Here is a 115,343-nt window from a genome sequence, read left to right on the forward strand (position 1 = left end):
CCTTACCAGGCGGAACATGATGAACTGTTTGCCGCTATCGCAAAAGGAGAATATAAGTTCTGGGATGCAGAGAGGGCAGCTAAAACAACGCTGACCGCTATTATCGGCAGACTGGCTACTTATTCCGGACAGACGATTGCCTTTGACAAGGCGCTCAATTCAGGTCTGAACCTGCAGCCCGCCAAGTATGCCTTTGATGCAGCTCCTCCAATCGTGCCGGATGCATCAGGCAACTACGCCTACGCAAAACCTGGCATTACTAGATATTTTAGCTAATGCGTAGTATATTTATAAAAAGGATATTGGAGGCCCCGTTAAGGGGCCTTCGCTTTACAGGATGTATATGAGACTAATCAGGATTGTTTTATCAGGCTGCCTGCTGCTCCTGGTGAAGCAGATAACTTTCGCACAAAATAGCCAGATCAGAAAATGGGCAGAAGAGGAATTGCTGAGCAGCCCGGCCCTGCGACAGGCACATACCGGTATCTGTATCTATGAACCAGCCACGGGGAAATACTGGTATAGCTACCAGGATGATCATTATTTCACACCCGCCTCCAATACCAAGATATTCACACTATATACCGGCCTGCGTTTGCTGGGCGACTCTCTGCCGGCAATGCGTTACCTGGAAACAGATTCTGTATTGTATGTGAAGGGCACTGCAGATCCTGCCTTCCTGCATCCGGACTATACCCTGCAACCTGCCTGGCAGTTGTTACAGCAGACTAATAAACGCATCACGATAGTACCCACTGTAACGGAGAATAAACGTTTCGGTCCGGGATGGGCATGGAGTGATTACCAGGACTATTACCAGTCAGAACTAAATGACTGGCCTATGTACGGCAACGTGGCGCACATCCGTCATCATGGAGATACGACAACGATCTATCCACGCATGTTCAGCGATACAGCGCATTTCTCTTTCCAAAGAGATGATAGCCTGGAAGAGCTTCTGGCAGAAAGAGATGAACGGAGTAACCGCTTCTCGCTGACCTTTAATGGAAATGACAGGAGTGTCCAGGAAGCAGAAGTGCCCTTCATAACAGGCAATGCCGGCGACCTTGCTTACAGGCTGCAGGATACCTTGCACAAGCCGGTTACTGTGCTGACAGATGGAACAGTATTGCCGTCGACTGCTTTTACATTGCTGAAAGGTATTCCGGCAGATTCCCTGTTCCTGCCGATGATGCACAGAAGTGATAACTTCTTTGCCGAGCAGACGCTGATGATGTGTGCTGCGCGCCTCTGGGATACGATCAGTACTGATCGCATTATTGAGTTGATGGGAAAGAGCTTCCTGGCTAATTTACCGGATACGCCTAAATGGGTGGATGGTTCTGGCTTGTCCAGATACAATCTGTTCTCGCCGAGAGACTTTGTAAGCGTATTATCAGATATGTATAAAACCTATCCTGCAGAAAGACTGTATGCGCTGTTCCCGACAGGCGGTAAAGGCACACTGAGAAACTACTACAAACAACAGTTTGTCCACGCCAAAACAGGCACCTTATCCGGTTGTGTGGCACTAAGCGGATACCTTGTTACTAAAAAGAACAAGACGCTGGTATTCAGCGTACTGGTCAACAACCATAACAATAGCGCCACAAACGTCAGAAGAACGGTAGAACATTTCCTGACACAGGTTTGGGAGAAGTACTAGTTGATGGAATAGTTCATCAGCCGGACGGTATCGGTAGGGGAGATGGTTTCAATGTAGCCTATCCCCAGCGCGTAATAATAAGTGGCAATGGTGCCAGCCGGATACGCCGTTTCTCCAACCAATACAGCAGCATCCTGCCGTACAACGATGACATTTTTATATTCCTTGCCCAATACGGTATGCGTTATCTGTTGACCCAGAATATGATACTGTAGTAAACCTTTCTGCTCTAAACCGGATACGGCTACAGATACAGTGTCGTTCCAGGTGGCCCCTTCACTGTAATCATCGTGCAGAAATAATCTGTCTCCGCCCTCCAGTTGATAGTCCTGCAGCGATACTCCCGGTTCATACAGGAAATAACTGCCGTTGTTGCAGCGGATAAACTGATCGATATAACCGTCGTTAAGAATGGAATACTGATGCCCACTGATTGTAGTGTCACCTCTTACCTCAAGCGTATATTGTGAGGTATCCCCGCTACTATTCGTATACTGATAGGTAAAGGAAGACCCGGTAGAGTAAGGTGCGTAGCCGCAATGGAAATCAGTTTTGAGACCCTCAAGACTTTTTTCTTTACGACAGGCAGACATAGAGAATATGGATAATGCTCCGACAAAAAACATTGACCTATACAACATATATAGACGCAAAAGTTAATAGAATGTACAGGGAACATAGGAATCGTAAGCGGCGTAAATGTAGTAAAAAACTGATGGCAGCGAAATGAATAAATTATTGTGTTTCAAAAATAAAAAGATTTAGTTACACACTTTTAACGAAGGAGCAATCGTTCCGCTATTCGCCTGCAGGGTGGTGGTGGACGTGTTGTTGTTACGGTTGTCTGTAGCGGTGAGCGTAACGGTGGTTGGCTGATTATTACAGCGCACAACAGTGAGGTTGAATCTACCATTATAAATATGGGCGGCATAGTTCCGGTAATCCACATTGACGATCACCGTGCCATTTACCACATTGAAGCGATCACAGTCTCTCGCTATTCCATTGATCACCAGGGTTTGGTTTTCAGGAAGAGCAACGCTTATATTGCTGATCTCTGTAGCGGCGTTAAAAGGGCCGATCTCCTGCTGACGGAGCAGATTGAGGCAATTGTCTGTCAGGGTCATAATCAACGGTACATTGGAGGCTGCTTTACCATAGTAGATGCCATCCACATTGGTATATCCAAATGTGGGGATTAAGTCTGTTTTTGTAAGCACGGTAACGCGTGTATTAGATACCGGCGCGTTCAGTTGATCCGTTACTTTGGCCGTAAGTGTGATCTGCGGGAATGTCGTTGCACAAGCCCAGAAGCCAGCCTGATTGGCTGTACCAACATAGTCATTTCCCTGGCGGGTAGCCTGCCCCTCTTCTTTCCAGAAGCCGGTAGCGCTGTCGAAATGCCATAAAGGTATCTGCTGCGGAGCACTGGACGTGAGTTCACTGGGAATCATAATCTGAAAGCTTGCAGGTTTCGCCGGATTAGGTTGGAGCACAGCTCTGGCAATATCTTCCATCGTGAAAACAAGCATGCTGAATACACGCAGGCCCATCTGTCTGTTGTTCTTATCAATCCCCCGTAGGTCTCCCGGCATCTGGTCTGCTATGGTACTGCCTTCGGGGTGTATGTAAAAGGAACGGACAGTCGCTGTACCGTTGTATGGCTGGTTATCGGCCGTGAGAATAGCATTAGGGGGGAATGTAAGAGTGCCTTCGGGGAATGGAATAAGATCGCCGGTAGTGGCATCAATATTATTCTCGTTTTGAAGTATTAACTCTACCTGGATATACTGTTGCTCGCCCTCACGTACCATGAGCGTCCGGTATCCCTTGAAATAGCCAAACTTTTCCACACTTACCACTGCAGCGTCGTCTGGTACCCTGACATCTTCCAGCAGGAAATGTCCGTCTTCATTTGTTGCAGCGGTTTCACCACCGGCACTTACAACTGCATTGTGTACCGGCTGTAATTGTTCATTCAAAATGCGGCCCTCAATGCTGGTCTGTACTATTTGAACGGGAGGAGTGATATCCGGCGGGGTTCCTTCCTCAGAAAGCATTTTTTTACACCCACTCACCAGGAGTAAGAACAATAACGTTGGCAGTATTGGGGACCATCTTGCTAAGTGCATAAAAATCTGGGGATTGGGATTATAATCGTTGCAGTAAATATAGCACTTAAGCGGCTGATATCCAAAGAAAAAGGGGAAAGCTTTGCAGCCTTCCCCTTTGATTATCATTAAGTTGCATAAGCTTATACGCCCAGGCTCCAGCCCTGACGATATGTTCTTTTTACAAACTGGTTGGCATCATCAAAGTTGGTGATCTTCATTTCTTTACTATCCCACAGCAGTTTGATATAACGGCCTGGGAATGTGGTTCTTCCGTCTTTTTCTTTCTTGATGTCGAAGCTTCTGATGGCCAGGTTTGCCATTAACAGCGTTTCTGTAAGCGGACCAGCAATAGAGAACGGAGAGCTGATCGCTTTGTTCTTATCGCTGTTGTAACCTGCGATAGCTGCATTCACCCACTGTACATAGTGCCCTTCCGGTACACGTGCGATAGTCTGTGGTGTGTTGGTCGTTTTAGTCTTGCTGGTAGGCAGCAACTGAGGATCCCTACCGTAAGTGCCACACATCATCTTACCTTTATCGCCGATCAGGATAGCGCCGTTACCACCGTCGCCCATTACTTCATTAGGACCCAGTTCTTCCGGACGTTCCGGCTGGATACCACCATCCATCCAGTGGAGAGTGATCTCTTTACCGTTCTTGCCATCAAATTTCAGGATCACGTGAGAAGACGGAGGACAGCTTTCCGGGAAATAACCACGTTTGAACTCATCTACATATACGCTACCCACGCTGCACTCCACTGATTTAGGATAGCCCAGGCCCAGTATACGGAAAGGAGGTTCTATGATATGACATCCCATGTCGCCTAATGCACCGGTACCATAATCCCACCAGCCACGCCAGTTGAAAGGCACCAGTTTATCAATATAATCTTTGTAAGGAGCAGTACCCAGCCAGAGATCCCAGTCGAGTTCCTTTGGTACTTCAGCTTTCATGCTTGACCATGGAATACCCTGTGGCCATACCGGACGGTCTGTCCAGCAATAAACGGTATGCACGTCGCCTACCAGGCCTGCATTATACCATTCCATCATCTGGCGTACACCGTCGCCGGAAGCTCCCTGGTTACCCATCTGTGTCACCACTTTATGTTTCTTGGCGCCGGCAGTCAATGCGCGTGCTTCGAAGATGTCGTGGGTGAGTGGTTTCTGCACGTACACGTGCTTACCCAGCTGCATGGCTGCCATAGCAGCTACGGCGTGCTGATGGTCTGGGGTAGATACAGTAACAGCATCTATATTTTTATGCTCTTTATCGAGCATTTCCCGGAAGTCCTTATAGAATTTCGCTTTGGGAAAACGGGCAACAGAGTTGGCTGCCCTGCGGGTATCAACGTCGCACAGATATGCAATATCTGCCGGGCCTTTGGCGATCTCAGACAGATCGCTTTCACCTTTACCACCCACACCTATACCGGCTACGCGCAAACGATCACTGGGTGCAATAAAACCTTTACCTCCTAATACGTGACGTGGAACGATCATAAAGCCGGCCGCTGCCAGAGCGCCGTTCTTTAAAAATGATCTGCGGGATTCATGACTTCCCTGATTGTTTTTTTCCTGGACCATAAGTAACAAAATTTACCGATCAATATAATAGAAAATGAGAGAAAGTGCCTGTTAATAGTGATGTATGGAGTATTGGACTACTTATCCCAGGTCATCACCTTACTCCTGTCCTCCATTTTCACATAGAGCGGCAACAGCTTTTCGTCGTATGCCAATCCATAATGCTCCAATACATCAGCCGGAACACCATCCCACTCATTCGGCGTATTGCCCTTGTAACCAATATCTTTGATGCCCATCTGGGTAGTAAAGAAACCATTCGCCGTCAGGTCTCTCATCAGGCTGAAGAAGGCTGCACCCTGTACCATGTCTGGTTTTACCTGTTCAGGATAGGCAATCTGATCTATCAGTTCAATCTGTTGCTGGTGAGTACAATCTGTAAAGGCGTTATTATAACGTTTCGCACATTGTATATCCAGCCAGCGCAGTCCTCCGCGAAGCGGCAGTTTGAACTGTGGCTGGTCTTTTGCCATGAACTCGATAAACTCCGGTACCTTGGCTTCTGAAGCGCTGCCGGAATGTTCATCAGCAGGAATAATGATATCTGCAAGTACGGTGATCGTCTTCATCTCTGCGGCAGTAAAAAACGTTTCTGCCATCAGCGCGGCATCTCTTGCAGCTTCCGGTTCGGTACGGCCATAGGATGGCAACTTTCCTGCTCCGTCTTTATCTTTTGTGGCTGTCTTCTTATCGTCACAGCCGGTCAGAATAGCGCCCACCGAGAGAGAGCCAATGGTCAGCGCTTTGAGTGATTCCCTTCTGTCCATATTTCAAATGAGTTGAGTCGTGTTAAATGTTTTGTTTCTTCAGTTCGCCCATGATGTATTCTGATGCACGCATGGATAAAGCCAGGATTGTCCAGGTAGGGTTCTTGTCTGCCTGTGATACAAACGGACCACCATCTACAACGAACAGGTTCTTCACATCATGTGCCTGATTGTATTTATTCAGTACAGAACGTTTAGGATCATCGCCCATGCGGGTAGTACCTACTTCGTGGATGATCCTGCCGGGAGTTTCCAGTCCGTACATGGTTTCAGCGCCGGGTTTAGTACCAAGCGGAACACCGCCCATTTCATGGATGATCTGTTCAAAAGTATCCTGCATATGTTTGGCCTGTTTGATCTCATGATCGCTCCAGGTGTAATTAAAACGTAACACAGGAATACCCCACTTGTCCACTACTTTCGGATCTATTTCGCAGTAGTTGTCTTCACGCGCAATACATTCTCCTCTACCGGCAAAACCAACGGTAGCACCGTAGAAGCGACGGTAATCATCTTTCAATGATGCACCATAGCCACCTGCTGGTTTGAGTTTACCATCACTGCCGGGGTATTTTCCATTGAAACGTTCAACACCGGAGAAGCCGCCATAGGAAGGCATGCGCATACCGCCACCGAATTCTATATGATAGCCACGGGCGAAGTCCAGTTTCTTATTATCCTCCCACCATGGAATGTACACATGCATACCACCCACACCATCTTCATTATACCGCTTATGGTCCATCAGTTTTGGCATGAAGGCCGCACGGGACGAACCGGTAGAATCATGCAGGTATTTACCAACCACACCACTTGAATTGGCTAATCCATTAGGATGCTGTGCTGATTTTGAATTCAGCAACAGGCGGGCAGATTCACAAGCACTGGCAGCAAGTATTACTACTCTTGCCCTCACTGTATATTCCTGGAGATCAGTTTTATCCACAAAGGAAATGCCGGTAGCCTTACCTTCTTTATCAGTCAATACTTCACGAGCCATGGCGTTATCGTACAGGTCTACGTGTCCGCTTTTCATAGCAGGCTTCACCAGTACGGAAGAAGAGGAGAAGTCAGCATACACCTGGCAGCCGCGGTTACACTGTCCACAGAAGAAACAGGCGCCACGCTCTTTATTTACCGGGCGTGTCAGCATAGACATACGTGCAGTGATAACCGGAATGTTCAGTTTCGCACCCGCCTTTTGCAGCATCAGTTCGTGCAGCCTTGGTTTGGGCGGAGGCAGGAAATAACCATCCGGTTCATTGGGAAGACCTTCTTTGGTGCCGAATACACCGATCATTTTATCGACACGGTCGTAGTAGGGCGCTACATCTTCATAGCTGATCGGCCAGTCGTCGCCATGACCATCGTAACTCTTATGTTTAAAGTCCCGCGGACCAAAACGCAGGGAGATACGTCCCCAGTGATTGGTACGTCCACCCACCATACGGGAACGGAACCAGTCGAATTTGGTGCCACCGCTGGTCGTGTAAGGTTCTCCTTCTATTTCCCAGCCGCCATAGGCAGCATCGAAATCACCGAAGGGACGGGTAGTAGAGGCGCCTCTGCGTGGTGAAGCATCGGGCCATTTTAATTGTGTGATTTGTTGTGGATCTGCCGGATCATATTTGGGCCCCGCTTCCAAAAGGGCTATTTTAAGACCGGCCTCAGAGAGTATTTTAGCAGCCATACCGCCACCTGCGCCTGAGCCAACAATGCAAATGTCATAAACAGGTCCTTTCTGTTTGATCTGAAAAGCCATATCGTGGATAATTTAATTGAGCTAAAGTGATTTTAAATCTATAAATTATTTTCTAAGGTTGCTAGCAAAAAAGTATAAAAGGAAATTTGTAAAAACATAGTAATGGAATATATAATAGGAGTGGATCTTGGAACAAGCAGCGCCAAAGTATTGGCAGTACGGCAGGACGGAAAAGTGATGGCTCACTCGCAGCAGGAATATCCTATCCACAACCCCGTACCCGGGCAAAGTGAACAGGACCCGGATGTGATACTGGAAGCAGTGAGAAACGGTATAAGAAGTGTGGCCACGATCATGAAGGACGCACCTGCGGCAGTGTCTTTCAGCACGGCCATGCATAGCGTGATGGCGGTGGATAAAGAGGGTAAGGCATTGACTCCCTTGATCATATGGGCGGATAACCGGAGTCAGGCTGTGGCGGATCGCTTACGTAAGACGCCTTTATCAGCTACGTTGCATCAGCAGACTGGCACACCCGTGCATGCAATGTCTCCCCTGTGTAAGATCATCTGGTGGAAGGAAGAAGCGCCAGACATCTTCCAGTCTGCCGCCCGTTTCATCGGTATCAAAGAATATATCTTTTATCATTTCTTTGGCCGGTATATTACAGACCATTCCACCGCGTCTGCTACCGGTTTGTTTAATATTCATGACCTGACCTGGAACAAGACCTCCCTGGAAACCGCCGGTATTACAGCAGCACGGCTGCCGGAGGCGATAAGCAGTGACAGCATTATTGAGGGGCTACTGGAAAATGTAGCCCGCGACCTGGGATTGCCTCCCGATACACGTTTCATAGCCGGCGCCAGTGATGGCTGCCTGGCACAGCTGGGTAGTAATGCATTGGACAAAGGGCATGCTACATTGACCATCGGTACCAGCGGGGCAGTGCGTATGACCATTGATCAGCCGGTGACGGATTCAGGGGAGAGGCTATTCACATATGTACTTACGCCAGGACATTTTGTAACCGGGGGCGCGATCAATAACGGGGGAGTGGTGTTGCAGTGGTACCTGGACTCCTTCCTGCAAACAGTTTCCGATAAACCGCTGCAGGTGGATACTGGTTTACAACAGGCGCTGAATACACCTCCGGGAGCAGAAGGACTCCTATGTCTGCCCTATCTCCATGGTGAACGTGCACCTGTATGGGATGGACATGCCAAAGGTGCTTTCATTGGTGTACAACCACAACATACAACCTGGCATTTTTTACGCGCTTTATTGGAGGGAATGGCGTTCGGACTGCTAAGTATTACCGAGGCCCTGGAAGAAACCGCGGGAAAAGTAGAGAAGATCTCTGTCAGTGGAGGATTTACCCACTCGCCGGAATGGGTACAACTCATGGCAGATGTATTCCAGCGCCCGATGTACCTGCGTCATGAAAGCGACGCTTCTGCCATGGGCGCTGTACTCCTGGGATTCCAGACATTAAAGCTCACCACCAGTTTTGCTTCCGTAGAAGAAAAGGTATTCTCTCCGGCAGCGGAGCATGCGGAAGTTTATAAAAACGCCTATGCTGTGCATGGAAAATTATATGCAGCACTGAAAGACATATTCCCGGTTATCCAAACATCTTAGCCAGGTCTGTCAGCTTAAAGGAAATATACGTGTACTTGCCGCCTGGCGCTGCATTTGGCATAGAACAGGCGAACAGTTCATCGATAATATTCTGCATTTCGCGGGTAGACAATGACTTACCGCTTGGAATGGAATTATTACGGGCCATGGAGCGGATCAGCTGTTCCCTGCGGGGAACCTTGAGCTCCATGCTGAAGTTCTTGAATTGCTCCAGCAATCCTTCTATGCTTGCCTGCTCATTACCACTCTGAATGTCTGCCGGCGTACCTCTTACGACAAACGTATTATTGCCGAAAGGCTCCAGGTCATACCCCAATACCTGCAGATCAGGGAGCATTTCCGTGAGTAGGGCAGCATCTGCCGGAGGTAATGGCAATGTTTGCGGGAACAGGCTTTGCTGAGTAGCCATCGGGCTTTCCTGTACGGCACGTTGATAACGTTCATACAGAATGCGCTCATGGGCAGCCTGCTGATCTATCAGGATAAAACCTGACTTGATCTGTGAGAGGATATATTGCTGATGTACCTGTACCGGTACTTTCTGATCAATGGTAGTATCCTGCCAGCGCTCGTCTATCATAGATGCAGCTGAAGGACGGTTCTCCACAGGAGAGGAGGTGGTAAAGCGCGCCTCTTCCTGTATTCTGCCAATCGTGTCATTTGCAGCGATCGCCGCTGGTTTACCGGAACCATACAGGTCTTTCCAGTGTTTCAGGTTACTGCTGCTGGTTGTATCGATGGTGTGCGCCTGGTTAGCCTGTGTAAAGCTCTTGTAGAGAGAAGTATTGACAGACTTGGCCTGCTGTTGTTCTGTGAAAGGTTTGCTCACCGCATCCAGTTGCTGAATACCCGGGTCCAGTTCAAAGTCCAGCGTAGGCGTAATGTTGAACTGTGCCAGCGCATGTTTCACGGCAGATTGTATAAACGCGTACATCACCTTTTCATCGTCGAACTTAATCTCCTGTTTGGTAGGATGTACGTTGATATCCACATGACCCGGATCCAGGTCTATGAACAATACATATAAGGGATAGCTATCCGCCGGTATCATTTCCGCAAAAGCGTTCATGATAGCATGATGCAGATACGGGCTCTTGATAAAGCGGTTATTCACAAAGAAGAACTGGTCTCCACGGGTCTTTTTAGCCGTCTCCGGTTTACCTACAAATCCATACACGTCCATATAGTCTGTCGTTTCCTTGACAGACACCAGCCGGGCATTATAATGCTGGCCGAGGATAGCGATGACACGTTGTTTTAGCGAGCCTTTTTCCAGGTAGAACAGCTGCTGGGTATTGCTGGTAAGGGTAAACTGGATCTGTGGAAAAGCCATGGCCACGCGGATGAATTCATCCACGATGTGCCTCATTTCTGCTGCATTGCTTTTCAGGAAGTTACGGCGGGCAGGTACGTTGAAGAACAGGTTCTTCATAGCAATACTGGTGCCTTCTGCTGTCTGGCAGATCTCTTGTTTTCTTACCGCACTGTTGTCAATTTCTATATAGGTGCCAATGTCTGCACCGCGCAGACGGGTTTTCAGTTCAACCTGTGAAACGGCGGCAATGGATGCCAGTGCTTCACCACGGAAACCCATAGTACGAATGGAGAAAAGATCGTCTATGGTTTGTATTTTGGAAGTGGCATGTCTTTCAAAGCACATGCGCGCATCCGTTTCACTCATTCCCTTTCCGTTATCGATCACCTGTACCAGTTCTTTACCGGCATCCCGGATAATGAGCTGTATTTCTGTTGCACCTGCATCCACAGCATTTTCCAACAGCTCTTTTACTGCTGAAGCAGGCCTTTGTATCACTTCCCCCGCTGCTATCTGATTGGCGATGTTGTCTGGTAATAGATTGATGATATCCGTCACTTATTATGTGCCTTTTGCTGTAAAGTTAGGAAAGTTTAATGTTTGATACCGAAGGTGGGGGTAAAGTGGGGGTAAAGAAGTATGACAGACCAAAAGTATATAAGCAGCAGTTGCTATAGAATTGTTAAATGAATGATAGTACCCGCCTGCATCTGAACCGGAGCAGCCTGCAATTCGTACCTTTATTTATAGCGTAGGAATATAACTTATTCACACGATAGTCTTGTTAATAAGACGTTAATCATAAAATATTTCAGCCATGAACTGGAGGAATCTGATAATTTTGAGCCTTTCCATCTTAGTTAGTAACTGCACCTACTCTCAACAGGAGCCAAAAAATAAGAACATGGAAGACCAGAAAAAGAGTGATGTATACTCAAGAACGGACACCAGCAAAGTGAATCTCACCAACGAAGAATGGAAGGGCCGCTTATCGCCGGAAGTATACAATATCGCGCGTGAAAAAGGTACCGAATACGCGTTTACAGGAAAATATTGGAACAGTAAGGAGGCAGGTACTTATTATTGCGCCGCCTGTGGTAACCCGCTGTTTGTATCAGACGCAAAATTTGAAAGCAGCTGCGGCTGGCCCAGTTTCTTTGAACCGATCACCAAAGGAAGTGTGATCTATGCGCCCGACAATACACACGGAATGCACCGTACCGAAGTAATGTGCGGCCGTTGTAAGGCACACCTCGGACACGTATTCGATGATGGCCCTCCGCCTACCGGTTTACGTTATTGTATCAACTCCGTGATACTTGACTTTGACAAGGCCAAAGAAGCCGATAAAAATTTTAAGGGAAAACATTAACGGTAAATGCCTGATCGCGGATATGCCTGCCAAAGCAGTATAACGTAATCAGGCATTCCAGCTAAGAAAGATAAGACTGTAACTCGTTGACGTAAGATGTTGGCTCGAACTCGATAATCTCATAAAGCGCCAGCTGGTGTTTGTCTAGCGGATCTTCGGCGATGATTGCTTCCACTTCTTTGCGACTCGAAGCTTTACAAATAATCAACCCTCCGGATTTTGGCTTGCGGCGTCCTGCCAGAATAAATTGCCCGCTCTTATAGAACTTCTCCAGAAATGCTCTATGCTGGTCCATATAATGCTCTACGGCAGCTACCGGACGGATGTATTGTAACAGGATTAAGTACATAACAGCGTTTCAATAATAGGATTTATAATCATGTTAGACCTCTTTACACAAAGGTATAAAACTATTGCAGCTTTTATTTTTATAATAATAACGTAGAAATGAATGTTTTATCGCCAATATCCCGTATATGCCCGGCGCAAACGTCCCAAACGCTAATATATAAATAAAATCATTAATTTATAGTAGCCCTCTATAAGGTAGTAAACGAAAAAGAAAGTATTTTAGCGTACTATTCACTCATTATTAATTTTGATCCCCTTATTATGAGAAAAATGTTTTCAAAGGTATTACTCGCTATATCGGCCATAGCTATCCTGCTTACCTCCTGTTCCAAGATGCCGGAGCAAAGCAAATATATTCCCAAAACGGCCAGCCTCGTACTCAGCGTAAACAGCAAACAGATCAGCAAGAAATTGATTACCAACGGTATTACAATGGACAAACTATTTGCTGCAGTACAGGAAAAAGACAGCTCCAGTGAGGCGCAGAAGTTCTGGAAAGATATAGAGAATTCCGGACTGGACCTGCAGGCGAACTCATTCGTGTCTGTAGTATACAGTAAAAATCAGTCTTACGTTACCCTGACCGGTGGCCTGAAAGATGCTGCTAAGTTCGAGGAGTACCTGAAAAAGAACATCAGCAACTTCTCCCTGCAGACGAAGTCTGATTTCAAGTACGTCCTGGAAGACAAACAGGACGCAGTAATTGCCTGGAACAAAAGTACCGTTATCTGCCTGAAAGGTATCGAAGGAGACGCGATGCAGAAAGCAATGCCTCCAACCGGTCTTCCAACACCAGACGGCGATCAGGGCGAAGAATCTTCTGATAGCAATAACGCGCAGCCAGCAAGCCTGGTAACAGCTGCTGACGATATGCAGACCTGGGTGGCTGAAGTAGATCACCTGTTCCACCTGAAAAAAGATGAAACAGCTGGTTCCATAGAAGCGTTCAATGATCTGCTGAAGAACAATGCCGATCTGAGCGTATACATTAATCCTGAGCCAATCTACAGCGCACAGTCAGGTATGATGCCTGCTAACCTGAAAACCTTACTAGCTGGTTGCTACTATACCGGCGCAGTAAACTTTGAGAAGGGTAAAGTTGAAGTAGATGGTGTTTCCTACGTAGGTAAAGACCTCGCTGCTATCTACAAGAAATATGGTAACATGGAAGCCGACCTGGATATGCTGGAGAAATATCCTTCCCAGAACATCACCGGCTTTATTGTATACGGTTTTGATTTCCGTATGATCGGTGATATCGTAAAAAGCACCGGTCTGGATGGTATCGCTAATATGGGACTGCAGAGCTCTGGCCTAACGCTGGACGATATCCTGAACGCCTTCAAAGGACAACTGGTATTCGTTGCTTCTGACTTCCAGGTGAAGAAAAAGCCAAGCCTGTACATAGAGGGCGATTCTACCACCACTCCGGAATCCAAATGGGTGTTTGCTATGAAAGTAGGAGATAAGGCTGCTTTCGATAAAGTAATGTCTTCTCCGATGCTGAAAGGCTTCTTTACTAAACAAGGAGATACTTATGTAATGACACAGAACATGCCTGGTATGCCAGCCATCTCTATCACTGACAAACTGGTAACAAGTGCTTCTGACTCTGCATTACTCCAGGAATACCTGGCTGGTAAAGGCAAAGCAACTGGCCTGGACAACGATTTCGTGAGCAAGATCAAAGGCAAACCAATGGGAGCTTACGTAAACTTCGAAAAGATCGTAAACAACATTCCTGACGAAGAAATCCCTGAAGAAGGCAAGCCCCTGGCAGGAAAGTTCAAGAACCTGTTGAGAGATATGACCGCCGTAAGTAACTCTTTCGATGGTAAAACCCAGCACTCTGAGATCGTACTGAACTTCAAAAACGAGAATGAGAACAGCCTGGTGCAATTGGTAAACCTCGGTACTGAGGCTGCCAAATACATGGAAGAAAAGAAAAAGGCAGATGCTGCCAAAGCCGCTGCTATGGTTGCCGCTGATTCTGCTGCTGCTGTAGCCGCTGATGCAGAAGAAAAAGCAACACACTAATCATAATAACGTATTGAGATAGAATGTCCATGGCGGTTGCAACTGCCATGGACATTTTTCATTTAGAAAAAGCTCTATATTGGGACATCATTAAGAACACCAGTTTCATGCAGATACAGTTAGATAACCTGGTGCCCGTTCCCTTACGTGATAAGATCCTGCAGCGTTCGTCCGATATCTGGAACAGGCCCGTTACATTCACTCCCGGTAGTTTTACTAAAATAAAAGCCCCTTCAGGTACCGGTAAGACAACCCTCGTTCATTACCTGTACCACATCAGAACTGACTATACCGGGCAGGTACTGGTAAATGGTCAGCCCTGGGCATCTTATTCAAAAGGTGCTATTGCCGGTATGCGGCAAGAACAGATCAGCGTAATATTTCAGGACCTGCGCATCTTTGAACAGCTGACCGCCCTGGAAAACATTGAACTGAAAAGAGTGATGAACGCCCAGCCTTATTGTAGCGCAGAGAAGGTGAAAGAAATGGCTGCCCGCCTGAATGTTACCCACGTACTGAACCAGAGCGGGAGAACGCTTTCCTACGGAGAACGCCAGCGTGTGGCTATTATCCGTGCACTGGTACAGCCCTTCCAGTGGCTGATCATGGATGAACCCTTCAGCCATCTGGATGAAGACAATGCGAACCGCGCAGCCCAGCTGATCGCAGAAGAATGTAAAGCCCGTAAGGCTGGATTTATTTTAACAGACCTGGACAACGATACCAGGTTTGCATATGACACATACTACAACTTATGATGCCATCCTTCTACCAGTTACTCAAAAAGATTATACAGACCGGTATCGGTGCGTCCCGCCTGATCATGGCGGCCGGCGGACTGGGTATCGCCATGATACTCCTGCTCATCGCTATCCAGGCACATACCGACTTCGATCAGCTATTGAACAATCAGCAGAATGCCAATGAAAGTGCAGACTTCCTGGTCATCAATAAGAAGATCACCAATGCTATGATGGGACAGAATGCCAAAAGTGAATTCACCCCAGCGGAAATAGCAGATCTCCAGAAACAGCCATTCACAGAAGCATTCGGCTTTATTACTTCCAATCAATACAAAGTAACCGCCGCTGCGCCTGGCGACCTGCATTTCTACACAGATATGTTCTTTGAATCTGTTCCTGACTCATTCATTGATGTGAAGAACGACGAGTGGAAATGGGCGCCGGGTGATAATACCATCCCAATCATCCTGCCCAATGATTTTCTGAACCTCTATAACTTCGGGTTTGCACTCAGCCAGGGGCTGCCGCAGATTTCACAGGAAACAGTAAAGGCATTGCCTATGAAAGTCACCATTTCCCAGGGACTGATGACACAGGAATTCACGGGACGCATTGTCGGCTTTTCTGATCGCATCTCTTCTTTCCTGGTGCCTGTCAGCTTTATGGACTGGGCTAATGGCAAGTTTGGTACCGGGCAGGCGGCATCACCTTCCCGCGTGATCATCAAAACCAAAGATCCATCCAATCCTGTATTGGCAGAATACCTGAAAGACAAAGGCTATACCACCAACCAGGATAAGATCAAGTACAGCAAAACAAAACGCATTGTGCAGATCATTGTATCCGTTATCGGTTTCTTTGGAGTCATCCTGCTGGTGTTTGCGTTGCTGGTATTCAGTATGTTCATCCAGCTGGTAATTGCCAGTTGTAAGAAAGAGATACAGCTGCTGGTGACGCTGGGTACCGCGCCCCGTCAGTTACAACGCTACCTGATGCGCCAGTTTGTACCGCTGTATATTGCAATAGGCATAGTTGCTTTATTGCTGGTGGCAGGACTGCAATGGTGGGCTTCCGTACAACTGGCCGCCCACGAAGTGTTCATTTCAAAATGGATCGCTGTAAGTACCGGCTGTGCCGCTTTGCTGGTAGTTGTGCTAGTGTACATTGTCAACAGGGTCAATGTCAGGAAATACATCAACGCCATCAGCTAACAACATTGTTTTATACACTTAAAATATATTGAGATGTTTGTACACGTCGTAAATTTCTGGCTGAAGCCAGGTCTTTCAGCAGCTGATATCAAAAAGTTTGAAGAAGGAGTACAATCGCTTTCAGCGATCGAATCACTGGTAATGTTCAATGTAGGCAAGCCTGCAGCTACTGACCGTCCTGTGATAGACAAAAGTTACAGCTATTGTGAACTGACTGTGTTTAATGACGAAGCAGGACACGATGTATACCAGCAGCACCCTATACACCTGGCGTTTGTGGAAAACTGCAAGCACCTGTGGGATAAAGTGCTGATCTATGATTCAGAAACGATCTGAATCTGAAAGATCAGGAATCTAATATTATTCAAGGGTGTATCAAGTACGGTACACCCTTTTTCATGCGGATGCCTGATGGAGAGAGGGTATTAAGCGATTCTGAGAACCGTTGTTATACAGTAGGTCTTTCCGGGCAAGGTGAAGTGCCATTAAAGGGAAAAAAGTACCTTTTGCCTCTTTTGTAGCACAGGAGTGCTAAGCCCGGATGTCGGAATCAGGTGTTTCCCAGGTTTAATACCTGTCGCGAATCTCTTTTTCATGTGGCATCACGAATGTTTCCTTCACACGTTCTGACCGTATCAGGTAAGGTATCCAGATCACAGCGGCTACGAATGACTGTACCACTTGTTTTACATTTTCTGTATCCCAGCTCTTCTTTTCGAAGATATAATTGCAAGCCAGATTATCCAGCAGATTAAAGGCCAGGCTGCAGGCCAGGAAGGCGATCATGGCCTTGGGGAAAGTATCCCGTTTATTATAGAAAAGCGATACCAGCATCAGGCTGAAAACCAGCATAGCTATCTGGCTTGCCAGCTCAGTAACCAGCAACAACTGCAAAATGGAAACATTGTGCGTGGCGTTGGTGGCCTTATCCAGTTGTAGCCACATACTGTTGCTGAATATCGATGCACGTATCAGGCCATTGAAGATATTTAAGGGACTAATGAAAACACCAATGGCCATTACTACAAGCCAGCCACCAATCTGTGGCGGATATGAATAAGTGCCTGCCGGCTGTATGGATACCTTGTGAAAGCGTACGGCATAGTGTGCGAATACGGCTGTGAAGAATATCGCCAGGCCGATGACTAACCAGTTTAATCCCTGGGAAGGACCACTACTCTGTGCTCCCTCATCCAGATCCCAATAGAAATTATACGACAGAAATTCATCTATCTGCTTACGCTCTTTGATATAGGTATTCAGAAAACTGGCGGGAATGTGGTCCTGGTAAGTCTCAAAGGTATAATGCATCGTTACCAGGTTGCCATCCACCGAGGGCACAAAGTTTACGGAGTAATAATCATTCTTAATGTGCAGTTCTTCCTCATCTACGGTCCAGGTAGAAGGCATTTCGATTGTGACGGTATAATCCAGTGAGAATGGATAACGCAGGTCCAGCGGCGCCACTTTTCTGTCTTCTTCCGCATAATCCGGTAAGGCATCTCTCAGCAGATTGGCCTTCATGTTGAAGTTGTTGGCGTGTTCCTTTGTACTGTCGCTTTTCCAGGGAGATTGCAGGATATAACGTTCCTTTATCACGATACGGTCACTGTCCGGAATATCTGTTACCTGCAGCGGCGAGTCAATAGTGACGCCACCGTAGGCATTTTTATAATAGTTGAGGAAGGTGCTCTCGTTATCCTTCCGGCTGCTGTTGGCCAGGCCGTCCCGCTGATCATCTGCATTCTGCATCGTGAAGGTGGACGTAACGGTCAGCGAGCCTTTATTCTTTTTATCGGAAGGCAGTTGGAAATGCTCATGGATGATGGTCTTGCCTTTGCCTATGTTCGTAACAGGTGTGAATCCATTCTTTAGCATCGGATCAATGACAAGTCCCTGCTGGTAATCCGGCACAGTCAGCATTGAGAGGTTACCACGCTGGTAGCTGATAGTGGGGTCTATCCAATATTCTTTATCGTCCAGTTTTGCATAAACGATTGCATGGTTGAAGAGATCGGGCGCCGGCAGATAGTTTACCAGATGGCCCCTGGTATAGGTATCCACATAGGCCATATTAGCGTAAATGCCGTTTGCCTTCAGGATGGTGGCCAGCAGCAGTGATTTATCTTTACAGTCGCCAAAGCGCTGTAGTAATATCTTGTCGGGTGTATTGGGACGATGGGAGTATTCGCCCATTTCAATACCCATATAGCGGATATCATCCTGCACGAAGCGGATCGCCTTCAGCATGTATTTCTCCCTGCTATTGCCCGCTTCCCGCTTAAATTCTGCAATCTTGGCTTTCAGGGCTGCGCCGGGAGGAGGCATTTTGTTGACCCGGTCTCCCCATTGGATCACTTCCTGCCAGTCTTTGTATTCCGTAGCCTGCACAGATGGAAAGTTGTCAAACCACTCCGGCGTATCATCTACGATCTCTGCAGAGGGAATATTGGTCATCTCCCATTTGTATACCTGCATGCCGTTTACCATCTGCCTGTCGGGCATAGCGGCATTGTTGAAGGTTTTAAACCGGATCTCCCGGTTAGGGGAAGCAATAATACTTTTATGAAAGTTCACTACGGGATTGCCGAATGCCAGGTAAAACAGGCTGGTGAACTTATGTTCGAAGATGGGATTACTACCTTCTATCGTATAGGCAAACTCTATCTGATCTCCTTTGCGCACATCTTCCAGGATAAAGTAGGCCGTATACACGCCACTGTAAATAAAGCGGGAGAGATCATCTTCCTGTTGCAGGATCTTAAATTTAGATGCCTGTAGCTGGTTGATTACTTTCCCGTTACGACGGATGAGGATCTTATGAAAATGCAGTTTTTCGTATACCGGATCATAGTCTATGGTTATTTCCGCACCGTTCTGGATGCCGGCTTCCGATACGATCTGCCTGATCATATGGTGGTATACAGCAGATTGTTCCACATTTTGCTGTTCTTCAAACAGCAGTATATAGTACCCGTTGCTCACATCGCGTGCATCGGGCACCTGTTTCATGTCAGGTATATAAGGCACCAGCCAGGTGGGCGCTGGTGTAATAGAAAAGTTTTTTTGCTGAGCATTGGCCCCCGCATAGAAACAACAGATCAATAAGGCAATGAGCAGCGATATACGGTGCATAGGAATAAATAGGCAATTAGTTATTTTCTGTAGTCAGCGCATACACCGCAAAGGACGCCAGCCAGTGTTCGCCCGCATAGTCGCCGCTGGCTACATGTGGAATGGCAGATTCCAGGTGCAGGTTAGCTAACTGCAGGATTGCGGCCCGGTTGGCCGTAACATGACGTGCAATGCCATACAGGCACCATGCCCGGCTCAGGTTCAAACCATGCAGGTGCACCAGTTTACCATCTGTTACATCTTTCACCTGCGCTACTTTGAATACCGTCAGTTCTTTAGCGAACAGTTCAGGGAGGAAGGCTTTGATCCATGTTTCATACTCCTTAGCCGGCAGAATGCGCCACATGAGATCTGCTTCTTCCAGGCAGGGAGAGAGGAAGTCATAACCTCCCGGCTCCCACGCGGCAGGGCAGTTGCTGTCTGCTGCATAGAAACGCGTCGCTGCCTGGCGGATAGCCTGTTGCAGGGCAGTATCATTCGCCGTAGCGGCATAATCCCAGGCCAGGGACAAGCCGAATGCCAGGTTAGTATGTTCACCCACACGGATGGGATAAACCAGCTTCCCCAGGAAGTCTATGTAGGCTTTGGAGAACTGGGTGGCCAGTGGCTGTACATTCATGGCCAGCTGTTTTCCCAGTGGATCGTTCCAGGTGAGGAGTTCCCGCTGTAGTTGTAACAGCCAGCTCCATCCGTAGATACGTTCAAAGCCTTTGTTCTCCTTATTCTGAAAGATCCGTTGTTCCTGCGCGATGTTGGCTGCTGTCAGGTTCTGGGACAGTTTAGTAATGATTTCCTGTTTCTTTGAGAGATCAGGGAATGACTTCAGCAGTCGTACCAACATCCAGTGACCATGTACGCTGCTATGCCAGTCAAAACAGCCATAAAAGGCCGGATGATAGACTTTCGGATTGGTAACAAGGGATGTGTCTGAGAAGACAATTCCCGTTTTGTAAGGGAATTCCTGCTGCATACAGCGCAAGGGCAGTTCCGCAAGATGCGCCGCACCTTCCGGCGTGAGATCCAGCAGACCGCTGCTTTTGCGGGTATAAAAAGCCTTTTGTGCAGATGCAGACGACATCAGGATTCCGGTTATCAGGGATATCAGGATAAATGTTTTCTTCACGGTTAGCGGTTGAATAACATTTTTACATAGAATGACGGTTTAGCCAGCTTCTTACGCAGATCTACCTCATAGAACATGCAGGACAACAATTCCTGTAGCTGTTTATTACGGCTGCTCACCTTCATGAGGGTATTGAACAGCCATGGATATCTGATCAGCTTCTGCAGCCGGTGACTCAGTTTCAGCTCAGGCCCCATTACACGGTAAACTTCCGCATCATAGGCCGACAGTTGTGTGGCAGAGAAGTCATTTACTTTGAGCGCATCCGCAGCTTTTAAAGCGGCAATACGGCCTGAATACAGGCCATTGCCGATACCTTCGCCAGTGAATGGATCAATGAGGTAGGCAGCATCGCCCACCAGCATATAACGCTCGCCGGAAATGACCCTAACCTTACTGCCCAGCGGCAGGCCATACCCTTCGATATTGCTTACCAGCTCTGCGTTTTTGAAGCGCTCTTTAAACACAGGATCGTTGGCGATGATATCCAGCATGGACTTCTTCAGGTTCATCTTCTTTTTACGCACGGCTTCGCTGAGTACGCCTACACCTACGTTGGCTTCTCCATTCGGCAGCGGGAAGATCCAGAAATAGCCGGGCAAGAGGCTTTTCAGGAAGTGTAGTTCTATGAAGTTGTCAGCGTTATTGCCGCTAACGTTTTTGTAGTAAGCGCGGATACCGGCCACATAGTGTTCCGGTTCCATGGTGATATTGGCTACCTCTTTTGTGAACGAAGAGTGCGCGCCATTAGCAATGATAAGCAGCTGTGCCTTTACATGGAAGCCGTTGCTACCGGTCACAACATAACCATCTTTCAGCAATTCATACTTATCCACAGTAACGCCTTCCAGCAGTTTGATCTCTGGTCTGCGTTTGATCTCATCCACCAGGAAATTATCAAAGTCCATGCGTTTGCATACATAGCCGATAGGCGTTTCCTTATGGCCCTGGTTATTGCTGTTGTAATCAGGACGGTAGCCAACATCCAGGCTATGTCTGCCGGGAGAAACGAAGGTTACGCCCCAGCTGTTCACTTTAAAATTAGCTTCTTTGAGACGGGTTGCAATAGCAGGATCGATACGGTTCAGTGCAGTGATTACTTTTCCACTCAGGCCATCTCCACAGACTTTATCCCTCGGGAAGACGGCTTTGTCCACTATGATACATTCAATACCAAGTTGCGCCAGCTGGAGGGCCGCAGCAGCCCCGGCAGGACCAGCGCCAACGATACATACTTTAGTTTCCAACATCCTGTACATTTAAGCTGTTAAGATAAAGAAAAGAGGAATATATTCGCGGCCTAAAATCAACTAACCATGTTCGGAGATCTATTTGGAAAACTGCAGGAAGCGCAGTCTAAAATGAAAGAAAGTAAAGAACGCCTGGCCCTGATCACCGTTGATGGCGAGGCCGGAGACGGTGCTGTAAAGGTAGTTGTGACAGGTAACCGTGAGGTAAAAAGTATCGATATCGCAGAACGCCTGCTCGAAAAAGACAACAAGGAAGAGCTGGAAGACCTGATGATCACAGCACTGAACCGGGCGCTGAAGAATGCAGAAAATGCCTGGGAATCTGAAATGAAAGGCATCGCGGGCGGTATGCTGGGACCATTAGGCGGACTGTTTTAACAACAGCGCTGCTGCCTTGCAGCTGAATGGCTTATATTGCGTTGACTGTCTGCCAACCTAGCTCAGCCGGTAGAGCAACAGTTTCGTAAATTGTAGGTCGTGGGTTCGAATCCCATGGTTGGCTCCATAGTAACGTCATTAAACCACCTGGTAATTTTTATTGCCGGTGGTTTTTTTTGCCCGGTCAAATCGGTAAAAACTCGACTTATATGACTTCTGCTTAAGGTAAACTTCATTTATTATCAGTTTATTACAAAACAAGTATTTTATATAATCCTTGTAAGGGCTTTACCATAGCCTATTCGGTGAGATAACCCATATATAACCCATATATAAGCCATATATGACCCATATATAACCCATATCTAAACGGTATGGGTTATATATGGGTTATATATGGCTGAAGGATAGTTTATATGTGAATAACGGTACCGAAAGAAGCCTGTTAAGAACAGTATTTCACCCCGGGCAAATCGAATAATAGCTGGTGCGTTATTTTAATACTTGTTATTATCTTTATATGATTAAAGAAACTTCCTATGCGCTATGTATTAATGCTGGCGGCAGGTATTTCCCTGTTTGCCTGCAATGCCCCAGGCACCCCGGATGCCACAAAGAAAACTGACCCCCAACATCCGGAAAAGGGACAATCCACCGCTGTAATCAGCGAAGACCAGATATTCGACCAACAGTTAGTCCTGCGTGCAGTTTCAGGCACGGAAGGAAAACGCAGGATTTCCGATAAATACTTCCTGAAAGGAGTGGATGTATACAGGAATCAGAAGAACCCGGAAGAAGGGGCGAAGCTGTTTAAGCAGTCCATCATGGCACAGCCACAAGCCAGGGCTTATTTTGAACTGGGTAATGCACTGGCAGAGTTGAATGATCTGGCAGACGCGGCTCACGCCTATCAGATAGCAGAAGCGTTGGACTATAAGCCTACTTCAAAGGTGCTGTTTAACCTGGCCTGCGTATATTCCAGGGCGGAAAATGAGCAGGCTGCACGGTATTATCTTATCTCTGCCATTGAATTTGGATATAGCAACCAAAAGAACATTTTTGAGGATAAAGACCTCGAATTCCTGAGAAACAACATGTACAATTTTAAAAGCGCAGTTACTGCTGCGCTGAGCGGAGCTACCGATCCTGACAAATTGCAATGGAACCTGTTCTGGCATGAGTTTAAACCGGTTGTTTATCCGCTGGTACTGGATGAGAAGTATGGCCAAAAACTGGGAGAGGATTATATCTCGTACGAGTATGAACGTTTCGTTGCTGAAATGCGTGACAATGACCAATTCTCCCGCGAAGTGGGATTTGAGTTCTATCATGTCGGCCTGGCAAAAGCAAGCGACAGTATAAAGACAATCATTTATGCTGTGAGGAATGTTATAATGGGTGGTGATACTCCTCCTGAATACTATATCGTCAGCTTTGACCATGTGGGTAAGCTGATTGATAAACTACAGATAGGCGGCCATAAAAAACTGGCGGAGCCTTTTCGTGTAGCCACATTAACGGAGAATGGCAATATCGAGATAGGCATGTTTAAGCAGGTGTATGAGAAGGATCCGGAGAAGGAAGGCTATGAAGACAATGATCTCGTGGATGTGAAACTACTGGAAAAGCAATTATATAGCATCACAGATGATGGCCATTTTGTAAGGAAGGAGAATCTGCTGGGAATGAATCTTTAAGATAGCCCAGTCCCCGGCGGATAATGGCTTCTGCGATCAACAGGTTCAATGTCCAGCTGAGCCAGGAAATGAGGATATAAGCCTGTACAGGATGTATTGGGATGTTAAATGTGCCGATCAGAAAAGCATATAAGCGTAACGAAATGGCAGATAAGGTGAGTGCATAACTGCGGATCATCATACCGGTATGTAAACGCCACTTGCGCTGCAAGGCATAGCGCCAGCCCAGGAAAGTGGTGAGTAGCCAGAGGGAGGCGAGTATCACAAAGCTGATACGGGCAGGCAATCCGCCATTGGCATAAAAGCCCATGACCAGACCAGCCGGACCGCTGAAGAACAAGATGACAATCGCATATATTTTCCCGGACCTGCGATGCAGGCCGGGAAATTTTTTTAGGAGATAATTGCTGAATTGCAAGAGCCCTGCCAGCAGTACAATGATGCTGGTGAAAACATGCACATAAAAGCTGATCCGCCAGTGCCTGATATGATACACCAGCTGTTTGGTCATTAGGAAGTCTACATACCGGTCAAAGGAGGTATAAGGAAGACTTAGTAACAGCATCAGCCAGGAGGTATACAGGATGGCAGCTGCAAACAGGTAAAAGATAACACGTCTGGTAAGTGTTGGCATAGATCAATATTCGCCAGGAAAAAACTGGAAATCATCCCCTTTGATCCGCTCCAGGTAAGGTTGATTGCCATCACCTTCGGGAGTTTGATAAACCATGGTGAATACCGTAGATCGCTGTGGATATGCCGGGTTGGGCTGCCAGTTCACCAGGATCTCATTGTTGGGTTGTTTTTCCCAGGTACCTCTCAGGGTATTCATCTGTGCGGAGAAAGTAGAATCGCCTGTTTTCTGATAATAGTTCAGTACACAGCTGCCGTCGGTATCGAAGTTAATATCAGCATGATCTCCCGTCATGAATCCCAGGGCGTCATCATCCTGCTTCAGCCGGGTGAGTGCAAGTTGTTTTTCGCTCAGGGATTTATTGTTAGACGGTTTCCAGGAGCCGCTGGCTTTAGTAAGAGAAGTATCCATCACCAGGGAGAATACTCCGTCAAACTCATGATCACCGGGTTCAGCAAGCTGAATATCCAGTTTATCTCCCTTGCTAGTGATACTACCGCTTACATTTCTTCTGAGGCCCTTGTGCGTATTATAACCGGCTATTTTATTGCCGCTGCAGTAGTTGATGGTGATGTAAATAGGGCTACCGCCAAAGTCGCCTTTATAGGTGCCCATTATCCTTGCTTCCAGCGGGGCTCTTTCTTCGGTGGCCGTTGTTGCGGTACTGTCGGTTGTAGTGGTGGTGCTTGGGGCAGATGGCTGGCATGCACTGATAACGCACGCGCTAATGAATGCTGCAATAATATATTTCACAGGGTATTTTTTTGTAAAGTAAGTAATAAATACAGACTTATGCTGCTCCATCGCTAAGAAATTGTTCCGGTCTTTCCCGTGTAATCACGCTGCTCTTCTTTTTCTGCCTCCTTTGCGGCAACTTTTTTAAGTAATCAGGTCTATATCCACTTCCAGAACGGCAGTATCGGGACTACATTTTTCGATATAATCTCTGATGCTTTCTGTAACGGATAATCGAAATCCCACAGTAACATGGATTTATTGTCCCTTGTTCTGATGTAATTTCTATTTACCAGGATATTCAAAACTCCCCGTTTCTTTTGTATATTTAGTGGAGTAATAATTCTGTAAACAGTATACCTTTGCGACCCCTGTATCGCTAGCATTATCTGTTCTTTTTTCGAGCATATTAGAGCATAGTAGCACAGTAATCATTTACCCAAATTTGATAACAACCAAAAATTTACTTCATGAAACGAATGTCCTTCAACATTATTTCCTGCCTTTTGCTGGCCTTTGCATTGTTTGCCGCATCGTGCGGTAAAGATGGAGATACCGGTCCTGCCGGTCCCGCTGGTCCTGCTGGCCCCGCTGGTCCTGGTGGTCCCGCCGGTCCCGCTGGTCCTGAAGGTACTGCCAATGTAATCTATTCTGATTGGCTGGATGTAGCATATAAGCCTGATACTGTCCACACTGCAGGCGGCGCTATTGATACTGTTGGTTACTTTGCGGATATAGATGTGGATGGGCTTACACTTGATATGCTGACCACTGGCGAGATCAAGGTTTACCTGAATGGTTTCAGCGCCGCAGACCCAACCGTTATACCGTTACCGTATTTTAACGCCTATAGCGGTTTGAGTATCAATCCACTCTTCTTCCTTAATACGATTGAACTCTATTCCAATGGAGACATTAGTACTGTAACGCAGAGCGGCGTTAAATACCAGCAATACAGGTATATCCTGATACCAGGAGGTACACCGGCACGTAAAGCGCCGATTGACTGGAATAACTATAAAGCGGTGCAGCAATACCTGGGGTTGAAGAACTAGGGAAACAAACCAGGAATTTAATCCTGCTTAGTCTAACGGAGATGGACTAAACGATATAATCAGGAACCAGGAACAGAACATGGTAATAAGATCCTTCGTTCAATTCCTGGTTCCTTTTTTTATTTATTTCTCTGTATTACTATTCAATGCCTGCCACAACATGTCTTTCAATTCAGACAGGCCCTGCTGGGTAACGGAAGAGATGAATACATGTGGTACATCGTCAGGGAGCTCTTCTGCGATGGCTTCTTTCAGCTCATCATCCAGCATATCGCTTTTACTGATAGCCAGCAGGAACTGTTTATCTAAGAGTTCTGGATTGTATTGTTCCAGCTCATTTACCAGTACCTCAAAATCCTTTCTATGGTCCTGGCTATCTGCCGGGATCAGGAACAGTAGCACGGAGTTTCTTTCGATATGACGCAGGAAGCGGTGTCCCAGGCCCTTTCCTTCGTGAGCGCCTTCAATGATACCTGGAAGGTCTGCTATCGCAAATGAGCGGTCATTACGGTAGGGTACCATGCCCAGGTTGGGGGTTAGCGTAGTAAATGCGTAATCGGCTATTTTAGGCTTTGCAGCGGTGATGGTAGACAGGAGGGTAGACTTCCCGGCATTGGGAAACCCTACAAGCCCCACATCTGCCAGCATTTTCAACTCCAGTACCTTCCAGCCTTCAATACTGGGCATACCCGGCTGTGCATAATCAGGCGCCTGGTTGGTGGGCGATTTGAAAAAGCTGTTTCCTCGTCCGCCTTGTCCGCCGGGAATCCAGATCACTTCTTCTCCATCTTCCAGGATCTCTGCCTCCATATCACCGGTTTCCTCATCAAATGCCTGGGTACCGAGGGGTACTTCAATGATGATGTCCTCGCCGTTTTTACCGGTACTGTTGTTATCACGGCCGTTACCGCCATCTTCTGCCACCACGTTCTTGTACCAGCGGAGGTGCAGCAGGGTCCATAACTGGGAGTTCCCTTTCAGGATAATATGCCCGCCACGGCCACCGTCACCGCCATCAGGACCCGCTTCCGGGTTGTATTTGGTACGCATGAAGTGTGCACTGCCTGCTCCTCCTTTACCTGATTTAGCGTAGATCCTTATGTAATCAACAAAGTTGCCTCTTTCCAAAGTATTTGATTTATGCTTAATGTACGCGCCCCGTTACAGACGGCTAGTGCGTAAATATAAAAACGCAAAGATCGTTAAGTTCAGGCATTTTAACTACGCATAAGGCGCTAAAATGCTTACTTACAATCTTTGCGTTTAAAATATATAGAAGTAGTCTGTTATACTTTTTCTTCTACCAGGCTGTCGATCTCCTTGCTCAGGCGCTCAAAAATTTCATCAACGGAGCCTTCTCCCTTGATCTTCTTGAACTTACCGTATTTCGCATAATGGTCAGCCACAGGAGCCGTCTTATTGTGATATTCCACAATACGGGCCCTGATCACGTCTTCATTTGCATCGTCCGGACGGCCGGAAGTTGCACCTCTGCCAAGCAGGCGGGTGATGAGTTCGTGCTCTGGTACTTCCAGCGCCAGTACAACGGAGATGGAAGTCTTTTTCAGTGCCAGTAATTTATCCAGGGCTTCAGCCTGGGCGGTAGTACGGGGGAAACCGTCGAAAATAAAACCTCTTGCATCCGGGTTGGCATCCAGTTTGGAGCTGATCATGCCGATCACCACCTCATCTGGTACCAGTATACCCTGGTCCATCACTTTTTTGGCTTCCAGGCCAAGTGGTGTTTTGGCTTCAATCTCACTGCGCAGCAAATCGCCGGTGGACAGGTGAATGAGCCCGAATTTATTAATCAGGTTAGCACTCTGAGTGCCCTTTCCGCTACCGGGAGGGCCAAATAAAATGATATTGACCATGTTTTAAAAAAAGCTTTAGCAAGACTGCAAATATAGCAAACAATTGAATGTATTGGTAACTAAAATTGCAATTGCTTGAATAACGTAAAATATTTAAGAAATTTCCTAGATATGTTTTAATGATTTGCTGTAAATAATGGATTATTTTTAAGCAGTTCACTGTTGATGTGTAATGGTTAACGCATCGCTTTTACAGACATTATATAAATAAATCATACCACAGGTTAACGTAAATATAAACAATTCTACTGCCGTATAATATCCGCAGCGCAAATTGTCAAGCAAAAAAAATTAGCTGTTTAAACATAAAAATGTTCGGAACCATGGTCAGGATGTTATGTACTATGGAGTAATAATTTGTAAGTTTAGTCGATGATGATGAAGCAATTAATGATTTTAGGTCTCTCTTCGCTATGCATGATAGGAGGGGGTATGCCCCGGAGAATGCCGGGAAAAGAATCAGGGCCCGGAACGCCAAAACAGGTGCTAAAGGAAGCAAAAAGCATGAAGCCGGTAAAAGTAAAGCAGGATGATGGAGCTGCCCGCTGGGTGGACAGCGTCTTCGAATCCCTGAACGACGACGAGCGTATTGCACAGCTGATTATGATCAGGGCACATTCCAACCTCGGTGAAGACCACGTTAGAAAAGTAACTCAAGACATTCGGGACAACAAAGTCGGCGGCCTTATCTTCTTCCAGGGAGGCCCGGTACGACAAGCCAATCTTACTAATTACTACCAATCCATCTCCAAAACCCCGTTGATGATTGCCATAGATGGGGAATGGGGACTGGGTATGCGCCTGGACAGTGTAACCCCACTGCCACGTCAGCTGATGCTGGGCGCCATGCAGGACAGCTCGCTGGCCTATAGGTATGGAAAGGTACTGGCCATGCAATGCCGGCGCCTGGGTATTCACGTGGACTATGCCCCGGATATGGATGTGAATAACAACCCCAACAATCCTGTGATCAATGACCGTTCCTTTGGTCAGGATAAATTCCAGGTAGCCCGTATGGGTGTACAGGTCATCAAAGGCATACAGGACCAGAACGTGATGGCGGTAGTCAAACACTTTCCCGGTCATGGCGATACCGATGTAGACTCCCATCTCGATATGCCGGTGATCCGTAAAAGCAGGGAACAGCTGGATTCTCTGGAGCTCTATCCTTTCCGCAAGGCGATAGAAGCCGGCGTACAGAGCGTTATGATGGCGCACCTGTATATCCCGGCGCTGGATAGTACGCCCAATACACCTACTTCCATTTCGCATAAAGCCATTACTGATTTCCTGAAGGGAGAGCTGGGGTATAAGGGCATCGTTATCACAGATGCATTGGAGATGAAAGGGATCGCCAAGTTTTATACTGGCGGAGAAGAGGCTGCTCAATCGCTGCTGGCCGGAAATGACATGATGATGCTGCCTTCTACGGCGGCAGGAAGTGTGGATGCCATTAAGCGGGCTATCAGAAGAGGACAGATCTCTAAAGAAGAAGTATACCAGCGCGTAAAAAAAGTGCTGCTGGCCAAATATAAACTGGGACTGAACAAACCGCAGGTTATCGATGTGAATAACCTGACCAGTGATCTGAATGCGGCAACAGATTCTCTTACGAAGAGTATAGGCGAGCACGCTATTACCTTACTGAAGAATGATAATAACCTTATTCCGTTCACCCAGCATACGCCCGGCAAGGTAGCGGTTATTGCAGTGGGTGCGGATGTGAATAATGCGTTCCTGCAAACGGTTAAAGCCATCCGGCCGGATGTGAATTCCTTCATTTTCACTGCCCGCCAGGCGGAAACACAGGTGCCACCAATAGTGGAACGCCTGAAACGGGATTATCAGGCAGTCATCATCAGTCTGCATAACTATGCCCGTCGTCCGGCAAATAATTTCGCTATCAGTTCGGCAGAGCGCCTGCTTATCCAGCAGTTGCAGCAGGAAATGCCTTCAGCCACTGTTGTATTTGGGAATCCTTATGCGATCCAGTATTTCTGTGATGCACCAACCATTATTGCGGCTTATGAGGACGATGAGATCACCCAACGTACAGCAGCAGCTATTTTGTTTGGTCAGCAGGTAGCGAAGGGGAAACTGCCGGTAACGGTATGCCCTGGCTTCCCGTATGGAACAGGTATTATTCAGACACCACCGCCTCCTGCGCCTCCTGTGGTGAAAACAGAATTGCAGCATGTGAAGCCCGAAACGGTAGGCATGAGCAGCCAGATATTACAGCATATAGATGTGCTGGCAAACCAGATGATCGCAAAAGGCGCCGCGCCGGGTTGTCAGATTCTGGCTATGAAAGATGGCAAGATCGTATACGATAAAACCTTCGGATTCTTTGACTACAGCAAGCGCGAACCGGTTACCACCAGTGCGGTATATGACCTGGCATCAGTAACCAAGATATGTGCTACCACTATCTCTGTGATGCGCCTGTACGATGAAGGAAAACTGAGCCTCGACTCCACGCTGGGAGACTATCTGCCATGGGTGAAAGGCACTAACAAAGCGGGGCTGCGCATCCGTGATGTACTGCTGCACCAGGCAGGACTGGTAGCCTTCATTCCTTTCTACAGAGATGTGATGGATGCAAAAGGAGTTCCGGATACGGCCTTATTCCATGCCTATGCAGATTCTACGTTCTCGGTAAGAGTGGCGGAACATATGTATATGAGAGCTGATTATGTGGATACTATGTATCGCCGCATCCTGGAGAGCCCGTTGAAACCGCAGCAGGGATATGTGTACAGCGACAATGACTTCATTTTCCTGGGAGAAATAGTAGAGCAGCTGACCGGCAAGAAGCTGAACCGCTATGTGCGGGAAACGTTCTATGAGCCGCTGGGTATGGCGAATACGGGCTTCCGTCCGCGGGAACGCTTCCAGCTATCACAGCTGGCGCCTACAGAGAATGAACCGGTCTTCCGTCGTCAGTGGATACGCGGTGATGTACATGATCCGGGTGCTGCAATGTTTGGCGGTGTGGCAGGACATGCCGGACTGTTCTCCAATGCAGAGGACCTGGCTATTCTCATGCAGATGTTATTGAATGGTGGTAAATACGATGGGAAAGAATATATCAAATCCGAAACGCTGCAGTTGTTCACCGCATATAACAGCAATATGAGCAGGCGCGGACTGGGCTTTGATAAGCCGGAGAAAGATAATGGCAAACGTGGAGAAGCATATCCATGTAAGAGTGCATCGCCGCTTACGTTTGGGCATACAGGTTTCACCGGTACCTGCATATGGGTGGACCCGCAGTCACAGCTGGTATTTATCTTCCTCAGCAACCGTGTTTGCCCGGCAGGTGGGGATAATAAAAAACTGATGACATTGCACGTGCGGGAGAACATTATGGAAGTGCTGTATGAGGCGATGGAAGGAAAGAAATAGGTATAGGAGAGCGGGATAAATAGGCAATAGTGCCAGATGAAGTATGCCATTACGGCCATTCATCTGGCACTATTTTTTATGGTTATCAATATCTTTTTGTACGGCAGATGCTTATTGTACTGATACTGTTCTATTGATGCTTGTTTCCGTCTTAATATTCACGATCTTTTCTGCGAGTCTGTTCCTGCCTCTTCTGATTTCGAAAGTATAAGCGCCGTCCTGCAGTTCCTGCATGTTGAATTTCGCTACATACAGCATTGTAACAGGCAATGATTCCTGATGCAATACGTAGTTGTTGGCATCTTTGATGCTTAATGTTACTTTTTCTACGCCGGGATTCTCAACAGTGATCTTAAATACAAGTGCTTCAGGATCCAGCTGGGCCACTTTCAGCCTGAAGGCCGTTACAGGAGCTGGGGTTTCATCATTGTTCACTACCATGCTTACCTTGGTGTCGTTGTATGCATAGGTAGCCTCCTGGGCTTTTGAGAAAGATACGTTTACGAGGATAGCGGCTAATAAAAACGATATGCGTTTCATACAAAAATTGTTTGTTTTTGTTTAGATGGTGTTGTCTGTTTGTATTAGCTAATACATGGTTCCTTAAATCGCCGCAAAGATCGATGGGATACATTAACAGAAAGTTACGGGTAGGTTAAGATAGGATTATGAAATGGGAGGGGAGAGATGACGAATGTCATTCTTAATTGTTAATTGATACATACCTTTGCTGGCGTTTATGGAAAAATCGAGATTACAACAGCAGCGGCCGGTGGCAATCTGGCTATATATAGGCGTGGGAATGCTAATCGTTCAGGTTTTGCTGGGGGGTATCACCAGGCTGACCGGTTCGGGACTGTCCATTACAGAGTGGAAACCCATTCTGGGGGCATTGCCTCCTATGACAGAGGCGGCCTGGCAGGAAGCTTTTGATAAATATAAAGAGATCGCCCAGTACCAATATGTTAACCGGCATTTTACCCTGTCCGATTTTAAAGCCATTTATTTCTGGGAGTGGCTGCACCGTGACTGGGCCCGCTTCATTGGAGTGGTGTTCGCCATTCCATTTGTGTATTTTCTTATCAGGAAGAAGCTGGACGCTTCTATGGTAAAACCGATGATTATCCTGTTCGTACTTGGCGGCTTACAGGGCGCTATCGGATGGATCATGGTACAGAGTGGTCTGAATACAGAAGACCTGTATGTCAGCCACATACGTCTGGCGGTTCACTTCATAGCTGCGTTGGTACTACTCTGTTATACCTTCTGGTTTGCGCTGAAATTAAGCATTGACAATAAGGACGTTTTATCCATGCCAGGCTTGCGTAGGCTGAATGGCTGGCTGCTGGGAATACTGACATTACAACTGATCTTTGGCGCGTTCATGGCGGGATTGCATGCTGCACTGGTGGCGAATACCTGGCCTGATATCAACGGCATGTGGTGGCCAATGGGAATGTTTACACAGGGAAGTTTGCTGACAGATATTACGCACAACGCCATTACTATACAGTTCATTCACCGCGGCCTGGCTTACCTTATCACTATCCTGGTGGTAATATGGTGGTGGAAAACTTCGGAAGCTCCGGAGAATAGTCTGCTGCACCGCATTCGCTATGTGCCCTTACTGCTGGTATTACTGCAGGTAATGCTGGGTGTGCTCACCCTGCTTGGCAGCCAGGTAAGAATACCGATACTGCAGGCCATACTTCACCAGGGAGTAGGAATGCTGTTATTGCTCTCTCTCGTATGGACATTCTACCTCAGCAGTAATAAAGCAACTAAAGTATAGAAGATCGAAGATCCGGCTGATAACATGTTAAACTTTTTCGTAAGTTTATTGTAATTAGCGTAACGGATGAAAGTGAAATCTTTGTTGGTCAGGTTCTTTTACTCGTTCCCTATACAACTGTTCTTGCTTCATTTCCGCAAGTACCAGGTGTTACTGGTGTTCTGGGCCATACTTTTCAGCACTATTAATGGGGAATTTGCCAAGGTATTTGGTGGCGACGCGTTGTTTCTTGCCCCCGAGTACCTGGGTAAAGTGAATTTCTACAGCACCTCTATCCTGGGGTTGGCCACCGGCGTGTTTATGATGAGCTGGAACATTACCACTTTCATTTTGCATACCGGCCGTTTTAAATTTCTTGCTACTACTTCCCAACCTTTTTTTAAATACTGTCTGAACAATTCCATATTCCCGCTTGCCTTTATTGTGAACCTGCTTTTCCGTGGCTGGGAATATCAGCGCTATCAGCAGTTGAGTGATGTGCCTGAAATATTATTGCTGACAGAAGGGTTTATCTGTGGGTATCTTTTTGTTGTTTTCTTCTGCTTTTTTTACTTTTTCAACGCAGACAAAAATATTGGTCGCAGGCTCGAAAAGAAGTTTGGTAATCCCCGCAATTTCCTGCGTCTGGTACTGAAGCCCACACAGGAGAAAGACGAAAACGCATTGCCTGTACACAACTATTTTAATTCGCCCTGGAAGATCCGCCGCGCCAGGAATGTGGACCACTACAATAAACATTACCTTGATAGTATACTGAAACAGCATCACTTTGCAGCGATGATCACGGTGGCCTGTGCACTTATCTTCCTGGTGATACTGGCTTTCCTGATGGATATTCCGATGTTCAGGATTCCTGCGGGCGCGAGTGTAATGATCTTTTTCGCTTTCCTGATAGGTGTGGCCGGCGCTTATGCGTACCTTTTACAAAGCTGGGCTATTCCGATGGTGCTGATCATGTTATTTGCATTGAACTGGCTGGTGGAACATGACCTGCTGGACAACCGTAACAAGGCTTACGGGCTTAACTATGGTGAAAGAAAGGCGCGGCCGGAATATAGTGTTATGGCCCTGCAACAATTCTTTACGGCGGAACGGGCGGAGCGGGATAAGCAGCAGACACTGAAGATCCTGGAAAACTGGAAAGCGAAGTACAAAGGCCCCGGAAAGCCGAAAATGATCATCATTAATTTCAGTGGAGGAGGTTTACGGTCTGCCACCTGGAGCATGAATGTTTTACAGCGGCTGGACGCTTTAATGAAAGGACAGTTGATAGATCATACATTCCTGATGACGGGTGCTTCCGGCGGTATGATCGGAGCATCGTACTTCCGGGAACTATACCTGGAAAAGCAACAGGGGAGGCCCGTCAATGTGCTGGACAGTTCCTATACGGAACGTATTTCCCGCGATCTGTTGAATTGTGTGTTCACGTCTATGGCAGTGAACGATTTTATTACGCCATTCCGCTCATTCAAGATAGGAGATAACCGTTACGCAAAGGACAGGGGATTTGCCTTTGAGATGCAGCTGAATACCAATACCGGCAATGTACTGGCCGGCACCATTGGCGATTACCGGGAGCCGGAACAACAGGCGAAGATCCCTATGCTGATCTGGAATGCTACGATCAATGCAGATGGCCGCCGTCTGATCATTTCGCCACAGCCGGTGAGCTACCTGTGTGCACCGGAATATTCGCCACATGTAAGAAGTGTACGGGATGTGGATGGAGTGGACTTCTCCCAGTATTTTGCCAACCAGGGGGCACAGGACCTGCGTATTACCAGCGCCATCAGGATGTGTGCCACCTTCCCCTATGTATTGCCCAATGTATTTCTGCCCAGCAAACCTATTGTGGATGTGATGGATGCAGGCATTAGGGATAATTTCGGACAGGAGGTTGCGATGCGCTTCCTGCATACATTCCGTGACTGGGTGAGGGAAAACACAGATGGTATTGTTTTCATCCAGGTGAGAGATACCCGGAAGAATGATATTAAGTCCATCAAACAGTCCATGAAACTGAACGACATGATGTTTGACCCATTGTTCACGATGCAGGCGCATTGGAGCGCAATGCAGGACTTTGTGCAGGATAATGAACTGGCCTACCTCGAAGGGTTTTTCCCTGGGAAATTTCACCGTGTAATCTTCCAGTACGTACCTCAGAAGGAAGACAAGGCAGCTGCTTTGAGCTGGCACCTGACATCCCGTGAGAAGATCGACATTGCCGGTGCGCTGGATAATCCCACCAACCAGGCATCATTCGATAGTGTGATGAATATGGTAGGCCGTCCATTGTTGACGGAAGGGCAGCATTAATGCCTTTTAAGCAACCAAACAGCATATATATAAAGAATCAAAATATTATCCCCCGAGGTATTTCCAAGCTAATCAGCGGTCGGGAATTTGTCCATTCTGGCGCTGTAAGTTCCTGATAAATAGTTTGTTGCCAATCATGAGCTCGGATTTTTCATGAATCATTTGGAGAAATGATCACAATTATTTAAAAGCCTATCCCCACTTTTTCCACATTTTATTGTAACTTTGCGCCTTCTTTGGCCCGACCTGTGTCAAGCAGCCAGAACAAATTGAACAAGATTTATGAATATCCGTAACATAGCAATCATTGCGCACGTAGACCACGGTAAGACTACCCTGGTTGATAAAATCCTGCATCACACCAATGTTTTCAGGGCAAACCAGGAAACAGGTGAGTTGATCATGGACAATAACGACCTGGAAAAGGAACGTGGTATCACCATCCTGAGTAAAAACGTATCCGTTGAATACAATGGGGTGAAAATCAACGTGATCGATACTCCAGGCCACGCCGACTTCGGAGGAGAAGTGGAAAGGGTGTTGAAAATGGCAGACGGTGTGATCCTGCTGGTAGATGCCTTTGAAGGGCCGATGCCACAGACCCGTTTCGTACTGCAAAAAGCGCTGCAGCTGAACCTGAAGCCTATTGTGGTGATCAACAAAGTTGACAAGGCGAACTGCCGTCCTGACGAAGTGCATGATGCGGTATTCGAACTGTTCTTTAACCTGGACGCTACTGAAGATCAGCTGAACTTCCCAACCTATTATGGTTCCGGTAAGAATGGCTGGTTTAACGATTCATTAACTCAATGTGAAGATATTACTCCGCTGCTGGATGGTATCCTGAAGCATGTACCGGTACCTCAGATCCCTGAAGGTAACCTGCAGCTGCAGATCACCTCCTTGGATTACTCTACCTTCCTTGGCCGTATCGCTATCGGACGTGTAGCACGTGGTAGCATCAAAGAAGGTCAGCCTATCTCTCTGGTACAGACAGATGGCAGTATCAAAAAATCCCGTGTACGTGAACTGTACACCTTTGAAGCATTGGGTAAAAAGAAAGTGACCGAAGTACAGGCAGGTGATATCTGTGCTGTTGTAGGTCTCGAAGATTTCAATATCGGTGACACCATCGCTGACTTCGATGCTCCGGAAGCATTGCCTGTTATCAGCGTGGATGAGCCAACCATGAACATGCTGTTCAGTATCAACAACTCTCCGTTCTTTGGTAAAGACGGTAAGTTCGTTACCTCCCGTCACCTGCGTGACCGTCTGGTAAAAGAAACTGAAAAGAACCTGGCACTGCGCGTAGTTGATACAGACAGCGCTGATAGCTTCCTGGTATATGGCCGTGGTATCCTTCACTTAGGTGTATTGATCGAAACGATGCGTCGTGAAGGATTTGAGTTGACCGTAGGTCAGCCTCAGGTAATTCTGAAAAACGTAGACGGTAAGAAATGTGAACCATACGAAACACTGGTAGTTGACGTTCCACAGGAATATGCAAGTAAAGTGATCGACCTGGTGACCCGTCGTAAGGGCGAAATGCTGATCATGGAAACAAAAGGTGACATGCAGCACCTGGAATTTGAAATTCCTTCCCGTGGTCTGATCGGTCTGCGTACGCAGATGCTGACCAACACCGCAGGTGAAGCTGTAATGGCACACCGTTTCAACGATTATAAAGCATGGAAGGGCGCTATCCCGGGCCGTAACAACGGTGTATTGCTGGCTAAAGAAGCTGGTACTACAACCGCTTACTCCCTGGATAAACTGCAGGACAGAGGTTTCTTCTTCGTAGATCCGGGAGAAGAGGTGTACAAAGGCATGATCATCGGTGAAAACAACAAACCTGGTGACCTGGTAGTGAATCCGAATGAAGGTAAGAAACTGACCAACATGCGTGCGAGTGGTAGTGATGCAGCAACCAGCATTGCTCCTAAGACGCTGATGACACTGGAAGAATGTATGGAATACATCCAGCACGATGAGTGTATCGAGGTAACACCAAACAACATCCGTATGCGTAAAGTGCACCTGGATGAAGAAGAAAGAAAGAGACTTTCTAAGTCAATGAAAGCAGATGCATAAGCGTAACTGTTCTCAAGATATAAGCCGCCTCGTGAATAACGGGGCGGCTTTTTGTTGTACCAACGCGCATGTTAGATGCGCAGCCCCTTTGTATCTTTATATTGATGGCACCGCAAATACCATTATTCAGTGATCCCGCCAGTCAGCATATTACCCTGAAAGATGGTGAGCTGGTTTACTATCCGCAGTTCTTTTCCCTGCAGGAGGCAACGGCCTGCATGCAGGTACTGATGGAAAAGATCGAATGGCAACAGGAGAGTATGAAGATGCATGGTAAGGAAGTGTTGTTTCCCCGCCTGATGGCATGGTATGGAGATACCGGCAGCACCTATGCGTTTTCCGGTACTACCTATACGCCGCAGGCCTGGACAGAAGAGTTGCTACGTATAAAAGAACGGATAGAACCCGAAGCAGGTGTGCGTTTTAACAGTGTGCTGCTGAACCTTTATCGTGATGGAAAAGATTCCATGGGCTGGCATGCAGATGATGAGCCGGAACTGGGCCTGAACCCTGTCATTGCATCTTTTAACCTTGGGGTTACCCGGCGTTTTATGCTGCGCCACCAGCAGGCCGGATTGAAATATGAACTGGAATTGCAGCACGGATCACTGCTGATTATGAAAGGCGCCCTGCAACATCACTGGCAACACCAGGTACCGAAAACAACCAAAGTATCAGGAGAGAGAATTAATCTCACATTCAGGGTGATACACAAAGTGTGATAAATAACCAAAAGACAAGGTCATGAAAAACCCCATCTTACTGATTGGCAATGATATCAATAACATGTCGAAAGGCCAGAGCTGGAAAGACCTTCTCAATGACATCGTTAAATTCTGCCTGCCGGACGGTTGTATTCAACTGGACGATAGAAAGCCATTCCCCTTACTGTATGAAGAGATCTTCCTGACAGCCATCCGCCAGGAGCATATAAGAGAGGTGGAACTGAAATCATTTATTGCAGAAAAAACGCTCAAAATAGAACAGAATGATATTCATGCTGCGATCCGCGATCTCGCGCCCGCACACATTCTGACTACGAATTATGAGTTCACGCTGGAAGGAGAAATTCCTTTGCAGAATGATGGACTGATCCTGGAAAGGATCTTCAGCATTTTCAGAAAATATAAAATCGGGGATACCAATTACTGGCATATTCATGGCGATTGCCTGAATCCGCTTAGTATCAACCTCGGGTTTGAGCATTATGGCGGCCAGCTGCAGCAAATGCGGAACTATGTTGTGTCTGGCACAACGTATACCAGTCCGCAGGCGCCCCGGAAGTCGCTGGTACAGCGTATCAGCCAGCATTCACCCGTGACGGATGATTCCTGGCTGGATCTTTTCTTTACGCAGGATATCCACATATTCGGCCTGTCGCTTGATTTTGTGGAAACAGATCTGTGGTGGTTACTGACTTACAGGGCCAGGCAGAAATTCCAGAAGAATACTATTCCCGTAAAGAATGCCCTGTATTATTATATCCCTGCAGAACTGGCGCCGGGAGCCAAGTTTAAACTGGAAATGCTGGTAGCCAATGATGTAAAAGTGATAGAAATTACAGCCGCAGATAAACGGGCTTACTACGAGGAAGTATTGCGTAAGATCAGGAAATTGTAAACTATATGGAGTGGTTTTTGTTCTTGTGCATGTATCATAACACCAATAAACCACAGAATCATGGTCAGATTAACAGCGATGCTCCTTGTACTGCTTGCCAATACCTGTAACCAGCAAAAGGTGGTCAAACAACAGATTGGCAGTATCCAGGATAAAAGATGGAGCCTTGTCAATATGAACGGAACTGTCCAGGAAAAATCACCGATATGGCTGGAATTTGATACAGCTACACATCGCTTCAGCGGCAACGGTGGCTGTAATAAAGTAGCTGGTGAATATGAACTGGATGGGAACGAAATCTCTTTCGGGAAAGTAATAAGCACCCGTATGGCTTGTATCGACGCACAGGCCAATGAAAGGGAAAGCGCTTTCCTACGCATGCTTAGCGACCGGACTTATACCGTGAAGTTTGAAGAGCGGCAATTACAATTCCGCGATAGCGGAAGAATTGCCATGTTGTTTGATGGATTTAAAAAGACAGCAATAACAAAATAGTAGGGCATAAAATAGATGCGGCGCATACCGGAATACTTTCCGTATATGCGCCGCATTTTCATATTATCTACCAGCCAGCATAACGAGCTGATTGTCCACGAGAACAGTATCAGATACTTCATTACCTACTTTTACGGTAACAGCTATTTTAGCTGATTTCCTTGCAGGAATGCATACTACTAACTGGTTGTCAGATGCACTGATGATAGGCGCTTCGACGCCATCTACTATTACTTTATTGTCAGTTGTTACGTTGCTGAAACCTTTCCCTTTAATGGTCAATACTATATCAGTAGTGCCTGCAGGAAGGGTATCCTGTATACGTAAGGAGGTCTTTTCAGCAGAAGGATTTACATGACAACTGTACAGACAGCACATCACCATGGCTGCAATAGCCAGATTCATTTTCCTGTAAAACATAAAATTATTCTTTTTGGGGTTCAGGGTTTAAAACAGCGCCTGGTAGTGTATGGAGCTAACTGCGACTGTTGGTTTTTTCAATTCAATTAAATCGGACGCAAAGATAAGGAGTACTCATGGATTAACAATGGGTATTAATACCTGAAAATAAAAAATGAGTATTGATACTGTGTAAAAAAAAGGGCTGACCATTATTTCCTGATCAGCCCTTTTTTAATCTACTTAAGTAGTTTATTTAATCAGCTTCAGCTCATTGATAATGTTGCTTGCGCCGCCCAGTTTATCAACGCACCATAGTACGTAACGTATGTCCACACAGATAGTGCGGTTGTATACAGCATCAAACTGGATCTTATGGCTGAGTGCTTCGTAGTTGCCGTCAAAAGCGAGACCAATCAGTTCTCCGTTTGCATTCAGCACAGGAGAGCCGGAGTTACCACCAGTGATGTCGTTGGTGGTGATAAAGCAGGTAACGATATCATTTTTCCGGAGGTCTTTGTACTGACCAAAATCCTTTTTGTTGTACAGGGAAACATAATTTTCAGGCAGATCGAATTCGTAATCGCCTGGTACATATTTTTCCATAACACCTTTCATCGTACACACATAGTCATAAGCTACAGCATCACGTGGAGCATATGGTTTTACCTGGCCATAGGTCACACGCATTGAGAAGTTAGCGTCAGGATACCATTTTTTAGTTGGTTCCATTTCCATTCTTCCTTTCAGGTAAGCGCGGCCCAGGTCATTATTTTTGGTCACGAACTGGTTGTACAGCGGCAGGTATTTGGTCGTGAAGTTCTTAATGAATGCACTAGAGTAAGCAAAGGCTGGATCTGTCTGCAGGGTTACTGCATCCGGATTAGCGATAAATGCTTTCCAGCGGGCATCGTTCAGGATCATAGAGCCTGACATGATTGCAGAAGCCCAGAGGCGGTAGGTGTTATCATCTTCCAGGCTACCGAATTTTGCCTTAATGGCATCATAAAATCCGATTGGATGTTGTGCCAGCGGAATGTCTGTATAGAACAGGTGACAGGTAGCAGCCAGTATTTTCTGGTCGCTGGTTTTGTCTTCTTCCTCGAGGAAAGCAGTACGTGCCTTATCTGCCGCCTGGATGCTCTGTTTGATCATATCGGCGGAACCTCCGGATTGTACCAGTGCTTTTTCCACTGCCATCAGGCTGCCTGCGAAAGCAGCGAGTGGCGAGCCCATAATGCCTTCATTGATATAGATACGGTGTTTGGCGTAAGGAGTCCATGCTTTGTAAGAAGCAGCATAGTCGGGGAAGATATTGGCGTATTCATCTTTGCCCTGTGCCCATTTTTCAAAAGCAGCTTCCTGCTTTTGTTTTTCCTCGGGTACGTTGTACTTCACGAGCTGTTTTGTTTCCCCGTCGAAGAACTTCCAGTAATTAGCGATACCGGCATAAGAAGAGGCCAGTTTCAGCTTGATAGCCGGATCTTTCTTCATCTGCTCAAACATATATTTCAGGCGAACGCTGCGCAGTGCTACAATGGAAGGGTTTTCCACGTTTATTTTCAGCTTCACGCCTTCAGAGCTTTCGTAACGGTTGGTACCGCCGGGATAGCCAAATATCATGGCGTAATCGTTCTCCTTGATGCCTTTGATAGATACCGGCAGGAAGTGTTTGGGTTTCAAAGGCTGGTTATCGGCAGCATATTCAGCCGGTTTACCGTCCTTGTCGGCATATACACGGAAAATGGAGAAGTCGCCGGTATGGCGGGGCCATTCCCAGTTATCGGTGTCGCCGCCGAATTTACCGATGCTTTCCGGCGGAGCGCCTACCAGGCGGATATCTTTATAACGTTCATAGACAAAGAGCAGGTACTGGTTGCCTTTGAACATGGGTAATACTTTTGCTTCGTAGTTGGTGCCGTTGATGGCCTGGCTTACGATGTCGGCAACGGTTTTCTGCTGTTGCTGTTGTCTTTCCTGGCCGCTCATGCCTTTGAGGGCATCCTGGACCTGTTTGGTCACATCGTCGACCCTTACGAGGAACTGCACAGACAATCCTTTGGCAGGGATCTCCTGTTGCTTGTCGAGGGCGTAAAAGCCGTTTTTAAGATAGTTGTGCTCTACTGAGCTGGCAGTAGCAATGGCGTCGTAGCCACAGTGGTGGTTGGTAAAGATCAACCCCTGGTTACTCACTATTTCTCCCGTACAGCCACCGCCGAAAATGATAATGGCGTCTTTGAGAGACGCTTTATTAATGCTGTACAATTGTTCCTTCGTCAGCTTCAGACCTTTCTTCACCATGTCATTGTACACCTGCTGTCCCAATAAATAGGGCAGCCACATTCCTTCATCTGCCCTGGCGAATTGTGCCGCCAGCAGTAACAGAAGGATCAGGAGATTTTTCTTCATAATTGGTATCGTTTTTAAAAAGCAGTCTCAAACCTATGTAATTTTTCAATAAGCGCCATACTGTCTGTGGTAAACGGTGATAGTTACCCACAGGTAAAACTGGAATGGCATTTGTAAAAAGGAGGTGGTTAACGGGTTGCGAACACAGAAAAAATTCACTTTAAAAGCCTACTTATGAAAAGAATACTGCTGCTATTGACAGCAATGGCTTTCCTGGCGTGCCAGGAAAAGACCCGGACGGAGGAGAAGAGGGAGGAACTGAAGGAGGGTGTGGAAAAAATTGGACAGGATGTCAGAGAAACGGCAGAAAAAGCCGGGGAATATATGGAAGCCCAACGGGACAGTTTGCGGCAGGGGCTTGAAGAACGTAAACGTGAAATTGATGTAAAAATGGACGAGCTGAAAAAAGACGGCTCTGAAAAAAGTAAAAAGGCAAGGGCTAAACTGGAAAAACTGAGAGATCAGATCGACGGCAAACTGGCCGAGTTAAAAAACAGTGGCGCCGACGCCTGGGACAGTACCCGGAATGATATTGATACCCTGATGAAAAAAACGGACAAGGAGTGGAAGGAATTTAAAGCGGATTTCAAAGAATTATTCCGGTAGGGATAAGAAATGAAATTCCCTACCTTTACCGCAATAATCATACTAAAAAGCCTTGTTACGTTCTTATCACCAAAAAGATATCGCTTTTGAAGCCGGCTGTGACGAAGCTGGAAGAGGTTGTCTGGCAGGTCCTGTGTTTGCGGCAGCAGTAATACTGCCACCCAGATTCAGGAATAAACTGCTGAATGATTCCAAGCAGCTGAAGGCGGCAGACCGGGAAAAACTCCGTATTGTAGTAGAAAAGGAAGCGATTGCCTATGCGGTGGCCAGTGTGGATAACGTGGAGATTGACAGGATCAACATTCTCCAGGCCTCTTTCAGGGCCATGCACCTGGCACTGGAACAACTTAAGCAGCAACCGGGTTATATATTAGTCGACGGGAATCGTTTTATACCCTATGGAAATATTCCTCATGCCTGTATCATAAAAGGCGATGGCATATATGCCTCCATAGCAGCAGCCTCCATATTGGCAAAAACCTACCGGGATGACTATATGCAGCAACTGCATGAACAATACCCGCATTTTGGATGGCTGGAAAATAAAGGATATCCTACACAACAACACAGAGATGCAATCCGTGAACATGGCGATACGCCATTTCACCGGAAATCATTTAGATTGTTGCCTGATGAACAACTGGAATTGGATTTTGATACTCCTGTAAGTGAATATACAGTGGTGAAGGTGGTTTCTCCGGAAGAAACAGAAGATTAGCGAAAAACTATTGTTTATTAATTTTGCCCTTGGATAGGATTAGACTATGTTAAAGCAGACACAACAGCAGAAGCTATTACAAAAATTGTCGCGTCAGCAGATTCAGTTAATGAAGCTGTTGCAGGTTCCTACGGCTGTTCTTGAAGAACGTATCAAGGAAGAGCTGGAGGAGAACCCTGCCCTGGAATACGGGGAAGAGGCGCATGAAGACGAATTTAAAGATCCCCAGGAGGAATTTAACAATACCGCAGATGCAGAGGAGGGGGATGATGAGTTTGAACCCGATGGTAGCGAGAATGAATACGACAACATTGATATATCTGAGTATGTAAGTGAGGGGGATGATGATATAGCCGATTATAAACTCCGGGATGATAACTATCCTGACCAGGATGAGAACAAAACCATCCCGGTGAGGGTGGAAACATCTTTTCATGAGCACCTTCTCAGCCAGCTGGGAATGCTGGAACTGGATGAAAGGCAGAACAGTATTGCAGAACAGATCATAGGCAGTATTGACGATGACGGTTACCTGCGCCGGGAAGTGAGTGCGATCGTAGATGATCTCTCTTTTTCACAGAACGTTGCAACAGACGAGGATGAGATCAGGGATTTGATCCGTAAGATCCAGGAGTTTGACCCGCCGGGTATTTGTGCCACTGATCTGAAGGAATGTCTGTTGCTGCAGTTGAAACGCAAGCCACAGGATGATCCGGGTGTATTGGGCGCTTACCTGATCCTGGAGAACTATTTCGATGAATTTACCAAGAAGCATTACGAAAAGATCCAGAAGGGCCTCAATATGAATGATGAAGCCCTGAAGGAAGCTATCGGGCAGATTATCAGGCTGACGCCAAAACCAGGGGGAAACTTTGCTACCCTGAATAAGGCGGAAAGTTATGTGGTGCCGGATTTCTTTATCCTGAACAATAACGGTAAGCTGGAACTGACGCTGAATTCCAAAAATGCCCCTGACCTCCGGATTTCGGAAGGGTATCGGGACATGCTGAAGGAATATGACAGAGGAGACAAGAAGGATAAGCGTCAGAAGGAAGCGGTATTGTTCATCAAACAAAAGATTGACGCAGCCAAATGGTTTATTGACGCAATCAAGCAACGTCAACACACCCTGCTGTCAACAATGGAATCCATCATGGGGTATCAGCGGGAGTTCTTCCTGACAGGGGATGAAACAACTATGCGCCCGATGATCCTGAAAGACATTGCCGACATTACCCAACTGGATATTTCTACTGTGAGCCGTGTGGCAAACAGCAAATATGTGCAGACAGAATTTGGAACTTTCAAGCTGAAATTCTTCTTCAGTGAGTCGCTGTCGACCGACAGCGGTGAAGAGGTTTCTACCCGTGAGGTGAAAAAGATCCTGTCTGACCTGATAGAGGGGGAAAATAAACGTAAACCACTCAGCGACGAGAACCTGACCAAGATGCTCCAGGATAAAGGGTACAACATTGCCCGCCGTACGGTAGCCAAATACCGTGAGCAGCTGAATATCCCGGTAGCCAGGCTGAGGAAAGAACTTTAATGAAGTGGCGGCCGTCCTGCCTTAAAAGAGACGGAAATTGTGAATGGAACAAGTAATCATACCCACAACTGATAATTCCCGGGAGGATAAGCCGGTATTTTCATCTGTATTGCGGAAGGTAGCTGAAGTGATCTCTTACCTGACGCATCCCTTATTCCTGCCACTACTGGTAACGGTACTGGTAGTTAATGCGATGCCTGAATATTTTGTCCTGTTCAAACAGGAGGGTATCCGGTATCCTTTTGACCTGTTGTATATCAGGGTGGCGTTCACCACATTGTTCCTGCCACTGTTTGTGGTGGCCTTGTGTAAAGCGCTGGGTTTTGTAACGTCTTTCCAGTTACGGTCACAGAAGGACCGTATCATTCCTTATATAGCCTGCACTACATTTTACTTCTGGACTTATTTCGCCTTTAAGCGTCAGGGCGCCGCGCCTCCTTTTTTCAATGCATTTTTCCTGGGAGTTTTCATTGCCATCGTAATCGGTATGGTGGCTAACACCTATGTGAAGATCAGTATGCATACCATAGGGTGGGGAGGAGTGATCGGTTTCCTGCTGATGCTGATGATGGGGTTAAATATGAATATCAGCTTAGCGCTGATGATCGCGTTCCTGATCGCAGGAATCGTAGGAACTGCCCGTCTTATACTGGGCGCTCACACCCCGGCGGAAATCTATACCGGTTTTATCATCGGTATTCTCTCACAGCTGATAGCATATGGTATAGCAGGATAAAAAAGCGGCCTGAAAAAACTTTTTTTGGCTACGCACATCCAGTGCGTAAAGCCTGCTCATCTTTGTAGTGTTATTTGAACATTGACATATGCTTCTGTTGTGCGTTGACCCTTTAAACTTATTATAACAGCATAACAATAAATGTGAAAAGTTGATTCTGTTTACTACAACATTTAGTATTTATGGCCAAAATGCTAAAAATTTTAGGATAATAGAAAATTAGATCATAACTTAGCACACCATTAAATTTGTAAAAAACACTTACTAATATGTCTACAGCCAATACTGACAAACTCAAGGCGCTGCGCCTTACAATGGACAAGATTGAGAAGGATTTCGGAAAGGGATCTGTGATGATGATGGGGGAGAAAGGCACAGAGCCGATGGAAGTAATATCAACAGGCTCCCTGGGTCTGGATATTGCGCTCGGTATCGGTGGTTTTCCTAAAGGAAGGATCATTGAGATATATGGACCAGAGTCTTCCGGTAAGACAACAGTCGCTATTCATACAATTGCAGAAGCCCAGAAGAAGGGTGGTATTTGCGCTATCATAGATGCGGAGCATGCGTTTGACAGCTCTTATGCCCAGAGACTGGGTGTGGATGTGGACGCACTGCTGATCTCTCAGCCAGACCATGGTGAGCAGGCCCTGGAAATTGCGGATCGTCTGATCCTGTCGGGTGCTGTTGACGTCGTGGTGATTGACTCCGTTGCTGCCCTGGTACCAAAAGGTGAGCTGGAAGGTGAGATGGGAGAAAGCAAAATGGGTTTACAGGCTCGTTTGATGTCTCAGGCGCTGCGTAAACTGACCGCTACAATTTCAAAAACAAATTGCTGCTGCATATTTATTAACCAGCTGCGTGAAAAGATAGGAGTGATGTTTGGTAATCCGGAGACTACTACCGGTGGTAACGCGCTCAAATTCTACGCTTCCGTGCGTTTGGACATTCGTCGTATGACCCAGATCAAGGATGGTGATGAAGCTGTGGGTAACCGCGTAAAAGTAAAAGTAGTTAAGAACAAAGTTGCACCTCCCTTCCGCCAGGCTGAATTCGATATCATCTTTGGACAAGGTATTTCCAAGATGGGTGAAATTATCGATATGGGTGTTGAATACGGCGTCATCCAGAAAAGCGGCAGCTGGTTCAGTTATGATACCAACAAGCTGGGCCAGGGCCGCGATGCCGTGAAACAATTGTTGCTTGATAATCCGGAAGTAGCCGCCGAAATCGAAGGAAAGATCAAGGCGAAACTGGCAGAGCAACAGGCACAGGCTTAATAGAAAGTATTATTTCAGGAGCAGGATTGATGAGTAGTGATGCTGTGAGAGTGAGACTTTCAACAGGCGTTGCTCAGGCATACTGCGGCCTTAAGAGTACAGATTTATGAGTAGTGTTGCTTTCAATGAGCACTAGCTTGAAGAGCATAAACGCTGTGGTGTTAAAAGCACGTGCAGATGTAGTGAAGTATTCCATGTTGCTTTATAAGCGTAGACTCGATAAGCATAGCACTGCTGCCTTAAAAAAGAGTTGTTTTAGTTTTAGATATAAGCATTGGGTTAGTTAGTATTAACGTAAATCCCTGCCTTCTCCTGGGCGGGGATTATTTTTTTGTTCTACCTCACCATCTATTACAACGATAATGGTCGTGTAATCCAGACCATTGTAGAGGCGTGGTGCCGTCTGTCCTGACTGAGGTTTCCACGCTCACATCTTAACATATATCCAGGGCTAATACTATTTCCAGGGGCCTATACTTGCGTTGAGGACAGCCTTGTAATGGGACGCATTGCGTACAGGCGTTATTGAGAGGGCGAAGGATTGTTATTATGCCGTCGGCTTCATATCCTTCCATGCCCATAAATAACGGCAGGCATAAGTTCTGTAAGGCGACCATTTACCGGAGATCTTCAGCAGCTTTTCCCTGAAAGCTTTCTTATCCGTATTATCCAGTTTGTATATTTTAATCATCGCCTGCTGTAAGCCCCAGTCATCAATAGCAAAAACATCTTCCCGGCCCAGGTAGAACATGAGCAGCATCTCAACTGTCCATCTACCCACACCTTTGATCTGTGTGAGATATTTGATGACCTCTTCATCCGTCATTTTCCCCAGCTTTTGATCTGTCAGTCGCTCTTCCACAGCAAACCGCGCCACATTGTGTACATAACTCACCTTGGCATTTGACAAGCCAATAGCCCTTAAGGTAGGCGCCGGCGTATCCAGGATCTGCTGCGGAGAGGGCTCCTTCCCGTTATACAATGCCAGGAACCGTTCATAGATCACATTCGCTACTTTCACGCTTAACTGCTGGCTCATAATAGATCCTATCAGCCTTAGCGCGATATTCTTACGCTTTGTAAGGGCTGGAAGAGGATTCGCCATTATCGCTGCAAGCTTTTTGTCTTTGCCGAGATGTACCAGGTGTTCTTCGGTGGATTGTCTCATAACTTACGAGATTAAAAAGAAATACACGCCTATAAAAAGGGAATGCTCCTGATGAGGCAAGGTATTAAATTTTGCATCACCAGGAGCATTATGGAAAGCCTTACTTTCGGAATATTTAGTACTCGAAAGGTTGCTTATAAATCACTTCAAGAATAGTTTGTCCCACTACCTGTAAAGTACGTTTATCAATTACAGTCATGTTATCGTTGGTGGTATGCCAGTGTGGTACAAAGTTACCGTTCGGCTGCAGCGCAATGATATCAAAAGTAGGGATGTTCGCGATGGTGTTAACATATACGTGATCGTCGGTAATGCCGGCGCCGATATTTTCGTAACGGAAGTAGTCAGAATATCCCAGGCGGTTTGCTACGTCCCAGAACATCTTCATCGGACCATATGCATACTGCTGGGAACCTGCTTCCATATAGAACTGCGAAGCACGTCCGCCGACCATATCGAGCAGGATACCATAGTTCGCCTTATAACCTCTCACGTGTGGATTTCTGGCCCAGTATTGTGTACCTAAGCAGAAACTGTTCTCTTCCTCGCTCACGCCATAATCCTCTACATCCGTCAACAGTATATCAATACCTACCTGCGGCTTCTGAGCATGCAGTTGGCGGGCTGTTTCCAGCAATACGCCTACGCCGCTGGCGCCATCGTCCGCACCATCCAGTTGTTTGGTTTTATCAAACGCATCCTGGTCGGCATGCGGACGGGTATCCCAGTGGGAAAGCAGGAGGATACGCTGTGTAGCAGCAGGATTGAAGCTGGCGATGATATTGATACATGGAAGCGATACTTTCTTTGGACCGATTACGGTGGTACGCTGTACATATACGGTGTCTGCCAGTGGCTTCAGTTGCTCTATCAGCCAGTCTGCACATTTTTTCTGAGCAGGTGTATTCGGAATACGGGGACCGAAGCTCACCTGTTTTTCGGTATACGCATATGCGCTGTCTACCTGAAATACAGGCACGTTTACATTAGATGCAGCCGCCTGTTTCGCGTTATTGGCATCTTCCTGCTGGTTGGTTTTGGCCGGTTGCTTACAGGCAAGCGCGAACAATGCGAGGCCTGCAGCAATGCTGAATATCTTGTACATATTAACTAATGGCTGTTTGATCATAACGGCTTTACTGTATGGAGTAGGTGATACTACCATCTTTTTCGTCTTTCAGTTGTATACCTACAGCTAACAGCTGATTACGGATCTTGTCGGAGGCTGCATAGTCCTTGCGGCTTTTAGCCTCTTTGCGCATCTCAATAAGCAGTTGTATTACACCATCCAGCTTACTGTTGTCAGTGTTAAGCGTTTCTGGTTGCAGGCCGAGTATATCAATGAGGAAAATGCTCCAGGTCTTTTGTAATAACTGGAATGTTTCTTCGCTTAACTCATGCATTTTCACCTGTCCGCCTTTGATCGAATTGATCACAGGTGCCAGTTCAAATAAGTTCGCCAGTACCTTGGCGGTGTTGAAGTCGTCACTGAGGAACTCATGGCATTCATTGCACCAGTCGCGCACCTGTTTATCCAGTTCTTCATTCACCGGCTGACCGTTTGCCGGAGTATAAGTGAGTTTCTGCAATACTTCGTAGGCAGACCATAAACGGTGCAGGCCCTTCTCCGCCGCTTGTAGTGCCTCATTGGAAAAATCAAGCGTACTGCGGTAATGCGTTTGTAATACGAAGAAGCGGATAGTCATCGGGCTGTAGCCTCTTTCCAGCAGATGGTGGTTGCCGGTAAAGAGTTCTGTCAGCTTGATGGTATTGTTATAGGCCTTCCCCATTTTACGGCCGTTAATGGTGATCATGTTATTGTGCATCCAGTAACGGGCCATCAGTTCGCCGTGGGCGATCTCACTTTGTGCTATTTCACACTCATGATGCGGGAATTGCAGGTCCATGCCACCGCCATGAATATCAAACTGTTTACCGAGGTATTTGCTGCTCATGGCAGAACATTCGATATGCCATCCAGGGAAGCCTTCTCCCCAGGGACTTGGCCAGCGCATCAGATGTTCCGGCGGCGCATTTTTCCAGAGGGCAAAGTCTACATTATTTATTTTCTCATCCTGATTCTCCAGCTCACGATTGGAGGTTTCCAGCATATCTTCCAGCACGCGTCCGCTCAGGATGCCATAGTCATGGGTCTCAGCATACTTCTTCACATCAAAGTACACAGAGCCGTTCCTTTCATAGGCATAACCTTTTTCCATGATCGTTTTGATCATTTCGATCTGCTCAATGATATGACCGGTTGCGGTAGGTTCTATACTGGGTTCCAGACAGTTAAAACGATGAAATGCCCAGTGGAACAGATTGGTGTATTTCTGCACCAGTTCCATAGGCTCCAGCTTTTCCAGCTGGGCGCGTTTAGCGATCTTATCTTCAGCTTCGCGGCCTTCTTCTTCAAAGTGACCAGCGTCTGTAATGTTCCTTACATAACGTACTTTATAACCGAGGAACTGAAGGTACCGGTATACAACGTCAAATGTGATATATGGGCGGGCATGACCCAGGTGCGATTCCCCCGATACGGTAGGACCACATACATACATACCGACATGTCCGGGATAGAGAGAGGTGAATACTTCCTTTTGCCGATGTAGCGAATTGTATATTTTAAGCTCAGACATATCAGAAAATTTCAGGAGTGTAAGCTACACTTCCTTTTTGTTTGGATTGCAAAGATAATTATTGTTTCGTGAGTGGCATTACAGCGGAGGACTAAGATTGGCTATCACGGGATAATGATCGGAAAGCCCGGAGGTGATCTTTCTGAATGAATTGACCTTGAATGATTTATCGGCAAAAATATAGTCTATTCTCAAGGTAGGGGCCAGTCCGGCGAAAGTCCGGCCGATACCGCTGCCTTTTCTCAGAAAGGCATCCTGTAGCGGGCCTCTGATGGTGAAATAGGTATAAGATGCCGGCGTATCATTAAAGTCTCCGCATACAATGACACGGTAGGGACTTGTCTTGATAAATGCAGCCACAATATCGGACTGTCTGCTGCGACCCACATAGGCGTCGCGCATTTTCTGCACAATGTTGCGTGTAGCCACCAGCCCGGTATCTTCCTGTTTTTTGATCTTTTCTATGGAACGGTAATCCCTTTCATTGAACCGGTAAGAAGCCAGGTGCATGTTGATAATGCGGAAAGTATCCTCATTACGTACAATGTCAGCATAGATCAGGCTTTCGCTGAGAGGCCCTTTGGACAGTTTCAGCTTATCGGACTTAATGATAGGATAGCGGGAGTAAATGATAGAGCCCCAGTGCTGCATGCCATCCCGGTTAAAGTCGCTGGAAAAGAAACGGTAGGGAAGTTTCATTTCCCGGGATATATCTTCCCGGTTATTGAAGTCATTTTTCTTTTCAGAGGTATAAAAATCCTGTATGCAGAGAATGTCCAGTTCCTGTTTCTTAATGAGGGCAAACATTGCCTCCCTGTTGTATTTGCTGTCTTTTTCACGATATAGTCCGAACTGACCCACATTGTAGCTCATGATGTTTAAACTGCCGGAAGGATTGGCAAACTGCTTATTGGCGGTAGGATAATTAAACGCGATGAAAGCGGAAATGGACTTCCACCCGATCACTATCGGCAACATGGGCAGGAGACAGTATTTAAAATCGAAGAGCAACCAGCAGATGAAGAAGAGCAGCAGGACAAGTAATAACAAAGGGAAAAGAAGCGTGATAAAGCTGATAGGCCACCATTGCTCAGGAGACACATAAGGAGCCAGGCAGGCCACCAGGAAAAGGAGCACTACAATGGTGTTAACCGTTAAGAAGAAACCTTTTGTGAATAACCTCAGAAATCTCAACTCCTATCGCATTTTTGCTTAAAGATAGGAGAAATGATGAATTCGTGCACGATAATGATAAGCCTGCCATAACGATAATATGCTGAAATCCTTTCCCTGCATAGATTCTATAGGTCTGAATCTTTAACAGCCACGGCGCGCGGATGTAACTGGTCCGCAGTGCGGGACGCCAGAAAGGAAAATGTCCTGCCAATGTTATACCGATAAGAACCGGAAAAGAAATGCCCTCCGGATGAACTGCATGGTAGCATACCGGAGGGCTGTTGAATATGAAAATGTCGTTATACTATTTGACGATATGCAGGTGCGTTTTCGGATGGAACAGGTGAGTGATCTTATGTAAGGCCCTGTTAAACCCTGCTCCCAGGTCATTGCCTTTTTTCCACTGCTGCATATAAAGCAAACCGGTCAATCCGCCACCAATCAGGGAAGGAATCATGGTCAGATCATTACTGTTGATGACATGTGTGACGATGTTTGCCAGCAGGAAGATAACGGTAATGATCCAGAAGGGGATAGGCAGATTGGGTAGCAATCTGTACCTGGGAGCTACCACAGTGGCGCCGATGGCCAGACCCATGACAGCGGCAGAAGCGCCGGTGGTAGTGGCAAAAGGTTGCAGTTCCCGGAAAGATGGGATGATTTGCATGCCCAGCAGATAAAATATTGCACCTACAATACCACTCAGGAGATACAGGATACGCTGACGGCCGGCATGATTCTGCAGCATAGTGCCAAAACAGGCCAGCCATATCATGTTGCTGACAATCATCCAGAAACTGTCGTGTGTGAACATAGCGGTGATCAGCGACCAGGGATTGTGCAGCAGTGTTGTAACGTTGGCAGGCAGTACCAGGTGCGACAATACATCGTTATGGTAACGGGCCAGCGGATTACCTTCAAGACGGTAGATGACTTCTGTGAAAAACAGCAGGACGAATACGGTAATATTTATCAGCAGCAGCTGGATCACCATATTCTTTTCTTCTCCAAGGGATAGGGGCGCTTTATCTCTTTCTTCAACGTACATCATGACACAAGATCTTTTATGTTAGTAAAAATGCCTGCGGTTATGCCTGTTCCACATCCTGAGCAGCAGGTAGCTGAAAAGCACACCACCAAGGTGCGCAAAGTGGGCTACATTGTCTCCCGCTGAGTTCTGGATGCCGGAATACAGTTCCAGGAGGATAAGGATACCGACAAAGTATTTTGCCTTTAAAGGGAATAGGAAGTAAAGGTAAATGAGATTATTGGGAAACAGGTAACCAAATGCGAACAGCAGCCCGAATACGGCACCGGAAGCACCAAGGGTGGCACTATTAGGATAGACCTGGGCAAACTGACGAACAAACGCTTTGGTAGTTTCAATAACACTGGGATCGTTCGGGAACTGATAAAATATATTTTTAATGCCTTCAGAACGGAATGAACCTGAATCCAGGTCATACCGGCTGTCCAGCAGTCTGAAATTGCCGAGCGAAGGATCGTTGAGGAAGGCCTTGGCATCATGTGCCAGCCTCACATTTTCATAGGTGAGTACACCCATGTGGCAGAGTGCCGCACCCAGACCACATATCATGTAAAAGATTAGGAAGCGTTTTGGCCCCCAGATGTTTTCCAGCGTGGCGCCAAACATCCAAAGGGTGAACATGTTGGTTAACAAATGCCCCAGGCTGCCGTGCATGAACAGGTGGGTGACAAACTGATGAGGCCTGAACAACTCCGAGCCCCAATAGTGCAACGCGAAAATATCCTCAATCTTATTTTCCCCGATGGCGCTCCCAAGTGTGTTCTGTGCAAGGAACACCAAACCGTTGATGATCAGTAAGTTTTTGATCACCGTAGGGAGTATTTCAAATCTGCCGGGCCTGAACTCGCTCATTTTCTCCTATTCTTTAATGATTAATTCTTTTCTCAAGTAAAACCACGTTCTCAATGTGGTGTGTATGTGGGAACATATCCACCGGTTGTATCCTTTTGACACTGTACATAGCATCCAGCAGCGCCAGGTCCCTGGCCTGTGTAGCAGGGTTACAACTTACATATACTATGCGGGGAGCAGCAATTTCGAGTAGCTTATTAACCAGTTTCTCGTGCATGCCGGCCCTTGGTGGGTCAGTGATCACAACATCCGGCTGCCCGTGCTGGGCAAAGAAAGCGTCGTTACAGATATCCACTACATCTCCGGCAAAGAATTGTGCATTGTTCACGTCATTGCGGGCGGCATTTTCAACAGCGTCGTCGATAGCCTCTTTGATCAGCTCTATACCGATCACTTTGCCTGCCTGCCGGGACACAAAAATACCAATACTGCCTGTACCACAATAGAGATCGTAAACAATTTCTGTTCCTGTTAATCCGGCGAACTCTCTGGTTACCTGGTACAGTGCTTCTCCCTGGTAGGTATTGGTCTGAAAAAAGGATTTAGGTCCTATTTTAAAAGTAAAGTCTTCCAGCTTTTCTTCTACATATCCCTTGCCGAAGTAGACCTTCGGTTCCAGGTCGAAAATGGTGTCGTTCAGCTTGGGATTGATGGTATACAGTACGGAAGTAATACCGGGAACAGTTGCCAGCAGGTGGTCCAGCAGGGCCTCTCTGTCTTTTTTGTTCTCGTGATGGATCACGAGGTTCACCATTACCTCGCCGGTGGTACAGATCCTGATCACCAGGTTGCGGAGCCATCCTTCTTTCGCGCGGATGTCGTAGAAGGAGAGCTTATTGGTCAGTGCATATTCCCGGATGGTGTTCCGGATAGCATTGACCGGTTCTGCCTGCAGGTAGCAGGTATTAATATCCAGCACCTTGTCAAACAGCTTCGGTACGTGGAAGCCCAGGGCATTCCGCTGGGGAATGCTGCCATCTTCATTCAGTTCCTCTGCCGGGAGGTATGCTTTATTGCTGAAGGTAAATTCAAGTTTATTGCGGTAATGGGTGGTATGCCTGGAGCCCATGATAGGCTGCATGGGAGGTAATTCCAGTTTACCAATACGCTGGAGATTGTCGGCCACCTGCTGCTGTTTGTACTCCAGTTGCAGTGAATAAGGCAGCATCTGCCATTTGCAGCCGCCACAGTTACCAAAATGTTCACAGAAAGGGTCAACACGGTTAGACGCCAGGGAATGGAATCGGATAGCCTTACCCTCTGCCCAGTCTTTTTTGTTCTTACCGAGACGTACATCCACCACATCGCCCGGTACCACGCCGCCTTCAATAAATATCACTTTGCCATCTATCCGGGCCAGTGCTTTTCCCTCTGCTGCATAAGCGCTTACAGGGACATTTTCAAGAATAACATTTTTTTTCCTCACGGGTGCAAAGGTAGGATTTTAGCTGATCACTGATTTTGTGAAATTGCCTTTTCCTTGCTACTTTTACAGTAACCGATATCCTATGCGTAAACTTATGATATTACTCGCCTGCATTTTCTGCCACTGGCAGTTACAGGCGCAGGGCTATGAACTTACTTTCCAGCTAAAACAGTATACAGGAGGGCAATTATCTCTGGCGCACTACATGGGCAAAAGCTTCTACCTGGCCGACTCCGCCCAGATCAATGCGCAGGGTGTTGCCGTGATGAAGAACAAGGAAGCCTTACCAGGGGGCATCTACATCGTACTGCTTCCCGGCAGGCAGCGTTATTTTGAGATGCTGCTTGATAACAAGGACCAGCAGTTCTCCATCAGCATTGATACTACTGACCTGATTAATAAGACTGTGTTCAAGACCTCCAAAGAGAACGAGATCTTCCAGTCGTATAATAAATTTCTATCAAAGGAGATAGCGCCACAGGACAGGCGGCTTAACGCGATGCTGGCCAATCACACGGCGGCAGACAGCGCGGCGGCCAAATCTTTACAGCAGGAGCTGGGCAAGAAGCTCCAGGACTTCCGCAACCGCATCGTGACAGAGCATCCAAAAAGCCTGCTCACCAGTATATTCAGGGCGATGAAAGACCCTGAGGTACCACCGACTCCTCCGGGAGAAGATTCTACATTCAGTTACCGCTATTACAAGGCGCATTACTGGGATAGCGTAAACCTGAATGATGGCCGCCTGGTAAGAACAGATATCATCGAGAAAAAACTGAACAGGTATTTTACCCAGCTGGTAGCGATGGATCCGGATTCTATTATCATGGAAGCGGACAATATCGTTGCGAAGACCCGGAAAGACAAAGAGATGTTCAAATTCGTGGTATGGTGGCTTACCTATACCTACGAGACTTCCAAATACATGGGTATGGATGCTGTATTCGTGCACATGGTGGAGAAGTACTACGTATCCGGCGAAGCCTATTGGCTGAAGGATGATCAGCTGAACAAGATCATCTCCCGTGCTTATTCAATGGCGCCTAACCTGATAGGACAACAGGCCCCGCCGCTGGAAGTGAAAGATTCTTCCATGAAGCCCGTTTCCCTTTATACTACAAAAGCAAAATATACCGTTCTCGTCTTCTGGGATCCTACCTGCGGCCACTGTAAGATTGAGGTACCCAGACTTGACTCCGCCTTTAATGCCAGCTGGAAAAACAAAGGAGTAGCCCTGATCGGCTTCAAAACGGAAGGCACCAAAGACGAATGGCAGTCTTTCATCAAAGAGCATAAGCTCAGTGGATGGATCCATGCGTGGGACCCGGACGCTCAGAGCAACTACCGCCGTTTGTATGATGTATACAGCACGCCCGTGGTGTATCTGCTGGACGAAAAAAAGAAGATCCTGGCCAAAAGGCTGGGGGTTGAACAGCTCAGTGATTTCCTTGAAAAAATGGAGACAAAGAACGGAACAGTCCGTAAATAATCCTGATATAATAATTTTTAAGTGTTGTAATTCACTTGTTTGCAATCAGATAAGGTTGCTGCGAATTGCTTTGGCATAGTCTTTGGAATTTCGGTGTTGTAATCAAATTGTTAAGATTATGAAAAAGATTATCCTTTCGTTTGCAGCCCTTGCAATTTCTTTTGCAGCAATGTCTCAGGTGCGGGTAGGTGTGAAAGGTGGATGGAACCTTTCCAACATTTCGGTGAACAATAATGGTTCGGTGGATAATGACCGGTCATTATCAGGTTACCATATCGGTGCTATAGTGGATCTTCCTTTAGTGCCAAAGATCCTCTCCCTCCAGCCAGGTGTATTTTATACTACCAAAGGTGCGAAACTGGAATCAGGAGATAAGGACAACAGTGCTACCATTCCGTACAGGAAGTATACAACCCGGCCCCAGTACATTGAAGTTCCTTTAAACGTTATTGGTAAAATACCCGTTGGTACAAATACCAGGCTGTTTGCCGGTATAGGGCCATACATGGCATTTGGTGTAGCAGGTAAGAATAAAGTGTCTACCACACTTGCCGGTGTAACTACCAGTACAGAATCCAACATCAAATGGGATGACGACACTCCATTCCATGATGGAGATCCTAACCAGGGACTGGACAAATACAAGAGATTTGACTGGGGTGGTAACGTCCAGGTAGGTGCCGAATTCAAGAACTTCCTGGTCTCAGCACAGTATGGACACGGCTTTGGTAAAATTAACTCCGGTGGAGATGACAGCAGGAATGATAAGAACAAGAACAGAGTATTCAGTGTGTCATTAGGTTATCTGTTTTAACTATCGACAGGAATTATTTAGTCACTTTTTTAACCGGACGTAAACAGGCAACGTCTGCCATAACACAAACAATAGCTAAGAAATTGGTATAGCATCCTTTAACGCCTGTAGGATGCTATACCAAAAATTAAAACACCTCTAATGAAAAAGGTATTATTATCCGTTGCCGCACTGATGATTGCAGGCATTACTTTTGGCCAGACAAAATTCGGTATTGTGGCAGGACCTAATTTCTCAAGTGCAACTACTAAAAACGCGGCAGGTAACAAAGAAACCGGAGATCTTAAAGTTGGTTTGAGGGCTGGTGTAACAGCTGATTTGCCGCTGGCGGACGAATTCTACATTGGTACAGGTCTATTGTATGTTGGCAGAGGCAATAAAGCCAGCGACAATTTCAAAACCTCTTTATCTTATCTGCAAATACCTATCAACTTCCTGTTCAAACCAGAAGTAGGAGATGGTTGGCTGAACCTTGGCGCTGGTCCTTATGTGGCTTATGGCCTGGGTGGGAAACACAAGGGAACTGTTGGTAACCTGACTGCTGAATGGAAAGCTTTTGATGATGAATCCAATGCTATCGCTGCTAAGCTGAAACGCTTTGACGCAGGTCTGGGTATCGTAGCCGGTTATGAAATGAAAGCTGGTCTGTATCTCGGTATCAATGCCGACCTGGGACTGGTGAATGTATATGACAATACCGACAATGATCGTAGCTGGAGGAACACATCTTTCGGTGTATCTGTTGGTTACAAATTCTAAGGCAAGCAATATTTAATAAGGAGTCCTCCCAGTCACTGACGGGGGGACTTTTTGTTTTCAGAAAACCCCGACACCCTTCTTATGAGAGTCCCTCCATATTTTTGAGAACGCTTAAAATTAAAACCAAGATTTGAGTATTTACATTATTTTTATGCCCGTATTTGTAGCGGGGTGATCCCGCGTTATGAACCCTAAAGGACCCTATATTAAAGAGGACAATACGCACACTTATTACATCACAACGTAAAACGCATGAGTAAATTTTTTACACTCTTCTTTTTAACGCTGTTAGTATCCCTATTACCCCTTCACGCCCAGGTAAGTCTTGGATTGAGGGGCGGTCTTAGCTTGTCTGCCACGCAGATAAAAAACAGCCAGGGATATAAAAGCAACAGCCTTGGCACCAGCAGTCAGCTGGCAACTCTACACGCTGATCTGATCGTCAACGTACCAGTTTACAGAAGACTCTATTTTCAGCCTTTGGTCAGGTACATTACCAAAGGCGCCTATCTCCGTCCACTGCCATCTAAACAGGGCATATTTGTGGAATCAGCCAACCAGTTGAAAGTACATTACCTGGAAGCGCCATTGAATATGGTACTCAAATTTCCGGTTCCCCTTGGTAAGATCGTATTAGGAGGAGGGCCTTACGTAGCATACGCACTAAATGGTAATTATGACCTGGACCTTATGTACAACGGATCAGTTGTAAGTACAGACTCCCATTCCATCGAATTTAACTACAAAGACAGAGGCATTGCCCCGGGTGCACAGTTACGCAGGTTTGATGCAGGAGCCAACCTGATGCTGGGAATAGAATTTAATAACCTGATGGTAGTCGGCGCTAATCTAAGCCGCGGATTTTTAAACATCGACCGTACAAGTTCTGCAAAGATCACCAACAGTTATTTTTCATTGAGCCTGGGCATCCTGCTGGATAGGGAAGACTACTAAAGGAATAAAAGGTATTTAAAGATATTAAAGGGAGTGCCTGAAAAGGGGGCTCCCTTAATTTTTTGTGTAGTAATAGGGGTAACGTCATGCCTGATCGTCTTAACAATGGATAATTCACCACAATTATCCGCAACAAAAAAGACAAAAAGTGTGACAGTTATTCGGACATGCTGCTACGTTTCCACGTAATGGCATTTTTTACTAAGAAAAACGGTTACCATTCAATATAAAAGCGGTCCGCCTCAGGCGGACCGCTTTCTTTATAACACTATGGTTAGTTGTTTTATACTACTGCTTCCACTGCCTTGCGGATCACATTTGGTTTGCCCAGGGTATAGTAGTGCAGTACAGGCACGCCAAAAGCCTTCAGTTCTTTAGACTGCTGTATCAGCCATTCAGTACCTACCGCTTCTACTTCCTTATCTGTTTTACATTTCAGGATCTCATTGGCAAGGTCAGCCGGAATGTCTACATGGAAGGTACGTGGCAGTACGTTCAGCTGTTTGCGGGTGGTGATGGGTTTCAATCCCGGGATGATTGGTACGGTAATACCCATCTCTCGGCATTTGTTGACGAAGTCGAAAAACTTCTGGTTATCGAAGAACATCTGGGTCACGATATAATCAGCGCCGTTTTCCACCTTTCTCTTCAGATAGCTCATATCTGTCTGCATATTGGGCGCTTCGAAGTGTTTCTCCGGGTATCCAGCCACACCTATACAGAACTTTGTTTTTACACCGCCCTGCAGGTCTTCTTCCAGGTAGATACCATTATTCATATGCATAACCTGCTGTAGCAGTTCGTCTGCATAACGATGCCCATGTGGTTCAGGTTCAAAGAAGGTCTCATTTTTGGGGGCGTCTCCACGCAATACCAGTACATTGTCTACCCCCAGGAAGTTGAGGTCGATCAGTGCGTTTTCGGTTTCCTCCCTGCTAAAGCCTCCGCAGATCAGGTGTGGAACTGCATCTACATTATAATGGTTCATTAAAGCAGCGCAGATGGCTACTGTGCCTGGTCTTTTACGGATCTCCACTTTTTCGAAGGTGCCGTCGGCCCTTTTCTTAAACATATGCTCACTTCTGTGGTAAGTAACGTTAATAAAGGCCGGCTTGAATTCCATTAGTGGATCAAGGTGTTCATATATAGACTCGATACTCTTACCTTTAAGGGGAGGTAGGATCTCAAAAGAGATCAGCGTATCTTTTGCCTGCGCAATATGTTCTGTTACTTTCATGGTAGAAATAAAAGTGAGCGTAAGTTAATGCCGGGCAAAAGTAATACATCTGTTAGAATTATCATCTGATTTTTCGCGGAAAGGGCGAATATTTTAATACATTGTACACTATTCATAGATAAAAATGTAGTACTCTTACATAAGCTAAGGGACTGACGACAGTTAGATATTGAAAGCTAAATGAAAAGTGTATTTTTGCTAAGTTTGAACATATGGCATTAAAAATACATACAGATCAACTGGTAAAGCGCTATGGTCACAGGACTGTAGCCAACCATGTATCTGTAGAAGTAACACAAGGAGAGATCGTGGGTTTGCTTGGCCCCAACGGAGCAGGTAAAACAACCACATTCTATATGGTAGTGGGGCTGATCAAGCCCGACGAGGGACAGGTGTACCTGAACGATGTGAATATTACAAAGCTGCCAATGTACAAAAGGGCAAAGATGGGAATCGGTTATCTGCCCCAGGAAGCTTCCGTATTCCGTAAGCTGAGCGTGGAGGATAATATTGCCGCTGTACTGGAAATGACGAACCTGAAGAAAGCGGAGCAGAAAGAAAAGCTTGAAAGCCTGCTGGAAGAATTCCGTCTTACCCATGTGCGTAAGAGCCCCGGAGATGTATTGAGTGGAGGCGAACGCCGGCGTACGGAAATAGCGCGCGCACTTGCGGTAGATCCTAAGTTCATTCTGCTGGATGAACCTTTTGCCGGTATCGACCCAATAGCCGTGGAAGACATTCAGTCAATCGTTGCCCGCCTTAAATATAAGAACATAGGGATCCTCATAACAGACCATAACGTGCAGGAAACACTCTCCATCACTGACCGGGCCTACCTGCTTTTCGAGGGAAAGATCCTCAAAGCCGGCACAGCCGAAGAGTTAGCTGAAGACGAACAGGTAAGAAAAGTGTATCTTGGCCAGAATTTTATTTTACGTCGTAAGAATTACCTGGACGAAGCTGCTAAACAACAATAAAACTACAACTACGTTCCTGATCCTATTATGAGAATATTAAGTCCTGCAATATCACAATTGGCGCGTTTGCGTATGGGGCGCATAGAATATTTTATGCAATACCCCCTGCAGGTGCAGCAGCAGGTGTTTCAGAATCTTATCAGTGCCGCTCAGTATACCGAGTTTGGCAAGCAATATGGCTTTTCACAGATATATAAGATAGAAGAGTTCAAGCAGCGGGTGCCTATTCATAATTATGATAGCCTCAAGCCTTACATCCAGCGATTGATGGAAGGGCAGCAGAACATCTTATGGAATACACCGATTAAATGGTTTGCCAAATCGAGCGGTACTACCGCCGATAAGAGCAAATTCATACCAGTTTCCGTAGAGAGCCTGGATGACTGTCACTACCGCGCCGGCCGTGATGTATTATCACTGTACTATAATAATTTTCCTGACTCCCGTCTGCTGACCGGTAAATCGCTGGTAATAGGTGGTAGCCACCAGGTCAATAAACTGGACTCCGAAAGTGATTCTTACTTTGGTGATCTGAGTGCCGTGATGCTGCAGAACATGCCTTTCTATGGCAATATGATCCGTACGCCTGACCTTTCCATTGCCCTGATGGACGAGTGGGAGGAAAAGATAGAGCGCATGGCGAATGCCGTAATACATGAGAATGTCACTTCCATTGCCGGTGTGCCTACCTGGACACTGGTACTGATCAAACGTATATTCGAGATCACCGGGAAAGATAACCTGGCGGATGTCTGGCCTAACCTGGAATTATATATGCACGGCGGCGTAAGTTTTACGCCCTATAGAGAACAGTTTAAAAAGCTGATCCGCAAACCGGATATGTACTACCAGGAGACCTATAACGCTTCTGAGGGCTTCTTCGCTGCGCAGGACGTGATAGGAGAGGAGGGCTTGCTCCTGTTCCTCAACCATGGTATCTTCTATGAATTCATGCCGATGGAGGAATACGGTAAGCCATGCCCGCAAACCCTGCAGCTGCAGGACGTCGAGATGGGTAAAAACTATGCCCTGATCATCAGCACCAACGGGGGATTGTGGCGTTACCTGGTAGGAGACACTGTTCAGTTCACCTCCCTGGCTCCCTACCGTGTAAGGGTAAGCGGACGTACCAAGTCTTTCATCAATGCTTTCGGCGAAGAACTGATCGTGGAGAATTCAGATGTGGCCATTGCCAAAGCTTGTGAGGCAACAGGCGCTGTAATGAACGACTATACCGCAGCTCCTATTTACTTCAGTGAGAATGAAGCCGGCGGGCATGAATGGCTGCTGGACTTTGATGTGATGCCTGGAAACCTTGAACAGTTTATTGATGTATTGGACAATACTCTCAAGTCCATTAACTCGGACTATGAAGCCAAACGTCATAAAGATATGGCGCTGCGCCGCCCCGTAGTACATGTATTGCCCAAGGGAACCTTTACCGACTGGCTGAAGAGTAAAGGTAAACTGGGTGGTCAGCATAAAGTACCCCGCCTCAATAACGAGCGGCAGCATGTGGAAGAAATTCTTAAATTCGCCGGCATCACTGGCAAAATCTAAATTTAATCATCTAACAACTATTAGGTCTATATGAAATTACTGGAGAACAAAGTAGCAATTGTAACAGGTGCCAGCAGAGGTATAGGAGAAGCTATCGCGATCAAATTTGCAGAAGAAGGTGCAAACGTTGCATTCACATATCTTAGTTCTGACGAGAAAGCGAAAGCACTGGAACAAAAGCTACAGGCAATGGGTGTAAAGGCAAAAGCCTATAAATCCAATGCTGGCAGTTTCGAAGAGAGTGAGGCGCTGATAAACGATGTATTGAAAGAATTTGGTGCAATAGATATTTGCGTAAACAATGCCGGTATTTCGAAAGATAACCTGCTGCTGCGTATGAGCCCGGACCAGTGGGATGAGGTAATGGACGTGAACCTGAAGAGTGTTTATAACATGACCAAGCATGTGATCCGCCCGATGATGAAAGCAAAAAGCGGTTCCATTATCAATATGAGCTCAATTATCGGTATGAAGGGTAATGCAGGGCAGAGCAGTTATGCCGCTTCCAAAGCTGGTATCATCGGCTTTACCAAATCTATCGCCGCTGAACTGGGTAGCCGCAACATTCGTTGTAACGCCGTAGCGCCGGGTTTCGTTGAGACGGATATGACCCACTACCTGAAAGATGGAGAAGGCGCTAAGAACTATCTGGCACAAATTCCGCTGGGTCGCTTCGGCAGCACTGAAGATATCGCTAACGTATGTCTGTTCCTGGCTTCCAACATGGGCGCCTATGTAACCGGTCAGGTGATCAGCGCCTGCGGTGGACTGAACATGTAATATCATATTTGATCAGGGATCAGGTCTTGAATGCAGTATTGTATTCAATGCCTGATCCCTGATTATTTTAATAACGTTTTCCCGGAATCGCTACCCTGAAAGACTCCATACACTTCCTGTCCTGCAACGTCACATACACAGTTTTACCGTCTTTGCCTCCAAAAGTGAGATTGCTGCACTGTTTACCTTTCAGCGGAATTTCCCGTACCTGTTTACCATCTGGCGCTAATACCACGATAGCTCCTTTTCCCCAGCGGGCTACATACAGGTTGCCTGCCTTGTCACATTTCATACCGTCAAAGCCATAATCAGGGAATTCGGCGAACAGCTTTTTATTGCTGATATTACCATCCTTATCCACATCGAATTTCCAGATCTTACGCTGTACGCTTTCATTTACGTAGAGGGTCTTTTCATCAGGACTCAGTTCAATGCCATTGGCGGTGCCCATATTGCCGTCCATGAGTACAGCTTTACCACCTTTATCGATACGCCAGATCTGTCCTTTACTGTTTTTCCAGTCAGGGTCTGATGCGAAGAGCACATCCTTCTTGCTGATGCAGAGATCATTTGGCTGGAACATCTTATCAGAATGCACATAGACGCTTACCTTTTTTGTCTTCATGTCCACTTCCAGTACGTTGTGGCCCTTGAAATCGGGCAGGTACATATTCCCTTTGCTGTTGAACTGTATACTGTTTGCAACGCTGCTATCCGGTAAAGTCACAAATACTTCCCCGCTGCCGTCTTTCGTGCTGATCTTGCCAATGGTGCCGTCATGCAGATAGTTCACCACATAGAGATTGCCTGCCTTGTCAAAGTTGGGTCCTTCAATGTTGACGGAGAACATATTTTCCTTTGTGAGATCCTGTGCCTTATATAATGCCGTGGATTTGTCCTGTGCCATGACTGCACAACCGGCTGTTAATGCCAGTAATAAACAGATATGCTGTTTCATGATAAACATTTACGTTGAGTTATCAAGTTATGAAAAGATAAGAGGGAAATCAAACCGTTAATAAGTCAAAATTGACCGTTGCTACGCAATCAGCCCTGAAAATGCGTCAAATAACTACCGTTCAAAAATTTGGTAATCAAACTATTAATATATTAGAGAACTACTTATATATTTGTAAGGTTATTAGTCCTGTGTAAACGTCCTATTATGTTCAGACTTATACCTATTGTTTGCCTGTTGGGGTTGATCCTTCACTCATCATGTAACAACAGCTCCCAACCCGCTGCCGCTAAACAGAGTAAGAGTATCAATATTGCGCCCATCGTGCCGGATAGTGTGATGAAGTACTATGACTTCGTCAACAGTCTGACACAGTTAAAGCTACCCTATCCGAATGCCTATGAGCTCAAGGAGATAAAAGACTATGCCCATTATTTCGGCACAGATACTTTTCAGCGGGTAACGGCCGGCCGTTTTGCTACTGTCAATGGATTTACGCCTGTTATCTATGCGTGCGAGGTAAACGATCATGAGAAAAGGACTTACCTGGTAGTGTATAATGATAACGGAGTACAGAAGTCGCGCCTACAGATAGCAGCTAATGTAAGCAGGGAGCCAGGGGAGGCAGAAGAAGAAATTGTAGCGGTAAAAGATACCACCTCTACGGAGTTTACCAACCAGTGGTTTTATATAGGAATGGACTCTCTTATTGAAGTAAGGGCCCGTCATTCCACTTATGTGCAGGGGAGTCAGAAGGTGAATACCACCCTTCGTTATTACAGGATAGGACGTAAAGGAACGATAAAGGAAGTACCGAAGGAGAAGGAATCTTTTGAGAAATATGCGGCCCGTTTCCCTGAGCATAAATTGCCTGCCACACTGGATACCGTCAGCACAAAAGAGCTGAAAGCGGTTTCCCGGCTCACTCCTTACTACGACTTTAAGGAAGAAAGTCCCGATCCGCTGTATGCATTGGGCCGGCTGGAAATAGCGGGAAGAGCAACGGCGTTGTTATATGCGAGGGATACCATTTACCTGGATGAAGGATTGACTTATCCTGAGGTAAAACTGATCACTTACAAAAAGGGTAAAGAGGTAGATAAGATTGTGGTGTATGGCGGCACTTTAGGGGAACATTCCGAGACTATTTACCGGAAATGTATGGTGGACAAAGACGCCAGCATTAACCTGCAGGAGGAAGATAAAAAGGAACTCGATAGTAGTTTCCATTTCAGAACGGTGTACAATATGCAGTATGAGGTGTTGCCAAGTGGTAAGATCATCGGCCGGCAGGCCACATCTATTGTACATAGTTCAAAGTTGTACAATGAAAAGGCACTTATTAAATATTTCAAGGGCAAGCGGGGGAATCATCACTATGCATCGCTGTTCCAGATCCGGGCCAAAGACAATATTCTTGTAGGATTGCATGCCTTTAACAAGGGTGGGGAAAATTTCCTGGAGTTTTTAACAGTAAATAAGGATAATAAGATTATTGACAGATATACAGTATACAGTAACCTGAAGAAACTGAAGCTGGCAGACGTAAAGGCAAAGCAGATGGAGAAGAGGGAGGATGATTATAATGAAAGGCGCGGAAGACTTACCTGTGATGCGATAATCAAACTGACAGGCAAGGAACTGCACATTACACCGGCGGGGAAATTTGTGAAATAGTTTTCACTATTTTCGCCGGGCCATGATACATGTTTCAGACTTTAATGACCTCGAACACCTTTCTATACATAAGGTGGGAAATGCCTCACAGGAAGAACCGCTGATTTGCTCTCAGAACCCGCTGGAGTTGCAGGACGAAACAATCAGCCAACTATTGCTGACGTACTTTATACAACCGTTTACCAACAGCGCTGAGTACTTCCGTTTTTATCATGAGGCTGATTTACAATTAAATGAAATATTTCAATATTGCCGCCGTATCTTTGAAAACAGGGACAATTTTCACGAGCAATCAATAAATATTGCCAGGCATCTGTACAAGCACTCCACTCATCCAAAGATTAAAGGTGGAGAATTATATATTGCCTACTTTAGTAAATGTCAGGTGGATGGAGAAGATGTCGAAGCAATAGGGATCTTTAAATCAGAGAACAGGGATACTTATCTCAAGGTATTTCTTGCAAATGACAACTATGAGGTGAACTACGAAGATGGGATCAATATCAATAAACTTGATAAAGGTTGCCTGGTCTTTAACACCGAAGAGGAAAATGGGTACAAAGTCAGCATAATAGACAGCATCAGCAAACAGAATGAAGCAGTTTACTGGAAGGATGCTTTCCTGCAGGTACAACGCCGTGAGGATAGCTATCACCAGACAGAACTGGCAGTGAACATGTGTAAGAAGTTTATCCACGATAAACTGCCCGGCGAATACGAGATAAGCCGTGTAGATCAGGTGGATCTTCTTAACAAATCAGCAACCTATTTCAAGGAAAAAGAGCAGTTCCAGCTGGATGATTTTGCACAGGAAGTATTGGGTCATCCCGATGCTATTGCGTCATTCAAGGAATACAAAGAGCAATTTCAGCAGGAGTTTCAGCAAGAGTTCCCCGACGAGTTTGATATATCATCTCCTGCAGTAAAAAAGCAACAAAAGGTTTTTAAGAGCATATTGAAACTGGACAAGAACTTTCACATATATATTCATGGTAACAGGGAAATGATCGAGCGTGGATTTGATGAGGCTACCAATTTGTATTACTATAAACTATTGTTTGAAAACGAAACTTGATCTGTCTTTTTTTCATAAGCAAAAACCAATTGTTAAACAAAGGCTGTTCTTTCGGACGGCCTTTTAGTCTACAAAATTCGGGAACGTTCCCAGCTAAAGACGAAGCAATGAAGATCTTATTGTCAGGTATTATTCCTGCCTGGCTTATTTATCTGTTTGATAGTATTAACCGCGGAAAGCCTCTTTAATAGGGCCTAAAATAGAAAAGCGCATCATGTTACTGATGCGCCTTCTTAGTATTTAACTGAGATTTACTTCTGTTTTTCGCGGGGCTTCGGTGGCCTGTTATGTCCTCCGCCTCCCTGTTGTTTAGGACCGTTAGGATTATTCTTATCCTGCTGCGGCTTAGGCCCATTAGGTTGATTGCCCTGTTGCGGCTTCTGCTGCTGCTTTTGTTGCTGAGGGCGTTGTTCCTGTTTAGGCTTTTGCTGTTGCTGTGGACGGTTATCCTGTTGTTTAGGATGATTCTTGTCCTGTTGCTTAGGTCCGCCAGGCTGGTTCTGCTGCTGCTTTGGTTGCTGTGCAGGACGGTTCTGGTTGTCGCCTTTGCCTTCCTGTTTTTTGTTACCCTGCTGCGGCTGGGGTTGTTCCTGCTTCTGTTTATGTTTCTGTTTTTCCTTGTCTTTGTGTTTACGTTTCTGGGATGCTTTTTCCAGGGTACGTAAGCTGATCTGTCCTACAACGTCAGCGAAGCCAAGGTCTGCTTCTTTCGGTTTAATTGTCACTACTTCCACAGGTTTCAGGTCTTCCGGCCTGATATTCTGTTTATTCAGCTGGCGTATTTCCTTCACGCGGGCAATAGTAAGCGGATATTGCTTATTACTATCGCCGTAGGAGTACCACATCAGGTTTTTGAAGATATCTCTCTTCTGAAGGGTAGCCACGCCATTGACGGTTTCAATGCTGTCTGCATCTTCAGGGAATTCCTTCAGCGCATCCAGGTAGGTGTCCAGTTCATAGTTCAGGCAGCATTTCAGGCGGCCGCACTGACCGGAAAGTTTTGCCTGGTTAATAGACAGGTTTTGATATCGGGCAGCGGTGGTATTAACGCTCTTGAAGTCAGTCAACCAGGTAGCGCAGCACAGTTCTCGTCCGCAAGAGCCGATACCGCCTACTTTTCCGGCTTCCTGGCGGGCGCCTATCTGGCGCATTTCCACCTTTACACGGAATTCACCGGCATAAAGTTTAATCAGTTCACGGAAATCCACCCTGTCGTCTGCTGTATAGAAGAAAGTAGCCTTGCGTCCGTCAGCCTGGATCTCTACTTCCGCGAGTTTCATTTCCAGACCGATACTACGGGCAATGGCCCTGGCTCTGATGAGGGCATCCTTTTCGCGGGCTTTGTTATCGTTCATCCGCGCAAGGTCTTCATTTGTAGCGCGACGAAGTACCTTCTTTACTTCAGGGGTATCTTCGATACGCTTCTTCTTCATCTGTAATTTAACCAGTTCGCCTGTAAGGCTGATCTGGCCGATGTCGAAACCACTGACGCCTTCTACAGTTACCATTTCTCCTTTGTCGAGCAACTGTTTGGTGGTGTTACGGAAAAAATCCTTCCTGCTACCGTTGTTGAAGCTTACTTCTATTATATCAAATGGTGCTAAGCTGTCACTTAAGGGAATATTGGCCAGCCAGTCAAATACATTCAGCCTGTTACAGCCTCCACTACTGCATCCTCCATTGCTTTTGCATCCTGACGGCTTCCCCTCTGCACCTGTACCACATCCGGCACAAGCCATATTAATCGATTTAAATTATTAAATGAATATACATCCGGGCATTGGACCGGATGCTTTATATATATAATTCCTCCTTATTACATAAGGGTCGGAATTAACAAAGATAACGGAAAATGCCCTTAATATGTCATACTGCCGGAATCGGCCTCTTTTTAAAGATATACTGCAATTTCACAGAAAGTGCATGAAACAACAATTTCGCGTTCGCATTGCGCTCTATATAATAGCAGGCATTGTCCAGTTCCTGCATGATTTGCTCCATTTGCTGAAGATCTGCCAGCTTTTGCAGTTTCCCTGCAAAGTCTGTTTCCTCCTCTGAAAAGGCCAGCTGGCTTCTGTCTATATACTTTAAGCGCAGGGTATGTTCCAGGAGGTTGATAAAATAGCGCAGGAACTGTTTCTGGTTCTCACGTCCCATTTTGGTACTGGCGATGTTTTCTATCCAGCCCTGAAGAGCTACCCGGTTGCCTGTGAAAATATAGTTGAGCCAGTTGCGTAGCAGTTCATGATAATCATCGTCTGACTGCTGGAGCAGTTGCATAGCTTCCCGGTAATTGCCGGCAGCGATCGTTGCAGCCTGCCTCGCTTTAGCGGCTGGTATCTGCGCCCGCTTCGTGAGTGCGTCTATCATCACCTCTTTCGGCAGCGGATTAACTTTGATCAGATGTGTGCGGGAGAGGATAGTGGCCAGGATCTGTTCCTGGTTTTCTGCCACCAGCAGGAAAATGGTATTGTCTGGTGGTTCTTCTATCAGCTTCAGCAGCCTGTTCCCTTCATTGCCCAGGTATTCGGGCATCCACATCAACAGTATTTTGTAGGTACTCTCAAAGCTTTTCAGACTCAGCTTGCGGATGATATCCTGACATTCTGTGGCGGTAATATTCCCCTGTTTATTCTCTGCTCCGATAAACTGTAACCAGTCATATGCATTGCCATAAGGCTGGGCATCGATGAATTCCCGCCATTCGGCGGCATAATCGGAACTTACTGGCTTATCGCCCGGTTTACGGGGGATGACCGGATAAGAGAAATGTATATCAGGATGAATGTATTTACCTGCTTTCATGCAGGCGCCACATTTGCCACAGGCGCCATCAGGCTGTTTATCTTCGCAGACCAGGTATTGCGCAAATGCAAGTGCTATTGGAAGTCCGCCGGCTCCTTCAGGCGCCAGTATAATGTTGGCGTGACTGAGACGGTTTTGTTCCGTGGACCTAATTAATTGTTGTCGTATATCTTCCTGACCTATGACATTCGAAAAAAGCATGGACGCAAATTAGTATTTCTTTTCTATCGCGGCCGTTACTTCAGGGGAAAGAGGTTGTGTTTTAGGTGAGAATACTGCTACCAGGTTACCTTTTTCGTCCAGCAGATATTTCTGGAAATTCCACTGTACTTCTGATGGTTCGAGGTGTTTGGCTTTACTTTCAGCCAGCAGCCATTTATAGATCGGGTGGATGTCGTTGCCTTTTACTGAGATCTTGGCAGCCATCGGGAAGGTAACTGCATATTTCTTAGTGCAGAATTCGTGAATCTCAGCATTGCTACCTGGTTCCTGTGAGCCAAAGTTATTGGCAGGGAAACCGATGATCACCAGGTTCTTTTCGTATTTCTTGTATAATTTTTCCAGATCAGCGTACTGAGGGGTGTTTCCACACATGGAGGCGGTATTTACGATCAGGATCTTTTTTCCTTTATAATCCGCAAAATTAATCTTGCCTCCGTCAACGCCATCTACTTTAAAGTCATATATAGCTCCGCTCTTCATGAATAATAGTATTGAAATCAACAGTGTCTTCAGTGTCATATAATTAGAATTGTAGAGTGATTGTGAAAATTGTAAGCAAATAAAATTAAGTAAAATATTGTATATAAGGTGTTAATGATAAGCGGAGGTCTTGCTATTTTAATGGTGAGCAAAGGCCAGTGTACAAATGCTTACTGTGGCTCCGGCATTGATTAACAGGCTGCTGCATGCTTCAAGGGTAGCGCCGGTAGTCAGTACATCATCGACTAGCAGGATATGTTGATCTTTCAACTGGTTTGTGCGCTCGATGGAAAAGACACCGGATACATTCTGCCAGCGAAGCAGGCGGCCTTTATTCGTTTGTGAGGGAGAATAGTTGCTTCTGAAAAGTATTTTTTCAATAACCGGTTTTCCAGTTACTGTGGCAATACCATTTGCAAGGAGCGCAGCCTGGTTATATCCCCGTTGCTGTAATTTAGTGGGATGTATGGGAACCGGAATAATGCAGTTTATTTCGTATAGCCACCTGCTTTGTAACAGGATATTTCCCATCTGCTGGCCTAAATGAGTAGCAATATCTTCCCGTTGTTTGTATTTGAACTGGTAAATGAGTTGTTGCAGTAAAGATGACTTCCGGTAATAGTAGGCCGACATGGCGTGCCGGATATTGACTCTTCCCCAGAATATCTTTTCCACCGGATTATGCTGCTGGTGCTGATAGCCGGTAATTGGCAGCCTGCGCAGACAACGAAGGCAAAGGACTTTTTCTGTACGGGTAAGATCTGTACCACATCCATCACAGGTATGTGGATAGAAGAGATCCAGCAGGGAGGTTAACAGGTTTTTCATTTTCAGATACAGGTAGTTAGTTTACTGAAAATAATGAAAACCTGTTAATGGGAAAATTAAAAGAGGCTTCTGTATACTTCGTCGACGCGGCCTACAGGCACTACTTCAATATTGAACTTGCTGACATCTGTTCCTTTTTTATTGTAGCGGCTGATGAAGATCTTCTCGAATCCAAGTTTTTCTGCTTCAGCGATGCGTTGTTCTATCCTGTTTACAGCACGGATCTCTCCACTGAGACCTACCTCGCCGGCAAAACAGATCTTGCTGCTGATAGCAGCATCCTCATAGGAAGATAGCAGCGCACATAATACTGCCAGATCAATGGAAGGGTCTTCCACACGGATACCTCCGGCAATGTTCAGGAAAACGTCTTTAACACCGAAGTGGAAACCACCCCGTTTTTCCAGCACCGCCAGCAGTAGTTGTAACCTGCGGAGATCAAAGCCGGTAACGGTACGTTGAGGAGTGCCGTATACAGACTGGGTTACCAGCGCCTGCACTTCTACCAGCATAGGACGCATGCCTTCCATCGTAGCAGCAATAGCCACACCGCTCAGCTGATCTTCCCGTTGTGATATCAGGATCTCTGAAGGATTGGTGACCTGTCTTAATCCCGCGCCCGTCATTTCATAAATGCCCAGTTCTGCTGTCGATCCGAAACGGTTTTTGATCGTGCGGAGTATGCGATAAGCATAATGCTGATCTCCTTCAAACTGCAGTACGGTATCCACCATGTGCTCCAATATCTTCGGGCCGGCAATAGAACCGTCTTTGGTGATATGACCTATAAGGAACACAGGCGTATGGCTTTCTTTGGCAAAACGCTGCATTTCAGCCGTTGTTTCCCTGATCTGCGATACGCTGCCGGGAGCGGATTCGATGAAAGGTGATTGTAAGGTCTGAATGGAGTCAACTATAACGAGTTGTGGACGTAGTTTCTTTATTTCCTGGAAGATGGTTTGTGTAGATGTTTCAGTCAGCAGATAGAACAGATCATTTTTTACCTGCAATCTGTCTGCTCTCATTTTTATCTGTTGTGCACTTTCCTCTCCACTGATGTATAATGTAGTGATGTCTTTGAGTTGCAATGCATTCTGCAGGAATAAGGTGCTTTTACCTATACCGGGTTCGCCACCTACAAGTACTAAGGAGCCGGGTACTATACCGCCGCCCAATACACGGTTCAGTTCTGCATCGGGCGTCAGCAGGCGGTCTTCCTCTATTCCGCTCACTTCGGAAAGGTTCACGATGTTATCTGATCTGCCGTTTTCTTTTTCAGGTTGCCAGTTGGTATTACGTAAAGGGATATCTTTTTGTACTTTCTCTTCAACGAATGTATTCCATTGACCACAACTAGGACATTTACCTGTCCATTTAGCTGATTCGTATCCACAATTCTGACAGAAGAATGCAGTTTTAATTTTCATGCAGCAAATTTAAAACGGAAATCATCGGCTCCGTAAAAAAGAAAAAATAAACGATGAGGTGATGATGAAAAAAATGAGAGAAAAGGGTGTAATGAGATTCAAATTTTCATGAAAAAGGGGCAGCAGAAAATCGGGTAAAAAAGAAAAGAGCCAACAGAAATTTCTGCTGACTCTTTCTACTTACTAACCCATTAAATTCACGTCTAAATTACTAAATGGCTACAGAATAAAAAAGTTTATTTAATTGATGTGAATAACTTTTGATGACTTTTCATAATGTGACAGATCTGCCACCATAGCACGTTTCAGCGGTTAGAGGCATTCAATTATACTTTCATTGGAAGAGCGTAAAGGGTTGATAAATAGGAATGATGCCGCCTTAAATTATATATGAAATCGGCGTCATAAAAGCATAAAATATATCTGTCATAACGTCGGGATTGACATTTCAAAATTTTGAAAAACGCCATATTGACAGTGTTAAATTTCATAATTGGCAGTAAAAAACAGGGAAGGCCGGATCAATTCTTAAGGAAATCCTAAATCGCCCGGAGGGGGATGGTTTGGACGGTAATTTGATCATCCTTACCTGTAATTTTGTATTGAATCTTAACTTCATTTGAATTAGTATGACACCTGGCATTATGTTTACGTCGCTGATCTTTATCGGGATCAGCATGTTGGTAAGCTGGAGATTGAAAAGCAAAATGAGGCAGTATGGTGATGTACCTACCTCTTCCGGGCTGACCGGAAAACAGATTGCGGAAAAGATGTTGAAAGACAATGGGATATATGACGTACAGGTAGTTTCCGTAGATGGCTTTTTGTCTGACCATTATGATCCAACCAATAAAACGGTCAATCTTAGCCCTGATGTATATTCGGGGGCCAATGTAATGGCTGCGGCGGTGGCTGCGCACGAGTGCGGGCATGCTGTACAACATCAGCGGGCTTATCCCTGGCTGAATATGCGTTCCAAACTGGTACCGGCGGTACAGTTCAGCTCCAGCCTGGTACAATGGGTATTGCTGGGCGGTATACTGCTGATCAATGTCTTCCCGGCTTTATTACTGGGCGGTATTATCCTGTTTGGTGTGACCACGCTCTTTTCCCTGGTAACGCTGCCGGTAGAGTTTGATGCTTCCAGAAGGGCGCTGGCCTGGCTGGATAATACGACCCTGATGCGGAGGGAAGAGCATGACAAGGCGAAGGATGCCCTGTGGTGGGCGGCTATGACTTACGTCGTGGCGGCGATCGCATCTATAGTAACTCTTGTGCAGTATATATTGATCTATGCTGGCGCATCAAGGAACAGGGATTGATTGTATAACTATTTATTAATCAATATATAATAGGTCGGAAGGGGTTCTTTCCGACCTTTTTATGTCTCGGGTAACAGGTATCCGGCTTCGGTAGAGATTCGATACAGACGGCTTTGAGATGGCCTCATCCTCCCTTAATCCTCCCTTCAGAAGGGAAGATTAAGGGAGGATGAGGCCATCTCAAAGCCGTCTCTACCGAATCTTACACGGTTAAAGTAACCTTGGTTTGTCGCTAGAAAAGGGTGCCGGGCCAGAATGTAGTGCGGAATGGGGAAAAGCTAAAGTATCTGAGTAAAGGAGCTGGTTTTATAAGCGTTACGTCATATGTGTAAACAGAAATATGTGTTAAGTAGTGATATTTAGTCAAGAATTGACATTGCTAAATTATTCACTACCTGTGTTAATAATTCCGCGTCAAAATTATTATTGAAAATCAATTCATTGCAAAGGTGTCTCATAAAAAACTTCCTCAAAAGTATGGTTTTATGAATTTAGAGGATTAGCTTTGCACTCCCGTTTTGTTTGGGATAGTTATATTCAGAACGTAGAAACTTTATTATATACTATAATGAACACTTTAAGCTTCAAGACTAAATCGGCCAATGACGCTACTGTAACGCGTGAATGGCACATTGTAGACGCTACCAACCTGACTTTAGGTAGGATGAGCGCTAAGATTGCGGCAATCTTAAGAGGCAAGAACAAGCCTTACTATACACCTCACACTGACTGTGGTGATTTCATTATTGTTATCAATGCTGAGAAAGTTCAGTTTACCGGTAATAAATGGAATGATAAGGAATATCTGACTTTCTCTGGTTATCCAGGTGGTCAGAAAGCAGAAATCGCTAAGGACCTGGTTCGTCGCAGACCAGAACTGATCATAGAAAGAGCTGTAAAAGGTATGCTGCCTAAGAACCGTCTGGGACGTGCCATGTACAAAAAACTGTTTGTATATGCAGGCGCTGAGCATCCACACGCTGCGCAGAAACCGAAAACATTAACTTTCTAATTTTTCTCTGATACATGGAAAAGCAAAAAAATACTATTGGTCGTCGTAAGGAAGCCGTAGCCCGTGTGTACATCAGCAAGGGTACTGGAAATGTAGTTGTGAACGACAAGGATTATAAAGAATACTTCACGCTGGTATACCTGCAGAACCAGGTAGAACTGCCGCTGAAGACTATCGACGCTACAGATAAATTTGATATAAAGGTAAATGCTGCCGGTGGTGGTATCAAGGGTCAGGCAGAAGCGATTAAGCTGGGTATTGCACGCGCACTTTGCGAGGTGAATCCAGAGTACCGTCCGGCGCTGAAAGCAGCTGGTCTGCTGAAACGTGATCCAAGAAGCGTTGAACGTAAGAAACCAGGTAAAGCTAAAGCTAGAAGAAGCTTCCAGTTCTCTAAACGCTAATCGTGATGAATGCGTGGAGCTATATGTGAAACGCAGATTATTAACATTGACCTTTTATAACAGAGCATAATAACATGGAAAATAATACCTCATTACAGCAGCAGTTACTGGAGGCGGGTGTACACTTCGGTCACCTGAAGAAAAAATGGAACCCGAAGATGCTGCCTTACATCTTCGCAGAAAAGAAAGGTATTCACATCATAGATCTGAATAAAACCGTTGAAGGTTTACAGGATGCAGCTGCAGCCCTGAAATCTATCGCTAAGAGCGGTAAAAAGATCATGTTCGTAGCCACTAAAAAACAGGCTAAAGAAATCGTAGCTGAAGCTGCAAAACGCGTTAACATGCCTTTCTTTACTGAAAGGTGGTTAGGTGGTATGCTGACCAACTTCGCTACTATCCGTAAGAGCGTTAAGAAGATGCAGAGCATCGAAAAGATGCTGGCTGATGGTACCCTGGATAGCATCACCAAGAAAGAGCGTCTGACCTTAACCCGCGATAAGGAAAAAATGGAGAAAGTACTGGGCGGTATCGCTCAGCTGGCCCGTGTTCCTGCCGCGCTGTTCCTGGTTGACATCAGCCACGAACACATTGCACTGGCAGAAGCTCGTCGCCTGGGTATCTCTACCTTCGGTATGGTAGATACCAACTCTGATCCTACTAAAGTAGACTTCGCAGTTCCTGCAAATGATGATGCGACTAAATCTATCGCTATCATCACTAATTATATCGCAGCTGCAATCGCAGAAGGTCTGGCAGAGAGAGCAAATGAGAAAACCGACGATGTAGTTGAAGAAGAAGAAGCAGATACCCAGGCAATGAAATTTGAACTGGAAGGTGGCGATGATCGTGGTGAAAGAGGCCGTAAACCTGGTGGTGGCCGTGGTCCTGGTGGCCCGGGTGCCGGCGGACGTGGTCCTGGTGGTGGTAACCGCGGTGGCGGTGGTGGCAACCGTCCTGGTGGCGGCGGCGGTAACCGTCCTGGCGGCGGTGGCGGCAATCGTCCTGGTGGCGGTGGTGGTAACCGTCCTGGTGGCGGCGGTGGCGGACAGCGCCGTCCTGCAGGTTCCGGTGGTCCAAGGCCAGGCGGTGGCGGAAGATAATCTCCGTATACAGACAATATAACATAAAGCAATTGCGAATCGTGGACTTAGACTCTTTGTTCCATGATTCGCAATTCAGCTAATAGTTGATAAAGAATAAACATTAATCTATATTAAACTCATTATAAGTTATGGCAGCAACAATTACAGCAGCTGATGTTAACAAACTGCGTCAACAAACCGGTGCAGGTATGATGGATTGCAGAAAAGCACTGGTAGAAAGCGACGGCGATTTCGAAAAAGCAGTAGATTACCTGCGTAAAAAAGGACAGAAAGTAGCAGCGCTGCGTTCTGACCGCGAAACCAAAGAAGGCGTTATCATCGCTAAAACTGCTGCAGACGGTAAGTCTGGTGTAGTAGTAGCGCTGGGTTGCGAAACTGACTTCGTTGCTAAAAACGACGATTTCGTAAAATTTGCTCAGTCTATCGTTGACCTGGCCCTGAGCTCAGGCGTTAACAACCTGGAAGAACTGGGTGCAGCTACACTGGATGGTGCTACTGTAAGTGATAAAGTGAACGATCAGGTAGCTAAGATCGGTGAAAAGATCACCCTGGCTAAATTTGAAAAGATCTCTGCAGCTTCTGTAACTGCTTATATCCACGGTAACTACCGTATGGGTGTACTGGTTGGTTTCTCTCACCCTGTTTCTGAAGAAGTAGGTAAAGATATCGCTATGCAGATTGCAGCAATGAACCCAATCGCAGTAGACGCTGATGGCGTATCTCCTGAATTGATTGCCCGTGAAAAAGCTATCGCTATCGAGCAGATCGCTGCTGAAGGCAAAACCGGTGATATGGCTGAAAAGATCGCTGTTGGTAAAGTGAACAAATTCTTCAAAGAAAATACCCTGTTACCTCAGGCATTCGTAAAAGACAACAACAAGTCTGTTGGCGATTACCTGAAATCTGTTAACGCAGATCTGAAAGTAACCGGATTCACAAGAATCGCTTTAGGGTAATTTTGTTACCTGTTTAAAAGGAGAGAATTACCATTCTCTCCTTTTTTTTGTGCTTTATATCGGGAATGCAACGCGGGCCGGACATCATCTATACTTCCCTTTCCCCAACACCGGAAGTACGTGTTCCGCATTTTTTTATATATTCGGGCACTGTAAACCATTTACTAAACACATTTCATATCATTTTTCTATAAGTCATGTTGCCAAAGTATAAGCGTATTTTACTCAAATTGAGCGGTGAATCCCTGATGGGAGAAGGTAATTATGGTATCGATCACAGAGTGATCACGCAGTATGCGTACGATATTAAAGCTGTGACCGACCTTGGTGTTCAGGTAGCCGTGGTAATTGGAGGTGGTAACATTTATCGTGGAATGAATGAGGCCGAAACCGGCATCGAAAGGGCCCAGGGCGATTATATGGGTATGCTGGCAACAGTGATCAACGGTATGGCCATGCAAAGCGGTCTGGAGAAAGTTGGGCTTTATACCCGTCTTCAGTCTGCTATTAAAATGGAACAGATCGCTGAGCCGTACATCCGCCGCCGTGCCATCCGCCACCTTGAAAAAGGCCGTGTGGTAATATTTGGCGCTGGTACCGGTAACCCTTACTTCACCACAGATACCGCCGCTTCCCTGCGTGCTATAGAAATACAGGCAGATGTGATCCTCAAAGGAACCCGTGTAGATGGTATCTATACTGCAGATCCTGAGAAAGATCCAACCGCTACCCGTTTCGAAACCATCACTTTCTCTGAAGTATATCAGAAATCACTTAACGTGATGGATATGACCGCATTTACCCTCTGCCAGGAAAATAAACTGCCTATCATCGTATTTGATATGAATAAAGGTGGTAACCTGCTGCAGGTAATAATGGGTAAGAATGTAGGTACGCTCGTGAAGGGGTAATCTGAACTGATTACTAATACCAGGGATCAGGAATTAAGCATAAGGAATAATGTCGGTGCATTATCCTCATTCTTAATCCCTGATCCCTGTTTTTATTTCAGCAGGGCTTTGATGTTCTTATTGGGCACGAACAGGTTCACCTGGCCTAATGCATAAGGGCCGATTTCGTAGGGTGTATAACTGAATCCGATACCCTTATCTGTAACGAAGAAGTTATCGTTGGGAACGATCTCTTTGGTAAGCAGCATTGTCTCCAGTTTCTCTCCGTCACCCAGTTTATAGATGCTCCTGAAAGATTTCTCCAGTTCAGGTATCAGCTCCGTTTTATAGTCTCCTTTCAGGAAGTCTTCCGGCTTCAGGATCTTCTTCTTCTCCAGGTCCAGTACCTGGTAGTGCGCGGCATAGTTGCCGTGTGCGCCGCCGGTGAATTCATAACTGAAGTATTCCAGTACCAGCAGGGGATATTTGTTCCATACAATTTTTATGTCGGCGTCAGCAGCCCAGTTAGCACTGGCAGGAATACCATTTGTTGTATCCAGGTCCTTTTCATTGACTTTATAAGTCACCAGGAAAGAGTCAATATCCCTGCGTATATATTTGTTTGCGTCGATGCCGGATCTGCCATCTGTAATGCAGTTACGTACAAAAGCGGCAGTAGCTTCGTCGTACCCGGCAGTAGGCCATACAATACTATTAGTTGCCTGGCCGGTTGGTGTATTAGGATTGCCAGGAAAAAGATCTACCGAGTCTGCAGCGTACAGTACATCGAGTGGAATCATGTTCTCAAAGCTTGGGGTAAGCTCAAAAGGATAGGAGGTACCCTTACCCCTCCATTTGCCCGTAAAGTGCCCCAGACTGTCCAGTTTGCCCGAAAACAGCCTTTCTTCATTCCTGTCTGTATTCTCATACAGGATCACTTTATCGCCTTCGGGGCTGCCCCATATCATAATAGGTTCCCCGATCTTGTCATAGGTATAATATCCACGAAAGATCCAGATGCCTGATTTAACAAGATCCATAGTCACAGATTCTGTTCCGATGGTGCCTTTCAGGTGGAGATAATAAAAAGCAGTTTTGGTAGGATCATGGACCTTGAAAGTCTGCGCCTGCTGCTTTGTTTTCCTGCCACAGGAGACGAAAACACAACAGGTGATAGCGAGTAATAATATGGTTCTCATGCGTTAAAATTACTAAATAAACTGACCACTGTCATATATCAATCTGCTGCTGTAACCGGGTATATGCTGGGTTTATAAGTATCTTTGTGGCAGTTAAAATCAGGACCATGTTGAATAAAGAAGTAGCAGATCTGCGCAAAGATTACCGGCTGGCTTCCCTCAATGAGGAAGATGTAGCAGAGGATCCCATAGAACAATTTGGACGTTGGTGGAAGGATGCAACCAGTGGACAACTGAATGAACCGAATGCCATGACACTGGCGACCAGTACGCCTGACGGGTATCCTTCAGCACGTATTGTACTATTGAAAAATTTTGATGCGGATGGTTTTGTATTCTTTACAAACTATGAAAGCCGTAAGGGAATAGAGATGGCAGCTAACCCGAACGTATCATTGTTATTCTTCTGGCAGGAGCTGGAAAGACAGGTGCGTATAGACGGAACTGTTAGCAAAGTAGCCGCTGACGTGAGTGATGAATATTATAACAGCAGGCCTCCTGGCAGCCGTATAGGCGCTATTGCATCTCCACAGAGTCGTGTGATACCGCATCGTAGTTTCCTGGAAGAGCAGGTGAGGGTCGTGGCTGAAAAATATGTGTTGAAAGATCCTGTGCGTCCGGCATATTGGGGTGGGTATGTAGTGAAACCTTTGAAAATGGAGTTCTGGCAGGGACGTAGCAACCGTTTACACGATAGAATATTATACAGGCTGGAAGGTAACGAGTGGAGGATAGAACGCCTGGCGCCTTGATGAGCGCAGATAAGGATAAAGTTAGGAATTAGGAATTATCGTTTCAGGCGAATTCTTAATTCCTAATTCCCAGTTGCCTTAAGCCTTTTTTTCAGCTTTAGCAGCAGCAGCTTTCTTTGGTTTAGCAGGTCTTGACTTGCCGAAAGAACCGTTAGAAATCTTACCTTTTTTGGTTTTGATATCACCTCTACCCATTGTAAACAGTTTGATGTTTATTATTTGTGTTTGTTAATCTGGGGATGTAACTCCCGCTAATTAGGCGCAAATTACGTAATAGCCGCTGTTAAATGCAAAAAAAAAAGCAAGAAACAGTAGTGTTCCTTGCTTGAATAAGTTAAGCTAACAGATTAAAGCTTGTCGGACAGAGCCTTACCAGCTTTGAATTTAGCAACTTTCTTAGCTTTGATCTTGATGATCTGGCCAGTCTGTGGGTTTCTACCGTTACGAGCAGCACGTTTAGAAACAGAGAAAGTACCGAAACCTACTAAGGTTACTTTACCACCTTTTTTCAGGGTATCAGCAACAGCTTTAGTGAAAGAATCCAGCGCTTCGTTAGCTTGGGTTTTTGTGATAGCGGCATCTTTTGCCAGCTTGTCGATTAATTCGGCTTTGTTCATAGCTAGTAAGATTTAACTAGTGAATAAAATGTTTGATGTGAGCAAATATAGCGCGTTTTATCAGATTACCAAATTTTTTGAATCTTTTTTAATCAAAAAATTATCGGCTGAAAACGCCTACAGATAACGGTTACAGCAGATTAACACTTGACATGTCAGCGATAGGGTAGCCCCCTTGCTTTGATGAAAACCGCTGTGACAGGCCATTTGCTGTACTATTTGATATAAACGCGTATGTGTTCCAAGTATTGTACCAAAGTCTAAACCCCGTGTGATCAGTGGATTTCCTGTGGATAAGTTTAACATTTATACAACCTGCATTACTGTGTTAAAAGCTACAAACTGGTTCCCGAACAGGTCGTGGGCGGTCTTCCGGAGGGCCGGCGCATGCTCTTCGAGGTAGGTTTGATAGTTCTCCAGCGTGTCTGTAAAGTACTGAGCTGAGTAGGTAGGACCATCCTGGTCATCCTGCTCAAGCAGCCTGCAGATGCGGTAATCGTGGAAAAGCCCCGTAGCCATAATAGCCGGAATATGCTCTTCTTTCATCCATTGCAGCCATCTGTCATTGATAAAGTGTGACACCTTGGTTGTGACGTTGTAAACAATCATGTGCGGAAATTGGCTTTAGGACCCCAGTTGCAGGTATACAGGACAATGGTCTGAATGCTTTACCTGTTGCCAGATCTGGGCATCCTTCAGTCTCTCCTGCAGGGGTGTTGTAACGTTAATATAATCGATACGCCAGCCTTTGTTATTGGCTCTGGCATTGGATCGTACGCTCCACCAGCTGTATTGATGCGGCTCCGGATGATAATGACGGAAGGTATCCACAAATCCATTGCTGAAGAATTTATCCAGCCATGCCCGTTCTTCCGGCAGAAAGCCTGATGATTTCTTATTACCTACCGGGTCATGAATGTCTATCGGCTGATGACATATATTATAGTCGCCACATACTACCAGGTTCGGCCTGGTATTTTTCAACTGATCCAGGTAACCGTAAAATTCTTCCAGCCATTGGTATTTATAGGTCTGTCTTTCGTCGCCACTGGTGCCGGAAGGGATGTAGGTATTGACAAGGGTAATATCGCCAAAATCGAGCCTTATTACACGTCCTTCTGCATCGCTCTGCATGAACCCGTTACCATATTGTACATGGTTAGGAGTGATTTTTGTCAGCACAGCCACGCCACTATACCCTTTTTTCTCTGCGGGGTACCAGTAGTGTTCGTAACCCAGTTCTTCAAATTGGCGGTAATCCACGTTGTCTTTGTGGGCTTTGATCTCCTGCAGGCATACGATATCAGCGGGATCAGTTTTCAGCCATTCTGTAAAGCCTTTGTTCATGGCGGAACGCAGTCCGTTTACATTATAGGATACAATTCTCATGGTGTGGTAGCTCATTCGTCCAAGGTCTATGGACAGTATTGGTGTTAATGTATAAAAAAACGGTAGTCCAAGGGTGATGGACTACCGCTATATCGACTTATTACATGTCATATTCAAGTACGGGGCGTAGCCATTTTTCGGCTTCCTCTATGGTCCATCCCTTGCGTGCCGCATAGTCTTCCACCTGGTCTTTCTCTATCTTGCCAAGGCCGAAATACTTAGCCTCGGGATGGGCAAAATACCAGCCGCTAACACTGGACGCAGGGTACATTGCGAGGGATTCGGTAAGGATAATACCGGTATTCGCGGTAGCATCCAGCATATCGAACAGTTTATATTTCTCGGTGTGTTCAGGGCATGCAGGATAACCTGGCGCAGGGCGGATGCCGGAGTATTCCTCACGGATCAGCGCATCGTTGTCCAGCTGTTCATCTGTTGCATAACCCCAGAATTCCTGTCTTACACGTTTGTGCATCAACTCTGCGAAGGCTTCCACCAGCCTGTCGGCGAGGGCTTTCAGCATAATGCTGCTGTAATCGTCATGATCTGCCTTGAACTTCTCCAGCCATTTTTCGATATCGCCGCCCGTTGTAACCGCGAAGGCGCCCATATAGTCCTGGATGCCTGCTTCTGCCGGGGCAATGAAATCGGCCAGGGAAAGGTTCGGCTGACCGGGAGCCTTTTTGATCTGCTGGCGGAGGCATTCCAGGTGAACGGTGCCGGCGCCGGGTTTGGGCGATAGTACGGAAATGGTATCGTCCGCACTTCTGTTTGCAGGGAACAGACCTATCACGCCATTGGCAGTAAGCCATTTTTCTTCTACGATACGTTTCAGCATGGCTTTCGCATCTTCGAAGAGACGGGAAGCTTCCTTTCCTACGATTTCATCCGTAAGGATCTGCGGGAATTTACCATGCAGTTCCCAGGAGATAAAGAAGGGCTGCCAGTCAATAAACTCGGCTATTTCAGCCAGGTCATAGTTTTGGAACACCTGTACCCCCAGTTTTTTAGGTACAACCGGTTTGTAGTTGCTCCAGTCTGTGATAGCCTTATGCTGGCGGGCTTCCGCGATAGGTAGATATTGCTTTACCGGTTTCTTGTTCCGGAAGTTCTCGTTCAGTTTCTGGTACTCGATCTTCACATCGTCCAGGAAGGTCTTCTTAAGCGCCTTATTCAGCAGGCTTCCGGTAACTGTTACGCTACGGGAAGCATCCAGTACGTGTATTACCCCATGCTCGTATTCCGGGGCTATTTTAACGGCTGTATGCGTGCGGGAGGTGGTAGCGCCTCCAATGATCAGCGGCACTTCAAAATGCTGCCGTTTCATCTCTCTGGCTACATTTACCATCTCGTCCAGGCTGGGGGTGATCAGACCACTGAGACCAATAATATCCACCTGCTCCTGGCGGGCGGTCTGTAGTATTTTCTCAGCAGGCACCATTACGCCCATATCAATGATGTCATAACCATTACAGCCCAGTACCACGCCTACAATGTTCTTCCCGATATCGTGCACGTCTCCTTTTACTGTGGCAAGCAGGATCTTTCCGGCGGATTTTACCACGCCACCGTTCAGCTCCACCAGCTTTTGCTTTTCTGCCTCTATAAAAGGAGTGAGCACTGCCACGGATTTCTTCATGACACGGGCGCTTTTCACCACCTGGGGAAGGAACATCTTACCACTGCCAAACAGGTCGCCTACTATGTTCATACCGGCCATGAGAGGGCCCTCAATTACATCCAGCGGACGTGGATATTTCTGACGGGCCTCTTCTGTATCAGCCTCAATATAGTCTGTAATACCATTTACCAGGGCATGACTCAGGCGATCTTCCACAGTTCCCTGGCGCCAGGTTTCATCCTTTTCGATCACTTTACCTTTACTCTTCACCGTTTCGGCAAAGGCGATCAGGCGTTCTGTAGCGTCTTCCCGGCGGTTCAGGATAGCGTCGTCGCAGAGTTCACGCAGTTCCGGCTCTATTTCGTCATAGATCTGGAGCATACCGGCATTCACAATACCCATGTTCATACCTGCCTTGATGGCATGGAAGAGGAACGCGGAGTGCATGGCTTCACGCACCACATCGTTACCACGGAAAGAGAAGGAAATATTACTTACCCCACCGCTTACACTGGTGAGGGGCATCAGTTCTTTTATACGGCGGGTAGCGTTGATGAAGTCTACCGCATAGTTATTATGCTCTTCTATACCTGTGGCAATCGCGAAGATGTTAGGGTCGAAGATGATATCCTGCGGGTCAAAGCCAACCTTTTCTGTCAGTATTTTATAAGAGCGGTGGCAGAAGCTGACCTTCTTCTCTTCGGTATCAGCCTGTCCGTGTTCATCGAAAGCCATGACTACCACGGCGGCGCCAAAGGCTTTACAGATCTGGGCCTGTTCAATGAACTTGGCTTCCCCTTCCTTCAGGCTGATGGAGTTTACGATACATTTACCCTGCAGGCATTTGAGGCCGGCCTCTATGATGCTGAATTTACTGGAGTCGATCATCACCGGAATCCTGGAGATGTCTGGTTCTGAGGCCAGAAGGTTCAGGAAGGTCGTCATTGCCTTTTCTCCATCCAGGAGGGCATCATCCATGTTCACATCCAGTACCTGCGCACCATTTTCCACCTGCTGGCGGGCTACAGAGAGGGCTTCTTCATATAATCCTTCCCGGATCAGGCGGGCAAATTTCTTCGAACCGGTTACGTTGGTACGTTCACCGATATTAATGAAATTGGTCTCAGGCCTTACCACCAGCGGTTCCAAACCACTCAGACGGAGGTAAGGTTTTATCACTTTGGTTCCGGGTGTCTGTAAAGTATCTGCTGAAGTGATTGTTTCGCTCATTTGTGTTGCTGTAGTAATTTATCAGTATAGACTTACGCCAATTCTTCCACCTTTACCGGCAGAGGTCTAGGAGGCAGGGTCTTTACATGTTCTGCAATGTGGCGGATATGATCTGGTGTGGTACCACAACAGCCGCCTACGATGTTCACAAAACCTTCCCGGGCAAAATCTTCAATGATGTGTGCCGTATGATCAGGTGTTTCATCATATTCTCCAAAGGCATTCGGCAGACCCGCATTCGGGTAGCAGCTTACATTGCAGGCTGCTATCTGCGACAGCTCAGAGATATAAGGACGCATCTGTTCTCCACCCAGGGCGCAATTGAGCCCTACTGAGAATGGTTTTGCATGCATCACGGAGATATAGAAGGCTTCCAGTGTCTGGCCGCTCAGCGTTCTTCCGGAAGCATCCGTGATAGTACCTGATATCATCACCGGGAGTTCAGGCTGGGCGATATCACGGAAGTATTTCTTTGCAGCGAAGATGGCGGCCTTACTGTTCAGCGTGTCAAAGATGGTCTCAATGAGCAGGATGTCTACGCCTCCTTCATGCAATCCTTTGACCTGTTCGTAGTAAGCATTTACTACTTCGTCAAAAGTAACGGAACGGAAGCCCGGATTGTTTACATCGGGAGAGAGAGACAGCGTTTTGTTCAGCGGACCGATGGCGCCCGCCACAAACCTTGGCTTATCAGGAGTCTTAGCGGTATACTCATCTGCAGCTTTCCTGGCGATACGGGCAGCGGCTACGTTCAGCTCATAGGCAAGCGACTGCATATCGTAGTCTGCCATGGCAATGAAAGTGCTGCTGAAAGTATTGGTCTCGATAATATCGGCGCCGGCTTCCAGGTATTCTTTATGTATTGCTTCGATGATATGGGGTTGTGTAAGACAGAGCAGGTCATTATTACCTTTTACATCCAGATGATAATCTTTAAAGCGTTCACCCCTGTAATCCGCTTCCTCCAGCTTGTACCGCTGGATCATGGTACCCATTGCTCCATCAATGATCAGAATGCGCTCTGCGGCGCATTGGGATAATGATTTCATAATTGTAATACGTTTATTAGTTACGGTTCAATAATACCCGCAGGTCGAACAATAAACAAATCCACCCGCGGAGACTAGTAAACAAAGGTACTTAATAATTACCTTATTATGTCGGTGTACGGCATTGCGAAAGAGCTTACGGCAACATGAAACTCGCAGAATGAAAATGATCTATAGAGAAAAACTAATTCAGGTATAAGGAACAATACGGACACGAAAGTGGACAAAAGTAACTCAGGTTATCGTTTTAATAATCGTATTATGTTAATTATCAGTTAATTGTATTGAATAATTATTGTTTTAGATAACGACTTTATTAATAAATAATACCTACTTTTGTTACATAAAGGCTTAAACAATATTTATGACTAATTCAATAATCACGATAACGCTTGCCGTCGCATTTGCTGTAGCAGTCGTTGTAAAGTTTGGAGGATTTGTTATCAACAATTTTAGAAAAACCCGGAAACTCAGGATCCAGAGCAAAAGCGGGGAAATTGTTGAACTTGATTTAGAGAAGAAAAACGATATAGATACAGTTAACCGGTTTACTGAGATATTCCTGGGACTTAAATAAACACGTTTTTGGCAAAGGTTTCGTCCCCAAAAGATTCCACTACGACCTCCAAAAATGCAAAAAACGATACTGGTGATAATATGGCGGGAGCAGGTGGAGGTATGTTAATCGCAAGTCTCGCAAATAATTTACCAGAAGATAACCCTCTAAAATCCTGGCTTATAATTTTAGCTCCCGCTTTCGCCCTGGGGTATAAAAGTTGTCTGGTCAAAGGTCTCAGCTTATTTTGAACAGAAGGAGATTAATAAAGAACGCGGAGAAGTAATTAAGGAAATTGATGATCTATTAATGGATCCTTCTATAAGTGAGGAGGGGAAAGTCAAGCTCAGAGAGAGAAGAGAGAAAACAAAGTTATCTACTGTGGAGGAACTGCTGAAGCATTTTGAAAAGATAACTTCAGCATAAAATATATGGGAAGAAGTTGTATAGAAAGTAAATACAACCTCGTTTCCTCTGACAAGCTAGCCCCTTACCAAATTAAGAGCGACAGCGGAAGTAGCAGGCGGTTTCAGATGGGAATGGCGGGCCTTCGGCTCTCCGGCGACACGACCGATGCTGTCCAATCCATATTCAGCCCCCTATTCGATTGACAATGCTTAATAGCTTTCCGGAGAGGAGAGGCGCCGACCGCCATCCCATACTGAAACCGAAGCTACTTAGCGTGAATCCAAAGGGGGTATATCAATGATACAACCTCTTTGAATTTATAGTAGTTAATAGAAAAAATTTGTTTTGATTTGTAAAGTCTACTATATTTGTAGGGTAATAGGAGGCAACGCTTCCGCAATGAGAATTACAATGCAAACAGACGCACAACAATCGTTAAGGCATTTCAGCACCCAGAACATGCTTATATACAACTGCCTTTATAACCAGGGCTGTTGTTGCTAAACCGGCGCATTACCACCATTTGACCGTTTAGTTTCGTAACCTGCATAAATCATTATTACAATGAGTATTGCCGAGCATGTAAAAAGCTTGCAGCAGCACCTTGCGCAGTATGGACTGTATCCGGTGCCTGCAGATGCCGATAGAGAGGGATCTGAGATCTTTAAAATTTGTTTTCTGAATAAATACGAGATGCAGCGCTGGCAGGAACTGAGAGAAAAAGAGCGGGAACAGCGCGATGAGCATTCAACATAAAAACATTAACCAGCCATATCGAATTTTCATAACGTGGAATTACAGGTTAAACACACACGGGTGTTATTCAGCACCCGTATCTCTTTAAGCAAAACGCTTAACACGAAATGGGCGACCATTCTGTGTTAAGCGTTTTGCTTAATTTTTTTATAATATCAGCTGTGCCTGCCAGCTGTCTGATCAGTGTCATTATCACTTCTGCACATAACTCTCCAGCGGCAACCTGTTGGAGATCGATCTTGCAAGCGTCATCTCATCCGCATATTCCAGCTCACCGCCAAAGGCAATACCCCTCGCAATTGTTGTGATCTTTACAGGAAATTCCTTGAGCTTTTTGGACAGGTAATAGATCGTTGTATCTCCTTCAATCGTAGGACTGAGCGCCATGATGATCTCTTCAATACCTTGCTGCTGCACTCTATCCACCAGTGAATAAATATTCAGCTGTTCCGGACCCACACCATCAATAGGAGAGATGATACCACCCAGTACATGATAAGTACCATTGAACTGCTGGGTGTTTTCAATCGCCATCACATCGCGGATATTCTCCACCACACATACAAGAGCCTTATTCCTGGAAGGATTAGCGCAGATACTGCAGATCTCCTGGTCGGAAACATTATGGCAGATCTTACAGAATTTGATCTGGTCCCGCATACGGGTCACAACTTCACCAAACAGCTTTACCTGTGCCGGATCCTGCTTTAGCAGGTGCAAAACCAGGCGTAACGCTGTTTTTTTGCCAATGCCCGGCAACCGCGCAAACTCATTAACTGCATTTTCTATCAGGGCGGAGGAAAATATCATGATGTAAAATTAGGAATTATAATGTCAGCGGGATCTTTACCCCCCAGTTGGCTTTAATATTCTCTTTTTTCGGGAAGCTGACTACCCTTTCCGGCTGTTTCTTAGGCGTACCATAATAGACACCGCGGTCCCATTTTCCGTTATTATTCTCGTCCAGGAGTATCCATACCTCGTATTCCCCCGGCGTAATGCGTTTCTGGACCCAGGTCTTCCGTTCTATTCTCCCGGAATATTTTATCTCCTTATCCTTGACCAGCTGAGCTACATAGTGCATGGTATCGCTGACCATGGACTTAGTGCTGTCGCTGAGAGTCAGGGTCAGCATTACCCGGCCATAGTCAGATTCCTTTTTAGCAGCAAAACTGATCGTATCTGCTTTTGCCGGTTGGGCGCCCGTTGTATCAGCCACTGATTCCTTGGGGATGATCAACCTGTAGGGCTTGCCTTCCTTCCAGTCAAAATTCACTGACAGTTTGGTACGGGTGGAATCAAAGGTGGTCGTGAAGGTCACCGGAGTGAATATGGTATCCTGTGTCAAACGCAAAGCCGTGCTGTCAAACGTTTTAACAGGTGCGCTAAAGGTGAGCAGCAAAGGTTTGCCCAGTTCCTGCTTATTGTCTTCCAGGGTAGGGGAAATATTCAGGGTACGCTTCTTCTTCTTTTCCTTTTCCTTCTCCTTTTTTTCCTTTTCAGTTTCTTCCTCTACCGGTTGCTGTTCCTGGGCGACTTCTTCCGGCTTCTTGAGGGTGCTGTCCTGCTCCATGAACATCAGAAGGGTGATGTCTTTCAGGTTCTGGTCTCTCAGGTGAAGCAGGCTGTCGCTAAAGGCGATCAGCTCTTTGGGCTGGTTGTACTGGAGGTCTCTGTCATCCTCTTTCAGTGCAAACAGCTTGTAATCGCCGGGAGCCATATTCCTGAACCAGAAGGCCCCACTGCCCCTGGAACGGGCATAATAAACAGGTTTCTCCTTGGATACTACGGAATCTATGTTATTCCGGTAAATCATCACAGACACATTGCTGTCAGGTTTCCCGGTTTCTGCATCGATGATAAAGCCCCGTACCTGGAGGGAATCCAGGTAATCGCCGGTAGATACAACATACTGGAAATCCTGTATGGGATTGCTTTCGTTGTTGTCGCGGATGGCGTCTGAAAAGTTAAAAGTGTAAGTAGTATTCTCTGCCAGCGTATCCTTGATCACCATGGTAACGGTTTTCAGCTTGGAAGTTACCGTGGGGATACGTTTCAGGGTAGGAGATACGATCAGCTTTTCAAAAACATTGTCCAGCTGTACATATTCGTTAAAAGTAAAAGTTACCTTCTTCGCCTTGAAGTGGAGGGTTGAATCCGGTGGTGAAATGTAAGTCAGCTTAGGAGCAAGCGTATCTTTAGGTCCGCCGCTGGGTGGAACAATGTTGGCGCAGCCCGGGAGCAGGAAGATGGAGGCACTTATCACTATCAGCCAGTAAACCCAGCCACGGAAGTTATGATTCATTATCTATAGTATTATACCAAAAACCGGCTCCAAAGATCAAATTCCAAACAGTAAAATCCAAATCAGTCTGCCGTACCCCCGGATCAGTCTCCCAAACGGGCGGGAAGCTCCATCTCATTCTCTGCTTCCGGCTCATGAAGCGCCACATATAGTTTATTATCCTTCACAAAATTGCACCATACGCAGTCCTTTTTACCACAACCCGTATAGAATTCCCTGTTCTGGATCTTCGTCCAGGTGGAAACGATCTGCTGGGTCACCAGGCTGACATCCTCAGGGGTAATGACCACCTTCTCCTTATGATATACTTTCTGCCTGTTCGGCTCTATAAAGTCAAATTCGGTACTTACTACCTTCCAGTCCTTCTGGTGATAGTTATCCAGCAGGACTTTATAAAATACGGCCTGTCGCCAGTAATCCCCGCCATCCGGGTGCAGCTGATCGGGACGGGCAAATTTCTGATACTCCCTGATGGCCTTTTCATAATCGCCGGTCTTGTAGTCCACCACATTCACCCTGTTACGGTCAAATTCCAGCTTGTCGATCTTGCCTTTGAGAGGCACACCGCTGACCACTACATTCCGGACGTTCCGTTCTACGCTGACCACCTTGTTCCATTGTGACAGATAGGTATCGTAGTAGCTGTCCAGGATGTCTTTTCCGTATTCCAGCCTTCGTTCAAAGGATTCCCGGGTGAAGCTTTCCCGGTTGCGCAGCATGCTCCAGGTAAAGTCACGGATGAATTCTTCTTTGGAAGGGAATTCGTATTGTTTGCTTTCCTGCATTTTCTGGAACAGCTTTTCCAGCGCATAGTGAACGGCGGAGCCAAACTCTGTGTTTTCCGAGCGGCCGGAAGGTACCCGTACCAGGTTTTTATAGTAGAAGCCCAACGGGCAGTCCAGGTAGTTATTAAGTGCTGTCACATTCATCACAAAACTGGCCAGCAGATTGTCAATGAACTGCTGGTCGGTCCGCGCTATTTCCGGCGCTACGCCATGGGTATATTGGAGCGTCTCAAATGTGAACAGAACATCTTCCGGAATGATGACTTTCTCCACAGGTAATGGATGTTGTTCCAGTATTTCTGTGACAAACAGGCTGGGTTCCAGTGGTTTGCCATCTGTTCTGAATTCCGGATAACTGATATACAGGTATTTCTCTGCCCTGGTCAGCGCTACATAAAACAGTCTGCGGAGTTCCTGTTCATCAGTACTCGTCACCGCTGTGGTAAAGAGGGTATCCGGAAAGGCAAACCCCGTATTGCTTCTTACTTTCTTTTCCCACAGGTGAGAATTGGTGCCGGCAATGAACACGTATTCAAATTCCAGTCCTTTGGCGCCATGAGCCGTGAGCAGGTTGATGCCCTTTTCATTCCCTGACACCTGGACGATGGGAATCGTGATATGATTATGCGCCATCAGGTCTGTCATGTCCATGAAGGGTACCAGCGACAGATCAGGATTCCGGTGCGTTTCCGCTTTTATAAAGTCAAAGAGGGACTGCAGCACTTTCATGAGCCAGGGCTTTTCAGGCGACTGCATCACATATGAAAGCACACCGCATTCGTTGATAATGGCAGCAAAAAGCTGTTGGAGGGTGAGATTGTGCGCATCCTTTATCAACCGCTCCATGATACGGGTAAAGTCAATCAGGGCCTGTTCAGGCGCTTCTGTGAAAAGGGTCAGATTACGGGTATGCTGCCATTCCTGGAGGTACTGGCGTATGGAAGATTTCTCCCTGTAACCTTTCTCTGCAGCCCTTATGCTGATCTTAGCCACCTCTATGGCAGGAATGTGATAAAAGTCGTAGTGAAGAATGGAAAACAGCAGATCATCTCCACTGTAAGGGGTATCCATTTCACAGGCAATATAGCGGAGGATCGTCAGCACCTTGCGGGCAAACGGTATTTCAAACAGGTTGATACTCCGTTTTGAATAGAAGGGAATATGCTGGAACCGGCAATAGCGGGCCAGTTCTTCCCCGTATTTATTTTCCCGGTAAATGACAGCGATCCTGCCGGGAGCCACACCATTATCCAGCAATTGAGCAACCTGCCGGGTGATATCGATCATTTCATCCCGGGGCGTATTATAACGCCGGATAACAGGTGGAATATTCAGTGGTATCAGGTGGTTAGCCGCGGCAGTCAGGTGTTTGCTGAGTCCCGGTAACTGTTTCACCAGCCTGGCCGCCCCGTTATTTTCTATCAGGGACATAGATACATCCAGGATAGATTGCACGGAGCGGTAATTGCGTGTAAGCACGATGGTTTGCAGTGTATCCGCAAAGGTGTCTGCGAACTGCGCCATGTTTTCGATACTGGCGCCCTGAAAGCGGTAAATGGACTGATCGTCATCGCCTACCACAAAGATGTTGGGGGCTTCCTGAGCACCTATCAGCAGTTGTACCAGTTTGTTCTGGGTGCCGCTAGTATCCTGGTATTCATCCACCAGGATGTATTGGAACCGTTCCCGGTAGTCGGCCAGCAGGTTAGGATAAGTTTCAAATGCCCCGATCACCCAGTTGATCATATCATCAAAATCATAACGGCCAGCAGCATGCATCAATGCTGTGTATACGGGGAACTGTTCCACCGCTGCCTGGAGGCGCACCATCTTTTCCTTTTCCAGCGCAATCTTATCCGTGCGGATATCTCCTTTGGCAAATTGCCGGGAGGCCTTCTTTGCAATGTAAGCGTCCCTTTCGGGAAGGCTTTCAATATAGGCAGAGATGGCATCTGTGATATATTCCACAGACCAGCCTTCTCTTTTAATGGTAGAGAAAAGGTGGTCCAGGTTTTTCATGTCAAAGTACACGTCTCCCCGGTAGCGTTTCAGGGGATTCTCCTTTGTGAAGCCGTCAATCAGCTTTTTCAGCAGCTGGATCTTTTCCAGTTCTGAAACAGGATCGAGATGATGTTTGTCAAACAGGCCCAGGTTATCCTGGATCACTTCGTTACAGAAGGAGTGGAAGGTATGGATATTAACGCGGTAGGCATCGGGACCGATAAAGTCCGTTAAGCGTTTTCGCATGGCCACAGTTCCGGCATCTGTATAAGTAAGGCAGAGGATATTCTGCGGCAGATAGTCAGTATCCAGGAGTATTTTGCCGATTCGGGCCGCCAGGATCTGTGTTTTACCTGTACCTGGGCCGGCAATGACCATGACCGGGCCTTCCGTCTGGTCGACGGCTTTGCGCTGCTGCCCGTTCAGACGGGCATAGACTTCCCTGAAATGATGCTGGTACTGATCTCTGGACATGACTATATTTGAACATGGCATCGGGCCACACAAAACATACATGAAGTTATGGGAAAAATTTATCGTTTGCAGTATGAGCAGGTATTAAACACCAGTCTGGAGGTTGCCTGGACATTCTTCTCGCATGCCGAAAATCTGGAAAAGATCACGCCGTCGTATATGCGTTATCTGGTCACATCACCGCCGACAGGCAAGCCGGTGTATGCAGGGCAGATCATTACCTATGTGATTCATCCTGTATTGGGTATCCCACTGAGGTGGATGACAGAGATCACGCATGTGGTGGAGGGGAAGTATTTTGTTGATGAACAACGGCAGGGACCGTACGGCCTCTGGCATCATCAGCATCATTTTGAATCAGTGCCGGGTGGGGTTAGAATGACGGACATAGTTCACTACTCCATGCCCTTAGGGATATTAGGTAATATTGCTCATGCACTCTTTGTGCAGCGGCAGCTGCGGGACATCTTTGCCTTCCGCAGAGAGGCCATTGAGCGCTTATTCGGAACGAACTAAGATAAAATAAGATGTTATAACAAGAAATTGATCGTTACTAATTAATAGTTTATCTTAGTTTACTCTTAAACCTATAACATTTGCAGCAAGCAGCTGTACATATCGACGAATATATCATTACCGAACGATTGATAGCAGGAGATCCCGTTGCCCAGGAACTGGTCTATGACTATTATGGCCCCGCACTGTACAGTATCATACTGCAGGTAGTAGGCGATACGGCAACAGCGGAAGAAGTACTCACCCGGACATTTATACATGTATTTAAGAATGTTGCAGTTTATAAAGAGACAGGAAGCGCTACTTTATTCGGGTGGCTGATGAGAATGGCCCGTGAGCATGCGGTAAGGGAAGCTGCAGCAGTGGAGGAAAGCGACAGTAATAGTAATGATATGATGAAACATGACAGCAACCTGTTACAACGTTTTGCAAATAAACTCCCGGAAGAAAGCAGGACAATATTCCACTTATGCTACTATAAAGGACTCCCAAAAGAAGCAGTAGCCCGCATGTTGGGGGCACAGCCCGATGAAGTGATGACAAAATTGAAAGATGTCATGGTTGCATTCAGAAAATTTTTAGGGGAATAGTTGGAACTCAATCACTACATACAAAGCGGGATCATAGAAAGCTACGTGCTGGGGATCGCCACGGCCAGTGAAATGGAGGAATTGCAGCAGATGCGACGACTCTATCCCTCATTGAATGCTGAGATCATAGCCGTGGAACGCAGAATAGAAAAAACCGCCCTCGAAGAGGCGGTGCTGCCGTCTCCTTATCTTAAACAACGTATATTCCAGCACATCAACTGGCGGGAAGAGTTACCACCACCAGACGATAAATCCCGCTATACATTTATCAATATACACTCAAAGGATACACAACATATCACCGTTCACAAGTGGTGGCGCCTGTTTTTTATTATCACTTTTATCCTCTCCAAAATCTGCCTTTTCTTTGCGATCTATTTTTTTCTCAAATATCAACAGTCACGGGAAAAGGAGAAAGAAGCAGAACAGCAGATACATACTGAACAGATAACATCCCCAAAATAAGTCAGATATTTGTGGTAACATAGGTGTATACACTTATGCTGTTCAGATTAAGCATCTCATTATCAATTTGCTGTAAAGGGGACATGGTTATCATGTGATTTTTATTTGGAAATGAATTAGCTTAATTTGACATTTGAAGGTTACGTGCAGAAAAGAACTGCACCCGGAACATTTGCCGTAAATAATATAGATACATTTTCGCCTTGGAGCTTCATGATTATATAGAAAGTGGCATTATTGAGAGTTACCTGCTGGGCTTAGCTTCTGATGCAGAGGCTGAGTTATTCGAGCATATGCGCAGTTTGTATCCGGAGTTAAATACCGAGATCTCTGCAGCAGAATACCGGCTACAGAAGGTAATGGAGGATGGTGGTGTTACGCCACCGGCAATTGTATGGAACAAAATTGCCGGGCGACTGACACCTCATGGGGGGAATGGTTACTATTCAAGAGCCGGCAGGCAGCAAACAGACGGACCTCGGACGTATGTACTACAGCCACGTAATAATACTATTACCGTTAGCATTTGGTGGCGTTGTACCGTTATCGCTATGATGGTGATCATCATGGCGCTTGTGGCCAGTACCATTTATTTTTATCAGCAGTTCCGTAATATGGAGGAACGTTTAATGCGCTTATACCCAACTCATACGGAAATGTCGCCTCCTGATGTACGATGAGCGATTTGGTACGTTTCTTGTTTTTTCCCACCTTGCGTCCGTAATGCATTGCATTTCCGACAATTTAAACATCAAATTATTTGAACATGAAACACCTTACACTTGCAGTATTATGCCTCGTAGCAGCTGTATTTGCCATATCCTGTAAATCTCAAAAAGCGGCCACAGACACAGCGCAAAGCGCCAGCAAAGGTTCTGTTAAAGGAAACTGGGTTATTACAGATATTACTTTTGACGGTATTCCAAGAGGTTCTAAGGTGACTGTTTTTGACGAAGCATCTTACAACTGCTTCAAAGGCAGCCAATGGATCCTGCCATCCAATAACAACGGTTCTTATACTTTATCTTCTACCGAAGATGGTTGTTCTACAGCTACACAAGCCATCGTATGGTCTATATACAAACAGGGTGGTGTGGACATGTTCCAGTTCAAGAAAGTAGGCACCGGTGTAAAGGCTAAGAATGTAACAGAAGGTTACCGTGTAGAGATCAGCTCTCTGAGCGCCACTTCCATGGTATGGAGAGCCGCGGTAGATTTTGAAGGCAAGACAGCTTACATTATATATACCCTGCAACGTAGTTAAACCGTTACAGGGCTATACGTTAATATAGTACAGCGCTTAACATTTACATGGTGAAGGCCGTGTGAAATGTTAAGCGTTTTTGTTTTCAGGAATCTGGGGTTTGAGCACCGGCGTGTTGCCGGGCAAAGCGCATAAACAACTGAGCCAGCTTATCCTGCTGTCCCTGTAAATAGATGAAGTGGAACTTCCTTACCAGTTTGAAGTTCTTAACGGGCAGGATCTTGAATTCGCCTGCTTCCAGTTCCCGCTTCACGGCATGCAGAGAAAGGAACGCTGCACAAGGTGCGTGGTGCAGATATGATTTTATGCTCTCGGTACTGCCCATGTACATGGCTATCTGCAGATCCGTGAGTTTCAGTTTAAGCCGCTTCAGTTCATCTGTGATCACTTCCAGTGTTCCGGAGCCTTGTTCACGCATCAGTAACGGAATGGACTTCAGTTCTGCAGCTGTCAGCGCGGCATCAGGATCGCCTTCACCGTAATTATATTTCACGTTCCCGATGAGGGCTATTTCGTCTTTCGCAAACTCCACATATTTCAGCACCGGATTTTTTGAACGGCCTTCTATCAATCCCAGTTGGATTGTTTTGTCGAAGAGCGCCTGTTCCACCTGTTCTGTATTGCCGGAAATGAGGGAGGCGGTTATCTCGGGATAACGCTGGTTGAACTGTGCCAGCAGGGGCGGAATGAAATACTGTGCAATGGTAGTGCTGGCGCCCAGAGAGAGCAGGCCGCCCTGTTCATGCTTTAGCTGATTGATCTCATACTCAAGATTGCGATAACTGGTAAAGATATCATCTGCATGTTTGAGCATCACCTGGCCGGCACGGGTGATCTTGATCTTATTGCCTATACGTTCAAACAGCGCCATGCCCAGTTGCTGTTCCAGCTCGTGAATATGTTTAGTCACAGCCGGTTGTGATATGAACAACTCCTCAGCAGCTTTTGTGAAGCTGAGGCGCCTGGCTACTGTGTAGAATACTTTTAACCTGAAGTCCAACATTGCTTAAATGTACGAAGAAAAAAAGCGGTTATCCTACCGGGGCAGGATAACCGCTTATGAAAGAGGTGATTGTTATTAAGCTTTTTTCTCTTCAGCTTTCTTTTCTTTATTTTCCTTGAAGCGTTTGTCAGGAGTACCGTCTGCCTTTTTAGGACCTTCTGGTTTTGCATCCTTGTTTTCTTTGAAACGCTTATCAGGGGTACCATCTTTCTTCAACGGACCCTGTGCTTTGCTGTCTTTTGCTTCTTTGTTTTCTTTAAAACGTTTGTCTGGCGTACCATCTTTCTTCACTGGTTTGCCGGAGGCGCTGTCCAGTGCCGGACGGTTAGCTTTCTGACCTGGTTTTTCTGTTCTGTGTTCGGCTTTCACTGGTTTCTGCTGGGCTGCAGGAGTCTGGGCCATAGCAACTGATGCACCCATGAACAGTGCTAACACACCTGTTAAAATCTTTTTCATTTTCATTGTTGGATTAGGCCGAAAAATTAGTCATTTTTTTAATAGATAGGGGCGGTCACCTATAATATTTATTCGGATGTTTTAACGTAGTGATTTGCAATTTCTTGAAACGTAGTTTCCGCAAGAGATTGCGTATTGATACGCTTGACAAAGGGCTTGCTGTGAGCGTACCTTTGTATCACCTGACAAAGTATAACAGTTAACCCCAAAATGTTTGATAACCCCTTAACTTATTGTAAATGGTTAAGGAGTGTGAATGTTGATGAAACGCACAATTCGATTGTCTGACGAACATATAGTGACCCCCTTTATTGATTTATGAATCATCCTGTTAACCTTGATCAAAAAGGTCCCGCAACTGCGGGACCTTTTTCAATTAATATTGCTTTCGGGGACTCCGCCGCCCCGGGGGATTACCGTCATCGGGGGCATCATCGTCTTCCATGGATTCCGTCGTCGGGAATTATCACCCCTCGTCCCGGTGTTATCACCCCTCGTCCCGGGGGTGTCATCCCTCGTCCCGGGGTTATCACCCCTCGTCCCGGGGTTATCACCCCTCGTCCCGGGGTTGTCACCCCGGGCTACAAACACTGAGACTCCTGACGGAGTCTATCGGTGTTTTGTTTCCGGTTTATTGTTGTCCTGAGATAATGAATCCTGCGTTGTCCCGGGGTTGCCGCCCCGGGGCTACAAACAAAAAGACTCCTGACGGAGTCTATCGGTGTTTTGTTTTCTGTTTATTGTTGTTCTGGGATAATGAATCCTGCGTCGTCCCGGGGGGCGCCCCGGGCTACAAACAAAAAGACTCCTGACGGAGTCTATCGGTGTTTTGTTTTCTGTTTATTGTTGTCCTGGGATAATGAATCCTGCGTCGTCCCGGGGGGCGCCCCGGGCTACAAACAAAAAGACTCCCTGACGGAGTCTATCGGTGTTTTGTTTCCCAGTTTATTGCGGTATTGGTAAGTGCTACAAGCTTTAATTCGCTGTGTCAACCCACATGCCGTTTTCCTTGATCAGGGAGATCAGCTCGTCAACTGCCACCTCACTGTTCAACCCGCGCTTCACGACTTCTTTTCCCCTATAGAGGGTGATCTTTCCTACACCGCTGCCTACATATCCAAAGTCGGCATCGGCCATTTCCCCGGGACCATTTACGATGCAACCCATGATAGCGATCTTAACACCCTTCAGGTGGTTGGTCACTGCCCGGATCCTCGCAGTGGTCTCCTGGAGGTCAAATAAGGTACGTCCGCAGGAGGGGCATGAGATATATTCTGTTTTGGAAATACGCGTTCTGGTAGCCTGTAAAATGCCAAAGGCGATGTTATTAAGCAGGGCATGACCGGGAGCGTTTGTACCGGTTGCCTCACTGATCAGCCACATACCGTCTCCAAAACCGTCCAGCAGGAGGGCGCCGGTTTCAGTAGCATAATGTATCAGGTGCTCATCTGCAGTATTGTCTTCCGCGAAGCATTTCAATATCACCGGCTGCTGTATCTGGCGGTCCAGCAGGGTGATCATCGTACGTCTTACCTCTGGCATGGCATGCTCATTGGAAGAATGCAAACAGAGCACAACGGTATGATCCTTAGCCATCTGCAACAGCAGATTTTCCGGAATAGCTACACCGGTATTATGATCGATGAAGTTGATAAAAGCAGAACGTTCTTTGGACTGCAGGTATTCTTCTGCGGTAAAGAGCGGCATATATTTCTCCTTATCTGTAGCCCCGTACCAGATATCATGCGGTACAATCACTTTCAGGGTGCCTGGCAGCGCAAAGGACAGCAGTTCACGAGAGAATACGTAATCGGCTGCAGCGTCAGCAATGTTCCATTTGTCAGTATTGGCATCATACTGATAGCCTGCCGCCTGCAAATGTTCCGGTGTGATACCTCTAGTGGTACTAAAATCAGCCACAACTACGGGCACCTGCTTACCACCTATGTTATTTACCGCAATGCTTTCACGGCGTTTATAGTCAAATGGAGAATAAGGCAGCTGTTCTACCTCGGGAATGGGCGTGTGCTCCTGGCGGGTTGTATAACGTTTCACCAGGTCACGGCATACCGGCAGCTCAAATTCAGGATCTTCAGTCAGAGACACGCGGATGGTATCGCCGATACCATCTTCCAGCAGGGTACCGATACCAACGGCAGATTTAATACGGCCATCTTCTCCATCACCAGCTTCGGTTACTCCCAGGTGCAGCGGATAACAGTGACCCAGCTGGTCCTGCATGGTATGGACAAGGAGGCGGTAAGCCTGCACCATCACCTGCGGATTGCTGGATTTCATACTGAGCACGATGTTCCTGAAGTTCAGGTCTTCCGCAATACGGAGGAACTCCATCGCGCTTTCCACCATTCCCATGGGGGTATCGCCATAGCGACTCATGATACGGTCGCTCAGGGAGCCATGGTTAGTACCGATGCGCATTGCAGTGCCATGTTCCTGGCATATTTTCACCAGGGGGGTGAACTGTTTGCGGATGCGGTCTATTTCTTCCTGGTATTCGCTGTCTGTATAAGTGAGTGTCTCAAACTTCTTTTTATCGACGTAGTTGCCGGGATTGATACGCACTTTTTCCACAATACGTGCCGCTATCTCAGCAGCGTTTGGTGTAAAGTGTATATCTGCCACGAGGGGTGTGGTATATCCTCTTTTGCGCAGTTCATTGCGGATGGGCAACAGATTCTCTGCTTCTTTTTTGCTGGGAGCGGTAATACGCACCAGTTCTGCTCCTGCCTCTATACAACGGATAGCCTGTTCCACAGTGGCTTTGGTATCCATTGTGTCCGTAGTGGTCATGGTCTGGATACGTATAGGATGATTATTACCGATCAGCAGGTCTCCAACCTTTACCTCTAAAGTGGCCAGTCGCTTATATTCCGTCAGTGAATTACAATATAGCTGCATAAAAGAAATCCAAATAAATATGGAGCAAAGGTAATGAATAGAAATCGCGAATAGATCAATTGCGCAGCGGGAATTGCATGGGATAGGAGGGCCGGAATTTGCCTCTGCTCACCTCCTGCAGTTTGTGCCTCAGCAGTGTACGGTTGAGGGATGAAAGCCGGTCCAGGTAGAGTCTGCCCTCCACATGATCGTATTCATGCTGGATAATACGTGCGTTCATGCCCTGAAATGTAGCAGTCTGCGTTTGAAAATCCGCATCCTGGTAACGGATGGTAATGCTATCTGGTCGTGTAACAGGCGCTAAGAGGCCGGGTATGCTCAGACAGCCTTCCTCCTCCGTGGAGAGGGTATTGCTGTATTCCAGTATAGAGGGATTGATGAATGCCTGGCGGATGTGGGCCGTTTCATCGCGGTTATCCACCAGGAAGATGCGTAGCGGCTGACCTATCTGGGGGGCGGCCAGTCCAACACCGGCGGCATTATCCAGGGTCTGCCACATATCAGTGATCAATTGCTGGAGTCCGGGTGTTTCCTTGCTTACTTTCTGGGTCTGTTGTCGTAAGACAGGGGCGCCATAGGCGACAATAGGTCGTATCATGTTTTTTGTTGCGAAGAACGCCCTTCCTATCCTGCCGGGATAGCACATTTTCGACATCCGTAATGGACGGGAATGGCGAGGGGCCTGATTCTATGTATCTTCGTAGAGATATGCCGGTAGATCTGCTCGCACATATTTTCATGGAACGGCTTCCACTAGCCAGACCCACACCAGGGTTGACAGATATAGTGGAGGGCTATTACTATGTAACCTGGGAAGGCCGGGAGGAAGATGTATGGGCAAGCCTGGATGGAGCGCCCGTCCTTGTGTTCTTAATAAATGCGCCGCATCGGCTTACCTTCAGAGGTGCACATAACCGCGTATTCAACGGTGCATTCTTCTGTTGCTTCGGATTGCAGGATACCTATATCACACATCTGCCGAAAGGAATGGAGTTGCTGGTGGTCAGGTTTACCAATTGTGGATTATATCATTTGCTGCAACAGCCGGCAATGGGAATGCAGCATGCATTGTGCGGGATTGGTGAGATATGGGGGAGCTCAGGAGAGGAGCTGGCGGAAATTATCTGCAATACCCGTGGAAAAGAGCAACTGGCATTGCTGGAAGCATTTCTGCTCAGGAAGTTGCCTGCTTATACAACCGTGAACTACATGCTGCAATCAGCAATACAGCTGGTCCGCGATCATCGTGGTCGGATCACTGTAGCTGATATCTGCAGCCAGTTACGACTGAATTATAAATGGCTGGAGCGGAATTTTCGTCAGTATCTGGGCCTTACTCCCAAGGCCTACCTCAGTAGCATTCGCTTTCTACATGCCTATTTCGGCCTGATGCAGCCCGATACAGACCTTATCCGGATAGCGCTGGATAACGGGTACTATGATCAGAACCATTTTATCAGGGATTGCAGGAAATATACCGGGCAGGTACCGTCCCGGATTACCAGTCTTTATCAACAGGTACCGCCTGCCCTTTAGCCTTCTTCATTTTATCCTGCAGTTTGTTTTCTTCCTGGCCTAATGCCTGGAGTAAACGCTCTGCTTCCTGTTTATTCAATTTGCTTGGCTGTGGTTCAGGTTTCTCGTCCTGCTGTTCTTTATTCTTGTTCTTATCCTTATTCTGGTTATCCTTGTTCTCGTCCTGTTTATTCTTATTCTGCTGATCTTTATTCTGTTGGTCCTTATTCTGTTGGTCTTTATTCTGCTGATTTTTATCCTTGTCTTTTTTGTCCTTATTGTCACCTCCGCCGCCTTGCTGTTTTTTCAGCATAGCCTGTGCATAAGCCAGGTTATAGCGGGCTTCTTCGTCTGAAGGATTCTGTTTCAGCGCTTCTTTGTATGCTTTGATACTTTCTTCCCATTTCTTTCCTTCCATGAAGGTGTTGCCGATATTATAGCTGGCATCGGCCTTGCCCTCACGGGTAGGCGCTATCTTAAAGCTATTGGCGTATTGGGTACGGGCATCGTCAAAACGCTTCTGTTCATACAGGGAGTTACCCAGGTTATAGCGGCCTTCCACCGACTGCTTATTTACCTCCAGGGCCTTCTTGTAGTTGGCTTCAGCGTCAGTATACTGCTTATTCTTATACAGCTCATTTCCTTTGCGGATGTATTTATTTCCGGTCTGGGCAAAAGCGCTCTGGCACAGGCAGATCAACACGCCAGCCAATAAAGTCTGATATGTGAATGTTAGTTTCGTCATGGTTTTTCTGTAGCGGTAACAACAACATTTGGGCGTACACGGCGCCTGATTTCAGGAATAAAAAACTCGGCCACGAGCAATAACAGGCTGATAGCCAGGAAATACTGGTAGTAACTGTTATAGTCTGTGAAGATGTTTTCTCCGAATTCTTTCTGTTCCATGCTATCTATCTTCTGTACCAGGGAATTCACCACCTCTTCAGTATTGTTGTCGAGATGTTCATAAATACCTCTTCCGGCAGCGGCGATGGACTTCAGTTCATCTTCGTTCAGTTTGGAAATAACGGTATTGCCTTCCTTGTCTTTTTTGTAGGTACCTGTTTCCGGGTCTGGTAAGGGAGAACCTGTGGGAGAACCTATACCGATGGTATTGATCACAACACCGTTGTCGAAAGCCATATTGGCTTTTGAGATAGCCGCTTCGTCATGGTCTTCCCCATCGGAGATGATAATGAGGGCCTTATGTTTCCTTTCCTTTTTATTAAAAGCATCATTGCTGACCTGGATAGCCTGTCCGATAGCGGTACCCTGTGTAGGGATCATTTCTGGTCCTACGGTAGACAGGTACATCTTTGCGGCAGAGTAATCAATAGTCAGCGGCATCTGGAGATAAGCGTTGCCGGCGAATACCACCAGGCCTACACGGTCATTATCCAGTTTGTCGGCCAGTTTGGAGATGAGCTGCTTGGCCCTGGTCAGACGGTCAGGTTTTACATCACCTGCCAGCATACTCTTGCTGACATCCAGAGCGATCACCACATCTACTCCTTTCCGGGTGATCTTTTCCATCCGGCTACCCTTTTGAATATTGGCAAGGCCAATTACTCCGAAAAGGAAAGCGAGGAAGATCAGCAGGAAACGGAAGGTGAAGCGCCTGCGGGAATAGCCGGTAAATAATTTCTCTACAAGTACAGGGTCACCCAGTCTGCGAACGGAACGTCTTTTCCACCAGGATATGCTGAGGAAAGCCAGTTGCAGTACCAGTAACAGGACCAGTGCCCATAAGTATTCACTATGCTGAAAACGTAACATCATCCAATAAAGATTTCTTCTGCCCGTCATGAGGGAGACCGGACACAGGGATCAAATATAATTTTTTTAGTACGTTTTACCTCATATGTAGGTGGTGATTTAGGAGTTTTTTAACGCTATAGTGAACCGGAGGGATGGTAACGAAGCAGTTACCGGGGTTGTATAGTTGAAAAAAGAAGAAAAGGCGCGGAAGTGGGAGTGATTGTGGGCGGACGGCCTAATGCTAAGCACTTCAGACTGTGAGATTCTTTCTGATAAAGAGTTGAGCCCTAGTTGATTGACACTGGCAAATATGTGAGTAGTATGATTTTTTGTGTCCCCAATCGATAATTGACTATGGCAACTATTTAAAACAGGCATAAAAAAGCCATAGTTCAGCAGGTATTTGACCTGTTCAACTATGGCACTTAATAGTTTATTATTATTTCATTCCTTCCATATAACCGGCATCTTTCAGCAGGTTTTTCAGGAGGTTCATACGAACGTTCCGGATATCCAGGGATTTATTTTCTGTGTCGAAATTCAGGACAAAGAAAGTAGGATGACCATTCTCTTCGATCCAACCAGTTATCCAGGCGATGGTTTTAGGACCCACCGTGGCCATACCGGTTTTGTAGCGCAGCTCATATTTATCTGTTTTCTCCATCAGCATAATGGCGCGTACCCATTGCATGGTCAGCTTATGGAAAGGCAGCTGATCGAAATACAGTTTCTTGACAAAGCCAAGTTCTTCATCCGGAGAGATCTGCAGGCTGTTGTCGAGCCAGAAAGTATCTATGCGGCTGATCTTCATATTGCCATACTTAACAGTGTCCAGCCAGTGCTGCATGACAGGTTTGCCGATGCGACGAGCTACTTCCTGGTAGTAGGGAACAGCTGACAGCTGGAAAGCCTGTTTCATACTAAGGGATTGGTTCCATTCAGGAACAGAACGTACAATGCCATCCCATGGAATAACAGTAGCGGTGTCTTTCAGTACGCCGGTTTCAAGGCCTACAAGAGAGTTGAAGATCTTGAACGTGGAGGCCGGCACGAAACGTTCCTTTGCCCTGTCAATATTATATACCTTGAAGGTGCCCTGGCTGTTGTTGAACAGCATAAAACATCCCTCAACCTTGTATTCAGTAAAATACTTTTCCCAGTCGTTTTCGATTTTAACGTTGTTCGGAGCGCAGGCATTTGCCAGAATGGCTACCAGCAGGAGTATCCAGCCAGTTCGTTTCATATACATCTTTTTAGTGCTGCAAAAGTAGGTATTTAGGGTAAAGATTTGCCTAAAACCGCTTTGAGTTCGTTTTGATTTCTATATCTCCATATCGCTATACCGTCATTTCACCATCACTTTAGGCTCATATATATATCGATTCGATATAGAGATGCCGGTAAAATGATATGGAAATGACGGTATTGTGATATGAAAGTGTAGGGAACAGATGCTACCAGAAAGGAACTAAAGACGATTATCTGCCCATTTTAGTACCTGGGAAGTGGGTTTCTGGAAAAAATAAAAAAGGCTGGTCCGCAGACCAGCCTTTACAGCTCGTTTTTGATTTTTCTGAAGCTATTTTCTAATATAGCATCCTCTACATATATATTATTGTGCAATCTTTTCTTTGAGTACCCCAAGCTCTTTACCCACTTTGGTAAAGGCTGCAATCGCCTTATCCAGGTGCGCCTGTTCATGGGCAGCGCTAAGCTGTACACGGATACGGGCCTGGCCTTTGGGCACTACGGGGAAGAAGAAGCCGATCACATAAATACCTTCTTTCAGCAGTTTATCAGCAAACTGCTGGCTCAGCACTGCATCGTACAGCATTACGGGAACGATAGGGTGGTCGCCAGGTTTGATATCGAAGCCCGCTTCCGTCATTTTGGTACGGAAGTAACGGGTGTTGTATTCCAGTTTGTCTCTGAGCGCCGTGGTAGTGCTTAACATCTTCAGTACGGAGATGGAAGCACCAACAATGCTGGGAGCTACGGAGTTGGAGAAGAGATAAGGACGGCTACGTTGACGCAGCATGTCAATGATCTCTTTCTTACCGCTGGTGAAACCACCGGAGGCACCGCCGAGGGCTTTACCAAGGGTACCGGTAATGATATCTATACGTCCCATTACATTACGGTATTCATGGGTACCGCGACCGGTTTTACCCAGGAAGCCGGAAGAATGGCTTTCATCGATCATTACTATCGCATCGTATTTATCTGCCAGATCGCAGATCTTGTCCAGCTGGGCAATGGTGCCGTCCATGCTGAATGACCCATCTGTTACGATGATACGGCTGCGGAGGGAGGCCGATTCCTGCAGTTTTGCCTCCAGGTCGGCCATATTGTTATGTTCGTAACGGAAACGCTGTGCTTTACAGAGGCGTACCCCGTCAATAATAGAAGCGTGGTTGAGGGCATCAGAGATGATGGCATCCTCTTCATTGAAGAGCGGTTCGAATACGCCGCCGTTGGCGTCGAAGGCTGCTGCGTAAAGGATAGTGTCTTCAGTACCAAGGAATTCTGCCAGTTTCAGTTCCAGCTCACGGTGAATATCCTGGGTACCACAAATGAAACGGACACTGCTCATGCCATATCCATGGGTATCAATGGCATCTTTGGCCGCCCTGATCACATCGGGATGGCTGGAAAGGCCCAGGTAGTTATTAGCACAGAAGTTAATAACGGTGTTTCCACCTACCTGAATCTCAGCACCTTGTTCAGAAGTGATCACTCTCTCGTTCTTAAAGAGTCCGGCGGAGCGTATTTCATCCAGTTCCTGTTGAAGGCGGGCAATGAATTTTTGGTTCATAAATAGCAGATTTTGTAACCTGGTTCAAAGTTATGTCAATAAAAGTATTACGATTCCACCACCCATGCGGGCTTTTGTGGTGGAGCTGGAAAAAGTTTGACGGGGGTGTAACATTTGGGGACTGCTCTGCGTCATAGTAATGTCTGCACGTTGATCCTGTAGTTCGGTCTTTGTGTGGTAACGGGGTCCGGACTGAGTTTAAATTTCCGCGCTATTGAAGGATGGCAACGTGCCATGCGGGAACTTGCCGTCCGGAAGCGATACGTGCAGAGCAACGGCGCACAGGAGATCAGTGTGGTGGAAAAGAAAGAGGAGATGAGTGGATATAAAGTAATTGTCGGACATTAGCACTAAAATCCCGCAACACCCGGATGACGGAAAAGGAGTACAATCAATGCGTGGACCTGTACGCGGACAATCTCTTCCGGTTTATTGTTAAAAATTTAGACCATACCGAGGACGCCAGAGATGTTGTACAGAATGCGTTTGAAATATTGTGGAAGCACTGTAACGATGTGCCTTTTGAAAAAGGCAAGTCATACCTGTTTACTGTTGCCTACCACAATATGATAGATCATGTCCGTAAAGTGAAGCGTATTACGCTGGTGGATGATTTCAAAGAAGAAACGAAGATCTCCGAACAACGGATCCATGACGCAAAAAAAGTATTGGAGAAGGCATTGGACAAACTCACGGATGTTCAGCGTTCGCTTATTCTATTAAAGGATTATGAAGGGTACAGCTATGAGGAAATAGGAGAAATTATGCAGCTAAATCCCTCACAGGTAAAGGTTTATCTGCACAGAGCCCGGTTGCACCTGAAACAGTACCTGGTGAAGATGGAAAATGTGATCTAGTACAGGTAAAGGGAATCAAGTAATATTGCATATTAATTATATGTCTTTGATTTGGCAGTTAATATAAACATATCGAACTACGAGGAATTTCTGCTCAGCGCCGTTGATGGTGAGCTGAACGGGGAAGAAATGGCCGCATTGGAAGCCTTTATGCAGCAGCATCCGGAAGCCCGGAAAGAACTGGCGTTGCTGGAGGCCACAAAGCTGAGTCCTGACGAAGAGGTGATGTTTGATGATAAACAAGCGCTTTATAAAAATGCCGGCGTGCTGTCTGCTACAAATTATGAACGTTTCCTGCTGAATTATGTTGATAATGAACTGAGTGTGTCTGAAAAAAGGGAGCTGGAGGCATTGATCAGCCAGTACCCTCATATACAGCGGGAGCTGTCGCTGCTGCAGGCCGCCAGATTAACGCCCGATCTTTCTGTAACATTTGGGAATAAAGCATCGCTATATAGAAGAAGGGAGCGTTCCAAAGTACGGCCGTTGTGGTGGTGGAGCGCTGCAGCAGCAGTAGTGGTAGGATTGAGTGTCTGGTTGCTTCCCGGCCAGCGTTCAGGAGAAGCTCCGCAAATGGCTGCTAATCAGTCAGCTGCCAAAGGCGATTCTCCGGCAGCAAAACAGTCAGCGGACCAGCCGCAGCAGGCGAACACTTCATCTCTGGCAGATGCAGGTAATACTGCAGGCAAGTCCACCACGGGAGAGGTAGCAAATACCACTGCCGCCAATGAGAAAATCGAGGCAGATGTGACTGCGCAGGCTAACGGCAACACCGTTGGCAAGCCATCCCAGGCGAATGTTATTGCGCAGAAAGGCGCCGATAACAGGATGAACAAGACGGTAGTACCTGAAACAACTGTGAGTGAAAAGCAACCACAGGAAGCCGCTATTGATCGTCTGCCAGACAACCGCCTGCCGGCATTGGCCAAACTACCGCAACCAGCATCTACTTCCGGAGAAGTAGTACAGCGACTGCAGGAAAAGACGGAACAACAGGAAAAAATATTGGCACAAAACGTAACAGCAGTACCGGAGAAAACAGCTGTTATGGCAAATGCTGAAAAGATCAATGACGCGCCTCCTGCTCCCTCAGCGCCGACAAATGGCGAGCTGGTGGTGGCTGTGACAATGAATGGAGACAGTAAACTACTTAATGGAGTAGCGAACGTAGCCAGATTCCTGTCCCGTAAGAAGAAATAATCCGATGAATGAACTTTTTTGATATGAAGTGTAAAGTTTTACGCTATTTATTGTTACTACTTATTGTAAGCGTTGGTGCAAGTGCCCAGACCGCCGACAGCCTGGTGGAGACTATCCAGATCAAAGGGCTGATCATCGTGAAGGGAAAGGACACGAAGGGTAAACGCATCTTTAAGGTTTACAATGATACAGCATACGCCAGGGAGAAGTTGAAAAAGAACCTGCAAACCAGGTGGTTTGTTGTAGACCTGGGATTCAATAATTATATAGATCGCAGTGATTATAGTGGGGCCGTTGCTTTATCTTATTATGCGCCCAATGGAGTATCAGATATCTATAATAAGTCATTTACCTATTCCGCAGCTGGTTTGAATACCCTTGCACCACGTGGAGGAAGTGCGCCGCTTACACCGTCTGAATTTAAACTGATTACCGGGAAGTCCATCAATGTTAACATCTGGCTCTTCCAGCAACGGTTGAATATTTATAAACACAAATTGAACCTGATCTATGCCTTAGGCGTTGAAATGAATAACTACCGCTTTGCGAGAAATATTACCTATGTACCAGGATACCCCACCCAGATTATCCGCGATAATGTGAATTTTTCCAAGAATAAGTTGTTCGCTGAATACCTAAGTGTACCAGTAATGCTGAATTTCAATAGTAATCCGGCCCGCCCCTCAAGAGCGTTCAAAATGGGAATGGGAGTAATGGGGGGATACCTCGTAAAAGCCCGGACGAAACAGATCAGCAGAGAAAGGGGAAAGGAGAAAAAAGTGGATGAATTCAACCTCAACAAGTGGAAATTAAGCCTAACGGGTGATATTGGTTATGGACCTCTCAAACTTTATGGTAATTTTGCGTTAACCCCATTGCACGATTATGGCTTGGAACAGTATCCTTTCTCAATAGGGATACGTTTAAATAGCTTTTAACGTTTTTTCGGGGGATCAAAATCTGTTAGTATGCGTTCTTTTATTGCTTTTCTGGCCTGTACCGGATTTATTGTATGGGCTCATTCATGTGAGAAGAGAATTGTGGGAGTGAAAGTTTATGCCCATCATCCGGGACAAAATGATGGGTTATCATTTAATGGCCTCTCTTATGAGCGCCCCTTGTTTTTAACTCATGCGGAAACCCCTGTTGCCCTTGATGCACTTTTTGTTAATATCGAGTACGGACCCATCGCGGAACACGACTGGAAAAGATAGGCCATTGCTCATCTTTTAGTCCCTTTTAACAAATTCCTGTTGCCTCACATCCAGGCATTACCATTATATTTGGTAAATTTTCAAAAACCAATACATGAACCTCATTAAAAAAGCAATCTCTTCATTGCTGGTAACCTGTGCTATGTCCACTATCGCAGGGGCACAACAAAAGTATGAGTGGAAAGAGAGCACATCCGGGGGATATACTTACAAGTATATTACCAACGATCCGATGAAGGCACGCTTCTACACACTGAAAAACGGGTTGACCGTTATGCTTAGCGTTAACAAGAAGGATCCACGTATTCAGACACTGATTGGTGTGCGCGCGGGTAGTAACAACGATCCGCACGATCATACCGGTCTGGCCCACTACCTGGAACACCTCCTGTTTAAAGGTACCCAGCAGTTCGGCTCCCTGGACTGGTCCAAGGAAAAGCCTTATCTCGATAAGATCGAGGGCCTGTATGATAACTACAATCATACCAGTGATGCTACCGCCCGTAAAGCGGTATACCATCAGATAGACAGCGTATCCGGACTGGCGGCAAAGTATGCCATTGCCAACGAGTATGACAAACTGATGGCAGGCATGGGCTCACAGGGTACCAATGCACATACCTGGGTGGAAGAGACGATCTATGAAGAAGACATTCCTTCTAACGTAGTAGATAAATTCCTGGCCGTACAGGCAGAAAGATTCAAAGACCCGGTGTTCCGCCTGTTCCATACCGAGCTGGAAGCAGTATATGAGGAGAAGAACAGAGGCCTGGATAATGACGCCCGTAAGTCTTATGAACTGATGCTGTCTTCCCTGTTCCCAACGCACAACTATGGTCAGCAGAGCACCATCGGTACAATAGAACATCTGAAGAATCCATCCCTGAAAGCGATCCGCGATTTTTATAACGCCTATTACGTGCCGGATAACATGGCTATTGTAATGGCGGGAGATCTCGATCCTGACCAGGTGATCAGACAGATAGATAAGGCTTTCTCTTACATGCACGCCAAACCGGTTAACGAGTACAAGGCGCCCGTAGAGAAACCAATGACAGCGCCTGTGGTAAAAGAGGTGTTTGGTCCTGACGCAGAAAACGTAATGATTGCCTTCCGTATGCCCGGCGCACTGGATGTGAAGTCTAATGTACTGCTCTCAGTAGTATCCGAGGTGATGAACAACGGTAAGGCCGGTCTGCTTGATCTGAATATCAACAAACAGCAGAAAGTGCTGAAAGCAAGTGCAGGAGTAATGCCATGGAAAGACTACTCTGTGTTCTCTCTGAACGGTACTGCCAAACAGGGACAGACCCTGGAAGAGGTAAAAGACCTGTTACTCGGACAACTGGAAATCCTGAAGAAAGGAGAGTTTGACGAGACAATGGTAAAAGCCATTGTGAACAACGCTAAGCTGTCTGAACTGCAGGGGCTGGAAAGTAACAACACCCGGGCCAGTGCATTGATGGATGGCTTTATCAAACACAGAGGAAAGAACTGGCTGACAGATGTATCCTTTGTAGATGATATGGGTAAAGTAACGAAACAGCAGATCGTTGATTTCGCCAATAAATACTTTGCTAACAACTACGTGTTGATTTATAAACGTAAGGGCGAAGACAAAAATATCCAGAAGGTAGAGAAGCCGGCTATTACACCGGTGGAAGTAAACCGCGAGGCGCAATCTGTCTTCCTGAAAGAGATCAACGCCATGCCTGCATCCAAGATCCAGCCACTGTGGCTGGACTTCAATAAGGATATCCAGAAAGGTAAACTGGGTGCTGCGGATGTATTATATGTTCAGAATAAAGACAACAGTCTGTTCCGCCTGTACTACCGTTTCGAGATGGGAAGCTGGAACAATAAACTGTTACCGCTGGCAGCTCAGTATCTCCAGTTCCTGGGAACCGATAAATATACTACAGAGCAGATCAGTAAGGAATTCTATAACATCGCCTGTAACTTCAATGTATCCGCAGGTACAGATGTTACTACCATCAGCATTAGCGGCTTACAGGAGAATTTTGATAAAGCAGTATCCCTGTTCGAGCATCTGTTGAAGAACTGTCAGCCGAACGAACAGGCCCTGGCAGCCTTCAAAGGGCGCCTCGCAAAAAGCCGTTCAGACAGTAAACTGAATAAAGGCAACATCCTGAAAGGACTGGCGAATTATGCAATGTATGGTTCAAAGAATCCTTTCAATAATCAGCTGAGCCAGGCCGACCTGGATGGTATTACCGCACAGCAACTGGTAGATGTGCTGCATTCTTTGCCGGAATACCAACATTCAGTTATCTATTATGGTCCGCAGACACTGGATGCCACTATAGCAGCTGTACAGAAAGAACATACTATACCAGCGACGCTGAAGCCGGTACCTGCTGCTATCAAGTTTGATAAAATTGATCAGAGCAACAACCAGGTATTGTTTACAGACTATGACATGGTACAGTCTGAAGTGAACTGGGTAAGGAACACAGACACCTATAAAGCTGAGAATACAGCACTGGTAGACATGTTCAACGGTTACTTTGGTGGTAACATGGGGTCCATTGTATTCCAGACTATCCGCGAGTCCAAGGCGTTGGCTTATTCTACCTACGCTTATTACGCTACTCCAGATAAGAAGGATGCACGTTATTCTGTAGTGGCTTACGTAGGTAGTCAGGCAGATAAAATGAATGAAGCAATCAATGGTATGAATGAACTGCTGAATGACATTCCGCGTTCTGACAAACTGTTTGAAACTGCCAGACAGAGCCTGAAACAGGATATAGAAACGGAACGTATCACCCAGGATGGTATCATCTTCAACTACCTGGCAGCAAAGAAACTGGGACTGGATACCGATTACCGTAAAACAGTGTATTCACAGATTGACGGTATCACATTTGAAAATGTGAAAGCGTTCCATGAACAGAATATTGCAAAGAAACCTTACACTTATTGCATCCTGGCTTCAGAAAAGAAGATTAGCCTGGACGATCTGAAGAAGTATGGAGATGCGAAGAAAGTATCTCTGGAGGAAATCTTCGGGTACTAATCAGAACAGCAATAGTATAAAATACATAGCGGCATAGTCGCATATATTCATGAACCATCCGGTTCCGTACAGAGATCATCTGACGGAAATTCCGGATGGTTCTTTATTTTTGCGATCTGAATTTTTAACCATTTGCAATAATGTGTTGACGCTCAACGTTAATACTAGTGCAAAATCCCTGTGAAAATGAATCGCTATTGCTTGTTGATACTCCTGGTGCTGACACTGAGTGTATCAGGATTTACTACTAATAAAGGTGACGAGGATTACCTGTACAACGTGAAGATACATCCGGGCAACATAGATCCCGACAAGGTATTTTTACTGATCGACAAAAGTGACTATCGCATGTATTTGTATGAAGATGTCACCTTACGTAAGATCTACAAGGTAGTTTTCGGAAACAAGGACCAGTCGCCCAAAAGGCAGGAAGGAGACCGCCTGACGCCCGAAGGAACTTTTCATGTATTAAGCAAGAGAGTGGATAAGCTCTGGAATCGTTTTATGCTGTTGGATTACCCGAATGAGGCAGCCTGGAACAGGTTCCACCAGTTGCAGGAAGAAGGGCAGATCGCTGCGGGCGCTACACCTGGTGGTGGTATTGGCATTCATGGTGTGGAATGGAACTCCGGTATAAGGGACAACTATGTGGAGGGCCGTATTAACTGGACCCTGGGTTGTGTAAGCATGAAGAATGGAGACGTGAGTGAACTGTATGATATTATCAAGGTTGGGACACC

103 protein-coding genes and 1 tRNA gene (2 of these 104 only partly in view) are annotated in these 115,343 nt (G+C 46.3%); 55 read left to right on the plus strand and 49 right to left on the minus strand.

What is annotated here, in order from left to right; genetic code table 11:
* Window positions 1-276 carry the end of a Gfo/Idh/MocA family protein gene (locus tag BLR32_RS06330; protein ID WP_089829629.1) on the plus strand. 1,062 nt of this gene lie to the left of the window's left edge, so the window shows 276 of its 1,338 coding nt (coding positions 1,063-1,338); its start codon lies beyond the left edge, outside the window; it ends in the stop codon at window positions 274-276.
* Between the two features lie 67 nt (window positions 277-343).
* A complete protein-coding gene (locus BLR32_RS06335; RefSeq protein ID WP_176842181.1) occupies window positions 344-1,666 on the plus strand; it encodes a D-alanyl-D-alanine carboxypeptidase/D-alanyl-D-alanine-endopeptidase in 1,323 nt (440 codons plus the stop codon).
* Here the strand turns inward: BLR32_RS06335 and BLR32_RS06340 are convergent.
* The 5 genes from BLR32_RS06340 to BLR32_RS06360 form a co-directional block, all read right to left on the minus strand.
* The gene (locus BLR32_RS06340; RefSeq protein WP_089829633.1) at window positions 1,663-2,259 is read right to left on the minus strand and encodes a hypothetical protein; all 597 of its coding nucleotides are present in this window, start codon (window positions 2,257-2,259) and stop codon (window positions 1,663-1,665) included. The genes BLR32_RS06335 and BLR32_RS06340 overlap by 4 nt on opposite strands.
* A 168-nt stretch (window positions 2,260-2,427) precedes the next feature.
* The gene (locus BLR32_RS06345) at window positions 2,428-3,726 is read right to left on the minus strand and encodes a carboxypeptidase-like regulatory domain-containing protein (RefSeq protein WP_089829635.1); all 1,299 of its coding nucleotides are present in this window, start codon (window positions 3,724-3,726) and stop codon (window positions 2,428-2,430) included.
* Window positions 3,727-3,920: 194 nt separating this feature from the next.
* Window positions 3,921-5,369 (minus strand): Gfo/Idh/MocA family protein, encoded by a 1,449-nt coding sequence (locus tag BLR32_RS06350; RefSeq protein WP_089829637.1) that lies wholly within the window; start codon window positions 5,367-5,369, stop codon window positions 3,921-3,923.
* Between the two features lie 77 nt (window positions 5,370-5,446).
* Window positions 5,447-6,136 (minus strand): gluconate 2-dehydrogenase subunit 3 family protein, encoded by a 690-nt coding sequence (locus tag BLR32_RS06355; protein ID WP_089829640.1) that lies wholly within the window; start codon window positions 6,134-6,136, stop codon window positions 5,447-5,449.
* A 22-nt stretch (window positions 6,137-6,158) separates the two neighbouring features.
* Window positions 6,159-7,898, minus strand: coding sequence for a GMC family oxidoreductase (locus BLR32_RS06360; RefSeq protein ID WP_089829642.1), 1,740 nt, complete (start codon window positions 7,896-7,898; stop codon window positions 6,159-6,161).
* Between the two features lie 102 nt (window positions 7,899-8,000).
* On the opposite strand from BLR32_RS06360, the gene BLR32_RS06365 reads away from it, so the two are divergent.
* The gene (locus BLR32_RS06365; protein WP_089829644.1) at window positions 8,001-9,479 is read left to right on the plus strand and encodes a gluconokinase; all 1,479 of its coding nucleotides are present in this window, start codon (window positions 8,001-8,003) and stop codon (window positions 9,477-9,479) included.
* Here the strand turns inward: BLR32_RS06365 and mutL are convergent.
* On the minus strand, window positions 9,463-11,352 hold the full coding sequence (gene mutL, locus BLR32_RS06370) for a DNA mismatch repair endonuclease MutL (protein WP_089829646.1): 1,890 nt from the start codon (window positions 11,350-11,352) through the stop codon (window positions 9,463-9,465). The genes BLR32_RS06365 and mutL overlap by 17 nt on opposite strands.
* Before the next feature lie 346 nt (window positions 11,353-11,698).
* Between mutL and msrB the strand changes: the two genes are divergently transcribed.
* A complete protein-coding gene (msrB, locus tag BLR32_RS06375) occupies window positions 11,699-12,166 on the plus strand; it encodes a peptide-methionine (R)-S-oxide reductase MsrB (protein WP_089829970.1) in 468 nt (155 codons plus the stop codon).
* Window positions 12,167-12,227: 61 nt separating this feature from the next.
* Here the strand turns inward: msrB and BLR32_RS06380 are convergent, their stop codons facing one another.
* Window positions 12,228-12,515, minus strand: a complete 288-nt coding sequence (locus BLR32_RS06380) for a YciI family protein (protein WP_089829648.1) — start codon at window positions 12,513-12,515, stop codon at window positions 12,228-12,230.
* Window positions 12,516-12,778: 263 nt separating this feature from the next.
* On the opposite strand from BLR32_RS06380, the gene BLR32_RS06385 reads away from it, so the two are divergent.
* The 4 genes from BLR32_RS06385 to BLR32_RS06400 all read left to right on the plus strand — a co-directional run bounded on the left by BLR32_RS06385 (window position 12,779) and on the right by BLR32_RS06400 (window position 16,844).
* Window positions 12,779-14,554: a DUF4836 family protein gene (locus tag BLR32_RS06385; RefSeq protein ID WP_089829650.1), complete on the plus strand. Its 1,776-nt coding sequence runs from the start codon at window positions 12,779-12,781 to the stop codon at window positions 14,552-14,554.
* Between the two features lie 107 nt (window positions 14,555-14,661).
* Entirely contained in the window at window positions 14,662-15,312 is a 651-nt protein-coding gene (locus tag BLR32_RS06390; protein ID WP_176842182.1) for an ATP-binding cassette domain-containing protein, read from the plus strand.
* Window positions 15,309-16,508 carry an ABC transporter permease family protein gene (locus tag BLR32_RS06395; RefSeq protein WP_089829654.1) on the plus strand — a complete coding sequence of 400 codons (1,200 nt, stop codon included), beginning with the start codon at window positions 15,309-15,311 and terminating at the stop codon, window positions 16,506-16,508. The genes BLR32_RS06390 and BLR32_RS06395 overlap by 4 nt, the downstream gene beginning before the upstream one ends.
* Window positions 16,509-16,541: 33 nt before the next feature.
* On the plus strand, window positions 16,542-16,844 hold the full coding sequence (locus BLR32_RS06400; RefSeq protein ID WP_089829656.1) for a Dabb family protein: 303 nt from the start codon (window positions 16,542-16,544) through the stop codon (window positions 16,842-16,844).
* Between the two features lie 231 nt (window positions 16,845-17,075).
* On the opposite strand, the gene BLR32_RS06405 is transcribed toward BLR32_RS06400, so the two are convergent.
* Genes BLR32_RS06405 through BLR32_RS06415 form a run of 3 tightly spaced genes read right to left on the minus strand, consistent with a single transcriptional unit; the run spans window position 17,076 to window position 22,016 of the window.
* On the minus strand, window positions 17,076-19,643 hold the full coding sequence (locus BLR32_RS06405) for a DUF3857 domain-containing protein (protein WP_089829658.1): 2,568 nt from the start codon (window positions 19,641-19,643) through the stop codon (window positions 17,076-17,078).
* Between the two features lie 16 nt (window positions 19,644-19,659).
* Entirely contained in the window at window positions 19,660-20,766 is a 1,107-nt protein-coding gene (locus BLR32_RS06410) for a DUF2891 domain-containing protein (protein ID WP_245705368.1), read from the minus strand.
* A gap of 2 nt (window positions 20,767-20,768) precedes the next feature.
* Complete coding sequence (locus BLR32_RS06415; RefSeq protein ID WP_089829660.1) at window positions 20,769-22,016, minus strand: NAD(P)/FAD-dependent oxidoreductase; 1,248 nt, start codon at window positions 22,014-22,016, stop codon at window positions 20,769-20,771.
* 66 nt (window positions 22,017-22,082) lie between these two features.
* Here BLR32_RS06415 and BLR32_RS06420 point away from each other — a divergent pair, with 66 nt between their 5' ends.
* The 3 genes from BLR32_RS06420 to BLR32_RS06430 all read left to right on the plus strand — a co-directional run bounded on the left by BLR32_RS06420 (window position 22,083) and on the right by BLR32_RS06430 (window position 24,091).
* Window positions 22,083-22,394 (plus strand): YbaB/EbfC family nucleoid-associated protein, encoded by a 312-nt coding sequence (locus BLR32_RS06420; protein WP_089829662.1) that lies wholly within the window; start codon window positions 22,083-22,085, stop codon window positions 22,392-22,394.
* Between the two features lie 51 nt (window positions 22,395-22,445).
* A tRNA-Thr gene (locus BLR32_RS06425) sits at window positions 22,446-22,521 on the plus strand.
* A 412-nt stretch (window positions 22,522-22,933) separates the two neighbouring features.
* Window positions 22,934-24,091 (plus strand): tetratricopeptide repeat protein, encoded by a 1,158-nt coding sequence (locus tag BLR32_RS06430; protein ID WP_089829665.1) that lies wholly within the window; start codon window positions 22,934-22,936, stop codon window positions 24,089-24,091.
* Here BLR32_RS06430 and BLR32_RS06435 read toward each other — a convergent pair.
* Window positions 24,036-24,725: a DUF2306 domain-containing protein gene (locus tag BLR32_RS06435; protein WP_089829667.1), complete on the minus strand. Its 690-nt coding sequence runs from the start codon at window positions 24,723-24,725 to the stop codon at window positions 24,036-24,038. The genes BLR32_RS06430 and BLR32_RS06435 overlap by 56 nt on opposite strands.
* Window positions 24,726-24,728: 3 nt before the next feature.
* Window positions 24,729-25,478 (minus strand): hypothetical protein, encoded by a 750-nt coding sequence (locus tag BLR32_RS06440; RefSeq protein ID WP_143011372.1) that lies wholly within the window; start codon window positions 25,476-25,478, stop codon window positions 24,729-24,731.
* A 452-nt stretch (window positions 25,479-25,930) separates the two neighbouring features.
* On the opposite strand from BLR32_RS06440, the gene BLR32_RS33955 reads away from it, so the two are divergent.
* The gene (locus BLR32_RS33955; RefSeq protein WP_176842183.1) at window positions 25,931-26,515 is read left to right on the plus strand and encodes a hypothetical protein; all 585 of its coding nucleotides are present in this window, start codon (window positions 25,931-25,933) and stop codon (window positions 26,513-26,515) included.
* A gap of 123 nt (window positions 26,516-26,638) precedes the next feature.
* Here BLR32_RS33955 and obgE read toward each other — a convergent pair whose 3' ends face one another.
* Both obgE and BLR32_RS06455 read right to left on the minus strand, forming a co-directional pair.
* Complete coding sequence (gene obgE / locus BLR32_RS06450; RefSeq protein ID WP_089829673.1) at window positions 26,639-27,643, minus strand: GTPase ObgE; 1,005 nt, start codon at window positions 27,641-27,643, stop codon at window positions 26,639-26,641.
* Between the two features lie 158 nt (window positions 27,644-27,801).
* Window positions 27,802-28,389 carry an adenylate kinase gene (locus BLR32_RS06455; protein WP_089829676.1) on the minus strand — a complete coding sequence of 196 codons (588 nt, stop codon included), beginning with the start codon at window positions 28,387-28,389 and terminating at the stop codon, window positions 27,802-27,804.
* 432 nt (window positions 28,390-28,821) lie between these two features.
* On the opposite strand from BLR32_RS06455, the gene BLR32_RS06460 reads away from it, so the two are divergent.
* Complete coding sequence (locus BLR32_RS06460; RefSeq protein WP_245705369.1) at window positions 28,822-31,794, plus strand: serine hydrolase domain-containing protein; 2,973 nt, start codon at window positions 28,822-28,824, stop codon at window positions 31,792-31,794.
* Window positions 31,795-31,905: 111 nt separating this feature from the next.
* Here the strand turns inward: BLR32_RS06460 and BLR32_RS06465 are convergent, their stop codons facing one another.
* Window positions 31,906-32,334, minus strand: coding sequence for a hypothetical protein (locus tag BLR32_RS06465; RefSeq protein ID WP_089829678.1), 429 nt, complete (start codon window positions 32,332-32,334; stop codon window positions 31,906-31,908).
* Between the two features lie 199 nt (window positions 32,335-32,533).
* On the opposite strand from BLR32_RS06465, the gene BLR32_RS06470 reads away from it, so the two are divergent.
* The 6 genes from BLR32_RS06470 (at window position 32,534) to BLR32_RS06495 (ending at window position 40,114) form a co-directional block, all read left to right on the plus strand.
* Window positions 32,534-33,586, plus strand: coding sequence for a COX15/CtaA family protein (locus BLR32_RS06470; RefSeq protein WP_089829680.1), 1,053 nt, complete (start codon window positions 32,534-32,536; stop codon window positions 33,584-33,586).
* 66 nt (window positions 33,587-33,652) lie between these two features.
* Entirely contained in the window at window positions 33,653-35,908 is a 2,256-nt protein-coding gene (locus BLR32_RS06475; protein WP_089829682.1) for a patatin-like phospholipase family protein, read from the plus strand.
* A 282-nt stretch (window positions 35,909-36,190) separates the two neighbouring features.
* The gene (gene typA, locus BLR32_RS06480; protein WP_089829684.1) at window positions 36,191-37,999 is read left to right on the plus strand and encodes a translational GTPase TypA; all 1,809 of its coding nucleotides are present in this window, start codon (window positions 36,191-36,193) and stop codon (window positions 37,997-37,999) included.
* A 104-nt stretch (window positions 38,000-38,103) separates the two neighbouring features.
* Window positions 38,104-38,721: an alpha-ketoglutarate-dependent dioxygenase AlkB family protein gene (locus BLR32_RS06485; RefSeq protein WP_089829976.1), complete on the plus strand. Its 618-nt coding sequence runs from the start codon at window positions 38,104-38,106 to the stop codon at window positions 38,719-38,721.
* A 22-nt stretch (window positions 38,722-38,743) separates the two neighbouring features.
* Window positions 38,744-39,619, plus strand: coding sequence for an SIR2 family protein (locus tag BLR32_RS06490; protein WP_089829686.1), 876 nt, complete (start codon window positions 38,744-38,746; stop codon window positions 39,617-39,619).
* A 60-nt stretch (window positions 39,620-39,679) separates the two neighbouring features.
* The gene (locus BLR32_RS06495; protein WP_089829688.1) at window positions 39,680-40,114 is read left to right on the plus strand and encodes an META domain-containing protein; all 435 of its coding nucleotides are present in this window, start codon (window positions 39,680-39,682) and stop codon (window positions 40,112-40,114) included.
* Window positions 40,115-40,177: 63 nt separating this feature from the next.
* Here the strand turns inward: BLR32_RS06495 and BLR32_RS06500 are convergent, their stop codons facing one another.
* Both BLR32_RS06500 and BLR32_RS06505 read right to left on the minus strand, forming a co-directional pair.
* The gene (locus tag BLR32_RS06500) at window positions 40,178-40,534 is read right to left on the minus strand and encodes an IPT/TIG domain-containing protein (RefSeq protein ID WP_089829690.1); all 357 of its coding nucleotides are present in this window, start codon (window positions 40,532-40,534) and stop codon (window positions 40,178-40,180) included.
* Between the two features lie 231 nt (window positions 40,535-40,765).
* Complete coding sequence (locus tag BLR32_RS06505; protein ID WP_089829691.1) at window positions 40,766-42,922, minus strand: S46 family peptidase; 2,157 nt, start codon at window positions 42,920-42,922, stop codon at window positions 40,766-40,768.
* Window positions 42,923-43,096: 174 nt separating this feature from the next.
* Between BLR32_RS06505 and BLR32_RS06510 the strand changes: the two genes are divergently transcribed.
* The 5 genes from BLR32_RS06510 to recA all read left to right on the plus strand — a co-directional run bounded on the left by BLR32_RS06510 (window position 43,097) and on the right by recA (window position 47,808).
* Entirely contained in the window at window positions 43,097-43,528 is a 432-nt protein-coding gene (locus BLR32_RS06510; RefSeq protein WP_089829693.1) for a hypothetical protein, read from the plus strand.
* A gap of 52 nt (window positions 43,529-43,580) precedes the next feature.
* Window positions 43,581-44,246, plus strand: a complete 666-nt coding sequence (locus BLR32_RS06515; protein WP_089829695.1) for a ribonuclease HII — start codon at window positions 43,581-43,583, stop codon at window positions 44,244-44,246.
* Between the two features lie 46 nt (window positions 44,247-44,292).
* Window positions 44,293-45,792, plus strand: coding sequence for an RNA polymerase factor sigma-54 (gene rpoN, locus BLR32_RS06520; RefSeq protein WP_089829697.1), 1,500 nt, complete (start codon window positions 44,293-44,295; stop codon window positions 45,790-45,792).
* Between the two features lie 43 nt (window positions 45,793-45,835).
* Window positions 45,836-46,528, plus strand: a complete 693-nt coding sequence (locus tag BLR32_RS06525) for a phosphatase PAP2 family protein (RefSeq protein WP_089829699.1) — start codon at window positions 45,836-45,838, stop codon at window positions 46,526-46,528.
* Window positions 46,529-46,797: 269 nt separating this feature from the next.
* Complete coding sequence (gene recA / locus BLR32_RS06530) at window positions 46,798-47,808, plus strand: recombinase RecA (protein ID WP_089829701.1); 1,011 nt, start codon at window positions 46,798-46,800, stop codon at window positions 47,806-47,808.
* Window positions 47,809-48,355: 547 nt separating this feature from the next.
* On the opposite strand, the gene BLR32_RS06535 is transcribed toward recA, so the two are convergent.
* From BLR32_RS06535 to rlmD, 7 genes are all read right to left on the minus strand, one after another.
* Window positions 48,356-48,976: a DNA-3-methyladenine glycosylase family protein gene (locus BLR32_RS06535; RefSeq protein WP_089829703.1), complete on the minus strand. Its 621-nt coding sequence runs from the start codon at window positions 48,974-48,976 to the stop codon at window positions 48,356-48,358.
* A 115-nt stretch (window positions 48,977-49,091) separates the two neighbouring features.
* Window positions 49,092-50,081: a M28 family peptidase gene (locus tag BLR32_RS06540; protein ID WP_089829705.1), complete on the minus strand. Its 990-nt coding sequence runs from the start codon at window positions 50,079-50,081 to the stop codon at window positions 49,092-49,094.
* A gap of 31 nt (window positions 50,082-50,112) precedes the next feature.
* Entirely contained in the window at window positions 50,113-51,615 is a 1,503-nt protein-coding gene (gene cysS, locus BLR32_RS06545) for a cysteine--tRNA ligase (protein WP_089829707.1), read from the minus strand.
* A 78-nt stretch (window positions 51,616-51,693) separates the two neighbouring features.
* Entirely contained in the window at window positions 51,694-52,809 is a 1,116-nt protein-coding gene (locus BLR32_RS06550; RefSeq protein WP_089829709.1) for an endonuclease/exonuclease/phosphatase family protein, read from the minus strand.
* A gap of 286 nt (window positions 52,810-53,095) precedes the next feature.
* Window positions 53,096-53,842, minus strand: a complete 747-nt coding sequence (locus BLR32_RS06555) for a rhomboid family intramembrane serine protease (protein WP_089829711.1) — start codon at window positions 53,840-53,842, stop codon at window positions 53,096-53,098.
* 18 nt (window positions 53,843-53,860) lie between these two features.
* Window positions 53,861-54,691: a rhomboid family intramembrane serine protease gene (locus tag BLR32_RS06560; RefSeq protein ID WP_089829713.1), complete on the minus strand. Its 831-nt coding sequence runs from the start codon at window positions 54,689-54,691 to the stop codon at window positions 53,861-53,863.
* Between the two features lie 13 nt (window positions 54,692-54,704).
* Window positions 54,705-56,117 (minus strand): 23S rRNA (uracil(1939)-C(5))-methyltransferase RlmD, encoded by a 1,413-nt coding sequence (gene rlmD, locus BLR32_RS06565; RefSeq protein ID WP_089829715.1) that lies wholly within the window; start codon window positions 56,115-56,117, stop codon window positions 54,705-54,707.
* A gap of 82 nt (window positions 56,118-56,199) precedes the next feature.
* Between rlmD and BLR32_RS06570 the strand changes: the two genes are divergently transcribed.
* The 4 genes from BLR32_RS06570 to BLR32_RS06585 all read left to right on the plus strand — a co-directional run bounded on the left by BLR32_RS06570 (window position 56,200) and on the right by BLR32_RS06585 (window position 60,133).
* Entirely contained in the window at window positions 56,200-57,606 is a 1,407-nt protein-coding gene (locus BLR32_RS06570; protein ID WP_089829718.1) for a DUF5106 domain-containing protein, read from the plus strand.
* Window positions 57,607-57,724: 118 nt separating this feature from the next.
* Window positions 57,725-58,420 (plus strand): porin family protein, encoded by a 696-nt coding sequence (locus BLR32_RS06575; RefSeq protein ID WP_089829719.1) that lies wholly within the window; start codon window positions 57,725-57,727, stop codon window positions 58,418-58,420.
* Between the two features lie 141 nt (window positions 58,421-58,561).
* Window positions 58,562-59,179, plus strand: a complete 618-nt coding sequence (locus BLR32_RS06580) for a porin family protein (RefSeq protein ID WP_089829721.1) — start codon at window positions 58,562-58,564, stop codon at window positions 59,177-59,179.
* A gap of 252 nt (window positions 59,180-59,431) precedes the next feature.
* Window positions 59,432-60,133, plus strand: a complete 702-nt coding sequence (locus BLR32_RS06585; protein WP_089829723.1) for an outer membrane beta-barrel protein — start codon at window positions 59,432-59,434, stop codon at window positions 60,131-60,133.
* Window positions 60,134-60,416: 283 nt separating this feature from the next.
* On the opposite strand, the gene metF is transcribed toward BLR32_RS06585, so the two are convergent.
* A complete protein-coding gene (metF, locus tag BLR32_RS06590) occupies window positions 60,417-61,370 on the minus strand; it encodes a methylenetetrahydrofolate reductase [NAD(P)H] (RefSeq protein ID WP_089829725.1) in 954 nt (317 codons plus the stop codon).
* A gap of 212 nt (window positions 61,371-61,582) precedes the next feature.
* On the opposite strand from metF, the gene lptB reads away from it, so the two are divergent.
* From lptB to fabG, 3 genes are read left to right on the plus strand one after another with little or no spacing between them, the layout of a single operon-like run.
* Window positions 61,583-62,347, plus strand: coding sequence for an LPS export ABC transporter ATP-binding protein (gene lptB, locus BLR32_RS06595; protein ID WP_089829727.1), 765 nt, complete (start codon window positions 61,583-61,585; stop codon window positions 62,345-62,347).
* Between the two features lie 27 nt (window positions 62,348-62,374).
* A complete protein-coding gene (locus BLR32_RS06600) occupies window positions 62,375-63,907 on the plus strand; it encodes a GH3 auxin-responsive promoter family protein (protein WP_089829729.1) in 1,533 nt (510 codons plus the stop codon).
* Window positions 63,908-63,937: 30 nt separating this feature from the next.
* Window positions 63,938-64,687, plus strand: coding sequence for a 3-oxoacyl-[acyl-carrier-protein] reductase (gene fabG / locus BLR32_RS06605; protein ID WP_089829730.1), 750 nt, complete (start codon window positions 63,938-63,940; stop codon window positions 64,685-64,687).
* Between the two features lie 67 nt (window positions 64,688-64,754).
* On the opposite strand, the gene BLR32_RS06610 is transcribed toward fabG, so the two are convergent.
* Window positions 64,755-65,645 (minus strand): SMP-30/gluconolactonase/LRE family protein, encoded by an 891-nt coding sequence (locus BLR32_RS06610; protein WP_089829978.1) that lies wholly within the window; start codon window positions 65,643-65,645, stop codon window positions 64,755-64,757.
* Window positions 65,646-65,852: 207 nt separating this feature from the next.
* On the opposite strand from BLR32_RS06610, the gene BLR32_RS06615 reads away from it, so the two are divergent.
* Together BLR32_RS06615 and BLR32_RS06620 are read left to right on the plus strand one after the other, a co-directional pair.
* Window positions 65,853-67,322 (plus strand): hypothetical protein, encoded by a 1,470-nt coding sequence (locus BLR32_RS06615; protein WP_089829732.1) that lies wholly within the window; start codon window positions 65,853-65,855, stop codon window positions 67,320-67,322.
* 22 nt (window positions 67,323-67,344) lie between these two features.
* On the plus strand, window positions 67,345-68,397 hold the full coding sequence (locus BLR32_RS06620; RefSeq protein WP_089829734.1) for a nucleoid-associated protein: 1,053 nt from the start codon (window positions 67,345-67,347) through the stop codon (window positions 68,395-68,397).
* Window positions 68,398-68,648: 251 nt separating this feature from the next.
* Here the strand turns inward: BLR32_RS06620 and BLR32_RS06625 are convergent, their stop codons facing one another.
* From BLR32_RS06625 to radA, 5 genes are all read right to left on the minus strand, one after another.
* Window positions 68,649-70,136 (minus strand): PSP1 domain-containing protein, encoded by a 1,488-nt coding sequence (locus BLR32_RS06625; protein ID WP_089829736.1) that lies wholly within the window; start codon window positions 70,134-70,136, stop codon window positions 68,649-68,651.
* Between the two features lie 127 nt (window positions 70,137-70,263).
* Entirely contained in the window at window positions 70,264-71,403 is a 1,140-nt protein-coding gene (locus tag BLR32_RS06630) for a DNA polymerase III subunit (RefSeq protein ID WP_089829738.1), read from the minus strand.
* A 9-nt stretch (window positions 71,404-71,412) separates the two neighbouring features.
* A complete protein-coding gene (locus tag BLR32_RS06635) occupies window positions 71,413-71,904 on the minus strand; it encodes a glutathione peroxidase (RefSeq protein ID WP_245705370.1) in 492 nt (163 codons plus the stop codon).
* Window positions 71,905-72,042: 138 nt separating this feature from the next.
* Window positions 72,043-72,732, minus strand: coding sequence for a ComF family protein (locus BLR32_RS06640; RefSeq protein WP_089829742.1), 690 nt, complete (start codon window positions 72,730-72,732; stop codon window positions 72,043-72,045).
* A gap of 56 nt (window positions 72,733-72,788) precedes the next feature.
* A complete protein-coding gene (gene radA / locus BLR32_RS06645) occupies window positions 72,789-74,159 on the minus strand; it encodes a DNA repair protein RadA (RefSeq protein ID WP_089829744.1) in 1,371 nt (456 codons plus the stop codon).
* 629 nt (window positions 74,160-74,788) lie between these two features.
* On the opposite strand from radA, the gene BLR32_RS06650 reads away from it, so the two are divergent.
* From BLR32_RS06650 to pyrH, 6 genes are all read left to right on the plus strand, one after another.
* The gene (locus BLR32_RS06650; protein ID WP_089829746.1) at window positions 74,789-75,481 is read left to right on the plus strand and encodes a zinc metallopeptidase; all 693 of its coding nucleotides are present in this window, start codon (window positions 74,789-74,791) and stop codon (window positions 75,479-75,481) included.
* A gap of 568 nt (window positions 75,482-76,049) precedes the next feature.
* Entirely contained in the window at window positions 76,050-76,493 is a 444-nt protein-coding gene (rplM, locus tag BLR32_RS06655) for a 50S ribosomal protein L13 (RefSeq protein WP_089829748.1), read from the plus strand.
* Window positions 76,494-76,507: 14 nt separating this feature from the next.
* Window positions 76,508-76,897 (plus strand): 30S ribosomal protein S9, encoded by a 390-nt coding sequence (gene rpsI, locus BLR32_RS06660; protein WP_089829751.1) that lies wholly within the window; start codon window positions 76,508-76,510, stop codon window positions 76,895-76,897.
* 74 nt (window positions 76,898-76,971) lie between these two features.
* A complete protein-coding gene (gene rpsB, locus BLR32_RS06665) occupies window positions 76,972-78,000 on the plus strand; it encodes a 30S ribosomal protein S2 (RefSeq protein WP_089829753.1) in 1,029 nt (342 codons plus the stop codon).
* Window positions 78,001-78,131: 131 nt separating this feature from the next.
* Window positions 78,132-78,959, plus strand: coding sequence for a translation elongation factor Ts (tsf, locus tag BLR32_RS06670; RefSeq protein ID WP_089829755.1), 828 nt, complete (start codon window positions 78,132-78,134; stop codon window positions 78,957-78,959).
* A gap of 197 nt (window positions 78,960-79,156) precedes the next feature.
* Entirely contained in the window at window positions 79,157-79,870 is a 714-nt protein-coding gene (gene pyrH, locus BLR32_RS06675; RefSeq protein WP_089829756.1) for a UMP kinase, read from the plus strand.
* 92 nt (window positions 79,871-79,962) lie between these two features.
* Here the strand turns inward: pyrH and BLR32_RS06680 are convergent, their stop codons facing one another.
* Window positions 79,963-81,048: a DUF3298 and DUF4163 domain-containing protein gene (locus BLR32_RS06680; protein ID WP_089829758.1), complete on the minus strand. Its 1,086-nt coding sequence runs from the start codon at window positions 81,046-81,048 to the stop codon at window positions 79,963-79,965.
* Between the two features lie 107 nt (window positions 81,049-81,155).
* On the opposite strand from BLR32_RS06680, the gene pdxH reads away from it, so the two are divergent.
* Entirely contained in the window at window positions 81,156-81,800 is a 645-nt protein-coding gene (pdxH, locus tag BLR32_RS06685) for a pyridoxamine 5'-phosphate oxidase (protein ID WP_218124150.1), read from the plus strand.
* A gap of 78 nt (window positions 81,801-81,878) precedes the next feature.
* On the opposite strand, the gene BLR32_RS06690 is transcribed toward pdxH, so the two are convergent.
* From BLR32_RS06690 to BLR32_RS06715, 6 genes are all read right to left on the minus strand, one after another.
* Complete coding sequence (locus BLR32_RS06690) at window positions 81,879-81,995, minus strand: 30S ribosomal protein THX (protein ID WP_089829760.1); 117 nt, start codon at window positions 81,993-81,995, stop codon at window positions 81,879-81,881.
* A gap of 152 nt (window positions 81,996-82,147) precedes the next feature.
* Window positions 82,148-82,417 (minus strand): HU family DNA-binding protein, encoded by a 270-nt coding sequence (locus BLR32_RS06695; protein WP_029465307.1) that lies wholly within the window; start codon window positions 82,415-82,417, stop codon window positions 82,148-82,150.
* Between the two features lie 306 nt (window positions 82,418-82,723).
* Window positions 82,724-83,026, minus strand: a complete 303-nt coding sequence (locus tag BLR32_RS06700; RefSeq protein ID WP_089829762.1) for a DUF4286 family protein — start codon at window positions 83,024-83,026, stop codon at window positions 82,724-82,726.
* Between the two features lie 15 nt (window positions 83,027-83,041).
* Window positions 83,042-83,821 (minus strand): exodeoxyribonuclease III, encoded by a 780-nt coding sequence (locus BLR32_RS06705; RefSeq protein ID WP_245705371.1) that lies wholly within the window; start codon window positions 83,819-83,821, stop codon window positions 83,042-83,044.
* 85 nt (window positions 83,822-83,906) lie between these two features.
* Window positions 83,907-86,657, minus strand: coding sequence for a methionine synthase (metH, locus tag BLR32_RS06710; protein WP_089829763.1), 2,751 nt, complete (start codon window positions 86,655-86,657; stop codon window positions 83,907-83,909).
* A 32-nt stretch (window positions 86,658-86,689) separates the two neighbouring features.
* Entirely contained in the window at window positions 86,690-87,706 is a 1,017-nt protein-coding gene (locus BLR32_RS06715) for a homocysteine S-methyltransferase family protein (protein ID WP_089829765.1), read from the minus strand.
* Window positions 87,707-88,070: 364 nt separating this feature from the next.
* Here BLR32_RS06715 and BLR32_RS06720 point away from each other — a divergent pair, with 364 nt between their 5' ends.
* Complete coding sequence (locus BLR32_RS06720; protein WP_089829766.1) at window positions 88,071-88,283, plus strand: hypothetical protein; 213 nt, start codon at window positions 88,071-88,073, stop codon at window positions 88,281-88,283.
* A 951-nt stretch (window positions 88,284-89,234) separates the two neighbouring features.
* The gene (locus BLR32_RS06730; RefSeq protein WP_089829770.1) at window positions 89,235-89,426 is read left to right on the plus strand and encodes a hypothetical protein; all 192 of its coding nucleotides are present in this window, start codon (window positions 89,235-89,237) and stop codon (window positions 89,424-89,426) included.
* A gap of 192 nt (window positions 89,427-89,618) precedes the next feature.
* Here BLR32_RS06730 and recR read toward each other — a convergent pair whose 3' ends face one another.
* From recR to BLR32_RS06745, 3 genes are all read right to left on the minus strand, one after another.
* Window positions 89,619-90,236 carry a recombination mediator RecR gene (recR, locus tag BLR32_RS06735; RefSeq protein ID WP_089829773.1) on the minus strand — a complete coding sequence of 206 codons (618 nt, stop codon included), beginning with the start codon at window positions 90,234-90,236 and terminating at the stop codon, window positions 89,619-89,621.
* 16 nt (window positions 90,237-90,252) lie between these two features.
* Window positions 90,253-91,731 carry an Ig-like domain-containing protein gene (locus BLR32_RS06740; RefSeq protein ID WP_089829775.1) on the minus strand — a complete coding sequence of 493 codons (1,479 nt, stop codon included), beginning with the start codon at window positions 91,729-91,731 and terminating at the stop codon, window positions 90,253-90,255.
* A gap of 83 nt (window positions 91,732-91,814) precedes the next feature.
* Window positions 91,815-94,991, minus strand: coding sequence for an ATP-dependent helicase (locus BLR32_RS06745; protein ID WP_089829777.1), 3,177 nt, complete (start codon window positions 94,989-94,991; stop codon window positions 91,815-91,817).
* Window positions 94,992-95,039: 48 nt separating this feature from the next.
* Here BLR32_RS06745 and BLR32_RS06750 point away from each other — a divergent pair, with 48 nt between their 5' ends.
* The 5 genes from BLR32_RS06750 to BLR32_RS06770 all read left to right on the plus strand — a co-directional run bounded on the left by BLR32_RS06750 (window position 95,040) and on the right by BLR32_RS06770 (window position 97,826).
* On the plus strand, window positions 95,040-95,507 hold the full coding sequence (locus BLR32_RS06750) for an SRPBCC family protein (RefSeq protein ID WP_089829779.1): 468 nt from the start codon (window positions 95,040-95,042) through the stop codon (window positions 95,505-95,507).
* 80 nt (window positions 95,508-95,587) lie between these two features.
* The gene (locus BLR32_RS06755; RefSeq protein ID WP_089829782.1) at window positions 95,588-96,097 is read left to right on the plus strand and encodes an RNA polymerase sigma factor; all 510 of its coding nucleotides are present in this window, start codon (window positions 95,588-95,590) and stop codon (window positions 96,095-96,097) included.
* Window positions 96,098-96,562: a hypothetical protein gene (locus BLR32_RS06760; protein WP_089829784.1), complete on the plus strand. Its 465-nt coding sequence runs from the start codon at window positions 96,098-96,100 to the stop codon at window positions 96,560-96,562.
* A gap of 203 nt (window positions 96,563-96,765) precedes the next feature.
* The gene (locus BLR32_RS06765; protein WP_089829786.1) at window positions 96,766-97,242 is read left to right on the plus strand and encodes a hypothetical protein; all 477 of its coding nucleotides are present in this window, start codon (window positions 96,766-96,768) and stop codon (window positions 97,240-97,242) included.
* 86 nt (window positions 97,243-97,328) lie between these two features.
* Window positions 97,329-97,826: a lipocalin family protein gene (locus BLR32_RS06770; protein WP_089829788.1), complete on the plus strand. Its 498-nt coding sequence runs from the start codon at window positions 97,329-97,331 to the stop codon at window positions 97,824-97,826.
* Between the two features lie 85 nt (window positions 97,827-97,911).
* Here the strand turns inward: BLR32_RS06770 and BLR32_RS06775 are convergent, their stop codons facing one another.
* The 4 genes from BLR32_RS06775 to def all read right to left on the minus strand — a co-directional run bounded on the left by BLR32_RS06775 (window position 97,912) and on the right by def (window position 102,802).
* On the minus strand, window positions 97,912-98,829 hold the full coding sequence (locus tag BLR32_RS06775) for a LysR substrate-binding domain-containing protein (protein ID WP_089829790.1): 918 nt from the start codon (window positions 98,827-98,829) through the stop codon (window positions 97,912-97,914).
* Between the two features lie 75 nt (window positions 98,830-98,904).
* Window positions 98,905-99,285, minus strand: a complete 381-nt coding sequence (locus BLR32_RS06780; RefSeq protein ID WP_218124151.1) for a hypothetical protein — start codon at window positions 99,283-99,285, stop codon at window positions 98,905-98,907.
* Between the two features lie 975 nt (window positions 99,286-100,260).
* Window positions 100,261-102,204: a (E)-4-hydroxy-3-methylbut-2-enyl-diphosphate synthase gene (ispG, locus tag BLR32_RS06785; protein WP_089829792.1), complete on the minus strand. Its 1,944-nt coding sequence runs from the start codon at window positions 102,202-102,204 to the stop codon at window positions 100,261-100,263.
* A gap of 55 nt (window positions 102,205-102,259) precedes the next feature.
* Window positions 102,260-102,802: a peptide deformylase gene (gene def / locus BLR32_RS06790; RefSeq protein ID WP_089829984.1), complete on the minus strand. Its 543-nt coding sequence runs from the start codon at window positions 102,800-102,802 to the stop codon at window positions 102,260-102,262.
* 92 nt (window positions 102,803-102,894) lie between these two features.
* Here def and BLR32_RS06795 point away from each other — a divergent pair, with 92 nt between their 5' ends.
* On the plus strand, window positions 102,895-103,740 hold the full coding sequence (locus tag BLR32_RS06795; protein ID WP_176842184.1) for a helix-turn-helix transcriptional regulator: 846 nt from the start codon (window positions 102,895-102,897) through the stop codon (window positions 103,738-103,740).
* Here the strand turns inward: BLR32_RS06795 and BLR32_RS06800 are convergent.
* From BLR32_RS06800 to kbl, 4 genes are all read right to left on the minus strand, one after another.
* Window positions 103,703-104,464 (minus strand): tetratricopeptide repeat protein, encoded by a 762-nt coding sequence (locus BLR32_RS06800; RefSeq protein ID WP_089829796.1) that lies wholly within the window; start codon window positions 104,462-104,464, stop codon window positions 103,703-103,705. The two genes, BLR32_RS06795 and BLR32_RS06800, sit on opposite strands and share 38 nt — an antisense overlap.
* Window positions 104,461-105,498, minus strand: a complete 1,038-nt coding sequence (locus BLR32_RS06805) for a VWA domain-containing protein (protein WP_089829799.1) — start codon at window positions 105,496-105,498, stop codon at window positions 104,461-104,463. Before BLR32_RS06805 ends, BLR32_RS06800 begins: the two co-directional genes overlap by 4 nt.
* A 418-nt stretch (window positions 105,499-105,916) precedes the next feature.
* The gene (gene blaOXA, locus BLR32_RS06810; RefSeq protein WP_089829987.1) at window positions 105,917-106,720 is read right to left on the minus strand and encodes a class D beta-lactamase; all 804 of its coding nucleotides are present in this window, start codon (window positions 106,718-106,720) and stop codon (window positions 105,917-105,919) included.
* A gap of 369 nt (window positions 106,721-107,089) precedes the next feature.
* A complete protein-coding gene (gene kbl / locus BLR32_RS06815) occupies window positions 107,090-108,292 on the minus strand; it encodes a glycine C-acetyltransferase (protein WP_089829802.1) in 1,203 nt (400 codons plus the stop codon).
* A 174-nt stretch (window positions 108,293-108,466) separates the two neighbouring features.
* Here kbl and BLR32_RS33960 point away from each other — a divergent pair, with 174 nt between their 5' ends.
* From BLR32_RS33960 to BLR32_RS06845, 7 genes are all read left to right on the plus strand, one after another.
* The gene (locus tag BLR32_RS33960) at window positions 108,467-108,640 is read left to right on the plus strand and encodes a hypothetical protein (RefSeq protein WP_176842185.1); all 174 of its coding nucleotides are present in this window, start codon (window positions 108,467-108,469) and stop codon (window positions 108,638-108,640) included.
* A 23-nt stretch (window positions 108,641-108,663) separates the two neighbouring features.
* Complete coding sequence (locus BLR32_RS06820) at window positions 108,664-109,149, plus strand: RNA polymerase sigma factor (protein WP_089829804.1); 486 nt, start codon at window positions 108,664-108,666, stop codon at window positions 109,147-109,149.
* 51 nt (window positions 109,150-109,200) lie between these two features.
* The gene (locus BLR32_RS06825) at window positions 109,201-110,349 is read left to right on the plus strand and encodes an anti-sigma factor family protein (protein ID WP_089829806.1); all 1,149 of its coding nucleotides are present in this window, start codon (window positions 109,201-109,203) and stop codon (window positions 110,347-110,349) included.
* A gap of 23 nt (window positions 110,350-110,372) precedes the next feature.
* Window positions 110,373-111,287: an outer membrane beta-barrel protein gene (locus BLR32_RS06830; protein ID WP_176842186.1), complete on the plus strand. Its 915-nt coding sequence runs from the start codon at window positions 110,373-110,375 to the stop codon at window positions 111,285-111,287.
* Window positions 111,288-111,317: 30 nt separating this feature from the next.
* Window positions 111,318-111,563: a hypothetical protein gene (locus tag BLR32_RS06835; RefSeq protein ID WP_089829812.1), complete on the plus strand. Its 246-nt coding sequence runs from the start codon at window positions 111,318-111,320 to the stop codon at window positions 111,561-111,563.
* A gap of 94 nt (window positions 111,564-111,657) precedes the next feature.
* Window positions 111,658-114,603 carry a M16 family metallopeptidase gene (locus tag BLR32_RS06840; protein WP_089829814.1) on the plus strand — a complete coding sequence of 982 codons (2,946 nt, stop codon included), beginning with the start codon at window positions 111,658-111,660 and terminating at the stop codon, window positions 114,601-114,603.
* Between the two features lie 186 nt (window positions 114,604-114,789).
* On the plus strand, window positions 114,790-115,343 hold the 5' portion of the coding sequence (locus BLR32_RS06845; RefSeq protein ID WP_089829816.1) for a L,D-transpeptidase family protein. It continues 19 nt past the right edge of the window; only the first 554 of its 573 coding nucleotides appear in the window; its start codon is at window positions 114,790-114,792; its stop codon lies beyond the right edge, outside the window.

This window comes from Chitinophaga filiformis (assembly GCF_900102545.1).
Classification (GTDB): domain Bacteria; phylum Bacteroidota; class Bacteroidia; order Chitinophagales; family Chitinophagaceae; genus Chitinophaga; species Chitinophaga filiformis.

Excerpts from the sequence above, each read along its gene's own strand:
- BLR32_RS06485 (WP_089829976.1), top strand. The coding sequence starts at position 38,104 with ATGGCACCGCAAATACCATTATTCAGTGATCCCGCCAGTCAGCATATT.
- BLR32_RS06745 (WP_089829777.1), bottom strand. The coding sequence starts at position 94,991 with ATGTCCAGAGATCAGTACCAGCATCATTTCAGGGAAGTCTATGCCCGT.
- ispG (WP_089829792.1), bottom strand. The coding sequence starts at position 102,204 with ATGCAGCTATATTGTAATTCACTGACGGAATATAAGCGACTGGCCACT.
- BLR32_RS06495 (WP_089829688.1), top strand. The coding sequence starts at position 39,680 with ATGGTCAGATTAACAGCGATGCTCCTTGTACTGCTTGCCAATACCTGT.
- BLR32_RS06360 (WP_089829642.1), bottom strand. The coding sequence starts at position 7,898 with ATGGCTTTTCAGATCAAACAGAAAGGACCTGTTTATGACATTTGCATT.
- BLR32_RS06430 (WP_089829665.1), top strand. The coding sequence starts at position 22,934 with ATGCGCTATGTATTAATGCTGGCGGCAGGTATTTCCCTGTTTGCCTGC.
- BLR32_RS06585 (WP_089829723.1), top strand. The coding sequence starts at position 59,432 with ATGAGTAAATTTTTTACACTCTTCTTTTTAACGCTGTTAGTATCCCTA.
- tsf (WP_089829755.1), top strand. The coding sequence starts at position 78,132 with ATGGCAGCAACAATTACAGCAGCTGATGTTAACAAACTGCGTCAACAA.
- BLR32_RS06800 (WP_089829796.1), bottom strand. The coding sequence starts at position 104,464 with ATGACGAAACTAACATTCACATATCAGACTTTATTGGCTGGCGTGTTG.
- BLR32_RS06465 (WP_089829678.1), bottom strand. The coding sequence starts at position 32,334 with ATGAAACGCATATCGTTTTTATTAGCCGCTATCCTCGTAAACGTATCT.
- BLR32_RS06395 (WP_089829654.1), top strand. The coding sequence starts at position 15,309 with ATGATGCCATCCTTCTACCAGTTACTCAAAAAGATTATACAGACCGGT.
- BLR32_RS06350 (WP_089829637.1), bottom strand. The coding sequence starts at position 5,369 with ATGGTCCAGGAAAAAAACAATCAGGGAAGTCATGAATCCCGCAGATCA.
- def (WP_089829984.1), bottom strand. The coding sequence starts at position 102,802 with ATGATACGACCTATTGTCGCCTATGGCGCCCCTGTCTTACGACAACAG.
- BLR32_RS06345 (WP_089829635.1), bottom strand. The coding sequence starts at position 3,726 with ATGCTTTCTGAGGAAGGAACCCCGCCGGATATCACTCCTCCCGTTCAA.
- BLR32_RS06540 (WP_089829705.1), bottom strand. The coding sequence starts at position 50,081 with ATGTACAAGATATTCAGCATTGCTGCAGGCCTCGCATTGTTCGCGCTT.
- fabG (WP_089829730.1), top strand. The coding sequence starts at position 63,938 with ATGAAATTACTGGAGAACAAAGTAGCAATTGTAACAGGTGCCAGCAGA.
- recA (WP_089829701.1), top strand. The coding sequence starts at position 46,798 with ATGTCTACAGCCAATACTGACAAACTCAAGGCGCTGCGCCTTACAATG.
- BLR32_RS06795 (WP_176842184.1), top strand. The coding sequence starts at position 102,895 with ATGTATCTTCGTAGAGATATGCCGGTAGATCTGCTCGCACATATTTTC.
- rpsI (WP_089829751.1), top strand. The coding sequence starts at position 76,508 with ATGGAAAAGCAAAAAAATACTATTGGTCGTCGTAAGGAAGCCGTAGCC.
- BLR32_RS06630 (WP_089829738.1), bottom strand. The coding sequence starts at position 71,403 with ATGCTTTTTTCGAATGTCATAGGTCAGGAAGATATACGACAACAATTA.
- BLR32_RS06400 (WP_089829656.1), top strand. The coding sequence starts at position 16,542 with ATGTTTGTACACGTCGTAAATTTCTGGCTGAAGCCAGGTCTTTCAGCA.
- BLR32_RS06420 (WP_089829662.1), top strand. The coding sequence starts at position 22,083 with ATGTTCGGAGATCTATTTGGAAAACTGCAGGAAGCGCAGTCTAAAATG.
- BLR32_RS06355 (WP_089829640.1), bottom strand. The coding sequence starts at position 6,136 with ATGGACAGAAGGGAATCACTCAAAGCGCTGACCATTGGCTCTCTCTCG.
- BLR32_RS06475 (WP_089829682.1), top strand. The coding sequence starts at position 33,653 with ATGAAAGTGAAATCTTTGTTGGTCAGGTTCTTTTACTCGTTCCCTATA.
- BLR32_RS06510 (WP_089829693.1), top strand. The coding sequence starts at position 43,097 with ATGAAAAGAATACTGCTGCTATTGACAGCAATGGCTTTCCTGGCGTGC.
- BLR32_RS06690 (WP_089829760.1), bottom strand. The coding sequence starts at position 81,995 with ATGGGTAGAGGTGATATCAAAACCAAAAAAGGTAAGATTTCTAACGGT.
- BLR32_RS06505 (WP_089829691.1), bottom strand. The coding sequence starts at position 42,922 with ATGAAGAAAAATCTCCTGATCCTTCTGTTACTGCTGGCGGCACAATTC.
- BLR32_RS06830 (WP_176842186.1), top strand. The coding sequence starts at position 110,373 with ATGAAGTGTAAAGTTTTACGCTATTTATTGTTACTACTTATTGTAAGC.
- BLR32_RS06620 (WP_089829734.1), top strand. The coding sequence starts at position 67,345 with ATGATACATGTTTCAGACTTTAATGACCTCGAACACCTTTCTATACAT.
- BLR32_RS06700 (WP_089829762.1), bottom strand. The coding sequence starts at position 83,026 with ATGATTGTTTACAACGTCACAACCAAGGTGTCACACTTTATCAATGAC.
- cysS (WP_089829707.1), bottom strand. The coding sequence starts at position 51,615 with ATGTCTGAGCTTAAAATATACAATTCGCTACATCGGCAAAAGGAAGTA.
- typA (WP_089829684.1), top strand. The coding sequence starts at position 36,191 with ATGAATATCCGTAACATAGCAATCATTGCGCACGTAGACCACGGTAAG.
- blaOXA (WP_089829987.1), bottom strand. The coding sequence starts at position 106,720 with ATGAAACGAACTGGCTGGATACTCCTGCTGGTAGCCATTCTGGCAAAT.
- BLR32_RS06570 (WP_089829718.1), top strand. The coding sequence starts at position 56,200 with ATGCGTAAACTTATGATATTACTCGCCTGCATTTTCTGCCACTGGCAG.
- BLR32_RS06525 (WP_089829699.1), top strand. The coding sequence starts at position 45,836 with ATGGAACAAGTAATCATACCCACAACTGATAATTCCCGGGAGGATAAG.
- BLR32_RS06625 (WP_089829736.1), bottom strand. The coding sequence starts at position 70,136 with ATGGCTTGTGCCGGATGTGGTACAGGTGCAGAGGGGAAGCCGTCAGGA.
- BLR32_RS06640 (WP_089829742.1), bottom strand. The coding sequence starts at position 72,732 with ATGAAAAACCTGTTAACCTCCCTGCTGGATCTCTTCTATCCACATACC.
- msrB (WP_089829970.1), top strand. The coding sequence starts at position 11,699 with ATGGAAGACCAGAAAAAGAGTGATGTATACTCAAGAACGGACACCAGC.
- BLR32_RS06820 (WP_089829804.1), top strand. The coding sequence starts at position 108,664 with ATGACGGAAAAGGAGTACAATCAATGCGTGGACCTGTACGCGGACAAT.
- radA (WP_089829744.1), bottom strand. The coding sequence starts at position 74,159 with ATGAAAATTAAAACTGCATTCTTCTGTCAGAATTGTGGATACGAATCA.
- BLR32_RS06780 (WP_218124151.1), bottom strand. The coding sequence starts at position 99,285 with ATGAAAAAGATTTTAACAGGTGTGTTAGCACTGTTCATGGGTGCATCA.
- BLR32_RS06455 (WP_089829676.1), bottom strand. The coding sequence starts at position 28,389 with ATGGTCAATATCATTTTATTTGGCCCTCCCGGTAGCGGAAAGGGCACT.
- BLR32_RS06610 (WP_089829978.1), bottom strand. The coding sequence starts at position 65,645 with ATGAAACAGCATATCTGTTTATTACTGGCATTAACAGCCGGTTGTGCA.
- BLR32_RS06555 (WP_089829711.1), bottom strand. The coding sequence starts at position 53,842 with ATGATGTACGTTGAAGAAAGAGATAAAGCGCCCCTATCCCTTGGAGAA.
- BLR32_RS06705 (WP_245705371.1), bottom strand. The coding sequence starts at position 83,821 with ATGAGCTACCACACCATGAGAATTGTATCCTATAATGTAAACGGACTG.
- BLR32_RS06775 (WP_089829790.1), bottom strand. The coding sequence starts at position 98,829 with ATGTTGGACTTCAGGTTAAAAGTATTCTACACAGTAGCCAGGCGCCTC.
- BLR32_RS06720 (WP_089829766.1), top strand. The coding sequence starts at position 88,071 with ATGACTAATTCAATAATCACGATAACGCTTGCCGTCGCATTTGCTGTA.
- BLR32_RS06835 (WP_089829812.1), top strand. The coding sequence starts at position 111,318 with ATGCGTTCTTTTATTGCTTTTCTGGCCTGTACCGGATTTATTGTATGG.
- BLR32_RS33955 (WP_176842183.1), top strand. The coding sequence starts at position 25,931 with ATGAAACGAATGTCCTTCAACATTATTTCCTGCCTTTTGCTGGCCTTT.
- BLR32_RS06680 (WP_089829758.1), bottom strand. The coding sequence starts at position 81,048 with ATGAGAACCATATTATTACTCGCTATCACCTGTTGTGTTTTCGTCTCC.
- pyrH (WP_089829756.1), top strand. The coding sequence starts at position 79,157 with ATGTTGCCAAAGTATAAGCGTATTTTACTCAAATTGAGCGGTGAATCC.
- BLR32_RS06600 (WP_089829729.1), top strand. The coding sequence starts at position 62,375 with ATGAGAATATTAAGTCCTGCAATATCACAATTGGCGCGTTTGCGTATG.
- BLR32_RS06460 (WP_245705369.1), top strand. The coding sequence starts at position 28,822 with ATGCCCCGGAGAATGCCGGGAAAAGAATCAGGGCCCGGAACGCCAAAA.
- metH (WP_089829763.1), bottom strand. The coding sequence starts at position 86,657 with ATGAGCGAAACAATCACTTCAGCAGATACTTTACAGACACCCGGAACC.
- BLR32_RS06715 (WP_089829765.1), bottom strand. The coding sequence starts at position 87,706 with ATGAAATCATTATCCCAATGCGCCGCAGAGCGCATTCTGATCATTGAT.
- BLR32_RS06695 (WP_029465307.1), bottom strand. The coding sequence starts at position 82,417 with ATGAACAAAGCCGAATTAATCGACAAGCTGGCAAAAGATGCCGCTATC.
- recR (WP_089829773.1), bottom strand. The coding sequence starts at position 90,236 with ATGATATTTTCCTCCGCCCTGATAGAAAATGCAGTTAATGAGTTTGCG.
- BLR32_RS06470 (WP_089829680.1), top strand. The coding sequence starts at position 32,534 with ATGGAAAAATCGAGATTACAACAGCAGCGGCCGGTGGCAATCTGGCTA.
- BLR32_RS06560 (WP_089829713.1), bottom strand. The coding sequence starts at position 54,691 with ATGAGCGAGTTCAGGCCCGGCAGATTTGAAATACTCCCTACGGTGATC.
- BLR32_RS06335 (WP_176842181.1), top strand. The coding sequence starts at position 344 with ATGAGACTAATCAGGATTGTTTTATCAGGCTGCCTGCTGCTCCTGGTG.
- BLR32_RS06385 (WP_089829650.1), top strand. The coding sequence starts at position 12,779 with ATGAGAAAAATGTTTTCAAAGGTATTACTCGCTATATCGGCCATAGCT.
- pdxH (WP_218124150.1), top strand. The coding sequence starts at position 81,156 with ATGTTGAATAAAGAAGTAGCAGATCTGCGCAAAGATTACCGGCTGGCT.
- BLR32_RS06770 (WP_089829788.1), top strand. The coding sequence starts at position 97,329 with ATGAAACACCTTACACTTGCAGTATTATGCCTCGTAGCAGCTGTATTT.
- rpoN (WP_089829697.1), top strand. The coding sequence starts at position 44,293 with ATGTTAAAGCAGACACAACAGCAGAAGCTATTACAAAAATTGTCGCGT.
- kbl (WP_089829802.1), bottom strand. The coding sequence starts at position 108,292 with ATGAACCAAAAATTCATTGCCCGCCTTCAACAGGAACTGGATGAAATA.
- BLR32_RS06380 (WP_089829648.1), bottom strand. The coding sequence starts at position 12,515 with ATGTACTTAATCCTGTTACAATACATCCGTCCGGTAGCTGCCGTAGAG.
- rpsB (WP_089829753.1), top strand. The coding sequence starts at position 76,972 with ATGGAAAATAATACCTCATTACAGCAGCAGTTACTGGAGGCGGGTGTA.
- BLR32_RS06750 (WP_089829779.1), top strand. The coding sequence starts at position 95,040 with ATGGGAAAAATTTATCGTTTGCAGTATGAGCAGGTATTAAACACCAGT.
- BLR32_RS06615 (WP_089829732.1), top strand. The coding sequence starts at position 65,853 with ATGTTCAGACTTATACCTATTGTTTGCCTGTTGGGGTTGATCCTTCAC.
- BLR32_RS06535 (WP_089829703.1), bottom strand. The coding sequence starts at position 48,976 with ATGAGACAATCCACCGAAGAACACCTGGTACATCTCGGCAAAGACAAA.
- lptB (WP_089829727.1), top strand. The coding sequence starts at position 61,583 with ATGGCATTAAAAATACATACAGATCAACTGGTAAAGCGCTATGGTCAC.
- BLR32_RS06805 (WP_089829799.1), bottom strand. The coding sequence starts at position 105,498 with ATGATGTTACGTTTTCAGCATAGTGAATACTTATGGGCACTGGTCCTG.
- BLR32_RS06365 (WP_089829644.1), top strand. The coding sequence starts at position 8,001 with ATGGAATATATAATAGGAGTGGATCTTGGAACAAGCAGCGCCAAAGTA.
- BLR32_RS06500 (WP_089829690.1), bottom strand. The coding sequence starts at position 40,534 with ATGTTTTACAGGAAAATGAATCTGGCTATTGCAGCCATGGTGATGTGC.
- rplM (WP_089829748.1), top strand. The coding sequence starts at position 76,050 with ATGAACACTTTAAGCTTCAAGACTAAATCGGCCAATGACGCTACTGTA.
- BLR32_RS06635 (WP_245705370.1), bottom strand. The coding sequence starts at position 71,904 with ATGAAGAGCGGAGCTATATATGACTTTAAAGTAGATGGCGTTGACGGA.
- metF (WP_089829725.1), bottom strand. The coding sequence starts at position 61,370 with ATGAAAGTAACAGAACATATTGCGCAGGCAAAAGATACGCTGATCTCT.
- BLR32_RS06435 (WP_089829667.1), bottom strand. The coding sequence starts at position 24,725 with ATGCCAACACTTACCAGACGTGTTATCTTTTACCTGTTTGCAGCTGCC.
- BLR32_RS06730 (WP_089829770.1), top strand. The coding sequence starts at position 89,235 with ATGAGTATTGCCGAGCATGTAAAAAGCTTGCAGCAGCACCTTGCGCAG.
- BLR32_RS06740 (WP_089829775.1), bottom strand. The coding sequence starts at position 91,731 with ATGAATCATAACTTCCGTGGCTGGGTTTACTGGCTGATAGTGATAAGT.
- BLR32_RS06390 (WP_176842182.1), top strand. The coding sequence starts at position 14,662 with ATGCAGATACAGTTAGATAACCTGGTGCCCGTTCCCTTACGTGATAAG.
- BLR32_RS06650 (WP_089829746.1), top strand. The coding sequence starts at position 74,789 with ATGACACCTGGCATTATGTTTACGTCGCTGATCTTTATCGGGATCAGC.
- BLR32_RS06840 (WP_089829814.1), top strand. The coding sequence starts at position 111,658 with ATGAACCTCATTAAAAAAGCAATCTCTTCATTGCTGGTAACCTGTGCT.
- BLR32_RS06490 (WP_089829686.1), top strand. The coding sequence starts at position 38,744 with ATGAAAAACCCCATCTTACTGATTGGCAATGATATCAATAACATGTCG.
- BLR32_RS06340 (WP_089829633.1), bottom strand. The coding sequence starts at position 2,259 with ATGTCTGCCTGTCGTAAAGAAAAAAGTCTTGAGGGTCTCAAAACTGAT.
- BLR32_RS06405 (WP_089829658.1), bottom strand. The coding sequence starts at position 19,643 with ATGCACCGTATATCGCTGCTCATTGCCTTATTGATCTGTTGTTTCTAT.
- BLR32_RS06580 (WP_089829721.1), top strand. The coding sequence starts at position 58,562 with ATGAAAAAGGTATTATTATCCGTTGCCGCACTGATGATTGCAGGCATT.
- BLR32_RS06575 (WP_089829719.1), top strand. The coding sequence starts at position 57,725 with ATGAAAAAGATTATCCTTTCGTTTGCAGCCCTTGCAATTTCTTTTGCA.
- BLR32_RS06415 (WP_089829660.1), bottom strand. The coding sequence starts at position 22,016 with ATGTTGGAAACTAAAGTATGTATCGTTGGCGCTGGTCCTGCCGGGGCT.